This window comes from Paeniglutamicibacter sp. NPDC091659, from assembly GCF_044756805.1.
In the GTDB taxonomy this organism is placed as follows: domain Bacteria; phylum Actinomycetota; class Actinomycetes; order Actinomycetales; family Micrococcaceae; genus Paeniglutamicibacter.
Genome location: NZ_JBIVTO010000006.1, coordinates 112,773 through 226,208, shown reverse-complemented (window position 1 = coordinate 226,208; position 113,436 = coordinate 112,773). Strand labels below are relative to the sequence as shown.

The 113,436-nt window shown below is 63.3% G+C and carries 110 protein-coding genes and 5 tRNA genes (2 of these 115 running past the window's edge); 78 read left to right on the top strand and 37 right to left on the bottom strand.

What is annotated here, in order from left to right:
* From ACIQLF_RS13080 to ACIQLF_RS13070, 3 genes are all read left to right on the top strand, one after another.
* Positions 1 to 437, top strand: partial view of an ABC transporter substrate-binding protein gene (locus tag ACIQLF_RS13080; protein ID WP_400298973.1) — the 3' end only. It extends 895 nt beyond the left edge of the window; only the last 437 of its 1,332 coding nucleotides appear in the window; its start codon lies beyond the left edge, outside the window; the stop codon is at positions 435 to 437.
* 75 nt (positions 438 to 512) lie between these two features.
* A complete protein-coding gene (locus ACIQLF_RS13075) occupies positions 513 to 1,442 on the top strand; it encodes a carbohydrate ABC transporter permease (protein ID WP_400298971.1) in 930 nt (309 codons plus the stop codon).
* Positions 1,439 to 2,407, top strand: coding sequence for a carbohydrate ABC transporter permease (locus tag ACIQLF_RS13070; protein ID WP_400298969.1), 969 nt, complete (start codon positions 1,439 to 1,441; stop codon positions 2,405 to 2,407). Before ACIQLF_RS13075 ends, ACIQLF_RS13070 begins: the two co-directional genes overlap by 4 nt.
* A gap of 350 nt (positions 2,408 to 2,757) precedes the next feature.
* Here the strand turns inward: ACIQLF_RS13070 and ACIQLF_RS13065 are convergent, their stop codons facing one another.
* From ACIQLF_RS13065 to ACIQLF_RS13050, 4 genes are all read right to left on the bottom strand, one after another.
* Complete coding sequence (locus tag ACIQLF_RS13065) at positions 2,758 to 3,549, bottom strand: amino acid ABC transporter ATP-binding protein (RefSeq protein WP_400298967.1); 792 nt, start codon at positions 3,547 to 3,549, stop codon at positions 2,758 to 2,760.
* Between the two features lie 11 nt (positions 3,550 to 3,560).
* Positions 3,561 to 4,355, bottom strand: a complete 795-nt coding sequence (locus ACIQLF_RS13060; protein ID WP_400298964.1) for an amino acid ABC transporter permease — start codon at positions 4,353 to 4,355, stop codon at positions 3,561 to 3,563.
* A gap of 92 nt (positions 4,356 to 4,447) precedes the next feature.
* Complete coding sequence (locus ACIQLF_RS13055; RefSeq protein WP_400298961.1) at positions 4,448 to 5,242, bottom strand: transporter substrate-binding domain-containing protein; 795 nt, start codon at positions 5,240 to 5,242, stop codon at positions 4,448 to 4,450.
* A 162-nt stretch (positions 5,243 to 5,404) separates the two neighbouring features.
* Complete coding sequence (locus ACIQLF_RS13050) at positions 5,405 to 6,742, bottom strand: isochorismate synthase MenF (RefSeq protein WP_400298958.1); 1,338 nt, start codon at positions 6,740 to 6,742, stop codon at positions 5,405 to 5,407.
* Positions 6,743 to 6,858: 116 nt separating this feature from the next.
* Between ACIQLF_RS13050 and ACIQLF_RS13045 the strand changes: the two genes are divergently transcribed.
* The gene (locus ACIQLF_RS13045; protein ID WP_400298955.1) at positions 6,859 to 7,557 is read left to right on the top strand and encodes a demethylmenaquinone methyltransferase; all 699 of its coding nucleotides are present in this window, start codon (positions 6,859 to 6,861) and stop codon (positions 7,555 to 7,557) included.
* Positions 7,558 to 7,752: 195 nt separating this feature from the next.
* Entirely contained in the window at positions 7,753 to 8,850 is a 1,098-nt protein-coding gene (locus ACIQLF_RS13040) for a polyprenyl synthetase family protein (RefSeq protein ID WP_400298952.1), read from the top strand.
* A gap of 8 nt (positions 8,851 to 8,858) precedes the next feature.
* On the opposite strand, the gene ACIQLF_RS13035 is transcribed toward ACIQLF_RS13040, so the two are convergent.
* The 3 genes from ACIQLF_RS13035 to ACIQLF_RS13025 are packed head-to-tail and all read right to left on the bottom strand — an operon-like array spanning position 8,859 to position 11,261.
* Entirely contained in the window at positions 8,859 to 9,374 is a 516-nt protein-coding gene (locus ACIQLF_RS13035) for an HIT family protein (RefSeq protein WP_400298950.1), read from the bottom strand.
* A gap of 20 nt (positions 9,375 to 9,394) precedes the next feature.
* A complete protein-coding gene (locus tag ACIQLF_RS13030; protein WP_400298947.1) occupies positions 9,395 to 9,829 on the bottom strand; it encodes a hypothetical protein in 435 nt (144 codons plus the stop codon).
* Positions 9,830 to 9,854: 25 nt separating this feature from the next.
* The gene (locus ACIQLF_RS13025; protein WP_400298944.1) at positions 9,855 to 11,261 is read right to left on the bottom strand and encodes a PucR family transcriptional regulator; all 1,407 of its coding nucleotides are present in this window, start codon (positions 11,259 to 11,261) and stop codon (positions 9,855 to 9,857) included.
* 111 nt (positions 11,262 to 11,372) lie between these two features.
* Here ACIQLF_RS13025 and ACIQLF_RS13020 point away from each other — a divergent pair, with 111 nt between their 5' ends.
* The 3 genes from ACIQLF_RS13020 to gabT all read left to right on the top strand — a co-directional run bounded on the left by ACIQLF_RS13020 (position 11,373) and on the right by gabT (position 14,739).
* Positions 11,373 to 12,965, top strand: a complete 1,593-nt coding sequence (locus ACIQLF_RS13020) for a sodium-dependent transporter (RefSeq protein ID WP_400298941.1) — start codon at positions 11,373 to 11,375, stop codon at positions 12,963 to 12,965.
* Entirely contained in the window at positions 12,962 to 13,099 is a 138-nt protein-coding gene (locus ACIQLF_RS13015) for a methionine/alanine import family NSS transporter small subunit (RefSeq protein ID WP_387526648.1), read from the top strand. The genes ACIQLF_RS13020 and ACIQLF_RS13015 overlap by 4 nt, the downstream gene beginning before the upstream one ends.
* Positions 13,100 to 13,398: 299 nt before the next feature.
* Positions 13,399 to 14,739 carry a 4-aminobutyrate--2-oxoglutarate transaminase gene (gabT, locus tag ACIQLF_RS13010; protein WP_400298938.1) on the top strand — a complete coding sequence of 447 codons (1,341 nt, stop codon included), beginning with the start codon at positions 13,399 to 13,401 and terminating at the stop codon, positions 14,737 to 14,739.
* Between the two features lie 124 nt (positions 14,740 to 14,863).
* Here gabT and rarD read toward each other — a convergent pair whose 3' ends face one another.
* Positions 14,864 to 15,916 (bottom strand): EamA family transporter RarD, encoded by a 1,053-nt coding sequence (gene rarD / locus ACIQLF_RS13005; protein WP_400298935.1) that lies wholly within the window; start codon positions 15,914 to 15,916, stop codon positions 14,864 to 14,866.
* A 346-nt stretch (positions 15,917 to 16,262) separates the two neighbouring features.
* On the opposite strand from rarD, the gene ACIQLF_RS13000 reads away from it, so the two are divergent.
* A complete protein-coding gene (locus tag ACIQLF_RS13000; RefSeq protein WP_400298933.1) occupies positions 16,263 to 17,684 on the top strand; it encodes an FAD-dependent oxidoreductase in 1,422 nt (473 codons plus the stop codon).
* Positions 17,685 to 17,880: 196 nt separating this feature from the next.
* Here ACIQLF_RS13000 and ACIQLF_RS12995 read toward each other — a convergent pair whose 3' ends face one another.
* Together ACIQLF_RS12995 and ACIQLF_RS12990 are read right to left on the bottom strand one after the other, a co-directional pair.
* Positions 17,881 to 19,353 carry a catalase gene (locus ACIQLF_RS12995; RefSeq protein ID WP_400298930.1) on the bottom strand — a complete coding sequence of 491 codons (1,473 nt, stop codon included), beginning with the start codon at positions 19,351 to 19,353 and terminating at the stop codon, positions 17,881 to 17,883.
* 54 nt (positions 19,354 to 19,407) lie between these two features.
* Positions 19,408 to 19,836: a Fur family transcriptional regulator gene (locus ACIQLF_RS12990; RefSeq protein WP_400298928.1), complete on the bottom strand. Its 429-nt coding sequence runs from the start codon at positions 19,834 to 19,836 to the stop codon at positions 19,408 to 19,410.
* Between the two features lie 72 nt (positions 19,837 to 19,908).
* Between ACIQLF_RS12990 and ACIQLF_RS12985 the strand changes: the two genes are divergently transcribed.
* From ACIQLF_RS12985 to efeB, 5 genes are all read left to right on the top strand, one after another.
* Positions 19,909 to 21,189, top strand: coding sequence for an MFS transporter (locus tag ACIQLF_RS12985; RefSeq protein ID WP_400298926.1), 1,281 nt, complete (start codon positions 19,909 to 19,911; stop codon positions 21,187 to 21,189).
* 137 nt (positions 21,190 to 21,326) lie between these two features.
* Entirely contained in the window at positions 21,327 to 22,199 is an 873-nt protein-coding gene (gene htpX, locus ACIQLF_RS12980; protein ID WP_400298923.1) for a zinc metalloprotease HtpX, read from the top strand.
* Between the two features lie 437 nt (positions 22,200 to 22,636).
* Entirely contained in the window at positions 22,637 to 23,485 is an 849-nt protein-coding gene (gene efeU, locus ACIQLF_RS12975; protein WP_400298921.1) for an iron uptake transporter permease EfeU, read from the top strand.
* Between the two features lie 33 nt (positions 23,486 to 23,518).
* On the top strand, positions 23,519 to 24,676 hold the full coding sequence (efeO, locus tag ACIQLF_RS12970) for an iron uptake system protein EfeO (RefSeq protein ID WP_400298918.1): 1,158 nt from the start codon (positions 23,519 to 23,521) through the stop codon (positions 24,674 to 24,676).
* Between the two features lie 6 nt (positions 24,677 to 24,682).
* The gene (efeB, locus tag ACIQLF_RS12965) at positions 24,683 to 25,978 is read left to right on the top strand and encodes an iron uptake transporter deferrochelatase/peroxidase subunit (RefSeq protein ID WP_400298915.1); all 1,296 of its coding nucleotides are present in this window, start codon (positions 24,683 to 24,685) and stop codon (positions 25,976 to 25,978) included.
* 90 nt (positions 25,979 to 26,068) lie between these two features.
* Here efeB and ACIQLF_RS12960 read toward each other — a convergent pair whose 3' ends face one another.
* Positions 26,069 to 26,557 (bottom strand): YajQ family cyclic di-GMP-binding protein, encoded by a 489-nt coding sequence (locus tag ACIQLF_RS12960; protein ID WP_400298912.1) that lies wholly within the window; start codon positions 26,555 to 26,557, stop codon positions 26,069 to 26,071.
* Between the two features lie 168 nt (positions 26,558 to 26,725).
* Here ACIQLF_RS12960 and ACIQLF_RS12955 point away from each other — a divergent pair.
* A tRNA-Tyr gene (locus tag ACIQLF_RS12955) sits at positions 26,726 to 26,807 on the top strand.
* Positions 26,808 to 26,981: 174 nt separating this feature from the next.
* Here the strand turns inward: ACIQLF_RS12955 and ACIQLF_RS12950 are convergent.
* A complete protein-coding gene (locus ACIQLF_RS12950; RefSeq protein WP_400298909.1) occupies positions 26,982 to 27,395 on the bottom strand; it encodes a hypothetical protein in 414 nt (137 codons plus the stop codon).
* 191 nt (positions 27,396 to 27,586) lie between these two features.
* Between ACIQLF_RS12950 and trxA the strand changes: the two genes are divergently transcribed.
* A complete protein-coding gene (trxA, locus tag ACIQLF_RS12945; RefSeq protein ID WP_400298906.1) occupies positions 27,587 to 27,958 on the top strand; it encodes a thioredoxin in 372 nt (123 codons plus the stop codon).
* Positions 27,959 to 27,965: 7 nt separating this feature from the next.
* Here trxA and ACIQLF_RS12940 read toward each other — a convergent pair whose 3' ends face one another.
* Positions 27,966 to 28,958 carry a DNA-3-methyladenine glycosylase family protein gene (locus ACIQLF_RS12940; RefSeq protein WP_400298903.1) on the bottom strand — a complete coding sequence of 331 codons (993 nt, stop codon included), beginning with the start codon at positions 28,956 to 28,958 and terminating at the stop codon, positions 27,966 to 27,968.
* 112 nt (positions 28,959 to 29,070) lie between these two features.
* Between ACIQLF_RS12940 and ACIQLF_RS12935 the strand changes: the two genes are divergently transcribed.
* Complete coding sequence (locus ACIQLF_RS12935) at positions 29,071 to 30,447, top strand: cystathionine beta-synthase (protein ID WP_400298900.1); 1,377 nt, start codon at positions 29,071 to 29,073, stop codon at positions 30,445 to 30,447.
* 13 nt (positions 30,448 to 30,460) lie between these two features.
* Complete coding sequence (locus ACIQLF_RS12930) at positions 30,461 to 31,627, top strand: cystathionine gamma-synthase (RefSeq protein ID WP_400298897.1); 1,167 nt, start codon at positions 30,461 to 30,463, stop codon at positions 31,625 to 31,627.
* 127 nt (positions 31,628 to 31,754) lie between these two features.
* On the opposite strand, the gene ACIQLF_RS12925 is transcribed toward ACIQLF_RS12930, so the two are convergent.
* Both ACIQLF_RS12925 and ACIQLF_RS12920 read right to left on the bottom strand, forming a co-directional pair.
* Positions 31,755 to 32,168: a hypothetical protein gene (locus ACIQLF_RS12925; RefSeq protein ID WP_400298894.1), complete on the bottom strand. Its 414-nt coding sequence runs from the start codon at positions 32,166 to 32,168 to the stop codon at positions 31,755 to 31,757.
* A 66-nt stretch (positions 32,169 to 32,234) separates the two neighbouring features.
* The gene (locus ACIQLF_RS12920) at positions 32,235 to 33,719 is read right to left on the bottom strand and encodes an alanine/glycine:cation symporter family protein (RefSeq protein ID WP_400298891.1); all 1,485 of its coding nucleotides are present in this window, start codon (positions 33,717 to 33,719) and stop codon (positions 32,235 to 32,237) included.
* Between the two features lie 149 nt (positions 33,720 to 33,868).
* On the opposite strand from ACIQLF_RS12920, the gene ACIQLF_RS12915 reads away from it, so the two are divergent.
* The 7 genes from ACIQLF_RS12915 (at position 33,869) to ACIQLF_RS12885 (ending at position 39,862) form a co-directional block, all read left to right on the top strand.
* Positions 33,869 to 34,141 carry a metal-sensitive transcriptional regulator gene (locus ACIQLF_RS12915; RefSeq protein WP_387526596.1) on the top strand — a complete coding sequence of 91 codons (273 nt, stop codon included), beginning with the start codon at positions 33,869 to 33,871 and terminating at the stop codon, positions 34,139 to 34,141.
* Between the two features lie 10 nt (positions 34,142 to 34,151).
* Positions 34,152 to 34,832 carry an MOSC domain-containing protein gene (locus ACIQLF_RS12910; RefSeq protein WP_400298889.1) on the top strand — a complete coding sequence of 227 codons (681 nt, stop codon included), beginning with the start codon at positions 34,152 to 34,154 and terminating at the stop codon, positions 34,830 to 34,832.
* Between the two features lie 320 nt (positions 34,833 to 35,152).
* Positions 35,153 to 37,210 carry a DEAD/DEAH box helicase gene (locus ACIQLF_RS12905; protein ID WP_400298887.1) on the top strand — a complete coding sequence of 686 codons (2,058 nt, stop codon included), beginning with the start codon at positions 35,153 to 35,155 and terminating at the stop codon, positions 37,208 to 37,210.
* 776 nt (positions 37,211 to 37,986) lie between these two features.
* Positions 37,987 to 38,058 (top strand) — tRNA-Thr (locus tag ACIQLF_RS12900).
* A 72-nt stretch (positions 38,059 to 38,130) separates the two neighbouring features.
* Positions 38,131 to 38,204 (top strand) — tRNA-Met (locus ACIQLF_RS12895).
* Positions 38,205 to 38,956: 752 nt separating this feature from the next.
* Complete coding sequence (locus ACIQLF_RS12890) at positions 38,957 to 39,637, top strand: VTT domain-containing protein (RefSeq protein ID WP_400299196.1); 681 nt, start codon at positions 38,957 to 38,959, stop codon at positions 39,635 to 39,637.
* A 153-nt stretch (positions 39,638 to 39,790) separates the two neighbouring features.
* Positions 39,791 to 39,862: transfer RNA gene (locus ACIQLF_RS12885), tRNA-Thr, on the top strand.
* Positions 39,863 to 39,942: 80 nt separating this feature from the next.
* Here the strand turns inward: ACIQLF_RS12885 and ACIQLF_RS12880 are convergent.
* Entirely contained in the window at positions 39,943 to 40,551 is a 609-nt protein-coding gene (locus ACIQLF_RS12880; protein ID WP_400299194.1) for a DedA family protein, read from the bottom strand.
* Positions 40,552 to 40,793: 242 nt separating this feature from the next.
* On the opposite strand from ACIQLF_RS12880, the gene ACIQLF_RS12875 reads away from it, so the two are divergent.
* The 8 genes from ACIQLF_RS12875 (at position 40,794) to ACIQLF_RS12840 (ending at position 48,459) form a co-directional block, all read left to right on the top strand.
* A complete protein-coding gene (locus ACIQLF_RS12875; protein ID WP_400298885.1) occupies positions 40,794 to 42,584 on the top strand; it encodes a hypothetical protein in 1,791 nt (596 codons plus the stop codon).
* The gene (locus ACIQLF_RS12870; protein WP_400298883.1) at positions 42,585 to 43,520 is read left to right on the top strand and encodes a DUF2797 domain-containing protein; all 936 of its coding nucleotides are present in this window, start codon (positions 42,585 to 42,587) and stop codon (positions 43,518 to 43,520) included. It begins immediately after the preceding gene.
* Between the two features lie 33 nt (positions 43,521 to 43,553).
* Positions 43,554 to 43,829, top strand: a complete 276-nt coding sequence (locus tag ACIQLF_RS12865) for a hypothetical protein (protein WP_400298881.1) — start codon at positions 43,554 to 43,556, stop codon at positions 43,827 to 43,829.
* 58 nt (positions 43,830 to 43,887) lie between these two features.
* Entirely contained in the window at positions 43,888 to 44,337 is a 450-nt protein-coding gene (locus ACIQLF_RS12860) for a MaoC family dehydratase N-terminal domain-containing protein (protein ID WP_209998636.1), read from the top strand.
* A complete protein-coding gene (locus ACIQLF_RS12855) occupies positions 44,337 to 44,777 on the top strand; it encodes a MaoC family dehydratase (RefSeq protein ID WP_400298877.1) in 441 nt (146 codons plus the stop codon). Before ACIQLF_RS12860 ends, ACIQLF_RS12855 begins: the two co-directional genes overlap by 1 nt.
* Before the next feature lie 59 nt (positions 44,778 to 44,836).
* Positions 44,837 to 46,102 (top strand): MFS transporter, encoded by a 1,266-nt coding sequence (locus tag ACIQLF_RS12850; RefSeq protein WP_400298874.1) that lies wholly within the window; start codon positions 44,837 to 44,839, stop codon positions 46,100 to 46,102.
* Between the two features lie 107 nt (positions 46,103 to 46,209).
* The gene (locus ACIQLF_RS12845; RefSeq protein WP_400298871.1) at positions 46,210 to 47,286 is read left to right on the top strand and encodes a UDP-N-acetylmuramate dehydrogenase; all 1,077 of its coding nucleotides are present in this window, start codon (positions 46,210 to 46,212) and stop codon (positions 47,284 to 47,286) included.
* A gap of 36 nt (positions 47,287 to 47,322) precedes the next feature.
* Complete coding sequence (locus tag ACIQLF_RS12840; protein ID WP_400298868.1) at positions 47,323 to 48,459, top strand: winged helix DNA-binding domain-containing protein; 1,137 nt, start codon at positions 47,323 to 47,325, stop codon at positions 48,457 to 48,459.
* Positions 48,460 to 48,532: 73 nt separating this feature from the next.
* Here ACIQLF_RS12840 and ACIQLF_RS12835 read toward each other — a convergent pair whose 3' ends face one another.
* The 12 genes from ACIQLF_RS12835 to ACIQLF_RS12780 form a co-directional block, all read right to left on the bottom strand.
* Complete coding sequence (locus ACIQLF_RS12835) at positions 48,533 to 50,257, bottom strand: DUF222 domain-containing protein (protein WP_400298865.1); 1,725 nt, start codon at positions 50,255 to 50,257, stop codon at positions 48,533 to 48,535.
* 311 nt (positions 50,258 to 50,568) lie between these two features.
* Positions 50,569 to 51,687 (bottom strand): aspartate-semialdehyde dehydrogenase, encoded by a 1,119-nt coding sequence (gene asd / locus ACIQLF_RS12830; RefSeq protein WP_400298862.1) that lies wholly within the window; start codon positions 51,685 to 51,687, stop codon positions 50,569 to 50,571.
* Positions 51,688 to 51,875: 188 nt separating this feature from the next.
* A complete protein-coding gene (locus ACIQLF_RS12825) occupies positions 51,876 to 52,115 on the bottom strand; it encodes an NF038396 family protein (RefSeq protein ID WP_400298859.1) in 240 nt (79 codons plus the stop codon).
* Entirely contained in the window at positions 52,112 to 52,684 is a 573-nt protein-coding gene (locus tag ACIQLF_RS12820; RefSeq protein WP_400298857.1) for a dihydrofolate reductase, read from the bottom strand. Before ACIQLF_RS12820 ends, ACIQLF_RS12825 begins: the two co-directional genes overlap by 4 nt.
* On the bottom strand, positions 52,681 to 53,484 hold the full coding sequence (locus ACIQLF_RS12815) for a thymidylate synthase (protein ID WP_400298854.1): 804 nt from the start codon (positions 53,482 to 53,484) through the stop codon (positions 52,681 to 52,683). Before ACIQLF_RS12815 ends, ACIQLF_RS12820 begins: the two co-directional genes overlap by 4 nt.
* Positions 53,485 to 53,651: 167 nt before the next feature.
* Complete coding sequence (locus ACIQLF_RS12810) at positions 53,652 to 54,032, bottom strand: GntR family transcriptional regulator (RefSeq protein WP_400298851.1); 381 nt, start codon at positions 54,030 to 54,032, stop codon at positions 53,652 to 53,654.
* A complete protein-coding gene (locus tag ACIQLF_RS12805; RefSeq protein WP_400298848.1) occupies positions 54,029 to 55,951 on the bottom strand; it encodes a hypothetical protein in 1,923 nt (640 codons plus the stop codon). Before ACIQLF_RS12805 ends, ACIQLF_RS12810 begins: the two co-directional genes overlap by 4 nt.
* A gap of 88 nt (positions 55,952 to 56,039) precedes the next feature.
* A complete protein-coding gene (locus ACIQLF_RS12800; protein ID WP_400298845.1) occupies positions 56,040 to 56,366 on the bottom strand; it encodes a GNAT family N-acetyltransferase in 327 nt (108 codons plus the stop codon).
* Between the two features lie 84 nt (positions 56,367 to 56,450).
* Positions 56,451 to 57,410 carry an NUDIX domain-containing protein gene (locus tag ACIQLF_RS12795; RefSeq protein ID WP_400298843.1) on the bottom strand — a complete coding sequence of 320 codons (960 nt, stop codon included), beginning with the start codon at positions 57,408 to 57,410 and terminating at the stop codon, positions 56,451 to 56,453.
* A 10-nt stretch (positions 57,411 to 57,420) separates the two neighbouring features.
* Positions 57,421 to 59,634 (bottom strand): RNA degradosome polyphosphate kinase, encoded by a 2,214-nt coding sequence (locus ACIQLF_RS12790; RefSeq protein WP_400298841.1) that lies wholly within the window; start codon positions 59,632 to 59,634, stop codon positions 57,421 to 57,423.
* 83 nt (positions 59,635 to 59,717) lie between these two features.
* Entirely contained in the window at positions 59,718 to 60,707 is a 990-nt protein-coding gene (gene mshD / locus ACIQLF_RS12785; protein ID WP_400298839.1) for a mycothiol synthase, read from the bottom strand.
* Between the two features lie 25 nt (positions 60,708 to 60,732).
* On the bottom strand, positions 60,733 to 61,431 hold the full coding sequence (locus ACIQLF_RS12780) for a DNA-binding response regulator (protein WP_387526524.1): 699 nt from the start codon (positions 61,429 to 61,431) through the stop codon (positions 60,733 to 60,735).
* Positions 61,432 to 61,720: 289 nt separating this feature from the next.
* Between ACIQLF_RS12780 and ACIQLF_RS12775 the strand changes: the two genes are divergently transcribed.
* The 3 genes from ACIQLF_RS12775 (at position 61,721) to ACIQLF_RS12765 (ending at position 64,453) form a co-directional block, all read left to right on the top strand.
* Positions 61,721 to 62,443 (top strand): hypothetical protein, encoded by a 723-nt coding sequence (locus ACIQLF_RS12775; RefSeq protein WP_400298836.1) that lies wholly within the window; start codon positions 61,721 to 61,723, stop codon positions 62,441 to 62,443.
* A 336-nt stretch (positions 62,444 to 62,779) separates the two neighbouring features.
* Positions 62,780 to 63,379 carry an FABP family protein gene (locus ACIQLF_RS12770; RefSeq protein WP_400298833.1) on the top strand — a complete coding sequence of 200 codons (600 nt, stop codon included), beginning with the start codon at positions 62,780 to 62,782 and terminating at the stop codon, positions 63,377 to 63,379.
* A 3-nt stretch (positions 63,380 to 63,382) separates the two neighbouring features.
* The gene (locus tag ACIQLF_RS12765; protein ID WP_400298831.1) at positions 63,383 to 64,453 is read left to right on the top strand and encodes a YgfZ/GcvT domain-containing protein; all 1,071 of its coding nucleotides are present in this window, start codon (positions 63,383 to 63,385) and stop codon (positions 64,451 to 64,453) included.
* Positions 64,454 to 64,489: 36 nt separating this feature from the next.
* On the opposite strand, the gene ACIQLF_RS12760 is transcribed toward ACIQLF_RS12765, so the two are convergent.
* The 5 genes from ACIQLF_RS12760 to ACIQLF_RS12740 form a co-directional block, all read right to left on the bottom strand.
* Positions 64,490 to 65,218: a GNAT family N-acetyltransferase gene (locus ACIQLF_RS12760; RefSeq protein WP_400298828.1), complete on the bottom strand. Its 729-nt coding sequence runs from the start codon at positions 65,216 to 65,218 to the stop codon at positions 64,490 to 64,492.
* A gap of 83 nt (positions 65,219 to 65,301) precedes the next feature.
* Positions 65,302 to 66,330 (bottom strand): ATP-dependent 6-phosphofructokinase, encoded by a 1,029-nt coding sequence (locus ACIQLF_RS12755; RefSeq protein ID WP_400298827.1) that lies wholly within the window; start codon positions 66,328 to 66,330, stop codon positions 65,302 to 65,304.
* Between the two features lie 195 nt (positions 66,331 to 66,525).
* Positions 66,526 to 66,774, bottom strand: coding sequence for a PspC domain-containing protein (locus ACIQLF_RS12750; protein ID WP_400298824.1), 249 nt, complete (start codon positions 66,772 to 66,774; stop codon positions 66,526 to 66,528).
* 71 nt (positions 66,775 to 66,845) lie between these two features.
* On the bottom strand, positions 66,846 to 67,073 hold the full coding sequence (locus tag ACIQLF_RS12745; RefSeq protein ID WP_400298821.1) for a hypothetical protein: 228 nt from the start codon (positions 67,071 to 67,073) through the stop codon (positions 66,846 to 66,848).
* Entirely contained in the window at positions 67,070 to 68,695 is a 1,626-nt protein-coding gene (locus ACIQLF_RS12740; protein WP_400298818.1) for a PspC domain-containing protein, read from the bottom strand. Before ACIQLF_RS12740 ends, ACIQLF_RS12745 begins: the two co-directional genes overlap by 4 nt.
* Positions 68,696 to 68,820: 125 nt before the next feature.
* Here ACIQLF_RS12740 and ACIQLF_RS12735 point away from each other — a divergent pair, with 125 nt between their 5' ends.
* Together ACIQLF_RS12735 and ACIQLF_RS12730 are read left to right on the top strand one after the other, a co-directional pair.
* Positions 68,821 to 70,095, top strand: a complete 1,275-nt coding sequence (locus ACIQLF_RS12735) for a PspC domain-containing protein (RefSeq protein ID WP_400298815.1) — start codon at positions 68,821 to 68,823, stop codon at positions 70,093 to 70,095.
* On the top strand, positions 70,088 to 70,750 hold the full coding sequence (locus ACIQLF_RS12730) for a LuxR C-terminal-related transcriptional regulator (protein ID WP_400298812.1): 663 nt from the start codon (positions 70,088 to 70,090) through the stop codon (positions 70,748 to 70,750). Before ACIQLF_RS12735 ends, ACIQLF_RS12730 begins: the two co-directional genes overlap by 8 nt.
* A 102-nt stretch (positions 70,751 to 70,852) precedes the next feature.
* On the opposite strand, the gene ACIQLF_RS12725 is transcribed toward ACIQLF_RS12730, so the two are convergent.
* Entirely contained in the window at positions 70,853 to 72,052 is a 1,200-nt protein-coding gene (locus tag ACIQLF_RS12725; RefSeq protein ID WP_400298809.1) for a pyridoxal phosphate-dependent aminotransferase, read from the bottom strand.
* Positions 72,053 to 72,192: 140 nt separating this feature from the next.
* Positions 72,193 to 72,771, bottom strand: a complete 579-nt coding sequence (locus ACIQLF_RS12720) for a hypothetical protein (RefSeq protein WP_400298808.1) — start codon at positions 72,769 to 72,771, stop codon at positions 72,193 to 72,195.
* A 168-nt stretch (positions 72,772 to 72,939) separates the two neighbouring features.
* Here ACIQLF_RS12720 and ACIQLF_RS12715 point away from each other — a divergent pair.
* The 8 genes from ACIQLF_RS12715 (at position 72,940) to ACIQLF_RS12680 (ending at position 80,262) form a co-directional block, all read left to right on the top strand.
* Positions 72,940 to 73,012: transfer RNA gene (locus ACIQLF_RS12715), tRNA-Trp, on the top strand.
* A 116-nt stretch (positions 73,013 to 73,128) separates the two neighbouring features.
* Positions 73,129 to 73,395 carry a preprotein translocase subunit SecE gene (gene secE, locus ACIQLF_RS12710; protein ID WP_400298806.1) on the top strand — a complete coding sequence of 89 codons (267 nt, stop codon included), beginning with the start codon at positions 73,129 to 73,131 and terminating at the stop codon, positions 73,393 to 73,395.
* A gap of 57 nt (positions 73,396 to 73,452) precedes the next feature.
* On the top strand, positions 73,453 to 74,208 hold the full coding sequence (nusG, locus tag ACIQLF_RS12705) for a transcription termination/antitermination protein NusG (protein WP_400298803.1): 756 nt from the start codon (positions 73,453 to 73,455) through the stop codon (positions 74,206 to 74,208).
* Between the two features lie 131 nt (positions 74,209 to 74,339).
* A complete protein-coding gene (gene rplK, locus ACIQLF_RS12700) occupies positions 74,340 to 74,771 on the top strand; it encodes a 50S ribosomal protein L11 (protein ID WP_400298800.1) in 432 nt (143 codons plus the stop codon).
* A 162-nt stretch (positions 74,772 to 74,933) separates the two neighbouring features.
* Positions 74,934 to 75,641, top strand: coding sequence for a 50S ribosomal protein L1 (rplA, locus tag ACIQLF_RS12695; protein WP_400298797.1), 708 nt, complete (start codon positions 74,934 to 74,936; stop codon positions 75,639 to 75,641).
* Between the two features lie 2,245 nt (positions 75,642 to 77,886).
* Positions 77,887 to 78,441, top strand: a complete 555-nt coding sequence (gene rplJ, locus ACIQLF_RS12690; protein ID WP_400298794.1) for a 50S ribosomal protein L10 — start codon at positions 77,887 to 77,889, stop codon at positions 78,439 to 78,441.
* A gap of 68 nt (positions 78,442 to 78,509) precedes the next feature.
* The gene (gene rplL, locus ACIQLF_RS12685) at positions 78,510 to 78,881 is read left to right on the top strand and encodes a 50S ribosomal protein L7/L12 (protein WP_400298791.1); all 372 of its coding nucleotides are present in this window, start codon (positions 78,510 to 78,512) and stop codon (positions 78,879 to 78,881) included.
* Between the two features lie 196 nt (positions 78,882 to 79,077).
* The gene (locus ACIQLF_RS12680) at positions 79,078 to 80,262 is read left to right on the top strand and encodes an acyltransferase family protein (RefSeq protein WP_400298788.1); all 1,185 of its coding nucleotides are present in this window, start codon (positions 79,078 to 79,080) and stop codon (positions 80,260 to 80,262) included.
* On the opposite strand, the gene ACIQLF_RS12675 is transcribed toward ACIQLF_RS12680, so the two are convergent.
* Together ACIQLF_RS12675 and ACIQLF_RS12670 are read right to left on the bottom strand one after the other, a co-directional pair.
* Positions 80,237 to 80,731 (bottom strand): aminoacyl-tRNA deacylase, encoded by a 495-nt coding sequence (locus ACIQLF_RS12675; protein WP_400298785.1) that lies wholly within the window; start codon positions 80,729 to 80,731, stop codon positions 80,237 to 80,239. The two genes, ACIQLF_RS12680 and ACIQLF_RS12675, sit on opposite strands and share 26 nt — an antisense overlap.
* A 2-nt stretch (positions 80,732 to 80,733) precedes the next feature.
* On the bottom strand, positions 80,734 to 81,927 hold the full coding sequence (locus tag ACIQLF_RS12670; RefSeq protein ID WP_400298782.1) for an acetyl-CoA C-acetyltransferase: 1,194 nt from the start codon (positions 81,925 to 81,927) through the stop codon (positions 80,734 to 80,736).
* 305 nt (positions 81,928 to 82,232) lie between these two features.
* On the opposite strand from ACIQLF_RS12670, the gene rpoB reads away from it, so the two are divergent.
* The 32 genes from rpoB to map form a co-directional block, all read left to right on the top strand.
* Positions 82,233 to 85,739, top strand: a complete 3,507-nt coding sequence (gene rpoB, locus ACIQLF_RS12665; protein WP_400298780.1) for a DNA-directed RNA polymerase subunit beta — start codon at positions 82,233 to 82,235, stop codon at positions 85,737 to 85,739.
* A 186-nt stretch (positions 85,740 to 85,925) separates the two neighbouring features.
* Positions 85,926 to 89,819: a DNA-directed RNA polymerase subunit beta' gene (locus ACIQLF_RS12660; protein WP_400298777.1), complete on the top strand. Its 3,894-nt coding sequence runs from the start codon at positions 85,926 to 85,928 to the stop codon at positions 89,817 to 89,819.
* A gap of 219 nt (positions 89,820 to 90,038) precedes the next feature.
* Complete coding sequence (locus tag ACIQLF_RS12655) at positions 90,039 to 90,557, top strand: GNAT family N-acetyltransferase (protein ID WP_400298774.1); 519 nt, start codon at positions 90,039 to 90,041, stop codon at positions 90,555 to 90,557.
* 389 nt (positions 90,558 to 90,946) lie between these two features.
* On the top strand, positions 90,947 to 91,321 hold the full coding sequence (rpsL, locus tag ACIQLF_RS12650) for a 30S ribosomal protein S12 (protein WP_068731493.1): 375 nt from the start codon (positions 90,947 to 90,949) through the stop codon (positions 91,319 to 91,321).
* Positions 91,321 to 91,791 carry a 30S ribosomal protein S7 gene (gene rpsG, locus ACIQLF_RS12645; protein ID WP_209998471.1) on the top strand — a complete coding sequence of 157 codons (471 nt, stop codon included), beginning with the start codon at positions 91,321 to 91,323 and terminating at the stop codon, positions 91,789 to 91,791. The genes rpsL and rpsG overlap by 1 nt, the downstream gene beginning before the upstream one ends.
* A gap of 81 nt (positions 91,792 to 91,872) precedes the next feature.
* Positions 91,873 to 93,987 (top strand): elongation factor G, encoded by a 2,115-nt coding sequence (gene fusA, locus ACIQLF_RS12640; protein ID WP_400298769.1) that lies wholly within the window; start codon positions 91,873 to 91,875, stop codon positions 93,985 to 93,987.
* Positions 93,988 to 94,225: 238 nt separating this feature from the next.
* The gene (gene tuf / locus ACIQLF_RS12635) at positions 94,226 to 95,416 is read left to right on the top strand and encodes an elongation factor Tu (protein ID WP_209998467.1); all 1,191 of its coding nucleotides are present in this window, start codon (positions 94,226 to 94,228) and stop codon (positions 95,414 to 95,416) included.
* A gap of 189 nt (positions 95,417 to 95,605) precedes the next feature.
* Positions 95,606 to 99,802: a hypothetical protein gene (locus ACIQLF_RS12630; protein ID WP_400298766.1), complete on the top strand. Its 4,197-nt coding sequence runs from the start codon at positions 95,606 to 95,608 to the stop codon at positions 99,800 to 99,802.
* 105 nt (positions 99,803 to 99,907) lie between these two features.
* Positions 99,908 to 100,036: a hypothetical protein gene (locus ACIQLF_RS12625; RefSeq protein ID WP_400298764.1), complete on the top strand. Its 129-nt coding sequence runs from the start codon at positions 99,908 to 99,910 to the stop codon at positions 100,034 to 100,036.
* Positions 100,037 to 100,649: 613 nt separating this feature from the next.
* Positions 100,650 to 100,958 (top strand): 30S ribosomal protein S10, encoded by a 309-nt coding sequence (gene rpsJ / locus ACIQLF_RS12620; protein WP_003803825.1) that lies wholly within the window; start codon positions 100,650 to 100,652, stop codon positions 100,956 to 100,958.
* Between the two features lie 19 nt (positions 100,959 to 100,977).
* Positions 100,978 to 101,628 (top strand): 50S ribosomal protein L3, encoded by a 651-nt coding sequence (gene rplC, locus ACIQLF_RS12615; protein ID WP_209998465.1) that lies wholly within the window; start codon positions 100,978 to 100,980, stop codon positions 101,626 to 101,628.
* A gap of 4 nt (positions 101,629 to 101,632) precedes the next feature.
* A complete protein-coding gene (rplD, locus tag ACIQLF_RS12610; RefSeq protein WP_209998463.1) occupies positions 101,633 to 102,235 on the top strand; it encodes a 50S ribosomal protein L4 in 603 nt (200 codons plus the stop codon).
* Complete coding sequence (gene rplW / locus ACIQLF_RS12605) at positions 102,232 to 102,534, top strand: 50S ribosomal protein L23 (protein WP_071212935.1); 303 nt, start codon at positions 102,232 to 102,234, stop codon at positions 102,532 to 102,534. Before rplD ends, rplW begins: the two co-directional genes overlap by 4 nt.
* Positions 102,535 to 102,564: 30 nt before the next feature.
* Entirely contained in the window at positions 102,565 to 103,404 is an 840-nt protein-coding gene (rplB, locus tag ACIQLF_RS12600; protein WP_387526437.1) for a 50S ribosomal protein L2, read from the top strand.
* A 12-nt stretch (positions 103,405 to 103,416) separates the two neighbouring features.
* Positions 103,417 to 103,698 (top strand): 30S ribosomal protein S19, encoded by a 282-nt coding sequence (gene rpsS / locus ACIQLF_RS12595; RefSeq protein WP_068731512.1) that lies wholly within the window; start codon positions 103,417 to 103,419, stop codon positions 103,696 to 103,698.
* Between the two features lie 57 nt (positions 103,699 to 103,755).
* Positions 103,756 to 104,121 (top strand): 50S ribosomal protein L22, encoded by a 366-nt coding sequence (rplV, locus tag ACIQLF_RS12590; RefSeq protein WP_105548304.1) that lies wholly within the window; start codon positions 103,756 to 103,758, stop codon positions 104,119 to 104,121.
* The gene (rpsC, locus tag ACIQLF_RS12585; protein WP_209998459.1) at positions 104,122 to 104,943 is read left to right on the top strand and encodes a 30S ribosomal protein S3; all 822 of its coding nucleotides are present in this window, start codon (positions 104,122 to 104,124) and stop codon (positions 104,941 to 104,943) included.
* A complete protein-coding gene (rplP, locus tag ACIQLF_RS12580) occupies positions 104,944 to 105,360 on the top strand; it encodes a 50S ribosomal protein L16 (protein WP_068731518.1) in 417 nt (138 codons plus the stop codon).
* Between the two features lie 3 nt (positions 105,361 to 105,363).
* On the top strand, positions 105,364 to 105,672 hold the full coding sequence (rpmC, locus tag ACIQLF_RS12575; RefSeq protein WP_400298759.1) for a 50S ribosomal protein L29: 309 nt from the start codon (positions 105,364 to 105,366) through the stop codon (positions 105,670 to 105,672).
* Positions 105,672 to 105,959: a 30S ribosomal protein S17 gene (gene rpsQ, locus ACIQLF_RS12570; protein WP_209998448.1), complete on the top strand. Its 288-nt coding sequence runs from the start codon at positions 105,672 to 105,674 to the stop codon at positions 105,957 to 105,959. Before rpmC ends, rpsQ begins: the two co-directional genes overlap by 1 nt.
* A gap of 388 nt (positions 105,960 to 106,347) precedes the next feature.
* Positions 106,348 to 106,716, top strand: a complete 369-nt coding sequence (gene rplN / locus ACIQLF_RS12565) for a 50S ribosomal protein L14 (protein WP_209998446.1) — start codon at positions 106,348 to 106,350, stop codon at positions 106,714 to 106,716.
* A 2-nt stretch (positions 106,717 to 106,718) separates the two neighbouring features.
* Complete coding sequence (gene rplX, locus ACIQLF_RS12560) at positions 106,719 to 107,063, top strand: 50S ribosomal protein L24 (protein ID WP_400298755.1); 345 nt, start codon at positions 106,719 to 106,721, stop codon at positions 107,061 to 107,063.
* Positions 107,063 to 107,632, top strand: a complete 570-nt coding sequence (rplE, locus tag ACIQLF_RS12555) for a 50S ribosomal protein L5 (RefSeq protein ID WP_400298752.1) — start codon at positions 107,063 to 107,065, stop codon at positions 107,630 to 107,632. Before rplX ends, rplE begins: the two co-directional genes overlap by 1 nt.
* 62 nt (positions 107,633 to 107,694) lie before the next feature.
* Positions 107,695 to 108,093, top strand: coding sequence for a 30S ribosomal protein S8 (rpsH, locus tag ACIQLF_RS12550; protein WP_068731531.1), 399 nt, complete (start codon positions 107,695 to 107,697; stop codon positions 108,091 to 108,093).
* Positions 108,094 to 108,114: 21 nt separating this feature from the next.
* Complete coding sequence (rplF, locus tag ACIQLF_RS12545) at positions 108,115 to 108,651, top strand: 50S ribosomal protein L6 (RefSeq protein ID WP_400298750.1); 537 nt, start codon at positions 108,115 to 108,117, stop codon at positions 108,649 to 108,651.
* 3 nt (positions 108,652 to 108,654) lie between these two features.
* Positions 108,655 to 109,026: a 50S ribosomal protein L18 gene (gene rplR / locus ACIQLF_RS12540; RefSeq protein WP_387526421.1), complete on the top strand. Its 372-nt coding sequence runs from the start codon at positions 108,655 to 108,657 to the stop codon at positions 109,024 to 109,026.
* A gap of 29 nt (positions 109,027 to 109,055) precedes the next feature.
* The gene (rpsE, locus tag ACIQLF_RS12535) at positions 109,056 to 109,736 is read left to right on the top strand and encodes a 30S ribosomal protein S5 (protein WP_400299191.1); all 681 of its coding nucleotides are present in this window, start codon (positions 109,056 to 109,058) and stop codon (positions 109,734 to 109,736) included.
* Positions 109,737 to 109,739: 3 nt separating this feature from the next.
* The gene (gene rpmD, locus ACIQLF_RS12530) at positions 109,740 to 109,946 is read left to right on the top strand and encodes a 50S ribosomal protein L30 (protein ID WP_209998433.1); all 207 of its coding nucleotides are present in this window, start codon (positions 109,740 to 109,742) and stop codon (positions 109,944 to 109,946) included.
* Positions 109,947 to 109,948: 2 nt separating this feature from the next.
* Positions 109,949 to 110,404 (top strand): 50S ribosomal protein L15, encoded by a 456-nt coding sequence (gene rplO / locus ACIQLF_RS12525; protein WP_209998423.1) that lies wholly within the window; start codon positions 109,949 to 109,951, stop codon positions 110,402 to 110,404.
* A 266-nt stretch (positions 110,405 to 110,670) separates the two neighbouring features.
* The gene (gene secY / locus ACIQLF_RS12520; RefSeq protein ID WP_400298745.1) at positions 110,671 to 111,975 is read left to right on the top strand and encodes a preprotein translocase subunit SecY; all 1,305 of its coding nucleotides are present in this window, start codon (positions 110,671 to 110,673) and stop codon (positions 111,973 to 111,975) included.
* Positions 111,972 to 112,544 (top strand): adenylate kinase, encoded by a 573-nt coding sequence (locus ACIQLF_RS12515; RefSeq protein ID WP_400298742.1) that lies wholly within the window; start codon positions 111,972 to 111,974, stop codon positions 112,542 to 112,544. Before secY ends, ACIQLF_RS12515 begins: the two co-directional genes overlap by 4 nt.
* A gap of 104 nt (positions 112,545 to 112,648) precedes the next feature.
* On the top strand, positions 112,649 to 113,436 hold the 5' portion of the coding sequence (gene map / locus ACIQLF_RS12510; protein ID WP_400298739.1) for a type I methionyl aminopeptidase. 43 nt of this gene lie beyond the right edge of the window; 788 of the gene's 831 nt are visible here — the first part of the coding sequence; its start codon is at positions 112,649 to 112,651; its stop codon lies off the right edge, out of view.

Sequence of the window (113,436 nt, the reverse complement as noted above, 5' to 3'; positions counted from 1 at the left end):
TGCCGCAGTGGGATGCGGCAAACCCGAAGGTCGGCAACGTCGGAGGCTCCGCGACTGCGGTGCTCAAGGGCTGTGAAACACCCGAGGCAGCGTGGAAGTTCGCAAACTTCCTTTCCACCGATGCAGACACCTACGGCAACCTGATCGACAAGGCTGCTCTTTACCCGGCCGCCAAGGCATTGCTGGACTTGCCGCAGCTGACCAAGGAAGACAAGTACTTCGGGGGCCAGAAGATCTTTGACGTGTTCAAGGAAGAGGCCTTGAAGGTCAACACCGACTGGACCTGGGGCCCGAACATGCCGCTGACAACCACCAAGCTCGATGACGGTTTGAACAAGGCTTGGGCAGGCAACGGAGAACTCGCCGATGCCTTGGCCGAAGCCAACACCGCAACAGTTGAGAACATGAAGAGCCAGGGCATCAACGTCGCTGACTAACCCGATTCCCGTGGCGCCCCAACCGGGGTGCCGCGGGTTTCAGTCGTTACAAAACATCGAAAGGCAGCAACACCCATGAGCGTCGCTTCGACAGCCCGGCCTCGGATAGCCAGGGCAAAAACCAACGGACGCCAGGGGCGAACCGCGGCCCTGCTGCTTGCTCCTTTTGTTGTCATATTCGCGGCAATGTACCTGGCACCGCTGGGGTTCGCCGTCTACCGCAGCCTCTTTGTCCTCAAACGCGACGGGCTGGGGCTCACCGCCCCCACGCTCGCATTCGACCCGATGGCGAACTACCTGAAGGCGTTCGCGGACCCGGTCTTCATCGAATCCCTGGGCAGGGTCCTGCTCTTCGGGGCGGTCCAGGTTCCCGTCATGCTCGGGCTGGCCACAGGGCTGGCGTTGCTGATCGACTCACGCTCGGCACGGGCCAAGGGCTTCTTCCGCCTCACGAGCTTCCTGCCCTATGCGGTGCCCGGCGTCATCGCGGCCCTCATGTGGTCGTTCCTCTATTCCGGAACCTCCAGCCCGATCAATGCGCTGCTGGCTCCGCTCGGCATCGAGATACCCTTCCTGGGCGAAAACATGGTGCTGTGGTCGGTGGCAAACATCGTCACCTGGGGCTGGACCGGCTACAACATGATCATCATCTATTCCGCGCTGCAGTCCATTCCGGGGGAGATCCTCGAAGCGGCCAAGATCGACGGGGCGTCGGCCTGGCGCATTGCCTGGAACATCAAGATTCCGATGGTCCGCCCGGCGATCATCCTCACGGCGGTCTTCTCCATCATCGGCACCGCCCAGCTTTACAACGAGCCCAAGGTGCTGCAAAGCGTCTCCGGCGGGTCCATCGACTCGGCGTTCACGCCGATCATGGCCGCCCAAGCGGCCACGGCCGCGCAGAACTATCCATATGCCGCTGCCATGTCGGTCATCCTTGCGGTGCTCGTCGGCGTCCTTTCCATCACCTTCTTCAAGCTCACGAACAGGGGCTCCGACGCATGAGCGTTCAACTAATCACGGGGAACGAAGCGGAATCCGAGAACGCCGTTGCCGGGCGGGCCGAAACCCGGGGCAAGCCTGCGGGCGGCGGCAGGAACTTCGGGCGTGGAACCGGCAGAAAGGCCCGGGACAACCGCGAAACCTCGTTGGCCAGCCGTCTGACCGTCACCATCGTGCTGGGCTGTTTTGCAGTCTATTTCCTCATTCCAATCTGGTGGCTGCTTGTTGCCGCCTCGAAACCCATGGGCGAGCAGTTCTCCGCACCCGGTTTCTGGTTCAACGGCATGCACATGGGCAGCAACATAGCCGAGCTGCTCTCATCACGCGACGGCATCTTCATGCGCTGGATCCTGAACTCGATCTTCTACGCCGGCGTCGGTGCCATAGTCGGCACGTTGCTGGCCTCGATGGCGGGGTACGCGCTGGCCAAGTACCGCTTCCGCGGGCGCGAAGTCGTCTTCGGCGTGGTTCTTGCGGCGGTGCTGATCCCCAAGATCCTCTTCACCCTGCCGCTGTACCTGATGTTCTCCGAGGTCGGGCTGATCAACAACCCGCTGGCAGTGATCCTGCCCAGCATCGTGAGCCCCTTTGGCGTTTACCTGTCCAGGGTCTTTGCGGCGCAGTCCGTGCCGGACGAGGTCATCGAGGCAGCCCGGCTCGACGGGCTCGGGGAAGTGGGAATCTACTTCCGGATCGGCCTGCGCATGATGACCCCGGCGTTGGTCACGATCTTCCTGTTCAACTTCGTGGAGATCTGGAACAACTACCTGCTGCCGGCGATGGTCATCAACGATTCCTCGCTGCAGCCGGTGACGGTGGGCTTGGTGTCCTGGTTTGCCTCCAACGGCAAGGTTCCGATGTCACTGGTGGTAGTCGGTGCCCTTGTTTCGATCATTCCGCTGGTGCTGCTCTTCCTGTTCCTCCAGCGGTTCTGGAAGGCCGGGCTCACCGCGGGCGCTGTGAAGTAGGAACCAATGAACTCCGGCGGCGCCTGCGGCCCGCCGGGCAACAAAGACGCGGTGCCAGCTGCCCTGGGTGGGGTTGCTGGCACCGCGTCTTTCTGCGTTCAAGATGACGGGCCGTCGTTTCCCCTGGGTGCCAGGCGCCGCCGCGACACCCAAGCGCCCAGGAGAACGCAAGGCCTCCACAGGGCCCGCCAGCCATCGCGCACGGGTTTCCCGTCCGCTCAGGAATCGGCTGCGTGTCTTCGCCGCGGCACGGGCCCGGAGTGACACGCGAAAAGGGACCGGTTGCGAGCAGCCAATATGTGAAATGGCGATGGCAACCGATCCCTCTTCGCGGAACGGCAGGTGGATTCCTAGTCGGCGATCTCCACGTGGGTGGGATCGAGCACGCGCTTGAGGAAGTCCTGGGTGCGCGGCTGCTGAGGGTTGCCGATGACGTCCTTGGCGTGTCCCTGCTCGACGACTACGCCGCCGTCCATGAAGATCACCCGGTCGGCGACCTCCTTGGCGAAGGACATCTCGTGGGTTACCACCAACATGGTCATGCCGGCCTTGGCCAGCGAGCGCATGATGGCCAGGACCTCGCCGACCGTTTCCGGGTCGAGTGCGGAGGTCGGTTCGTCGAAGAGCATCAGCGTCGGGTCCATGGACAGGGCTCGGGCGATGGCCACGCGCTGCTGCTGGCCGCCGGAGAGCTGGTCCGGGTAACGGTCGCCGAAGTCTCCCAGGCCCACGCGGGTCAGGTTCTTCTGAGCCACTTCCTTAGCCTGCGACGTGGGGCGCTTCAGGACCTTGGTCTGAGCCACGGTGCAGTTCTGCGTCACCGTCAGATGCGGGAAGAGATTGAATTGCTGGAAGACCATGCCAACTTTCTGGCGCATTTTGTCCAGATCTACATCCAGGTCAGTGGCTTCGAAGCCACCCACGTGTATGGTGCCGGCGTTGGGCTGTTCCAGCAGGTTCACACAGCGCAGCAGCGTGGATTTGCCCGAACCCGAAGGGCCGATCAGGCAAACGACTTCGCCGGGCTTTACCTCCAGATCGATGCCTTTGAGTACTTCGTTGTTCCCGTAGGACTTGCGCAGGCCAACGATGCTCACTCCGGCAGCCTTGAAAGAGGATTGGTTTTGCTTGGTGTCGCTCATGACTCTTATGCCTATCGCTTCGTCCGTGCGGAACGGGATTCAAACTTCCGAGCAATCAGGCTCAGTGGAATGGTGATCACCAGGTACAAGGTGCCCGCCACGATCAATGGTGTGATTCCAGCACCCAAGGAGGTTAGCCCATCGCGACCGATCTTTGTCATCTCGTATTGCGCCATGCTTGCACCAAGAATGAAGGCGAGTGATGAGTCCTTGGTCAACAGAATGACTTCGTTGGTCAACGGGGGCAGCACGATCTTGAACGCCTGCGGAATCACGATGGTGATCATGGCTCGCCATGCCGGCATGCCTAGCGAGCGGGCGGCCTCGATTTGTCCCTTGGGAACGGCTTGCAAACCGGCACGCAGCGTTTCGGCAATGTAGGCGGCCGAGACCAAACCGAGGGAAACCATGACGATGACCGGTTGGGGCCACTGGGTTCCGGGGAATGCCGTGGGCACGCCGTAGCCGAAGGTGATCAAGACCAGGATCGCAGGAATTCCACGGAAGAATTCAATGAACCCTGTGGCAAACCAGCGGTACGGGGCAAAGCTGGCCATCTTCATCAGCGCAAGTATCAGACCGAGTGTCAAGCCGAAGGCGAAGGAAATGGCCGTGTAGAAGATAGTGTTCTTGAGGCCTACCGTGATCAAATCGGGGAAGATCGGCCCCAACTTGTCGAAGGCGAAGAATTGTTCGTTGAGAGTCTTCCAATTCACTTGCACCAGCACGGCCACGATGAGGGCCACGAAGATGACAATCTGGATGATCTTACTAAGTCGGGCGCGTTGACGGGTTGTCATTGCCATGGCGTTTAAGCCTTCCGTGAAAGGTGGCGAGGCCCCGGTTCCGTTCGGGAGCCAGGGCCTCGCCTGAATGCTTGCATCAAATGAGAATGACGTTAGTTGGTGGAACCGAACCAAGTCTCGGTGAACTTGGCCAGCGAACCGTCATCCGTGAGACGCTTCAGCGTCGCATTGACGCTGTCGAGCATGGCGGTTGCTCCCTTGGGAACTGCAACGCCAAGCTGTTCGCCGGTCTTGAAATCAGCGACGCGCTTGAGCGTCGGATCATCCTTGATGGCGTAGCCCAGGACGGACTGGTTGCCCAGCGTTGCGACCGTGGTGCCGGCCTTAAGGGAAGCGATCTGCAGGCCCGAGTCTTCATAGCCGGTGGCATCGAGGCCGTTTTCCTTCGCGAACTTCGCACCGGTGGTCGCCTGCTGGACGCCGACCTTCTTGCCCTTGGCGGACTCGATGTCGGTGATCCCGGAGCCTTCCTTGGCAACCAGAGTCAAATCGTCATCCATGTAGGGAGTGGAGAAGTCCATGTTGCCCTTGCGGGCTTCGGTGATGGACAGCGAGGAGATAGCGATGTCGCACTGGGTCTTGAACAGGCCCGATTCGATGGCATCAAAGCTGGAGTCGATCACGTTGAGTTCGAGCTTGAGGTCCTTGGCGATCTCCGCGGCAATGTCCATGTCGAAACCGACATTCTTGCCATCCTTGACGAATTCGAAAGGCTCGTACGGAATATCGGAGCAAACGGTGAGCTTGCCTTCGTTGATGAGTTTGACGGCGTTGGCGTCAGCCGGCGAGGACGCTGCCGGCGTGTTGCTGCTTCCGCACGCGGTCAGTGCGAGGGCGCCAACGGCAGCCACGGTCAGGGATTTGAGTACGGTGGTGGTGATCCGCATTGAGTGTGGTCCTTCTCTAGGTAATCGCTCGCAGGCTTGCGTCGATGATTATTCTAACCGTCCGAGCCCCAAGTAATGAGATGTGCATCACAGGCTACATTCATTTTCTATGGGTAAACAAGTTCAGACGATCATTTGCGAAAAGTGACCACAAAACGTTACCTAAATACCCAGTGCCTCCCGCATGGGGCGCATCTTGGCCCAGGACTCCGCCAGCTCCGCGGCGGGATCGGAAGCGGAAACAATGCCACACCCGGCGTAGAGCCTAATGGAGGTGGGGGATTCGATGACTCCGCCACGCAGCGCGATGCCGAATTCCCCATTGCCGCGGGTGTCGATCCAACCAACGGGCCCGGCATAGGGGCCGCGGTCCATACCCTCGATTTCTCGCAGGGTGCGGCCGGCTTCCTTGGTGGGGGTTCCGCACACCGCGGCCGTCGGGTGGAATGCCTCGGCAAGGTCCAGCGCCGATGGAACGCTGCCGTCCGCACGGCGGGACAGCGATGCTTTGACGTCCGAGGCGAGGTGCCAGACATTGGGCAGCTGCAAGACGAACGGCTCGGCGGGTGCATCCATGCCGGAGGCCAGCGGGCCGAGCTGTTCGGTCAGGGAATCGATGGCCAGCTGGTGCTCGTGGCGCTGCTTCTCGTCCTCGACCAGCATCCGGTGCGCGTAGCCGGAATCCCCGGCGGGCGCGCTGGCGCGGTCAAGGGTGCCCGCCAGGACGCGCGCCTCGGCGATGTCGCCGCGCACCCGGACCAGCATTTCCGGGGTGGCGCCGATCAGGCCATCCACCGAGTAGGTCCAGCAATCGGCGTAGCGCAGTGCAAGCTGGCGCAACACTTGGGCCACTGCGATCGGCGTCGCGAGCTCGGCCACCGCATCGCGGGCCAGCACCAGCTTGGTGACCTGCCCGGATTCGATCGCGGCAACGCCCTTGCGCACCGAGTCCATGTACTCGTCCTCGGTGATCTGGCCGGCCACCAGCCGGTCCACGCCGGAACCGAGCTCGTGCTCCACCGAGTAGTCATCCAGCAGCATCGCCAGTTCGGCCTCGGCCGCCTCGAGGCTCAGCTCCGCCTCCGGGTCGGCGACCGTGTAGGTGATCCAGCTGCAGGCTTCGTCCCTGCCCACCACGATTTTCGGCACGATCATGCGCGAGGCATAGGTGCTGGAGAAGGAAAAGGCGAAGGCGCCGAAGGCGATCAGGCCCGTTCCGGGGATTTCCAGCGGATCCTCGATGCCGGCCGCCGCCGTGACCTTGTTCCACCAGTCGCGGGCCAGCGCGAAGCGCTCCGGGCCGGTCGATTCGAACCGTGCAACCTGGCCGAAGCCGATGACTCCCTCGCCGCGGCGGGCCCACATCAGTGAATCGTCGCGGGTGGCGTAGTCAAGAAGTCCGTGCTCGCTCATCGCCGGGCGTTTGATGGTGAGGCTGCGCAGCTGCGGCACCGGGGTTGGCGTTTGCGGTCCCGTACCGGCGGAAAGTTGGGAAGTCATGATGAGCTAAGCCTACCGCCGCCGGGGTGCGCGCCGGACTCTCAAGTGGCCCTGCTCACCAGGACACTCGGGTGCCGTATTTTCACGTTGCCGCCGAACTTTGCGACAATGAAACAATGAGCCGCGCATCGCTGGAAAAGCACACAGAAGAAGTCCAAGCAATGTTTGACGACGTTGCCCCGCGTTATGACGTGGTCAATGACATTCTTTCCCTGGGGCAGACCCGCCGCTGGCGCAAGATCGTGTTCGACGCTGTCGGTGCCAAGCCCGGCCAGCGTGTCCTGGACCTGGCTGCCGGCACCGGCACTTCCTCCGAGCCGTTCGCCGATGCAGGCATCGGCGTCGTTGCCTGCGACTTCTCGCAGGGCATGCTCAAGGTCGGCAAGCGCCGCCGCCCGGACATCGACTTTGTCGCCGGCGACGCCACCAACCTTCCCTTCGATGACAACAGCTTCGACGCGGCGACGATCAGCTTCGGCCTGCGCAACGTGAACGAGCCGAAGAAGGCCCTGGCCGAGATGCTGCGGGTTACCAAGCCCGGCGGCACCCTGGTGATCGCCGAATTCTCGCACCCGACGTTTGCGCCGTTCCGCACCGTGTACACCGAGTACCTGATGAAGGCGCTTCCGCCGATCGCCAGGAAGGTCTCCTCGAACCCGGCGGCCTACGTGTACCTCGCCGAATCCATCCGCGCCTGGCCGAACCAGGACGGCCTTGCCGCCTGGATCGACGAGTCGGGCTGGGATTCGTGCCGCTACCGCAACCTCAGCGGCGGCATCGTGGCCGTGCACCGCGCCACCAAACCGCTGGTCTAGACACAACGCAGGCAGGTTGCCCGGGCGCTAAACGCCGGGCAACCTGCCGCGAGTCGCCCGCCTTGGCCGTGCTCGGGCCGAATGGCGATAGAGTGAAGCCTGTACTTGAGCAGCTGGTACCTACCGACCAGCAACCAGAATCGGCCACGTGCCGCGGCTGGAACCGACCGTCGAGAGATAGTAAGTCTTAGAACTGTGACCGATTCCCAGACCAACTGGACCGCTGCCGGACACGGCGTGCACGATTCCTTCGATCTGAACCCGGAGACCAGCGTGCTGGCCGCCGCGGTGAACCTGCCCGGCGGTTTTTCGCTGATCGCCCAGGACCCGGAGTTTGGCCCGGCCATCGCCACCGGCCTGGCCAAGGTGGAGAAGCTGTTGCGCGACGCGATCGCGAACTCCGATCCCTTGATCGATGCGACAAGCCGCCACCTCGTGGAGGCCGGCGGCAAGCGGATCCGTCCGCTGCTGGTGGTCCTGACCTCGCTGTTGGGCGACGGCGTGACCGAAGAGGTCATCAAGGCCGCGGCCATTGTCGAGCTGACCCACCTTGCCACGCTCTACCACGATGACGTGATGGATTCGGCGCCGCTGCGCCGCGGGGCGCCCACCGCACACGAGGTGTGGGGCAACTCCGTTGCCATCCTCACCGGCGACCTGATCTTCGCCCGGGCCTCGGTCATCGGTGCCGAGCTGGGCCCCGAGGCCGTCTCGATGCAGGCGCGCACCTTTGAGCGACTGTGCTTGGGCCAGCTGCACGAATCTGTGGGGCCGCGCGACGGCGACGACCCGATCGAACACCACCTCAGCGTCATCGCCGACAAGACCGCATCGCTGCTGGCAACCTCCGGCGCCTTCGGCGCGCTCTTCGGCGGCGTCCCGGAATACGTGGAGATCCTGCGCACCTACGGCGAAAAGGTCGGCGTTGCCTTCCAGGTCGCCGACGATGTCATCGACGTGACGGGCGCTCAGGTCCGTTCGGGCAAGACCCCCGGCACGGACCTGCGCGAAGGCGTCCCGACGCTGCCGGTCCTGCTGATGCGCGATGCCGCCGCGGCGGGCGACGCCGAGGCGGCCCGCGTGCTGGCGATTGTCGACGGGGACCTGACCGAGGACGCGGCACTGGCCCTTGCCGTCGAGGCCGTGGCCGGCAACCCCGCCACTGCCGAGGCCTGGGCCGTTGCGCGGCGCTGGGCCGACGAGGCTGTGGCCGTGTTGGCACCGCTTCCGGAAGGACCTGTCAAGGAATCGCTGGCGGCCTTTGCCGACGCAGTGGTCACCCGAGAGGTCTAAGCGAAAACCTAAACGAGGAACCTTTCGGGGTACTCGCCCCAAAGGTTTGCATCACTCAGGGCCGCCCGCAACTGGGCGGCCTTTTGTGCGCGCTCGGCAACCGGGACGCGGTGCCGCAGGTGCCTGTAGAGGTCGTCGTCGCTGAAGCGAGGAAACACGTGCTGGTGGTAGTGCCAGACGTGCTGGTTGCCGGCGGGCTCGTTGTGCTGCCTGGTGCTGGTGCCCTCGGGGGACCACGCGTGTTTCATGGCCAGTGCGATGCGCCGGGTCTCGAACATGATTTCCGCAGCGACCTTTTCGGGCAGGTCGTAGAGCGCCTCGTGGTGCGCGGCGGGAATGACCATGGCATGGCCGCCGTGGGGGCCGAACCCGTCGCAGGCCATGATGACGGCGATGTGTTCGGTCCGGTAGATCAGGTCGGTCGGCGCACAGAGGTTGTCCTGGGAAAACTCAACGCCGGCCAGGAGCTCGCAAAAAGGGCATCGGTAATCTTCCGGTGCGTGCGATTTCCATAGCCGGCGCATGGGGGTGGTTGACCCGGGGGTTAGTTGTTCAGCTCGGGGGAGAGCTCGTTGAATACCCAGGTGAACATGTCAAGGACGTATTCGCTGAAGGTGCCCTCTTCGCTCTTCCAGGTGCCGCGGGCGTTCTGGCGGCGGTAGACGATCGGGTCCGGCACTTCGAGCTGGTCAAGGCGGAAGCCCCAGACGTACTTTTCTTCCTCGTCCTCAAGGAAGAGCAAGTAGCCGTCTTCGACCTCGAGCTCGTCCGGGTCGAAGAAGTAGTGGTACGCCTCCATCAGATCTTCGCAGCCACCCAGTGCCAGGTAGAACTCGCGCAGGACCAAGGGCAACTGGACGGGAAGCGTGCCGAGCGCTTCATCGAGCTCGGCGTCGGTCAAGCCGTCTTCTTTTTGCCACTCGTCCTCGAGGTACAACGGAACCAGTGAACGGAACTTCTCAAGGAACATTTCAGCCATGTTCCCCATTCTATCCGGAGCGATTCTAAGTAATGTCCTTGGCGGTCAACGCAAGCCACAATTGCACCCGGTCGGCGGTGGTTGTCGGGTCGTAGCCGCTGAGCTCGCTGATCTGTTGGAGCCGGTATCGCACGGTATTGCGGTGCAATCCAAGGGTTTCGGCCACAGCGCCGACGCTGCCGTCCAATTCCAGGTAGTGACGCAACGTACCCAGCAACTCCGCCGAATGTTTCTTGTCGAAGGCTTCCAGCGGCCCTAGCGCCTCCTGTGCCAGCGCCTGCAGCGGGACATCGCGCGCCGCAAGCAGCAGCGAGGTGAGCGAGAGCCTGGACGGGGTGTTGATGCGTTCGCCGTGGCGCAGGGCCTCGAGCGCCTCGAAGAAGCTCCAACGCAGGCCGTTGGCCTGGGCATAGTCCCCGCCGAAACTCACGCGGGCGGTAATGCCAGCCCCGTCCAGGTACCCGTCGAGCTGGGCCGCGAACTTTGCGGCATGGCTGCCATTCACCACCAGGGCGAGCCGGTCATCCACAATGGCAGAGGCCTCATGTTCCAGCTCCGGCGGGATGGGCAGGGTCCGCAACGCCTTTTCATGCCCCGCGGACGCATGCACCAACACGACCGAATGCGGTCGGTTCACGGTGATCCCGATTCCCTGCAAGCGGGCGGTCGCCTCGGTGGCGCTGAGGTTCCCGGCGATCAGGTCCGAAAATGCCTGGCCCGCGACCAAGCGGTTGGATTCACGCAGCCTGGCCTGGTTTGCCAGCTCCAGCCCGATCAGTCCCTGGGCGTAGTCGACCAATCCATCCCGGGTGTACGGCTCGGCCAGGTAAAGCGTGCACCTGTCCTTCAGCCCGGTGGCGATGGGAACCGGATGCCATTTCTCCGTACCCAGTTCCGGGCCGTGCACCCTGGCCCCGAACTGGGTCAGCGAGACCGCGGTGCCGAGCATGCGCGAGAGCTCGCGCAGCATTGCACGCAATCCGCCCGTGAGCAGCGTGGACGCCAGTTGCTGGTGACCCTTGAGGAGGCGTTCGAGGCGTGCCAGGTGGTCGGCGTTCAGCGTATCGGCAATCAACTTGGTGATTGCCACAAACGGGGTTTCGTAGGGGACCTCGAACACCGGCAGGCCGAGCTCGGTGGCCTTGCGGATGACCGCCGCCGGAACGCTGCGGTGGCTCAGCCCCGTCCCGTAGCCCAGGGCCAGGGCGCCCGCGCCGTGAACGGTCTCCACGAAGGCCTGCTGGTTGGCGATCGTGGTTTGCCGCAGGCCCGTGGTCAGCACGATCTCCCCGCCGCTCAGGAAGGGGGACGGGTCGCGTAGTTCCGTGACTGCCGCCCACTCGATCGGAATGTCTCCCGCCGCCGAAATATCGGTCAGTGCGCGCAGGGAGAGTGCGGGGGACCCGAGGAGTCGCGACAAGGTGATGGCCATGCACCAATTCTATGGAGTTTTTTGTGCACTCGTACGACCAATCGTTCTTCGGGTTGGTCAGAATGCGTCCTTGGTCACGGGACGTACGTCACTTATGGGTAAAGTAGTCCGATGACCACTGCACCAACAGGCCGGGGCGGAAAAACCGCGCCGGTTCCTCGTGAGACATTCTCGTCTCGAAAACTCTTCATTCTTTCGGCCATCGGCTCCGCCGTTGGGCTGGGCAACATCTGGCGTTTCCCCTATGTTGCCTACGACAACGGTGGCGGGGCCTTCCTGATCCCGTACCTCGTGGCACTGCTGTGCGCGGGCATCCCGTTGCTCTTCCTGGACTACTCGGTTGGCCACCGCGGACGCGGCTCCGCCCCGCTGTCGTACCGCCGACTCAACCGTGCGGCCGAACCGCTTGGCTGGTGGCAAGTCCTGATCTGCTTCGTCATCGCGATCTACTACGCGGCAATCATTGCCTGGGCCGCCATGTACACCTGGTTCTCGGTGACCAAGGCCTGGGGGAGTGACGCGGAGGCATTCTTCTTCAACGACTTCCTCAAGATGGCGCCGGACGCAGGGCTGTCCTTCGACTTCGTTTCCAACGTCTTCTTCCCGATGTTTGCCGTCTGGGTCGTGGCAATCGTTATCATGGTCGCCGGCGTGAACAAGGGCATTTCGCGTGCAAACGCGATCTTCCTGCCGCTGCTGGTTGTCATGTTCGTGATCCTGGTGATCCAGGCCGTATTGCTCCCCGGCGCGATGGAAGGCCTGAACGCCTTCTTCACCCCGAACTGGGAAGCGCTGCAGGACCCGGGCGTGTGGGCGGCGGCCTTCGGCCACATCTTCTTCTCCCTGTCCGTGGCCTTCGGCATCATGGTCACCTACTCTTCCTACCTGAAGCGCAAGACCGACCTGACCGGCTCGGGCATGGTTGTCGCGTTCGCCAACTCCGGGTTCGAGATCCTCGCCGGCATCGGCGTCTTCGCCGCGCTCGGCTTCATGGCGGCAGCCTCCGGCACCGCGGTGTCCGAGGTGGCAAGCGGCGGCATCGGACTGGCCTTCATCGCCTTCCCGACCATCGTCTCCGAGGCGCCGTTCGGCGCGATCCTCGGCGTGCTGTTCTTCGGCTCGCTGGTCTTTGCGGGACTGACCTCCTTGATCTCGATCCTTGAGGTCATCGTCGCGGCATTCCAGGACAAGCTGGGCTGGAGCCGCAAGTCGGCAACGCTGATTGTCACGATCCCGATCGCGCTGGTTTCGATGGTGCTCTTCCCGACCACCACGGGCCTGCAGCTGTTGGACACCTCTGATGCGTTCGTCAACCAGTTCGGCATCCTTGCCTGTGCACTTGTCACGGTCATCGTGCTGAGCGCCGGGCTGACCGCGCTGCCGGGCCTGCAGAAGCACATGAACCGCACCTCGTCGATCAAGATGGGCACAGTTTGGCGCATTCTCGTCGGCGGCATTGCACCCGTGGCCCTTGGCTACATGCTGATCAACGAAATCCAGAGCAAGAGCGCCGAACAGTACTCCGGCTACCCGGCGTGGTTCAACGGGGTCTTCGGCTGGGGCATGGTGGGCGCGCTGATCATCGGCGCCCTGTTGCTCTCGATGATCCCGTGGAGCGAGAAATCCAAGCTCCATGACCCGGAATACGACGAATTCGAGGCCGAACTTGCGGCCGACGAAGCAGCAGAGGAGCTGAAGGCATGACCCCGGTAGCCATCACCATGATGATCATTGCCATGGTCACCGTCTGGGGAGGCCTCGCCCTTTCCATGTGGAACCTGGCCCGCCACCCCGAGGACGAGGGGCACCTTCCCGAGGAAATGCCCCACGAGCTGTAAGGCGTCCACGCCCCGAGCTGCGTGAAAGCAACGCGGCGGTCCGCGCCAGTCCGGTAATCCCGGTCGGGTGCGGGCCGTCTTTTTCGTTAAACGGCCCCCGCAAACTTCTGTGCACATGCACTGTGAAATTCCGGGACTACTGTGCCAATTTCACTAGCGGGTATTCTCACCCGCACATAGGCTTCATGAAAGTACACAACACCAACACACCGGTTTCCTTTGTGCGTGCCCAAGTTCCTGCCCGATGGCGCAGGACGAGGGGTCCCAAACCGCAAGGGCCGGGAAAGGAATGAGCGTTCATGGACGTCACTTACCGCATTGAACAGAAGCGCCAGATCAACGGTGCCTTCCCTGGACCGAAGTCCGTCGAATTGGCAGCACGCCGTACGGCAGCCGTGGCCCTGGGCGTGGCTTCCTCGCTCCCGGTCTACGTTGCCGACGCCGATGGCGGCGTGATCGTCGACGTCGACGGCAACTCCATCATCGACCTGGGCTCGGGCATTGCGGTAACCAGCGTGGGCGCCTCCAACGAGCGCGTTGCTGCGGCCGTCGCGGCCCAGGCAGCACACTTCACCCACACCTGCTTCATGGTGACCCCGTACGAGGGCTACGTCGAGCTGGCCGAAAAGCTTGCCGAAATCACCCCGGGCACCCACGCGAAGAAGGCCGTCTTCTTCAACTCCGGTTCTGAAGCCGTCGAGAACGCCATCAAGGTCGCCCGCGTGGCCACCGGCCGCACCGCCGTCGTCGCCTTCGACCACGCCTACCACGGCCGCACCAACCTGACCATGGGCCTGACCGCCAAGGCTGCACCGTACAAGCGCGGATTCGGCCCGCTGGCCTCGGAAATCTACCGCATGCCGATGAGCTACCCGTTCCGCGAAGAGAACCCGAACATCTCCGGCAAGGAAGCCGCCGAGCGCGCCATCCTGGCCATGGAGAAGCAGATCGGCGGCGACCAGATCGCGGCCATCATTATCGAGCCGATCCAGGGTGAGGGCGGCTTCATCGTTCCCGCCGCCGGCTTCCTGCCGCGCATCGCCGAATGGGCCAAGGAGCAGGGCATCGTCTTCGTGGCCGACGAAGTGCAGGCCGGCTTCTGCCGCGCCGGCGCCTGGTTCGCCTCCGACGTCGAGGGCATCACCCCTGACATCATCACCGTTGCCAAGGGCATCGCCGGCGGCATGCCGCTCTCGGGCATCGTCGGCCGCGCCGACCTGCTCGACTCGGTCCACCCGGGCGGCCTGGGCGGCACCTACGGCGGCAACCCGGTTGCCGTTGCAGCTGCTCTCGAGACCATCAAGTTCATGGAAGAGCAGGACCTCGCCGGCCGCGCCCGCGAGATCGAAGAGCAGTTCTTCACTCGCATGCGCAAGATCCAGTCCGAGGTTTCGGTCATCGGCGACATCCGCGGCCGTGGCGCCATGGTTGCCATCGAGCTGGTCAAGGCCGGCGGCACCGAGCCGGACGCCGACATCACCAAGAAGATCGCTGCCGACTGCTTGGCTGCAGGCGTCCTGATCCTCACCTGCGGCACCTACGGCAACGTCATCCGCCTGCTGCCTCCGCTGGTCATCAGCGACGAGCTGCTTGCAGACGCATTCGACGTGCTGGAAGCCGCCATCCGTGCCAACGTCTAGTCGTTGCTAGACGCATAGCCAAGAAAGGGGCTGGAAGTTGTTCAGGGCTTTGGACAGCTACCAGCCCCTTTCTTCATGCCCGGGAAACGGGCAGGAAACGGGAACCAAGCGGGACTGCGTGCGGTTAGCGCTTTTCGGCGGGAGACTCGACGGAGGCATCCCGCGGGGGAACGGTCTTCGCCGACTCGGCCGGTGCCGCATCGGGCCGGGCATTCACGGCCACGGCGGCCCGCGCGGCGCGGTCGCGTCGCGGCTGGGTGGCCATGTCGATGCACAGCAGGATCACGGCGACCCAGACCAGGCAGAAGCCGACCAGGCGTTCGGGCGGCATCGGTTCGTGGAACACCGTCAGTGCCACGATGAACTGCAGGATCGGTGCCAGGAACTGCAGGGTGCCGAGCGTCGTCAACGGCAGGCGGCGCGCCGAGGCGCCGAAGAGCAGCAACGGCACGGCGGTGATGACGCCGCTGGCGACCATCAGCCAGAAGTGCGCGGGGCCGGCGGAGAGCACGGTGTCCTGGTTTTGGGCGATGAGCCAGGCCATGAACCCCAGGGCGGGAATGGTCAGGATCGCGGTCTCCATGCTCAGCGAGGTCAGTGCCGTGGCCGTGCGGCCCACCCGGTTCTTCACGAACCCGTAGAAGCCGAACGAGAATGCCAGGGTCAGGGCGATGTACGGGACGCTGCCGTACGCGAAGGTCAGCGTGAGCACCGTCGCCAGGCCGAACCCCATGGCGATCCACTGGAGCGGGCGCAGCCGCTCCTTGAGGAAGATGACGCCCAGTGCCGTGGAAACCAGGGGGTTGATGAAGTATCCCAGCGAGGCCTCGACCGCGTGGCCGTTGAGGACCGCGAAGGTGTAGGTCAACCAGTTGATCGCAATGAGCACTGAGGCCACGGTCAGCCGGATCATGGCCCGCCTGTCGCGGCCCAGCGCGAACAGCTGGTGCCAGTTCCGGGTGACGCTCAGCAGGATGGCGCAGAACACCAGCGACCAGACGATCCGGTTGGCGACGATTTCCATCGGCGAGGCAATGCCGATCGTCAGGAAGTACAGCGGCAGCAGACCCCACAAGCCGTACGCTGTCAGCCCCTGTATCAAGCCGGTGCTTCGTTCGGACGTCGGTGAGACCCCGGCGGCCGTACTCGTGGATTTGGGGGTACTCGTTTGGGTCATGACTGACTCAACAGGGAAAACATTGATTCCATTCCGTGCTGCCGTGCAAAGCAACAAAAAGTTCGGACATTTTCGTGGGCGGCAAAAGGGTTGCTGACTAGCGACAACAGGCTTCTTGGACGGCAGCGCGAGCCGAGGCGAAACTACCCACACTTCAGCCTACAGCCCCGACCTTCGGCCACGGCGACGTGGCCCGCACCCCCAACCCCGCATCCCGGCCCGGAAAACGCCGCACGGGAACGTGAGCATGGGCACAACGGTTCCCACTTGGGCGCCAATCCCAATTAGACTAGGTAGCTGTGCACTATTTTGCGCGCCCGTGTACATCCTCCGGAAGGAACCCCTCGTGTCCGATTCAGCAGTACGTCCGCTCCGTGTCGCCATCATCGGGGCGGGTCCGGCCGGCGTCTATGCTGCCGACATCCTCACCAAGGCAGAACGCGAGTTCGAGGTCAGCATCGACCTGCTCGACGCCTACCCGGCGCCCTACGGCCTGATCCGCTACGGCGTGGCCCCGGACCACCCGCGCATCAAGGGAATCGTCAACGCCCTGCACAAGGTGCTTGACCGCGGCGACATCCGCTTCCTCGGCAACGTGACCTACGGCCGCGACCTGACCCTGAGCGACATCCGCGACATGTACGACGCGGTCATCTTCGCCACCGGCGCCATCAAGGACGCCGACATGAACATCCCGGGCATCGACCTTGAGGGTTCCTACGGCGCCGCGGACTTCGTCTCCTGGTACGACGGCCAGCCCGACGTGCCGCGCACCTGGCCGCTGGAGGCCAAGGAAATCGCGGTGCTGGGCAACGGCAACGTGGCGCTGGACGTGGCACGCGTGCTCTCCAAGCATGCCGAGGACCTGCTGGTCACCGAGATCCCGGAGAACGTCTTTGAGGGCCTGAAGGATTCGCCCGTCACCGACGTGCACATCTTCGGCCGCCGCGGCCCGGCCCAGGTGAAGTTCACCCCGCTGGAATTGCGCGAACTGAGCCACAGCCGCGACGTCGACATCGTGCTTTACCCGGAGGACTTCGAGTTCGACGAGGCCTCCGACGCCCTGATCAAGTCCAACAACCAGGTCAAGACCATGGTCAACACGTTGACCAACTGGATCGTCGAGGAGCAGGACACCGGCGCCTCCCGCCGCCTGCACCTGCACTTCCTGCACAACCCCGTCGAGGTCATCGGCGAGGACGGCAAGGTCGCCGGCATCAAGTTCGAGCGCCAGGAACTCGACGGCACCGGCAACGTCCGCGGCACCGGCGAATTCATCGACTACCCGGTCCAGGCCGTGTACCGCGCCATCGGCTACTTCGGCTCCGAGCTCGCCGAGCTCGAGTTCGACGAAAAGCGCGGGGTCATCCCCAACGCCGGCGGCCGCGTGCTGGATGCCCAGGGAGCACACGTTCCGGGCCTCTACGCCACCGGCTGGATCAAGCGCGGCCCGGTAGGCCTGATCGGCCACACCAAGGGCGACGCCCTGGAAACCATCGGCAACCTGCTCGAGGACCGCATGGCCCTGCCGCCCGCAGCGAACCCGAGCGAGGACGCAATCATCGAATTGCTGCAGTCCCGCGGCGTTGAATTCACCACCTGGGAAGGGTGGAAAAAGCTCGACGCACACGAGATCGCGCTCGGTGCGGCGGCAAGCCCGACCGAAACCTCGGTGGGCCCGGTGGAGCGCGCCCGCATCAAGGTCGTGGACCGCGATGAGATGGTCAAGATCTCCCGCGACGAGATGGCCGAGAGCTCCCGCGACTAGCCCCACCCCCCCCAGGCAACCGATGCCCGCGTCCTCGAACGGTCGAGGACGCGGGCATTTGCCTTGTCCGGGGATTGCCGGGTCCGGTGCCCAATCGGCCAGCGGCGGGGAAACGACGAAGGGCCCCGCACTCCCGGTGGAGTGTGGGACCCTTCGCTTGCTCGGCTAGGTGCCGGTCAAGCCCGCGGTGCGGGACTTAGACGGCTGCCGCGTCGTTCATGCTTGCTGCGTAGGCGTCGCGCAGGATCTGGCCGAGGTTCGCATCGACGTTCGTCCAGTACTGGAAGAAGCCTTCGCGGATGGACTCGATGGTGATGCCCTGGCACTGACCCAGCAGGGTTGCGTGGAAGCGTTCCTTGGACTCAGCGTCGTAGACCTCGCGGTACAGGGTACCGGCCTGGCCGAAGTCGTCGTCTTCCGAACGCAGGGTCTGTGCCGCGCGGACCAGCTCGCCGTCGGTCTCCCAGCCGCCTTCACCGGCGCGCTCTGCATCGGCAGACGGGCCGCCGAAGGAGTTCGGGGTGTAGACGCGGGCTTCCGGTGCGTTGAACAGGTACTGCATGGCACCTTCGTGCATGTAGTTGTTCACCTTGGCGGCGTGCGGCTGGTTGACCGGCAACTGGTTGTAGTTGGTGCCGATGCGGTTGCGCTGTGCATCCGGGTAGGAGAACACGCGGGCCATCAGCATCTTGTCGGGGCTGATGTCGATGCCCGGAACCAGGTTCGACGGGGAGAACGCTGCCTGCTCGATCTCGGCGAAGAAGTTGCGCGGGTTGCGGTTCAACGTGAAGTGGCCAACCGGGATCAGCGGGTAGTCCGCGTGCGGCCAGACCTTGGTCATGTCGAACGGGTTGAAGCGGTAGGTCTTGCCCTCTTCGTACGGCATGACCTGGACCTTGACGTCCCAGGTCGGGAAGTTGCCGGCCTCGATGTTGTCGAACAGGTCGCGACGGTAGAAGTCGGCGTCCGAGCCTGCAAGCCTCTCGGCTTCCTCGGCGCCCATGTTGTGGACACCCTGGCGGGAGATGAAGTGGTACTTCACCCAGAAACGCTCGCCCTCGGCGTTGATCCACTGGTAGGTGTGCGAGCCGTAGCCGTTGAGTTCACGCCAGGAGCGGGACAGGCCGCGATCGCCCATCAGGTAGGTCACCTGGTGTGCGGACTCGGGGGAGTGGGTCCAGAAGTCCCACTGCATGTCGCCGTCGCGCAGGCCGGAAGCTCCCATGCGCTTCTGCGAGTGGATGAAGTCCGGGAACTTGATGCCGTCGCGGATGAAGAAGACCGGGGTGTTGTTGCCTACGACGTCGTAGTTGCCCTCGGTGGTGTAGAAGCGAAGTGCGAAACCACGCACGTCGCGCCAGGTGTCGGGGGAGCCCTGCTCGCCGGCGACCGAGGAGAAGCGCAGCAGCGTCTCGGAGGTGGCGCCCGGCTGGAAGACCGCGGCACGGGTGTACTTGGAAACGTCTTCGGTGACGAAGAATTCACCGAATGCTCCACCGCCCTTTGCGTGCGGGTTGCGCTCCGGCACGCGCTCGCGGTTGAACGCTGCCAGCTTTTCGACGAGGTAACGGTCGTGCAGGGCGGTGATGCCGTCCGGGCCGCTGGTCAGCGAGTGCGCGTCGCTGGCGACCGGGGCACCGGACTGGGTGGTGGTGAAGTTCTCGCTCAAGAGAGACTCTCCTTCTGTGTGGGTTGGTAACTCTGCGGGGGCAACGGGGTTGCTCTAGGAATCCGCTGCTTTCCTGCAGTCTTCACAGATGCCCTGGTAAAGGACATCGGCAATCTGGATGACCATGCCGTGGTTGTCCGAGGGGGTCAGGCAGGGAGCGTGGCCCACCGCGCAGTCCACGTCCTCGACCCGGCCGCAACCGGTACAGATGGCATGGTGGTGGTTGTCATTCACGCGGGTTTCATAGAGCGCCGCGGAATGAGGGGGAGTGAACCTGCGCAAGATGCCTTGCTCGGTCAAATCATTAAGCACGTTGTAGACCGACTGGATCGAAACATCAGGCAAATCCCTGTGGACTTCTTCCACAACGGTTTCCGCCGAGGAGTGCGGATGCCGGTCAAGAACCTCGAGCACGGCAAGGCGGCCGCGGGTTACCCGCAGCCCTAGATCCCGCATTTGTGTCGAATGGTCCATGTGAACCATTCCACACTCTTATTTTGAATAAGTCAAGATAAATGTCCTGTGTGGCGTGTCATGCGTGGCTAGACTCGTTGGGTGCCACGAATCCTTGCCGACCTGAGTCCACTGCGTGAAAGCCCGGCCTTCAAGCGTCTCTGGATCGGCAATGCGCTCTCCGCCATCGGCGGGCAGCTGACGCTTGTGGCGGTCAGCCTGGAGGTCTACCAGCTGACCCACTCGAGCTTTTACGTGGGCCTGCTCGGCGCCTTCGCCCTGGTTCCGCTGGTGTTGACGGGTCTCTACGGGGGCTCGATCGCGGACTCCCACGACCGGCGCACCGTGGCGCTGGCCTCGGCCGTCGTCCTATGGGCGGCAACCGCAGCGATCGCGGCCCAGGCCTGGCTCGGCGTGGACAACGTCTGGGTGCTCTACGGCCTGGTGGCCGTCCATTCGGCGGCGGGCGGAATCAACCAGCCGGCCCGCGGCGCCATCATCCCCGCAATCGTCGGACTCAAGCTGCTGCCCGCGGCGAACTCGCTGAACATGGTCACGTTCGGAATTGCGCAGATGGTCGGCCCGCTGCTGGGCGGGATCCTGGTGGCGCGGATCGGTTTCGGCTGGACCTACGGAATCGACGTGTTGACCTACACCGCCGCCGTCTGGTCCGTGTACATGCTCCCCGCACTGCCTCCCGACGGGAAGGCCGGGCAGGCGGGGCTGCGCTCGGTGATCGAGGGATTCCGGTTCCTGGGGACCCAGCCCAACGTCCGCATGACGTTCCTGATCGACTTGGCGGCCATGGTGCTTGCGGCCCCGCGGGCGCTGCTTCCGGCAGTGGGTGTCGTGCTGATCGGTGGAGGAGAGCTGACGATGGGCCTGCTCCTCGCCGCCACTGCCATGGGCGCCTTCCTGGCCGGGTTGTTCTCCGGTCCGCTGGGGCGGATCCACCGTCAGGGGGTTGCGGTGTTCGTGTGCGTGGCGGTCTGGGGTGCGAGCATCGGGGCCTTCGGACTGGTGGTGTTGCTGGCTTCGCGCCAACCGCTCCCCTCCGGCGGGGAGGCCAGCGCCTGGCTGTGGCCAGCCGCACTGTGCATGGCCGTCGCGGGCGTCGCCGACGCGATCTCCTCGGTATTCCGCACCACCATCCTGCAGACCGCGACCCCCGACCACCTGCGTGGACGGTTGCAGGGCGTGTTCATCGTGGTCGTCGCCGGCGGCCCGAGGCTGGGCGAGATGCTCTCCGGCGGCGTCGCTGGCGGGATCGGCGAGGGTGCAACGCTGCTCCTGGGCGGGATCGCCTGCGTGGTTGCCGCCGCGCTTCTCATGCGTGTGCAGCCCGGGTTCCTGCGCTACGACTCGCGCCACCCAAGGCCCTGAAGCCTTCCCCCGAACCACCGCATCCAAAACTCGCGGCAACATCCCAGCGGGGAACAAAGACGCTCCAAGGCACGTTGACTACAGTGGATACATGCGGTGCATGAAGCCGTGAACCGTTTTTCGAGGAGAAAACCACAGTGCACAATCACAACAACGGTCTGAAGACTGCGGGGCTGCTTGGCGGCATGTTCGCCCTCTTGCTGGCCATTGGCGGCCTGTTGTCTTCGGGAACCGGAAGCAGCAGTTTCATTTGGATCTTTGCGCTCATCGGTTTGGCCACTACAGCCTATGGCTACTGGAATAGCGACAAGCTCGCCATCCGCTCCATGCAGGCCTACCCCGTCACCGAAGCCGAACAGCCCGCCATGTACAAGATCGTGCGCGAGCTTTCGGCTGCTGCCCAGCAGCCGATGCCGCGTCTCTATGTCTCGCCGACGGTGGCCCCGAACGCGTTCGCCACGGGCCGCAACCCGCAGAATGCGGCGGTGTGCTGCACCGAGGGCATCTTGCAGTTGCTCAACGAGCGCGAACTTCGAGGGGTGCTGGGACACGAACTTATGCACGTCTACAACCGCGACATCCTCACCTCCTCCGTGGCTGCCGCAGTGGCAGGCGTCATCACCTCGCTGGCTCAGTTCCTGCTCTTCTTCGGCGGCGGCGACCGCCGCAATGCCAATCCGCTGGCCATGATCGCGATGGCCTTGTTGGCCCCGTTGGCCTCGACCGTGATCCAGATGGCGATCAGCCGCACCCGCGAGTACGATGCCGATGAAGACGGCGCAAAGCTGACGAACGACCCGCTGGCGTTGGCTTCGGCCCTGCGCAAGTTGGAAGGCGGCGTGCAGCGCGCCCCGTTGCCGAGCGACGACCAGCGACTGGTGAACACCTCGCACCTGATGATTGCCAACCCGTTTGCCGGGGGAGCCCAGAAGCTTTTCGCCACCCACCCACCGATGGACGACCGTGTGGCGCGCCTGGAAAAGATGGCGGGCCGCCCACTGGGTTACTAGTCCAGCCGGGGTGGCTTCCGGCAAGACGGCCTTTTCGCTCCCGTTTCCCCTCCTCAAGGGGAAGCGGGAGCATTTCCTTGCCCGGCGCCCCCGTTTCGGCGCAGCTTTTGGCTGCAGGTCAGGCAAGCCTTGCCGGGCACCGATCTGCGGCGCCCGGAAGAATGCCGGCGTCATCAAATGAAACGCAGAATCGTGACAAGGGCCTGCAATGGATCCATACTCCCAAGTGAAGCCGCAGATTTTTGTAAGATGCCGGATAGGTGTGTCGGGGCGGATTTCTGACGGACCGTCATTCGGTTTGCGGCTTGATGTAAGCAAGACGTAACCTCATTAGGCGATGGGCATGTGGCCTATTCGCATCAGTCACGCCTAATCGTGGGGACATCGCAGCGCCGGTGCCCGTCGGTTGACGCTGAACCCACGAAGGTAATACATTCATGACCGCGAATTTTCTGATCGGCCTGCGCGAAGGGCTCGAAGCAGTCCTTGTCGTTGTGCTGCTGTTGGCATATCTGCAAAAGACCGGACGAAAACAGCTCATTCCCCGGATTTTCGCCGGAGTCGGCATTGCCGTTGCCGTCTCCTTGGGGTTCGGAGCGTTGCTGACCTTCGGGCCGCGTGGACTGACCTTCGAAGCCCAGGAAGCGATCGGCGGCAGCCTGTCCATCGTTGCCGTGGGATTCGTGACGTGGATGGTCTTCTGGATGGCGAGTGCATCCAAGACCCTGGCCTCGGACCTCCGCGGGAAAGTGGACCAAGCGGCCGAAGGCTCGGCCTGGGGGCTCATCATGGTGGGTGCGTTCGCGGTGGGCCGAGAGGGTCTGGAAACCGCAATGTTCCTGTGGGCCGCGACCCGTGCCACGGGTGAAACCTGGCAGCCGCTGGTGGGCGCAACGCTTGGCATCATCGTCGCCATTGGCCTTGGTGCGCTGTTGCACCGTGGAGTCCTGAAGATCAACCTGTCCAAGTTCTTCACCTGGACCGGCGCCGCACTGATCGTTGTTGCCGGAGGCGTCCTGGCCTACGGCGTGCACGACCTGCAGGAGGCGGCAATCCTGCCGGGCCTGCACAATCTCGCCTTCGACGTTTCACACATCATCGCACCGGGCGGCTTCCTGGGAACGCTGCTCAAGGGCGTCTTTAACTTCTCGCCCGCAACCACATGGCTTGAGGCAATCGTCTGGGTGACCTACGTGGTTCCCGTGATGTTCATTTTCTTCCGCCGTATCGCTGTGCCCAAGAAGGCCGTGACGGCCGCACCCGTCGCCGCACACGCCGCAGTCTAAATCCCGCATCGCTTTCACCATCAAGGAATCCTCATGAAGCTTGTTAGACCCCTTCACTTCACCGCGGCAGCTTCCGTTGCGGCGCTGGCCCTGACCGGTTGCACCACCAACACCCCGACCGCTGCGGGTGACGGGACCATCCAGGTCACCAGCACCGCCGATGCCTGCACGCTCTCCACCGGCACCGCGCCGGGCGGAACCATGAAGTTCTCCGTCAAGAACGAAGGCACCGAGGTGACCGAGTTCTACCTGTTGGCCGAGGACGGTCTGCGCATCGTCGGCGAAGTTGAAAACGTGGGCCCGGGACTCAGCCGCGACCTTGTGGTCATGGCACCGGAGGGAAAGTACTTCACCGCTTGCAAGCCCGGAATGGTCGGCGACGGCATTCGTGCGGCATTCGCCGTGACCAAGGCGCCGGAAGGGGAAGTCGTCAACGCCGACCGCGCAGCGCTTCAGGCCAACGCTGTGAGCCTGTACTCCGCCTACGTGAAGGACCAGGCACAGCAGCTGGTCGAGGGCACCAAGGAATTTGCGGAGGCTTTCGCCGCGGGGGACGCCGACAAGGCGCGCGAACTCTACCCCGCCGTGCGCATGCACTGGGAACGCATCGAGCCGGTCGCCGAGTCCTTCGGCGATCTGGACCCCATGCTGGACGCACGCGAAAAGGACTTGGAAAAGGGCGACGCCTTCACCGGCTGGCACCGGGCTGAAAAAGACCTGTGGGCACCCAAGGGCTACACCGCCATGACGCAGGCCGAACGTCAGACGGTGGCCGACAAGATGGTTGCCGACACCGTTGAGCTCAACAGCCGCACCCGTGAGCTGACCTACACGCCAGACAAGCTGGCCAACGGTGCCAAGGAACTGCTGGACGAGGTTGCCACGGGCAAGGTCACCGGCGAGGAAGAATTCTTCTCGCACACCGACCTGTGGGACTTCCAGGCCAACGTCGAAGGTGCGCGCATCGCCTATGAGGACCTGCGTCCGTTGCTTGCCGGCAACGACTCGGAACTGGATGCCGCGCTGGAAACCAGCTTCGCAACGCTTCAGGGGCTGCTCGACCAGTACAGGAAGGGCGACGGCTTTGTCCTCTACACCGATCTGACCGATGCCCAGATCCAGGAACTCAGCTCGGCAGTGGACGCGCTGGGCGAGCCGCTGTCCAAGCTCACCGCCGCAGTGGTGAAGTAGCACCCGTTGGACGAGCGCAAGGACACCGCCAACGGCGATAAGCAGAAAACGCGGGGAATCAGCAGGCGCGGTCTCTTTGGCGCCGCGGGTGCCGGCGGAATCGGTTTGGCCGTTGGCGCTCTGGGCGTCAGCGCCGTCAATGCGGCCACGGTTCCCAAACCCCTCGACAAGATCGTCGACTTCTACGGGGAACACCAGGCAGGCATCGTGACCGAGGCGCAGGACCGCATGCACATCGCCGCGTTCGACGTCACGGCGAGCACTCGCGAGTCGCTGATTTCGTTGCTCAAGGACTGGACCGAGGCGATCGCTGCGCTGACGCAGGGACGCGAGATCGGTGAGGGTGCCACCCGGGGAAGCTACGATGCCCCGCCGGACGATACCGGCGAGGCCATGGACCTCGAGGCCAGCCACCTGACCGTGACGATCGGATTTGGCAGGACCTTGTTCGAGAAAGACGGCAAGGACCGATACGGCTTGGCAGGGAAGCTGCCCGCGGCCCTGATCGACCTGCCTCACTTCGTCGGCGACGCCCTGGAAGAAGAACGCAGCGGAGGCGACCTGATTGTCCAGGCCTGCGCCGACGATCCGCAGGTCGCCGTGCATGCCGTGCGCAACCTGGCAAGGATCGCCTTTGGCCGGGCACGCGTGCGGTGGTCCCAGATCGGCTTCGGACGTACCTCCTCGACCTCCACCGCCCAGACGACGCCCCGGAACCTCTTTGGTTTCAAGGACGGCACGGCAAACCTCAAGCAGGAAAACGCCGATCTCCTCAACCAGCATGTGTGGGTCCGTGATGCCAGCGGGCCGGAAGCGTGGATGAATGGCGGAACCTACATGGTTGCGCGTCGAATCCGCATGCACATCGAAATCTGGGACCGCACGTCAATGCGTGAGCAGGAGGGCCTCATCGGCCGTACCAAGAAGGAAGGCGCGCCGCTCTCGGGCGGTGGGGAATTCACCGAGCCCGACTTTGGCATGCAGGGCCGCGAGGGGCCGCTGATTGCCGTGGACTCGCACGTTTCGGTCGCGCACCCGAGCCACAACAACGGGGTGCAAATGCTGCGCCGCGGCTTCAACTACACCGATGGCTCGGATGGGCTGGGCAAGTTGGACGCAGGGTTGTTCTTCATCGCGTTCGTCGTGGATGCGAGGACGCACTACGTCCCCATGCAGTCGGCAATGGCCAGGCACGATGTTCTTTCCCTCGAGTACTTGCGGCACACCGGATCGGGCCTCTTTGCCGTTCCTCCGGGAGTCCGCCCGGGCGAATACCTGGGCCAAACCCTGTTCGAATCCTGATCTCCGCACCCTGACCAATGCGTGGAATGACGATGGGCCCGCCACCTCGAAATCCGAGGTGGCGGGCCCATCGTTGTTATCAAAGGCGGATTAGCGGAAGTTCACAAACTGAAGATCCGCATCTTCGAAGGTCCGCAGCAGGGCCATAGTGGCCTGCAGGTCATCGCGGGACTTCGAGGAAACGCGCAGTTCATCACCCTGGATGGTGGACTTCACGCCCTTGGGTGCCTCGTCGCGGATGAGCTTGTTGATCTTCTTCGCAACATCCTGGGCAATGCCCTCAACGATGCTTGCCTCGATGCGGTATTCCTTGCCCGAGGGGTAAGGTTCGCCGGCGTCCAGGGACTTCAGGGAAATGTTGCGCTTGACCAGCTTGGACTGCAGTACGTCGAGAACGGCCTTGACGCGTTCCTCGGAGTTTGCCTTCATGAGGATCTTCTCGCCGCTGAAGTCGACCTCTGCGCCGACGCCCTTGAAGTCGTATCGCTGCACGATTTCCTTCTGTGCCTGGTTCAGTGCGTTGGACACTTCTTGGCTGTCGACTTTGCTGACAACATCAAAGGTTGAATCGCTCGCCATGGGAGCCTCCTTGAGTAGAGAGTGGGCTTTGAATACAAGACTACCGGGGTGCCGCAAATGGCCAAAAGGGGCCGATAATTGGAGTGTGGGGCAGCTCACGTGCCATTCGATTTTATCTTTCAGAAAAAGTCATGTAGAGTTTCTACTCGTTCCGCAGGGAACAAATTCGGCAGATTACCCGAGCGGCCAAAGGGGGCTGACTGTAAATCAGCTGGCAACGCCTTCACTGGTTCGAATCCAGTATCTGCCACCGAATGAAGCTCGAGCCCAAATCGAAAGATTTGGGCTCGAGCTTTTTCATGCCAAAACCGGTCCCGAATGCCGCGGCCGTTGCCTCGAAACCGCGATGGCTGCCATCGCCCGGCGCCCGGCGCGCAATATGATTCGCCCAACTTTCTGGGCCCGCTGTGGATCCCGCCGGGAGCTAGGCCGCCATGCGCTCGCCCATGGGAACGACAAATACGTCCCAGAGCAGCATCATGGAATCACCCGGAGCCTGCAGCACCGCGTTGTAATGCGCCCACTGCCACTCGGTCGCCCCGTTGTCGGACATCGGCTTCGGAGGGCAGGACCCGGGCGTCAACCACTTGTTTCCATTCCAGATGGCCTGAAGGGGCCCCACTGCCGTTGCCGCGGCGCTGGGATCGTTCAGCGGGGAGGGATAAGAGACCCGTTCCTGGATCCTGGCCGCCGGCGCGATGGCAAACGGCATTGAATTGGTGATGGCCAGGTCCACGGGCAGCCCGTCGACGTAGCGTTCGGCAAGCAGCATTCCTTCGGAGAGTGCCCGGCGACCGGATTCACCGGTCGTGATCAGCAACAAGGTGCAACGTGTCATGGCCCGTTCCTTTCGTTTCCCAGTGGGTTCCCCTTGAGGATAGAAGCACGGTACGGGGAGCGGTGCGGGGGGCGCGGGGTTGTGGATGGGCCCTGTTGGGTGCCCGAAGGGGTCGTGGGGCAGTGTGGTGCCCAAAACCACAATTTGGGGATAACTGGGGCATGAACGGCTGTACGCGGTACCGTGGAGGTATGGCTACCATCAATATCACCGAAGCTGAGTTCACCACGGCACTGGAAGAAAACGACGTCGTCTTCGTCGATTTCTGGGCCGAGTGGTGTGGACCTTGCCGCCAGTTCGCCCCTGTCTACGAGCAGGTTTCGGCAAAGTACCCGGACGTAAAATTCGCCAAGGTCGACACCGAGGCCGAGCAGGGACTGGCACGTGCCGCAAACATCACGTCCATCCCCACCCTGATGGCCTTCCGCGACAAGGTACTCGTTTTCTCGCAGCCCGGTGCGCTGAACGCCTCCCAGCTCGATGACCTGGTTGTTGCGGTCAAGGGCATCGACATGGAACAGGTGCACGCACAGATCGCCGAGCAGGAAGCGCAAGCACAGTAGCTGCGCTTCAGCGGCGCCGGTGGTCCATCGGCGCCAACCGGGGACCGAAGGCCTGCTTGCGTACCCCCGAGGCGCCCAAGAGCCTGACCACGCGCTGCCGGTGCCCCGCATAGGGGGCCAGCAGCCGGAGCATGCCCTCATCATCGACCCTGCGCCCGGTCAGCACCTGTCCGACGAAAGCCGCCAAGTGGTAGTCGCCGACGGAAACGTGGTCCGGCGCCCCGTGGGTGCGCTGCAGCACCTCGGCGATGCTCCAGGGACCCACGCCGGGAATCGAGCCCAGCGCCGCGTCGATGGTCCCGGCCCCCAAGACACCCTCGCGACTGCCTCCCAACGCCAGTGAGCCCCAGCGCTCCAGGCTCGGAGCCAGGGCGGCGGCCCGCACGGCAGTGGCCGACCGCTTGGCGTCAACGCGCGCCTGGTGCCACTGCCACGGCTGCAGCGAACGGACCGCGGCGGGCGTGGGCGGCAGGCGCATGCCGGCCGGCGCCGGGGCCGGAGGAACCTCGCCCACCGCGAGCGCCAGGTACTTCCACGCATAGTGGGCCTCGATGACCGTCACTTTTTGCTCAAGAATCGCGGGGAACAGCGCGTCGAAGATGCGCCCCGTGGCGGGGAAGCGCAGACCGGCGTTCATCTTGCGGGTTTGCGCGACAATCTGCGGAACGTTTTCCCTGAAGCCCGGCGCGTCAAAGTCGCTCCAGTCGTCGTGCGCGCCGACCAGCCGCAGGCCCTGGACCACGGCAGTCTGCGCTCCCGGACCCCATGCCCGCAGCATCACCTCCGAGTGCAGCGCCTCCGTGCGGGAGATGAGCAGGGTGACCGGGCCCTCGGCGGTGTGGAAACACAGCCATGCCCGGGACGCGCCCACCCTGGTGGTGGGATCCTGCGGGCCGCGCTGCAGGATGGAAAGCGTCGACCGCAGCGAGTAGGGCCCCTGCGGATCCCAGAGGGCATGCGCATCACTGGGGGGAAGCTGGTGTGCAACATCGAGGGCCATGGAACAATCCTCCCACCGGGCCCATACCGGGTGTTACGTGCCCCCGGCCGCTCATGAAGAATCACTACGAGCCACCGCGAAATTGTTACACGGCGCCGGTAGAGTGTGCGCCATGAAGTACGCGCGCACAGTCCTTGACCTGATCGGCAACACGCCACTGGTTCAGCTCAACTCAGTCACCGCCGGAATCCAGGCAAAGGTTCTGCTCAAGCTCGAATACCTGAACCCGGGAGGGTCCATCAAGGACCGCATCGCCCTGAAGATGGTTGAGAAAGCCGAAGCCAGCGGGGAACTGCAGCCCGGAGGCACCATCGTCGAACCAACCAGTGGAAACACAGGGGTAGGACTGGCCATGGTGGGCCAGCTCAAGGGATACAAGACCATCTTTGTCACCCCGGACAAGGTCGGCGAGGAAAAGCGCGACGTGCTGCGCGCCTACGGGGCGGACGTCGTCGTCACCCCCACCGCGGTGGCACCCGAGTCGCCCGAGTCCTACTACGGCGTCTCCGACCGCCTGGTGCGCGAAATCCCGGGGGCCTACAAGCCCGACCAGTTCTCGAACCCCGCGGCTCCCGAAAGCCACTACGAATCCACGGGCCCGGAAATCTGGGCCGACACCGATGGCACCGTCACCCACGTGGTCATCGGCGCCGGCACCGGCGGAACCATCACCGGCACCGGCCGGTACCTCAAGGAAATCTCCGCGGACCGCGCATCGGGCCCTGTCCGGGTCATCGGGGTGGATCCCGACGGCTCGGTGTACTCCGGCGGCACCGGACGCCCCTACTTCGTCGAGGGCGTGGGGGAGGACATGTGGCCGGCCAACTACGACAAATCGGTGCCTGACGAGGTGCTGCCAGTGGGGGACGCCGAGGCGTTCGAGATGACCCGCCGCCTGGCCAAGGAAGAGGGACTGCTGGTCGGAGGCTCCTCGGGCATGGCGGTGGCCGCGGCCCTGCGTCTGGCCCGTGGCCTGCCCTCCGACGCCGTGGTGGTTGTCATCGCCCCGGATGGCGGGCGCGGCTACCTGGGCAAGATCTTCAACGACGCCTGGATGCGCTCCTACGGGTTCCTGTCCACCGACGGGCAAGACACCGTGGCCAAGCTGCTGGGGTCCAAGGACAGCAGCCTTCCGGACCTGGTGCACGTGCACCCGAACGAATCGGTGCGCGACACGATCGGCATCATGAACGAGTACGGGGTCTCCGCCGTTCCGGTGCTCAGCGCCGAGCCGCCCGTGCGGGTGGGGGAGGTGCGCGGCTACATCGACGAGCGCACGCTCACCGAGAAGCTCTTCCGCAACGAAATCTCCCTCACCGACCCGGTGGGTCCGCTGGCGACCATACCGCTGACCATGATCGGCGTGCACGAATCCATCGACAACGCCCGCAAACTGCTGGCCGACCACGACGCATTGCTGGTCACCCACGACGGCGAGGCCGTCGGGGTCATCACCCGCCACGACCTGCTGACCTACCTCACCCACTAAGGACCCACACACCATGAGCGAAAACACCCACGCCAACCAGGGCTTCAACACCCGCGCCGTCCACGCAGGACAGGCCTTCGAACCGCGCACCGGGGCCGTCGTGCCACCGCTGCACTTCTCTTCCACCTACGCCCAGGACGGCATCGGCAACCTGCGCGCAGGCTACGAATACGGCCGCGGCGGAAACCCCACCCGCGACGCCCTGCAGGAACAGCTCGCCGCGCTGGAGGGGGGGACCCACGCGTTCTCCTTCTCCTCGGGCCTCGCCGCTGAGGACTCGCTGATCCGCGCGCTGACCGTGCCGGGGGACCACATCGTGCTGGGCAACGACGCCTACGGGGGAACCTACCGGCTGATCTCCCGGGTGCTTGGCGGCTGGGGGATCGGGAACACCCCGGTGAACATGGCAGACCACGCGGCGCTCGCCGAGGCCATCGCCGCGAACAACACCAAGCTGGTCTGGGTCGAGACCCCGTCGAACCCTATGATGCGCATCTCAGACATCGAAGCCATCGCGAAGATCACCCACGACGCCGGCGCCCTGCTGGTCGTCGACAACACCTTCGCCTCCCCGTACCTGCAGCAGCCGCTGGCCCTGGGCGCGGACGTGGTGGTGCACTCGACCACCAAGTACATCGGCGGGCACTCGGACGTGGTCGGCGGCGCCGTGGTCGTCAAGGACGCCGAGCTGGCGGAGAAGATCGGCTTCATCCAGTTCGCCGTCGGCGCCGTCTCCGGCCCGATGGACGCGTTCCTGACCACCCGAGGGCTGAAGACCCTGGGCGTGCGCATGCGCACCCACTCGGAAAACGCGATGGCCGTGGCCACCTGGCTGGCCGGGCGCCCCGAAGTCGAGGCCGTGCACTACCCCGGCCTGGCGGAGCACCCGGGCCACGAGCTGGCCAAGAAGCAGATGAGCGGCTTCGGCGGCATGGTCTCCGTGCAGTTCACCGGCGGCGAGGCCGCTGCCCGCACGGTGGCCGAGGCCACACGCATCTTCACCCTGGCAGAGTCCCTGGGCGGCATCGAATCGCTGATGAACTACCCCTCGGAAATGACCCACGCCTCGGTGAAGGGCACCGAGCTGGCCGTACCGGTGAACCTGCTGCGCCTCTCGGTGGGCATCGAGGACGTCGAGGACCTCATCGCCGACCTGGAACAGGCGTTCGCCAGGCTCTGAGACCGGTTCCTGGACACCAGTTCCCGACACGAATGGCCGGGGCCCGCGCGGAAAATTCCGCGCGGGCCCCGGCCATTTTTGGTTCCGGATCGTCGTCCGTCGGTATGGGGTGCCGTCCGTCGGCCGGTTACTTCGGTGGCTGCTTTGCCGCGCCCTGTTGCCGGAGTTCCGCACGTTCGGCCTTGCGCAGGTCGCGCGCGGCCCTGGACTGCGGGGCGAAGAACCTGGTGCTGCCCGGGGTCCACAACAGGGCTACGCCGATGAGCACCAGCGCGGCAAAGAGGCCAAGCCGGAACCCGCGGGTCAACAGCGGCAGCCCGATGATCAACCCGCACCAGGTCAGCGACAGCCGTCCCGCCAGCTTGCCGCGCCAGAGCTGGACGACGGCAAAGCCGACGAGCAGACCGAAGCCGACCAGCGCGATGCCCGCGGACCACAGCCCGGGCGCCTCGGCGGCCGGACGCTGGGTGGAGTTGTAGAAGAAGCTTGCGGCGAATCCCAGCGCAGCAAGCGCGGTGGCGACCCACCACCAGCGGGCCACCGCCAGAGAGTGCGGCACCGTCCGCCGAGGGGATTTCGGTGGGGTCTGGTTGTCCGAACCCACGGCCTACTCGGCCACCTTGACCGGAACCGCCCGGTGGTCGAGCACGTCGTCCTCGTTCCAGCATTCGATGTTCCTCAGCTCGGGCAGCTGGGTGTGCACGAACGTGGGGTTCAGACCCTGCCTGCGCTGCTCCGAGTAGTTCTTGAGCATCTTGAACGCCACGGGTGAGAGCAGCGCGATCGCGATCAGGTTGATCAGCGCCATGATCCCCATGACCATGTCCGCGAGGTTCCAGACCACGTCGGCGGTGGCCATGGTGCCGCCGAGCACCCCGAGCGTGACCAGCACGCGGTAGGCCGCCATGACCTGAGGCTTGTCGGTGATGAAACTGATGTTCGATTCGCCGTAGTAGTAGTTGCCGATGATCGAGGAGAACGCCAGCAGGAAGATGATGATGGTCAGCAGCACGGCCGTCCAGGAGCCTAGCGATTGCGTCAGCGCCTGCTGGGTCAGTGCGATGCCCTTGCCCGCGCCCACCGGGTTCTCGATCGACACCAGGATGATGAAGGCCGTGATCGAGCAGATGAGGAACGTGTCGAAGTAGACGCCGAGGGTTTGGACCAGACCCTGCTTGACCGGGTGGGTGACGGCCGCGGTGGCGCCGGCGTTCGGCGCCGAGCCCAGGCCGGCCTCGTTGGAGAACATGCCGCGCTTGACGCCGACCATGATGACGGTGCCCAGGCCGCCGCCGATGACCGAATTGAAGTTGAACGCCTCGGAGTAGATCGACCCGAAAACCGCCGGCACATGCTCGAGGTTGGTGAAGACGACGGCCAGCCCCAGGAACAGGTACAGAACGGCCATCGAGGGAACCAGCGACTCGGTGACCTTGGCGATGCGGCGCACGCCGCCGAAGACCACGGCGCCGGTCAGCAGCGCCAGCACGATGCCGACGGTCAACAGCAGGCCCGTGTTCGCCTCGCCCGGGGTGCCGAACGCGCCGGCCACGGTGGCACCGATGGTGTTTGCCTGCAGGGAGCTGAAGGCGAACGGGAAGCAGATGATCAGGATGACCGAGAAGGCGACGCCCATCCAGCGGGCGTTCAGGCCTTTCTGCATGTAGTAGGCGGGCCCGCCGCGGTACCCGTCCTTGGCGCGGACCTTGTACAGCTGGCCCAAGGTGGATTCGACGAAGCTCGAGGCGCCGCCGATGAACGCCATGGTCCACATCCAGAACACCGCGCCGGGCCCGCCGATGGCGATCGCGGTCGCAACGCCTGCAATGTTTCCCACACCGACGCGGGAGGCCGCGGAGATGGTGAACGCCTGGAACGCGGAGATCGACTTCTTCTCGCCGTCCTCGTTCAGCAGCGCCTTGTCCGTCAGGGTCTTGAACATGGCGGGAATCATCCGGAACTGCACGGCCCCGGTGCGCACCGTGAAGTAGATGCCCACGATGGCCACAATCGGCAGCACGGCGTAGGTCCAGAGGAGGTCGCCTTGGTCTGCCAGCCATCCGGCAAAAGCGTCGTTATCTAGCAAGTTCATGTTCGGGAGGATACCGGAAATCGTTTGGCAATGAGAGGACGGAGCCGCGGCTGCCGCGGTCCCGCACCCTGCGGCCGTGTGAACAACGATGACCGGCCGGCAAGCGGCCCGGTTGGCCGAAATTACCCCCGGGGGCATATTCTCGAGGCATGGAACTGGACCCAGCAGAACTCAAACCGGTACTCAACAGGCTCAAGCGTGCGCAAGGGCAGCTCGGCGCCGTCATCCGCATGATCGAGGATGGCCAGGAGTGCGCAGACGTGATCACCCAGCTGTCTGCGGCGTCAAAGGCCCTGGACCGTGCAGGATTCAGCATCATCGCCAGCGGGCTGCAGTCATGCATGCAGGCGGAGGCGAACGAAGAGGGTGCCGGTGCCGTGGATCGCCAGAAACTTGAGAAGCTTTTCCTCTCCTTGGCATAGACTGCGAACCATGAGTGCACAGGTCAACTCCGAAACACTGAACCAGCAGGGGCCCGGGACCCTGGAGCAGGTCTGCGTGGTGCATGCGCTGAAGCCCGACCGCGGCATCGGTGTCACCGCGATCGACAAGCGCGCGGTCGCCGGGCCCGTCAAAGTCACCAAGGTCGGGCTCTATGCCGATGTGCAGGCCGACCGCGTGCACCACGGCGGTCACGACCAGGCGATCTACGCCTATTCGAGCGCCGAGGCCCAGCGCTGGGCCGGTGAGCTGGACCGCGAGATCCCGGGCGGCTTCTTCGGGGAGAACCTCCGGGTTGCCGGCGTCGAAACCTCGGATGCAATCGTTGGTGAGCGCTGGCGGATCGGTGGGGACGTTGTCGTGGAGGTCACGCTGCCGCGCACGCCGTGTTCGACCTTCGCCAGGCACATGGGGGAGGACGACTGGGTCTCCCGTTTCACCGAACGCGGCGACGTGGGCTGTTACCTCCGGGTCGTCCGGGTCGGCAAAGTCCGTGCAGGCGACGCCATTGTGGTGGTTTCCCGACCCGCGCACGGGGTCAGCGTGCGGGACGTCTTCATGGGGCCCACCCCGGTGCAGGCCCGGGCCATGCTCGAGGATCAGGCGGCAACCGGTGTCCCGCTTCCGGAAAAGATCCTCAAGAAGCTGCGGCAGCTCGGCTTCACGGACTAGATCCGCCCAAGTCGCGCGGGGTCGAGCGGCCAAAAGGACCACGCGGGCGCGGGTGTGTGCGCAAGCTCACCGGGCAAAAAGAACCCGCTTTCGGGCCGGGGGCGATAAGCTTAGGTGTTCGCTGTATCCGGCTTCCCTCGCATTCTGCCCAATATTTGAGGCAGGAGCTCGTCGTGTGTGAGCCCGCCAAATTGCGCGGGATGTTTCTTTCATAGGGGAGTCGCCGGACCAAAGTGATTGAGTCCGATTGTGCTGTGGAGCCTCGTTGAAACGGGGTTTATCCGCCCCTATGAATGAGGTAATTTTCCTTGTCTACTGACATGCCCGAAAACCAGAACGCCAACGCCGAAACCAAGGCTGAAGAAAACGAAGTTCTCTTCTCTGATCTTGGCCTGGACGGCCGCGTTCTCGCCGCAGTTTCCGACCTTGGCTACGAGAAGCCATCCCCGATCCAGGCAGCAACCATCCCGCTGCTCCTCGAGGGCCGCGACGTTGTCGGCGTAGCCCAGACCGGCACCGGCAAGACCGCCGCGTTCGCCCTTCCGGCCCTGTCCAAGATGGCTGAACTGGCCGACTTGAACGGCACCGCACGCAAGACCCAGGTCCTGGTTCTTGCCCCGACCCGTGAGCTTGCGCTCCAGGTCGCCGAAGCATTCACCTCCTACGCCAAGCACATGGGCGACTTCACAGTCCTTCCCGTGTACGGCGGATCCGCCTACGGCCCGCAGCTCAACGGCCTTCGCCGTGGCGCACAGGTAGTCGTCGGTACCCCCGGCCGCGTCATCGACCACATCAACAAGGGTTCCCTGGACCTTTCGGACCTGCAGTACGTGGTCCTGGATGAGGCCGACGAAATGCTGCGCATGGGCTTCGCCGAAGAGGTCGACAAGATCCTCGAAGCGACCCCGGAAGAGAAGCAGGTTGTGCTGTTCTCGGCCACCATGCCTTCCTCGATCCGCCGCATCTCCAAGCAGTACCTGCGCAACCCGCAGGAAGTCTCCGTCAAGTCGCAGAGCAGCACCGGCAGCAACATCCGCCAGCGCTACGTGCAGGTCATGGGAGCCCACAAGCTCGACGCCATGACCCGCATCCTCGAGTCGGAGAAGTCCGAAGGCGTTATCGCCTTCGTGCGCACCAAGATGGCAACCGAGGACCTGGCCGACAAGCTCAAGTCCCGCGGCTTCACCGCTGCAGCCATCAACGGAGACATTCCGCAGCAGCAGCGCGAGCGCACCATCGAGAACCTTCGCGATGGCAAGATCGACATCCTGGTTGCCACCGACGTCGCGGCCCGCGGCCTTGACGTTGAGCGCGTGTCCCACGTGATCAACTTCGACATCCCGCACGACACCGAGTCCTACGTCCACCGCATCGGACGCACCGGCCGTGCCGGCCGCTCGGGCGACGCGATCCTCTTCATGACCCCGCGCGAAAAGTACTTGCTGCGTGCCATCGAAAAGGCCACCCGCCAGACGGTTGAGCACATGCACCTGCCGAGCGTCGACGCCGTCAACGACAAGCGCCTGGCCAAGTTCGCCGACCAGATCGGTGAGACCATCTCCTCGCAGGACCTGACGGTCTTCCGCAACCTGGTGGAGAAGTACTCCGCCGAGCACGAGGACGTCACCGAAGTCGAGATCGCCGCGGCCCTCGCACACATGGCACAGGGCGGCCGCCCGCTGCTCATGCAGGAAATGCCTGCAGCCCCAGCCAAGCAGGCTCGCCTGGCAGGTGGCGGCAAGGACGGCTTCGGCTCCCGCGGCCCGTCCCGCGCCCTGACCGAAGGCAACGCCACCTACCGCCTCGCGGTAGGCCGTCGCCAGCGCGTCATGCCGGGCTCCATCGTTGGCGCACTTGCCAACGAAGGCGGCCTGACCTCCGCACAGATCGGTGGCATCGACATCCGTGCCGACCACACCCTGGTGGAACTGCCGGCAGACCTCTCCTCGGAGCAGCTGCAGTCGCTGTCCCGCACCCGCATCGGTGGCGAACTGATCCACCTCGAGCTGGACAACGGCCGTAGCCCGCGCAGCGATCGTGAAGGCGGCCGTGAAGGCGGCGGCGGCGGTTACCGTGGCGGCCAGGGCGGCGGCGGCGGTTACCGTGGCGGCCAGGGCGGCGGCGGCGGTTACCGCGGCGGCCAGGGCGGCGGCGGCGGTTACCGCGGCGGCAGCGACCGTCGCAGCGAAGGCGGCTCCTCCGAAGGCGGCCGTGGCAGTTACGACCGCGACCGCAACGACCGTGGTGGCCAGGGTGGCGGCGGCGGATACCGCGGCGGCGCCGGCGCCGGCGCCGGCGCCGGCGAGAACCGCTTCGGCGGCTCGCGCAAGCCGCGCACCGCAGGTGGCACCAGCGCCCCGCGTCGTCGCGACTACTAAGCACTAAATAGGCAAACGCCCCCGGTGGTGGTGTCCTTCCCGAAAGGGGTGGGCACCCCGCCGGGGGTTTTGTTTTGCCCGTAGGCCCAGGCACACCAGCCTCCAAGCTCCAGCCATCGAGCATGCCTTGGGCTCGGACGCGCCCTTGCGTTTCAGCAGGGGCCTCTGCGCCCGGCTCGAATCCCGCCCGTCCCCGGGCGACTCGGCAGAAATGCTCCCGGGCTGCATACACCGCCCTCCGCCCGTCGACCAGGCGTTCGATCGAGGCCCCGAAGGGCACCTCCTCGACCACGAACTCTCATGGGCGGCATAGGGGGCGCCTTGGCTGGGTAAATGCATGCGCGGAGCCCTAGGGAGGGCTTTGTGTCGCTTGCAAGGGTGGTTGCGTGGGTGGGCCACGCGGGCTGAGTCCCCGAGCCTGTCGTCAAGGAGCTGCGGAGCCTGGCGGGCGGCAATGTCGCGCCGGCCCTATATGGTGATTCCCAGCGTGGAGAAAGCCTCCGCTGGCCCCGTGGCGCTGATCGGGGCGGTCCGCGTCGGGAGAGTCCTTGCCGCCAGGCATCCCGGGGCGGCATTCGTTGGCGCCGAAAATTCCGGTCAGGGCACGACGACTCCGCGAACCCTTGCCAGCGAGGTTGCTTCCATGATCCACGTCACTGAGTATCGTCGTGATTGGACGTCTGACGTGCCTAATTTGGCAGATTTTGTGTCGTCGGCCACAAAAGTGCATCTCGATTTCACAGTGCCGAAAAATGCTGGTAGAGTTCTTACTCGTTGCCCCCCTAGCTCAGTGGTAGAGCGCGTTCTTGGTAAGAACGAGGTCACCGGATCGATTCCGGTGGGGGGCTCTGAATGGAATGGCCCGCGTTTGAGTCTGCCCGCAAGGGAACTGTGACGCGGACGCGGGTTTTACCATTCGTGGCGGCTTAGCTCAGCTGGTTAGAGCGCACGACTCATAATCGTGAGGTCCCGGGATCGAGTCCCGGAGCCGCTACAGAAAGATCCCCGTTTTCCTTGTGGAAGCGGGGATTTTTTCATGCCCAATTTCATGACCCCCGGCCCTCATTCCGTCATCAGGTTTTTCGGGTGCCCGCGTTGCGATTGGCCGGTCAACGACTCCAAGTACATGGGGGTGCCAAGTAGCGGGCTGCAAACACGCTTCGGCCCCGTGATCCAGACAAAACTTTGTCCGCGTCTTCATTGGGGGAAGCCGCAGGATTCGTACTGCTGGGCCGGTTTCGATGACGGCCCTGCAGGGTGTCCGAAAGGGGCTCCCACATTCGATGCGTGGGGACCTTCAGTGTTTGCCCATATTTTGACCTCGGGCGCTTCAGCGCATCGTGCGTCCTAGGCCAACGGGGATCCGGGCCTGGCACCTCCACGGCACAGATAGCGGGCCATTACCGCCAACCGAACGGTGGCGATCGAACATTTATTCGGCGGCAATACTGCGGCCTTTTACACCAAGACGACGCTGGTGGCCATGCTCGGCCGAAACAAGCACCGACCCAGCTTCGCCAACCTTTCCATTTGCGTCGAGGACCACCTTTATGGCCGGCAATGGGCACGCTTTCGGTGGACGTCAGGACCGCACGAGTGGCCGTTGTGGATTCAAAGCTGGCGGTATGGGGGACTCCTGGAAAGCGGCAACGGGAGGCCTTGCTGACGGCCTGAACGTTCTGGCAAGGCGCATGGGCTTGGCCCGGGCCGGTGACGTAGTGTGGGGCCGTGATTTCATTTACGAACATGCATGCGGCGTTCGCCGCGGTCTCGGTAAGACCGGTAGCGTCGAGCTTCCTTCCGGACTGGTTAAATCCCGATGTCTTCCTGAGGGACCCTGCCCTTGGACCGTGGGTCATCTTGCTGGTTTGCGGCATCGTGTTCGCCGAGACCGGGCTGCTGGTGGGTTTCTTCCTGCCGGGAGATTCCATGCTCTTTACCGCAGGCCTCTTGGTTGCCACTGGTGCACTGGATGTCAGCCTTCCTGTTTTCGCCATGCTCATCTTCGTCGCCGCGGTCTTGGGAGACCAAACCGGCTACCTCATCGGGCGCAAGGCCGGACCCGCAATTTTCAAACGGCCGGATTCGCGGTTCTTCCGCCAGGAATACGTTGAAAAGGCCCGTGCATTCTTTGAGCGCTTCGGCGGCAGGGCAGTGGTTCTTGCCCGTTTCGTTCCCATCGTCCGGACCTTCGTGCCGGTCATCGCGGGCGTCGCCCACATGAGCTATCGGGTCTTCGCCCTCTACAACTTGCTTGGTGCGTTGCTCTGGGGCGTGGGTGTCACACTGCTCGGCTATTGGCTGGGGCAATATGAATGGGTGGGCAACAATATCGACGTGATCTTCGTTGTCATCGTGCTTATTTCGGTTATTCCGATTGGAATGGAACTGCTTAAGGTCGGAAGAAGAAAAGCGCGCGAAAACTAACCCCGCTCGACGGGTGTTGTGCGGCCTGCAACACCCGGAGCCTGATGCCGGGATCTCAGACACCCGACCCCACCCATGCAATGCGACCTTCGTCACTTTTGCCGCTTTCGATGTGCATTTCGGGGCTGTTGTTGTGTAGAGTATTTCTTCGTTGCCCCCCTAGCTCAGTGGTAGAGCGCGTTCTTGGTAAGAACGAGGTCACCGGATCGATTCCGGTGGGGGGCTCAGAGAAAAACCGCGGTCCGCCTCATGAAAATGAGGCGGACCGCGGTTTTTTATTGCCCGGCCAACCTGATCCGGCCGGCTTACTTGCGGAGCGACGTGTTTCCGCTGATCCGGGCCACAACGCGGTCGATCGCGATCCCCAGGCCCATCGCAACGGCCACCGCAACCACCATGCCCAAGAGGTGGTACTCCTGGAACCACTGGCCCGCCAGCACACCGATCAATACCGAGTACGAAGCCCAGCCGACACTGGAAAAACAAGTCAGGATCAGGAAATTGCGATGGGAATAGCGGGTGGCGCCGGCCACCAGATTCACGGCAACGCGCCCGATGGGCACGAAGCGCGCCACCAAAATCAGCGATACGGGTCGAAGCCGCAGTTCATAGCCGGCCCACGCAAAGGCATGTTGGAGCCGCTTTCGGCGCATCCACGCGAACCTGTCGGTTCCGATAGCCCTGCCAATGAGGTAGGCGACGTTATCGCCCACGAACGCGCCCAACCCGGCCATGAGGCCCAGGATCCAAGGATTGGGCATGCCCCTGCTGGGTATCAGGGATGCCAGTGCCACAACCAGCGATTCGCTGGGGACGGGGGGAAAGAAGCCGTCGATCGCGCAGAACAGGAAAATCATCAGGTAGGAGAGCGGGTGTCCCGCAGCCGAGAGAATGAACGTGCTCAGCGCATCCATGGCGGTGGCGAAGAAATCCAAGAGCTGTCCCGTTCGTTGAATGCCCGTGTGGCCAATGCCACACGGTTGGTCAATACCAAGGCTAGCCATTGGAGAAATCATTTCCTACTTCGGTACGCGGGGGAGCCATGCCGGGGTAATCCGCCGGTTCCATGGTGCTCCCCGATAAGATGGAAGAAGTGCGAAATCTGTGGTCATAGGTGCCTTGCAGCTCTATGAAACTCCAATGAGAGTATGCGCTCGTGATGACCATGAACCTTTATGAGAGGACCAAGCGCATGCCCCAGGCCGACGTCAACCAAGAGTTCCCGACCCGTGCATCACTTCGACGCGCGCGCCAGGAGCAACAGGATTCGGGGGGCCAAGAGGGTGCCGCGGACAAGAAGGCGCCGGGGATTTCAGAGCCGCGGGACGAATTTGATTCGATCCCGGAATCGAAGCGCGAAGAGGGTCGCAAGTCCGCTGCCGCCACGTCGCCGAAGCCGGTGGCGCCCGCCGTGCCGGCAAACAAAAAGAGCGCTCCAAGCGCCAACACCGGGGCATCCTCTGCCGCGGCAAAGCCGGCAAGAAACGCCAAAGGTGCCAACAACCCAGGCAAGGCAACGAAGGGATCCGCCAAGCCGGGCATCGTGACCCCGCAGCCGATCGCAAAGCCGACTGCACCGGTGACCTCCCAGGCGCAGGCGCTGAAAGAAACCGCGAAGCCCGAGAGCGCAAAGCCGGCTGCGTCGGCACCCTCGATGGCAAAGCCCTCGCCCCCGACCGTCAAGAACGTGGCAGTGAAGCCGGCAGCGAGTGCGCCCAAGCCCTCCGAGGCAGGCGTCAACGGCCCCAAGACTGCCGACAAGCAGGCACAACCAGCTCAGGCCAAGATCGCCTCGACACCGGCGCAAGCCACCCCTGCGCCCGTCAATGAGGGATCGCCTGCGGCAAGGCGGGCTCCCGAGGCTGCCAAGCCCGCCGCATCCGAAGCGGTACCCGCAGCGGGCGATCTGAGGGCCGCCGCGGCCACCGCCGCGGACGAGGCAACCGGTTCCGCAAAGCCCGAAGACCTTTCCACTGCGGATGGGCGGCGCCAGGCCTTCCGGGAAATGGTTCCGGGGGCGGGGGAGCGCGACACCTTCCTGCGTCCGGAAGACGAGACATCGTTCCGCGCCGAACGCGGGTTCCGCGGTTTCCTTTCGCGCATGGGCCTCAACATGGAACCATCGGCCCAGGAGGTCGAGGAACGCAACTGGCGCCGGACGGTGGGAACCCGCCTGAACGAGCCGAAGACCATCTCCGTGGTGAACGGCAAGGGCGGCGCCAACAAGACGCCAACGGCCGTGCTGCTCTCGGCGGTTTTCGGCCGCAACAGCGGCGACCCGGTCCTGGTCTGGGACAACAACGGGACGCGTGGAACCCTGGGCTGGCGCACCGTCCAGGGCCCGCACTCCCGCCATTCGATGGACCTGTTGGCCGCGGCCGCCAAGCTCAAGGACACCAGGGTCGGGAACCCGATCATCCACGACTACGTGCACTACCAGCCCGAGGACTGCTACAGCGTGCTGCGCACCGACCCGACGCTGCTGGCTTCGGAACAGCACGTGAATGCGGCGGATTTCGATGTGATGCATGAGATTGTCTCGCGCTTCTTCTCCTTGACCATCGTCGACTCCGGCAATGACGAATCGGCCGAGCGCTGGATGCGAATGATCGACCACACCGACCAGCTGGTCATCGCCAGCACCACGGTGGAGGAACACGCCGAGGCCGGCGCTCTCCTTCTCGAAGCCCTGGCCAAGCGCGGGGGACACTACGCGGAGCTCGCGAAGAACGCCGTGGTGATCGTTTCCCAGCACCAACCGCAGGGGAACAGCGACCAGCTTAACCGGATCGCCCACGGGTTCAGCCGTCTGGCCCGCTCGGTGGTGACGGTCCCGTACGACGCGGCACTGGTGAAGGGGCAGATCCGTTTTGACGGGCTGCGTCCTGCCAGCCGCCGGGCATGGTTGCATGCGACGGCCGCGGTGGCCACGGCGCTGCACAACTAAATGCAAGACCAAGCGCTGCTGTGCAGGGGTATCTCTTGGCCGGCCGAACCCGGAACCCCCAAGCTGGCCCTGCGGGATGAAAACGACAAAGCCCGCGGCATCGCCCTGGACAACGGGGCCGAGCTCGGCTTTGACGTGCTGCCCGGGCGATGGTGTCTCGGCCACCAGTTGGTCCATGACCGGACGCACCGAACCCAGGTTCCTTGCCCGACGGGTGCCGAGGTGCAGCGCGGAACCCAGTGCGAGTCCTGCGAGGCGGCCGACCAGTCCCGGGCCATGCACGACTTCCACCGCTCCGGGCGCGCCGGTGCCGGGTTGCGGGACTACCTGATGCAGGAACACTGGCTGTACGTCGCATCCTTTGCGCACGGGGTCAGCAAGATCGGCACCGCGGCGAACCCCAGCAAATGGCGCAGGCTGGCCGAGCAGGGGGCCGTCAGCGCCCGCTACGTCGGCCTCGCGGCGGATGGCGCGCAGGTGCGCATCCTGGAAGACCTGGTGACCAGGGAATTGGGCTTCACGCAGCAGGTGCGTGCGCAATCAAAGGTGCGCGGCCTGCTTGGCTCCCGCACCAGCTTCGCCGCGTTGGACGGCGCAACCAGCGAGCGGGCATCGCAGGTGAGGGAACTCCTCGCCTCGCTGCCGAACTCCGGCGATGAAACCTTCCACGTCGTCGACGAGCCATGGGAGGCCCCGGCCCAGGCGGCGGCCCTGCTCGAGGGATGGGAAGCCAACGCTCTGCAGCCCTACCCTGCCGACCTGGCCGTCGGCGAGCACGGCTTTACCGTGGCGGCGGTCCTGGGACAGGGACTCGGGGTGCGGCTGGGGGATGCCCCGGACCTCTTTGTGGCCGACGCCTCTCTGCTCAAGGGCCGGAAAATAGTGCTGGGCCAATACGTGACGGAATCCCCGGCGATCCAGTCGGCATTGTTCTGATTTTCGCCCGCGCATCTGAATTAGGATTGACCCATGACCAATACTCCCTGGGAAGCCTCTTCCGGACTCTACAAAAAGCTGGCCTTCGGGTCGATGATCATCTCGGGAACCGGCATCATCCTGGCAATCATCGGTGCCAACATGAAGAACCAGCCGCTGATGTACACGGCCGTCGGCATCATCGGGGTCGGAGTGTTGACCCACCTCGTCGGCATGACGGTGCGTGCCCGCGACGCAAAGGCCTGGCGCATCTCCCAGGGCATCGTTCCGGCCGGCCGTCCCCGGCGTGAGCGCACGAAGAAGCCCTAGCGACCCACCCGCATTACCCCCCCGTTTCCCAAACACCTGCCCAGGAGAGAACCACCCCATGAGCATCAATCCCGAGTTGGCCGGGCGCGTTTACCCGGCCCAGGATCCCTATGTGGTCGGCCGCGAGAAGATCCGCGAATTCGCCGCCGCCGTCAAGGCAACCCACCCGGCGCACTTCGAGCTGGCCGCCGCGGCCGAGCTTGGCCATGCCGACCTGCTGGCCCCACCGACGTTCGCCATCATCGTCGCCCAGCGCGCCGACGCGCAGCTGATCGCCGACCCTGCCAGCGGCATCGATTTCTCCCGCGTGGTGCACGCCGACCAGCGCTTCACCCACCACCGCCCGATCGTCGCCGGCGACGAACTGCTCGCCGAACTGCACGTCGACACCGTCCGTGCCATGGGCGGCGGCGCGATGATCACCACCCGTTCGGAAATCACCACGACCGCAGGCGACAAGGTCGCAACGACGGTTTCCTCCCTTCTGGTACGCGGAGAGGACCAGTAATGATCGACTTTGCAACCCTTGAAAAGGGCATGGACATCGGCTCCACCACCATCCACGTGAACCGCGCGGACCTGGTTCGCTACGCGGGCGCTTCGGGGGACTTCAACCCGATCCACTGGAACGAACGCTTTGCCACCGAGGTCGGGCTGCCCGGCGTCATCGCCCACGGCATGTTCACCATGGGCTCGGCCGTGCAGCTGGTCAGCAACTGGGTGGGCAACCCGGGTGCCGTCATCGACTACCAGACCCGCTTCACCAAGCCGGTGCCGGTGGCCGACCCGGCCGGCAGCAACCCGAGCGAGCACGAGGGCACCGCCGTCGAGATCAGCGGCGCCATCGGCGCGCTGGACGAGGAAGCGCGCACCGCGCGCGTGGACCTGACGGTCACGCTCGAAGGCACCAAGGTGCTGGTCAAGGCGCAGGCCCTGGTGCAGTTCTGAGCAACGGATCCCGACCCGGCGCCAAGACGGGCCAGGCCAGGCCGCGGCCGGTGAAGGCCGTGGCCAACCCCGAGGTGCTGCCCTGGCGCAACGGCGTGATCGCCACGTACTTCGCCTCCGGGCTTGTCATCTCCACGTTGGTGGCCAGGCTGCCCTCGGTGCGCGACGCGCTGGGGCTGAGCCACGGGGAGGTCGGCCTGCTGCTCCTGTGCATGACCGCAGGCTCCTTCCTGTCCGTCTCCGCCTCCGGCTTCATCGTGATGAGGCTGGGATCCAAACGCACCATGGTGCTTGGCGCGACGCTCGCGTCGCTGGCCATGGCGGCTGCGGGCATCTCCTCGGCGGTCTTCGGCTCCGTGGCGCTGACCGGGCTGGCGCTGGCCCTCCAGGGCATGGGAACCGCCAGCTGGAACGTTGCCTCCAACGTCCAGGGAGCGGCCATGGAACGGGCGCTGGGCAAGGGCATCATGCCCGCGCTGCACGGCTTCTTTTCCATCGGAACCGTGGTCGGTGCCGCGGCCGGGGCGATTGGCGCGGCAATCCACCTGTCGATCGCCTGGCACTTCGGGTTCATGGCGCTGGCGGTGGTCCTGCTGGTCCACGGTGGCGCGCGCACCTTCCACCCGGAAACCACAAGCACCGGCAGCGGCCCCTCCAACAAGGCGTTGCTGGCTGCCGCCTGGCGCGAACCCCGCACCCTGGTGCTGGGCCTGCTGGTGCTGGGCATGGCGCTGGCCGAGGGCGCCGCGGGCGACTGGGTGGCGCTGGCGCTTTCCGACGGCTACGGCTCGGCGAACACCGTCGGCGCCCTGGGTTACGGGGTGTTCGTGACCGCGATGACCGTGGCGCGGATGCTCGGCGGCCGCATCCTGGACCGCTTCGGGCGGGCGCTCGTCATGCGGGTCTCCGCGGCAAGCGCGCTGGCCGGGCTGCTGCTCTTCGTCTTCGGCCCGTCGTTGCAGATGGCCATGGTCGCGCTCGCGCTGTGGGGGCTGGGCGTGGCGCTGAGCTTCCCGATCGCGATGACCGCGGCGTCCGACGACCCCATGCGGGCCGCGGCACGGGTCTCGGTGGTCTCGACCATCGGCTACGGCGCGTTCCTGGGCGGGCCCCCGTTGCTGGGCCTGCTGGCCGACCGGATCGGCCTGCTCAACGCACTGGCCTCCGTCGGGGTGCTGGTGGTCATGTCCTTCATGCTGGCCGGCGCCACGGCCCCGGAGCGCAAGAAGGCCCAGGAAACGGATTCCACGCCCGAACCAGAACCCGTGCCGGAGCCGGGGCCCGACGGGCAATCGGCCACCGGCGCGGCTACCATCAAAGAGTAGACCCCGCTGTCGGCCGGTCCCGGCACGGCCAGGGATCTCCCCACCACCGATCTCCAGACCGCCGGCATCCGCGCCGGCAGGCATTCCCAGAACAGGCGCAAGAAACAGTGAACACCCCGTTGCTCTCCCAGATGACCACCACCGGCGTCGGCGGCCCGGCCCGCACCCTGGTGCGCGCCGCCACCGAGGAAGAGATCGTGGCGGCCGTGGCCGGGGCGGATTCCCGCGGGGACAAGCTGCTGATCATCGGCGGCGGTTCCAACCTGGTCATCGACGATGCCGGATACGACGGAACGGTGCTGCACATCGAATCGCGCGGGGTGGAGATCGCCGGGGAACTGGGCGACGGGCGCATCCGCGTGGACATCGCGGCCGGCCACCCCTGGGACGACGCCGTCGCGCAGACCCTGGCCGCCGGGCTCAGCGGCCTCGAGGCACTCTCCGGCATCCCCGGCTCGGCCGGCGCCACCCCGGTGCAGAACGTCGGCGCCTACGGGGCCGAGGTCGCCCACAGCCTGCTGGAAGTCCGCGTGTTCGAGCGCTCCACCGGCCGCACCACCCACTTCGGCAGCGCCGGCCTGGGCTTCGGCTACCGGGACTCGCTGCTCAAGCGCACCACCGTCGAGGGCTCCCCGGAATACGTGGTGCTCTCGGTCAGCTTCGCGCTCGAGCGCCGCGCGGACTCCGCACCGGTCCGCTACAAGGAACTTGCCAACTCCCTGGGCGTAGAGGCGGGCGAGCGGGCCGACGCCGCCGCGGTGCGCACCAAGGTGCTGGCACTGCGTGCCTCCAAGGGCATGGTGTTCGATCCGGCCGACCGCGACACCTACTCGACCGGGTCCTTCTTCACCAACCCGATCGTGGACGCCTCCGTGCTGGAATCGCTGCCGGAGGGCGCACCGAACTTCCCGGCCGCCGAGCCGGGCAAGATCAAGCTCTCCGCGGCCTGGCTGATCGACCGCGCCGGCTTCGGCAAGGGCTACGGCCTGCCCGGCATCGCCGGCGAGGACGTGGCCGGCGGCCGCGCCTCGCTGTCCACCAAGCACACGCTCGCGATCACCAACCGCGGGGGAGCGGGCAGCGATGACATCCTGGCCATCGCCCGGGCCGTGCGCGCCGGCGTCAAGGAACGCTTCGGCATCGAACTGCACAACGAACCGCTGCTGATCGGCTGCAGCCTCTAACGGCTGCAACCTCCAACAACCCGGGAGCCCGACCCCATGGCTACAGCACCCGCCCCGATGGCAAGCAGCGACAGGCTCCGTCTGGCACGGCTGCGACTGGCCGCACAGGGCCTGCTGCCCGGGATCCCGGCAGGCTCCGAGCCCGCGCGCACCCCGGCCGACGTGGTCCGGCGCATGGGCATGATGCAGGCCCAGGACCTGGTGCAGGCCTGCTGGGCGCTGGGCGTCCGGCTTCCCGGCAGCACCCTGGCCCAGGTCCATGCGGCCCTCGAATCCGGCGGCGTGGTCCGTTCCTGGGGAGCCCGCGGCACGCTCATGTTCCTGGATCCGAAAATGCTCCGTCCGTTGCTGGGTGTCACCGCGCCGCGCATGCGGGCACAGGCCGCCGCAACCTGGCGGCGGGAAAACATCACGGAGGCGGAACTCGAATCCCTGCTGCCGGTGGTCGTGGAACGCTGCGCGACCGCCGGAGCCAGCCGGTCCGCATTGATGGAAGCAATGTCCGCCGCCGGGTCGGATGTTTCCGGCCAGCGCGGCTACCACCTGCTGGTCGCCCTGAGCCTCAGCGGCGAACTGGTGCAGGGTCGGATGGAACCTGGATCGGGCACCCGCCAGCTGTTCATGGACAGCAGCCAATGGTCGCCCGGGGCCGGCCCCGAAGCAACCGCCATGGACCCCGAGGATGCCGTGCGGGAGATTGTCCTGCGCTATTTCCGTTCGCACGGGCCGGCGACGGTTGCCGACTGCGCCTGGTGGCTTGGCCTCGGGCTGACGCCCGTGCGTGCCGCGCTGAAGACCATGGGCGACCAGCTGGCCACCCGCGAACTCGGCGGCAGCGTCTACCATCTTGCGCCGGAAATCGATGCGCTGTGGGACGACGCCCCCGGGGCGCGCAGCGTGCTCGCATTGCCGGGGTTCGACGAGTTCCTGCTCGGCTACAAGGACCGCACGGCCACGCTCGCCCCGGAGCATTCGGACGCCATCGCCCCGGGCGGTAACGGCGTCTTCCGCCGGACTCTGGTCAGCGGCGGGCAAACCGTCGGCACCTGGCAGGTGGAGACCACGGGCAAGGAACGTTCTGCCGTGGCGGTGCCTTTCGCGCAGACGTCCGCAAGCCATATGCATCGCATGAACTCTTCCATGGCCGGGTACCTGGATTTCCGCGCCGGATAGTTCTGTGGTTTGCATGGGTTGCAAGGTGCAATCTCATCCAACGCGCGGGGTGGCACCAAGCGGCAGGGGGTGTTCAAGCGGCCAGCGGTTGGGCGGCGGGGTGGAAGATCCAGTTGCGCCTGGGTATCTGCAACGGGTCTACAGATTTCGGCTGGATGACGTGGGGCAGCCCCTTGAGCATCACGACGCGGAAGTGCCCGGCGTGGTGGGCCACATGGCATCGTACGCACAAAAGGCAGCCGCGGGATACATCGGTCCTGCCTCCGGCGTTCCACTCGTCGAGGTGGTGCGCCTCGGTCCGGTTCACCGGCATCGAGCACCCCGGATTGCAGCATCCCTTGTCCCTCACTGCGATGGCACGGCGCTGGGCACGATTGAAATACCGTCTGGTCCTGCCAAGCTCCAAGGGAACCCGGTCGCCGTTGAGCACAATCGGGATGATTCCCGCATTGCAGGCGATGCGCCGGCAATTGGATGCCGAGATGTCCTCGCCGTGGTCGGTGACCCCCGCGTTTTCCAGTTCGCCGCGCAGGGTCTGGAAGTCTATGGTGACAGCGAGGGTGAAGTGCGGCCTCATCGGCATTTGCTCGCCGGTGTCCTCGGCGTTGGCTGTGCCGGTGGTTGTATCGGAACCGGTGGCGATGCGGAGTGAATCGATCAGCAACTGGTGCAGGCGCACGGCGCGCTGCCGGAAATAGGCCTGGTCGAGAGTCTCCCCGGGCAGGACCTCGATGCCCGGATCCGACTGATTGCCAATGCTGGGCATGGAGCCGGAGAGGTCTTCAAGCCCGGACAGTGGGCGTTGGTCGATCGGCGTGCTGGGGTCGACTGCCCATTCCGGGATGGGCAGTCGCGGGGTGGCGGGCTCCGCGGAAGGAACGGGACGAGTGCCGGCCTGGGTTTTAGGGTTGTTCAGGAGATCGGCGGCGGTGGCAAGTAGTTCGTGGCCTTCGGCATTGGTGATGATCTTGTACTCGTAACCCTTGTGCGTGTGCCCCAGGTAGTAGGCACCGGTGAACCTTGATTCGTTGTCCTCGCAGCGTTCCACCATCCCGCTATTCAGGCGTTTGGCCTGGTCCTTGAGCAACGTGTTGGTTCCCTGGGAGTTGCGTGTAGATACGGCGTTGGCGAGCTCGGCCTCGAAGTGCCGTGCGACCGCCTCCGGTTTTGGCTGCAGCTCAATTTCAGGACGCATGCCCTCCAGCTTCCTGGCCAGGCCCGCGATCGCCGTGGGATCGGCGGTCGCTTCACGGAAAACCCTGCCCAGCTGCGGGAATTTTGGCGGTACGGGTTTGCCGTTGTAGCCGGTGTGGGGGAGCAAATTCGTGGCGGTTTCCATGCGGTGCATGGCCTGGAAATGGGTGAGGTTCTGTTGGGTCTTGAGGAACTCGGCCTCATCGCGGTACAGGGATTTGCGGTTCGGAGCGTTGGTCGCATCCGCCGGGAGTCGGCGTTCACCAGCCAGGAATTCGGCGGGGTCGGCGAGGATCTGGTTCAGCTCCGCCAGAGGTTCTTCGGTGATTGTATGCAGGCTGGCATCGGTGGCGCGAGCCGCGGCGAGGATTTGTCCGTAGCCGCTGATTCGGTAGAAGTCCTCGGTCAGAGCGATGAATACTGCGGCGCGGACCTGTGAAGGGCCGATGGAGTGCGCGGCGCGTTCGAGCAGTTCCCTGAAGACGGGTTTGAGGATCGCAAGTAGGCGCAACCCCTGGCCGGCGTCATCTTGATCCGGTGGGGAGTCGAGGGCCGCGGTGATTGCCGCCACGACACTGCCCGTGAGTTCCTGCTGGGTGCCCATGGGAACCAGCATGGATGAATGCGCGTGGCCGTGGGCGAGCCGGTGCCGGACTGTGGATAAGTGTTCTTCGGGACAAGGCCCCGGACAAAACATGATGCGGAATCCAGTATGGCGTTCGCCAGTCTTTGCCCGATTACCGGTTGCGGCGCCATGGATGACCTCGCATGGGTTCGGCTCGGCGCTGTGGTGACTTGTCCCCTCGTTCTGCTCACACCGGCCACACAAGAAATGCCGGGCCCGGCGACCTCCCAAAACCTGGGAAGGCCGCCGGAACCCGGCATGAATTCTTGTTCGGAAACCCCGTCGAGGGACTAGAGGCGTCCCTGCGCGATCGAGAGCATGCGGCGCAGCGGCTCGGCGGCACCCCACAGCAGCTGGTCGCCGACGGTGAACGCCGAGATGTACTGCGGGCCCATCTCGAGCTTGCGGATGCGGCCCACCGGGATGTCCAGGGTGCCGGATGCGGCAACCGGGGTCAGCGCGTCAACCGTGGCTTCCTTGGTGTTCGGAACGACCTTGGCCCACTCGTTGTCCTCGGCCAGCAGCTTCTCGATCTCGGCCACCGAAAGGTCCTCGGTGAGCTTGAGGGTGAGGGCCTGGGAGTGCGAGCGCATGGCGCCGATGCGCACGCACAGGCCGTCCATGATGATCTTGTTGGCGTCGGTGGTGCCAAGGATCTTGTTGGTCTCGACCCCGGCCTTCCACTCTTCCTTGGACTGGCCGTTGCCCAGGTCCGAGTCGATCCACGGGATCAGCGAACCGGCCAGCGGCACGCCGAACTGGGAAGCGTCGAGTCCGCCGCGCTGGGTGGCAAGGACCTTGCGATCGATCTCGAGGATCGCCGAAGCCGGGTCGTCGAGATCCGCTGAGACGTTGCCGTTGATCGTGCCGAACTGGGTGAGCAGTTCGCGCATGTGGCGGGCGCCGCCGCCGGAGGCAGCCTGGTAGGTCATTGCGGTTCCCCACTCGACCAGGCCGTTCTTGAACAGCCCGCCCAGGCCCATGAGCATGCACGAAACCGTGCAGTTGCCGCCGATGAAGTCCTTGGTTCCCGAGGCCAGCGAGGCGTCGATGACGTTGCGGTTGATCGGGTCCAGCACGATGACCGAGTCGTCGTTCATGCGCAGCGTGGAAGCTGCATCGATCCACAGGCCGTCCCAGCCGCGTGCGCGCAGGTCGCCGTGCACGGCCTTGGTGTAGTCCCCACCCTGGGCCGTGACGATGATCGGCAGCTTGGCAAGGGTGTCCAGGTCGTAGGCATCCTGAAGTGCAGGCGCGCCTTCGGCGAATGCGGGGGCCGCGCCGCCCGCATTGGACGTGGAGAAGAACACTGGATCGAGATTCGCAAAGTCGCCCTCGTCCTGCATGCGTTGCATCAGAACAGAGCCAACCATGCCGCGGTAACCGACAAAGCCAACGGAAGAAGTCATGGTCCCATCTTAAGGGTTCGGGTCCGCGATTGGGGAGTTGGTTACGCCACACGGGTGCCACCGTGCGGTTGCCGGGGCACGGGTTGCCGGGACATGCCACGTCAGCAAACGAAGGACGCCGCACCCGAAGGGGAAAAATCCCTCGGGCACGGCGTCCTTCATGGTGCGGTGTTCTGGCGACTCCGGCGTTACGGCTTCTTGTCTTCCTCGGCCAGCAGCTTTTTGCGCGCGCCGACGGCCCAGAGTGAGCTGAACGCAAAGAACTGGGTCAGTGTGAGCAGCAGGACCAGGCCCATGATCTTGGAACCGGTCAAGATAAGGAACAGGCCGAGTGCCGCAAAGATCAGGGCAAAGAGCGGGAAGAACATGTAGCCCAGGACAAAGAGTGCCTCGGGGTTGGTCTTCAGCGCCTTCAGGCTGTCCTTCACGCGCCGCGCTCCCATGCTTCGATGCGGTATTCGGTGCCGTTGGCCGACTTGAGCCATCCGTTGTCCGGTTCGCTCATGGCCTTGGTCCAGGCCGAGTCCAGTGCCGGGGCGGTGGTGTCGCCCTTCAGGCTGTCGTTGATGACGGTGACGATCGCCAGGTTGGCCTTCGGTGCCAGGGCCGCGTAGATTTGCCCGCCGCCGATGACCCAGATTTCCTCGGCGCCGTCGCTGGCGCGCGCAACCTGGAGTGCTTCCTCCGGGGAGGAAACGGGGGTTGCGCCCGCGGCGCTCAGAGCGGCATGGGTCGAGGCGTCGCGGGTGATGACGATGTTGGTGCGGTCGGGCAGCGGACGGAACTTTTCCGGGAACGATTCCCAGGTCTTGCGGCCCATGATGACAGGGTGGCCCATCGTGGTGCGCTTGAAGTGGGCCATGTCCTCGGGCAGATGCCACGGCATGGACCCGTCCAAGCCGATGACGCGGTTGGCGGCCTCCGCCCAGATCATGCCCAGTCGTTCGGGGATGGTGGTCTCGGCGCGGTGTCCGGCGCTGGAATTCAGGTTGCTCATACGGCGATGGGGGCCTTAATCGTCGGGTGGTGTCGGTAATCCTCGATGACGAAGTCGTCGATCGTGTAGTCGAAGATTGAATCGGGGGTGCGCGTGATGCGCAGCTGCGGGTACGGGTACGGCTCGCGGGTGAGCTGTTCCTTGACCTGCTCCAAGTGGTTGGCGTAGATGTGGGTGTCGCCGCCGGTCCAGACAAACTCGCCGGGCTGAAGGCCCAGCTGGTCGGCCATCATGCGTGTCAGCAATGCGTAGGAGGCAACGTTGAAGGGGACTCCCAGGAACATGTCGGCGCTGCGCTGGTAGAGCTGGCAGGAAAGCTTGCCATCGGCGACGTAGAACTGGAAGAAGGCGTGGCATGGCGGCAGTGCCATGTTCTCGATCTCCGAGACGTTCCACGCAGAGACGATGTGGCGGCGGGAATCGGGGTTCTCGCGCAGCGAATCCATGACCTGGGAGATCTGGTCGATGTGTCGGCCGTCGGACGTGGGCCACGAGCGCCACTGCACGCCGTACACCGGGCCGAGTTCACCTTCGGCATCCGCCCATTCGTCCCAGATCTTCACGCCGTTCTCTTGAAGATAGGAGATGTTCGAGTCCCCGCGCAGGAACCACAAGAGTTCCACGGCAACGGACTTGAAATGGACGCGCTTGGTGGTGATCAGAGGAAAGGATTCCGACAGGTCAAAGCGCATTTGGCGGCCAAAAACACTGAAGGTGCCGGTGCCGGTCCGGTCGCCCTTGGCGGTGCCATGGGCCAGGACTTCACGCAGCAAGTCTTCGTATGGGGTTTGAATCGTCACCTGCTAAGTCTAGTCGGGCACGGCGATTCAGCCGGCGACGTGTGACGTGAACACGTGAAATGCGCTGATGATCACTACGAAAGCCAAAGCGGCAAACCTGGCTCGAGTATGGCTGATGGCGTCATCCAATGAGCGCCAGTCCAGTGCCGCTTCCGGGTGCAGAGTGGTTAGTCCGAGGCGCGTAGCCGGCCGCGGAGCAGGGAAATCAGGGTGTCGTCCTCGATGCCCGCGGCCCTTGCTTCGCCGATGAGTTCGTCGATCATTGCCTCAAGCGGCGAGTCGGCTGCCCCGTCGACGGCCGGGGAGGAGTGGGTGACGACGGTGCCCAGGCGCCGTCGGCTTTCGATCAGCCCTGCAGCCTCGAGCTCCTTGTAGGCGCGGGCCACGGTGCCCGTGGCCACGCCCAGGTCGGAAGCCAGGGCCCGCACCGTGGGCAGGCGCGATCCGTCGGAGATCCGGCCGACGGCGATCAGCGAGGCGATCTGCGCGCGGATCTGTTCATACGGGGGAGTGGCGTCGCGCAAGTCGACTGTGATCAGGGTACTCATGCGGTTGCCGCTACGCCCGTGCGGGGCTTGGAAGCCCGCCGCGAATACGCGGTGGAGGCCGGCAGGAAGCACAATGCGATGCCCACCGCCATGCAAATGAGCTGGAAGGCGGAAGATCCACTGCTATTGGAGTAGTCCGTGTAGCCGGAGAACGTGGTCTGGACCAGGTAGTTGGGGTTTGCCAAGATGCCTGCGGCAATCAGCGACACCCCGCCGAGCAGGCGGGCCCCGCGGTGGGCGATGACAACCCGGAGTTCGAAGTCTTCCAGCTCGCTTGCGCCCTCGAGTGCCGGTCGGCGGGCAGCTGTCCGGTACAGCAGTGCGGCCAGCGCTGCCGTGACGGCAACGATCCCGAGCATCCACGTGGCGGCAATTTCCGTCCCAGACGCAGCGTTGAAGATGAAGTTCGTGCCGGAAGCCAATCCCATGGCCAAAGCACAGTAGACCACGATGGTGAACCACAGCGGCAGCAATGCCGTGCGCGGTTCCGTCAGCTCGATCCGGCTGCCCAGACGGCTCTTGACGATGACTGCGGCGAACAATTGCACCAGCAGGTACAGCCCGGCCATGGATAGCAAGAGCAGCGAGCCCGTGGAGAGCTCGTGAAGCCGCTCTGCCCCGTATTGGATCGCAGCGAACGGCCCTGCATCGCTTGCGGGCTCGCTGCCATCAAGCTGCACCGAGATGGCGTTGCTTTCAAACGATCCGGCGGAGTACGCGGAAAGCGTGCCACCGACGACGAGGATGATTCCGGCCAGCACTACGCCCGCTCCCTGGGCCAGGATGAGGAAATCCCGGGCCTTGGAGTACGCGGCCGACTGCAGTGGCAGGCCCTTCGCCTGCGCGGAGTTCACGAAGTTCAGCCGCGGTGGCGCCCACGCCGCCATTGCGACGATCACCAGCAGCATCCAGACGGCGCTGGCGCCCATCAGCCAGTTGGCAGCGGCTTCGGCGTGGCTGCCGCCCAGGCCGTGAACATCCGGGGGCGTGTCCCAGGTTGCACGGGCCCTGATTCCTTGGGCAACGTATTGCAGGGACATGGTGCCGAAACCCGACACGGCGATCACGGCGGTACGCAGCAACCTGTTGATCCACACGGCACGCAGCGCGTCGTTTTCTTCGGCGTCCAGGGATTGCAGGGGCGGGCGGCGGATCACCAGCGTGGTGATTCCGACGACGCTGGCCAGAACCAGCGCCAACCCTCCGGCTAGATACGGACCCACCAGGGAGCCTGGCCTGGTGCCGTCGATGCTTGGGATGTCGGGAACCTCCTCCGGCGCGGCATTCGCGTTCATCTCCGCGATCTCGTCCTCCGAAAGGACGTACCCGTCGGAGTCCACGGGGTTGCCGAACTCGTCCGTTGCCCCGCCGTAGGGCTGGTTGACCGGGTTCACGGACTCGTCAAACTCGCCGTCGTACATGCCGTTTTCCGTACTCCAGCCGTAACCGTCGTTTCCGGTGCGTGAGGGGGCCCCGGAATCGTTCCAGGCGACGGTGAGAGCGGCGGCGCTGAGGATCGTGACAAGAAGCAATGCCCCGGCAAGGTACTTGGGCACGACTTTCTTGACGCTGCGTACCTCAAGGGAAGCCGAGCGGACCGGCTGCAGGTGCCTCGGCCAGGTGTACTGCCCGATCAGGTAGATCACGCCGAGCCAGAAGCCGGGTGCCGCCGCATGTACCGCGAGGTTCTCGAAGGAGCCGGAGTCGGCGGCAAATGGTTCCCTGTTTGTCCACAGGTTCTCCAGGCCGGCGGTTCCGCTGGCGAAGAATGCGATGACGGCAGTCCAGAGCGCGTGGCGTGAAACGCCCTCGGTGCTGTTCAGTGCCGCCGGGTTGCCGGCAAATGCCCTGAGCACCAGGTAAATGAACATGGCCGACATGGCCAAACCGAGACCCGCGGCCGTAGCTGCGCCCATCATAAAGGAACCCCCTGGAATGAACTTTGTCTCAATGTATCAATGCATTGAGACAAAGTTCAATTGCCCAAAGGGCGTGTCAAATCAAAGGTCAGGCGGCGAGCATGTCGTTGTACTCGGGGTAACGGCGCAGGTAGCCCTGGACGTAGGTGCACTCGGGGACGATCTTCACGTCCTGCTTTCGCAGGTCGTCCAGGACCAGCGTGACAAGCGCGCGGGCATAGCCTTGCCGACCGTACTCCTCGTTGATGATGGTGTGCTGCAGCGTCGCCACGCCTTCGTCGAGGTGGTAGCCGAGGAATCCGATGTAGGTGGGACCCTGCCACAGGCTGTAGCGGCCGCGGTCCAGGTCATGGTCCAAGCGCAGTCCCTGATGGACGATCTTCCGTGGGACGGTGCCGTGATTTGCAACAGCCATGATGCACTCCTCTTGTTCGTCAGGACCACGCCCCGCAAACCTCTCGCGGGGGCTTGCCTCCGAGCCTACCGCCAAGACCTTGGGCTAGTCTTCAAATGCGTCGTAAACTTCCACCGAAACGAGTTTCCCCTTGCCGGCGACCGGTTGGTGGACCACCAGCAGGGATCCCGGGCGCAGGAACGGATCCTCGTCGGGCAGGAACGCCACAAGCGCCTCGGCCATCCGCGACTTGAGCTCCTCGAGGATCAGGGGCAACACGGGCCGGTGCGTGCACAGCACCTGCGAGCGGCGCTTGTCCAGCAACTTCGCAACCGCCTTCCGTGCCTTGCGCGGATTGCGGTTGGCCTCGTGCTCGGTGGTTGAGCTCAACAGCTTGACGGTGAATCGCTGCTGTTTCACGTAAGGGGTGATGGTTTGTACGCACCGGGTCCACGGGCTGGACGCCACGCGATCCGGACGCCAGGCATCCAGCAAGCGGGCCACGGCCAACGCCTGGCGCTGGCCCGTTGCGGCCAGCGGGCGCTTGCCCTCTTCCCTGGTCCAGTTCGAGCGCGGCTTCGCCTTTGCGTGGCGCACCACCATGAAGGGCTGGGTGTCCAGCGTCCCGGCCTTCTGAGCCAGGACCAGCGACTCCAGGGGAGCCATGTCGCCCGGATTGGTCAGCCACTTGCCTGCCATCTTCGGGGTGCACCAGCGCACGGCGTCGGTTTCCCTGCCGTCGGGAACGGGCTTGGTGCCGGGGGCCTTGGCCGCCCAGTAGTAGACGACCTTGGTGCCGCTGCCAACCTCGTAGGTCATCGCCGGAAGCGGGATGCCCAACTCGATGTCGAGCCCCACCTCCTCGAAGACCTCGCGGGCGGCGCACTCGGGCATGGTCTCGCCCTCGTCGATCTTGCCCTTGGGCCACGACCAGTCGTTGTAGCGTTCCCGGTGGATCATCAGGACTTCCAACTCGCCCTTGTTGATGCGCCAAACGAGGGCACCGGCCGCGACCACGGCAAAGGCACCCTCGCGAACCTCCTGGGAATCACAGGAGCGAAGCATGTGCACGGTTCTAGCGCCTCACTGCCGTCCGCTGGCGGGCCCGCGAGTCAAGCAGCCACGATTGGATGTCCTCGAGCGGCTTGCCCTCGGCGTCCTTGTGGTGGCGAGTCCAGGAACCCTCGGAGTCCAAGTGCCAGCTGGCGGTGCCCGGGGCCATGTAGCGGTCGAGCAACAGCACGAGCTCGGCGATGTCCTCGTGGCTGCTCAGCGCGACCAGCGCCTCCACCCGGCGGTCCAGGTTGCGGTGCATCATGTCGGCGGAGCCGATGTAGATCATCGGGGACCCGGCGTTGGCGAACATGAACACGCGGCTGTGTTCCAGGAAGCGGCCCAGCACCGAGCGGACCCGGATGTTCTCGCTCAGCCCCGGGATGCCCGGGCGCAGTGCGCAGATGCCGCGCACGATCACGTCGACCCGCACCCCGGCCTGGGAGGCCCGGTACAGGGCGTCGATGATCGCCTCGTCGACCATGGAGTTCACCTTGATCACCACGCGGGCGGCAAGCCCTGCGCGGCGGTTGGCGATCTCCGCCTCGATCCTGTCGATCAGCCCGGAGCGCAGCGAGCGCGGGGCGACCAGCAGGCGCTTGAACGTGGAGCGCGGCGCGTAGCCGGAGAGCTGGTTGAACAGGTGCGAGAGGTCCTCGCCGACCTGCTCGTCGCTGGTCAGCAGGCCCAGGTCCTCGTAGTAGCGGGCCGTGCGCGGGTGGTAGTTGCCGGTGCCGATGTGGCAGTAGCGGCGCAGCTTGTCGCCCTCGCGGCGGATCACCAGGGAGAGCTTGGAGTGCGTCTTCAGGCCCACGATGCCGTAGACCACGTGCACGCCGGCCTGCTCCAGCTTGCGCGCCCATGAGATGTTGGCCTGCTCGTCGAAGCGAGCCTTGATCTCCACCAGGGCCAGCACCTGCTTGCCGGCCTCGGCGGCGTCGATCAGCGCATCCACGATCGGCGAGTCGCCGGAGGTGCGGTAGAGCGTCTGCTTGATGGCCATGACCTTCGGGTCGTTGGCCGCCTGCTCCAGGAACGCCTGGACGGAAGTGGAGAACGAATCGTAGGGGTGGTGCAGCAGGATGTCGCGGCGGCGCATCGCGGCGAACACGTTGGCGGCCTTGGAGGTCTCCGACTCGTTCAGGTGCCGTGAGGTGTGCGCCAGCTGCTTGGGGAAGTGCAGGTCCGGGCGGTCGATGCCGGCGATGACGCCCAGGCCGCGCAAATCCAGCGGGGCCGGAAGCGCGAAGACCTCGTCCTCCTCGATGCCCAGCTCGCGCACCAGCAGGGCGCGGATGTTCGGGGCGATGTCGTCGACCACCTCAAGGCGCACCGGCGGGCCGAAGCGGCGGCGCAGCAATTCCTTCTCCAGTGCCTGCAACAGGTTTTCGGCGTCGTCCTCCTCCACCTCAAGGTCCTCGTTGCGGGTGACGCGGAAGAAGTGGTGCTCGACGATCTCCATGCCGGCGAACAGGTGCTCCAGGTGCTGGGCGATCACGTCCTCGAGCGTGACGAAGCGCGCCACCCGGCCGGCGGTGTTGCCGGCGCGCGGACCGTCCACGGAAATCAGCCGCGGCATGGTGTCCGGCACCTTCAGGCGGGCGAAGAGTTCCTTGCCGCTCACCGGGTTGCGGACCACCACGGCGAGGTTCAGCGAGAGCCCGGAGATGTACGGGAAGGGGTGGGCCGGGTCGACGGCCAGCGGGGTGAGGATCGGGAAGACCTGGTCGATGAACCAGCGGTGCAGCTCCTGCTGAGCGCGGGTGTCCAGCTCGTCCCAGGTGGTGAGCAGGATCTGCTCGTCCTCAAGGGCGGGGCGGACCTGCTCGGCGAAGACCTTGGCGTGGCGCAGCTGCAGCGCGTGCGCGTCGTTGAGGATCATTTCCAGCTGGTCGATCGGGCTCATGCCGGCCGCGGAGGGCACGGCAAGGCCCGTGGCGATGCGGCGCTTGAGGCCGGCGACGCGGACCATGAAGAACTCGTCGAGGTTCGAGGCGAAGATCGAGAGGAAGCTGACCCGCTCCAGCAGGTGCAGGTCCGGGTCCTCGGCGAGCTCGAGCACGCGGGCGTTGAAGTGCAGCCAGCTCAGTTCCCGGTCCAGGAACCTGTCGTCGGCGAAATCCCCGTCGGGAACCGGCGAGGGGCCGAAGTCGGGCAGCTCGATCCGGTCCTGGGTCGCGCGGGCCGCCGGCACGTCGGTGAGGCCCAGGGCGGTGGTGACTGGTTGCGGGTCCATGGTGTGTGCCCCTAGCTAGGAGTGAATCAGGAAGCCGCGTGCCCGTCGGCGGTACGTCGGGCACGCGGCTTTGCGTCTGGTACTTACTCTACCGAATCGCGCGCGCTTGCCGGCGCGTACATGACATCGACATCCCACTTGGTGAAACCCAGTTTCCGGTACAGCGCCACGGCGGCCGTGTTGTCTGCGTCCACGTAGAGCATCAGCGCGTCCAGGCCCTTGCCGTTCAGGTGTTCGATGCCTGCCAGTGTCAGCGCCTTGCCCAGGCCGGTGCCCTGCGCCCCGGGGACCACGCCCACCACGTAGATCTCGCCGATCGCCTGGTGCTCCCCGGTGGTGGGGGAGGAGGTCGCTGCGTGCACCTTGGTCCAGTGGAAGCCCAGGATGCTGTCCTGCTCGTCGACGGCGAGCAGGAAGCCCTCGGCATCGAACCAGTCCTCGCCCATGCGGGCGTGCAGGTCCGCCAGGGTCATGGCGCCCTGTTCCGGGTGGTGCGCAAATGCGGCGGCGTTCGCCGCAACCCAGGCCGGGCCGTCGGTGTCCGGGTTGAAGGCGCGGATGCGGGTGCCGGCCGGTAGCGCCGGGGCGGGCACCGAGGTGCCGTGGACCAGACGCATGCGCCACAGTTCGCGCACCGGGGTGAATCCGAAGCGCTCGGCGAGCTTGGCGGCGCCCTCGTGGTTTCCGTGGGCCCAGGCGCGCAGCGCGCTGAGGTCCGTGCGTTCGGCAAGGGCCTCGAGCAGGGTGCCGGCGATCCCGTCCTCGCGGAACGAGGGGTGCACGGCCAGTTCCAGGGTGCCCGGCTGGCCGGCGGCGCCCAGCACCGCGACCGCGGCACCGACCAGCTCGCCTGAATCGTAGTCGGCGCTTTCCAACAGGTAGGCGTAGGCGCCGACGATGGCGTCGGTGTCCGGCTCGCTGCGCAGCTGCAGCAGCGTCTGTTCGCTCAGCGGCGGGTTGCCGTCGGCCTCCTCGGCAGCTGCGGCAAGCGTGCGCACCGCGATTAGGACGTTTTGTTCCGGTGCGCCCTTGACGATGTCGATGGAGACTAGGGGGTTTCTGGCGGCGTTCATACCCCTAAAGATAGCGCCGCGGCCCCTACGCGTCGACGACCTCGGGGTTTTCTTGGCGTTGTGGCGTGAAACGGTATCCGACGTTGCGCACCGTCCCGATGAGCTGCTCGTGGTCGGTGCCCAGCTTGGCGCGCAGCCGCCGCACGTGCACGTCCACGGTGCGGGTGCCTCCGTAGTAGTCGTAGCCCCAGACCTCGTGGAGCAGCTGTTCGCGGCTGAACACCCGGCCGGGGTGCTGGGCCAGGTACTTGAGCAGCTCGAATTCCTTGTAGGTCAGGTTCAGCGGGGTGCCGTGGACCTTCGCGGTGTAGCTTGCCTCGTCGATGAGCACACCGGCGGCGCGAATCGGGGCAGCCTCGGGTTCGTCCTGCGGAAGGGCGCGGGCCTGGGCCAGGCGCAGCCGGGCCTCGACCTCCGCCGGCCCCGCGGTGTCAAGGAAGACATCGTCGACCTGCCACAGGCCCGACACCGCCGCCATGCCGCCCTCGGTGAGGACCAGTAGGACGGGGCGGCTGATGCCCGTGGTCCGCAGCAGCTGGCACAACGTGCGCGAGGCAACCAAATCCTTGCGTCCGTCGACCAGGATGATCTGTGCGTCCTCGGCATCCAGCAGTGCGGTTGCCTGGGCCGGCAGGATGCGGACCTGGTGCGAGAGTAGCTCCAAGGCAGGAACGACGTCGGGGGACGGCCCAGGTGCGTTTGTCAGCAAAAGGATGCTTGCCATGGATGCCCCTCCTCTAAGGTTGCGAATAAGAAACCGAGCACATCTACGGGATCGGGTGCATAAAAGCAGTATAGATTGTCAGATGTTTCACATCGGTGCATGTGACGGCCGCACGGTCCCGGGATCCCGTCGTGTCGGAGCCAAACATGCGCCGTGGCGGCTTCGATTGCGCATCGTTGCGCGGCAGGGCCCCGAAGCCGGCGCCCGCGCGGCGGCCCCGGTTCGCCCGGTCCTGATGGGGTCGCCAGACGCCGGATAAGGCAGGATGTAACTTGTGAGACTCAAAGTTTTGGCTACAGGAACCATTGTCCTTGCGCTGGTCATCGGGGCGAGCTACCTGCCCGGTGCCGCGGGATGGCCCGTGTTGGCGGTAGTGCTGTTGCTCCTTGGTGCCTTCGCCTTTGGCTGGCCGCGATTGCTGAAGGTGCCGGCACCGAACCCGGTGGGCCTTGTCATCTTCCTGGTCTCCGTCGCGGCGGCCCTGCTCGCCTTTGCCGGGAAGCCTGTCCCGGGCCTGATGTGGGTGGCACCCTGCCTGGGCGTGGGCACGATCCTGATGTTCCTCACCCAGCTCTTCCGCGGCACCGATGCCAAGCAACGCCTCGAATCCGTGGCCGTCGGCACCGCCGGCATGGTGGTCGCGAGCCTCGGCGCGGGCTGGGTGGCGCTGGGTACCGATCCCGAATGGCGCGTGCTCATGCTGATCTCGGGGATGAGCATCCTCGGTGCGGCGATCCCCGGCGTGTTGCGCCTGCCCGACCGCATTGTCTTTCCGCTGGGGTTCGTCCTGGCGGTCCTGATCGGCGGTGCCGCGAGCATGCTGGACATCGGCGTCAACGTGCTCCCCGCAATGGCGCTGGGTGCGGCCTGCGGCCTGGTGGTGGTGGGCTGCCGGGCGATGCTGGTGACCGCCGGCGGCCCGCGCACCAACGCACAGGTTCTTGCCGCTGCCGGCGCACCGCTGCTGGTGTGCGGTTCGGTGGTTTGGTACGCCCAGCTCCTGATGGCCTAGGCCTCGATCGCCTCCCGTTATTGCGTAACCTTTGTCACGCAACGGCCTCTGCGGGATCCGCCCGGACCCAGTTCCGCGTGTTTCGTGACGGCCGGATTCCCTTGTGTTCACTGGGAAGGGCAGCCCGGAGGCACTGGGTCGTCATCAAAGATCGGTCGGCGGCACGGAAACGGTTAGGATGGAGCCATGACTGAAAACTACCTTGGACTCGAGATCTTCTTCCTTTCCCTGCTGAGCATTGCGGGACTGGGCATGGCCGGCTTTGCCGCACTTGTCGTGACCCGCCTCTTCAAGGGCCAGAAGTAATTTAGAAACGCAGTAGGAAGCGCACGCGTCATGGCAATTGAGATACCCACAGACTTGACCCCCGAGCTCGTACCACTTTCCTGGCTCCTCGGAACCTGGGAAGGCAACGGCCGCCTCGGCGAGGGGGAAGAAGACGACGAGTTCTTCTGGCAGACCGTGAACTTCACCCAGAACGGTTTGCCGTTCCTGGAATACCGATCCGAATCGTGGGTCACCGACGAGCAGGGCAACAAGTTGCGCCCGCTGTCGGTTGAAACTGGATTCTGGTCGTTGGAACGCCCCATGGTGGACGGCGATCTTGGCCCGGGCATGATTCCGGGCGACATCGTTCCGACCCTGCGTTCGGCCGACGACGTTGAAGCCTTGCGGACCGAAGACAACGGGTTCAAGATCCAGGCCAACATTGCGCACCCCGGGGCGATCTCCGAACTTTATTACGGCGTCATCAAGGGTCCGCAGATCCAGCTGGCCACCGACTTGGTGATGCGCGGTTCCAACGCCAAGGAATACGCCTCGGCCACCCGCATCTACGGGTTGGTCAACGGCGATCTGTACTGGCGCTGGGACGTATCCACCGGCGGCAACGATCTGAAGGCCCACGCCTCAGCCGCACTCAAGAAACAGGCATAAACCATGGCGCTCTCGCCGTTGCTGTCACGACCGGCCGCAGTGGCCGGATCCGGGGTCGATGAGGGCGTTGCCGCCCACTACGGGGAACTGAGCGCCGAACAACGCAGGTTGCTCGCGGGAACCGCGGTGGCCGACATGTCCCACTTCGACGTGGTGACCCTCGCCGGGGAAGACCGGTTGAGCTGGCTCAACACGCTCTCCAGCCAGATGCTGCTGGAACTGCGCCCGGGGCAAAGCACCCAGACGCTGCTCTTGACGGTCCAGGGCCGCGTCGAATTCGACATCCGCATCCTGGCTGACGAGGACAAGCTGTGGCTGCTGGTCGAGCCCGGCCAGGGTGCCCCGCTTGCCGCATGGCTTGACCGCATGCGCTTCATGCTGCGCGTCGAGGTCAAGGACGTCAGCGCGGACTTCGGCCTGGTCGGTGCCTGCACTCCGCAGCCCGCGCTGGAAGCGTACCCCTGCTGGGTCGATTCCTGGCCCGACATCTCCCCGGGCGGCTACGCCTACTCGGTGGGGGAGCACCCGGGCGCCGAGCGTCCGTGGCGTGAATACATTCTCCCGCTCACCGAGCTCGAGTCCGCCGTCGCGGACCTGCCGCTGGCCGGCATGATGGCCGTCGAGGCGTTGCGCATCGCCGCGTGGCGCCCGCGTTTCGGCTTCGAGACCGACGAGAAGACCATTCCCCACGAGCTGGACCTGGTCCGCACCGCCGTGCACCTGAACAAGGGCTGCTACAAGGGTCAGGAAACCGTCGCACGGGTCCACAACATCGGGCACCCGCCGCGCCGCATCGTGTTCCTGCACCTCGACGGGTCCATGCACACCCTGCCGGCCGTCGGCTCCGAGGTCCGACTGGGAGAGAAGACCATCGGCAAGATCACCTCGGTGGCCACCCACTTCGAAGCCGGCCCGATCGCGCTGGCCCTGATCAAGCGCAACATCGATCCCGATGCCGCGCTGCAGGTCGTCGACGGGGAAGAGGCCTACGCGGCCTCGCAGGAAACGATCGTGACAACCGACGCCGGGCAGACTGCCGGGCGCTTCACCGGATTCCTGCGCCAGCCGCACTAGGCGCATTGCACCCGCGGCCTTGCAACGCCGGCGCACTCACAAACCGTTGTGCAGCCGCACGCTCAGCAGGGAACCCACCAGCTCAAACCCCAGGGACGTCGCAAGCGCGCTTGCGGCGTCCTGTCCGTCCTTGATGCGCGCCTGCGGAATCAATCCCTCGCTCAGCGCGTCGTCGACGGCCAGCGCCGCGGCGTACTTGCCCAGGCCGTAGCCGCGCATCGCCGGGTAGGTGAGCACCGTGGTGTCTGCCAACAGGCCGCCCGGGGCCCAGTAGCAGGCCGCGGCCACGGGCTCGTCGTGGGTCTCGGAGAACAGCACGAAGCACTGGTCGCAGCCCTGCAGGGTGGTGGTCGACGCGTCGTCGTGCGGGCTGCGTTCCAGCAGCCGCGCAAGGTCGGCCCGGGCGCCGGAGATCGAGACGTGTTCCGATTCGACGATTTCGAACGGGGCATCCACGTAGGTCAGCGCGTCGACGCCCAGGGAGCGCACCGAGGGGGCCAGGCCGCTGCCGTGCAGCAGCGAAACCAGGGCCCGGTCGTCCATGAAGTGTTCGTCGGGCGCCGTGCGCAGCAGCTGCAACAGCTCCTCGGGCGCGCGTACCACCTGGTGGTCGCCCAGGTGCAGGACCTGCACCATGTCGGTGCCGACGGCCGGGACAAAGAGCCGCACCGGGGTCCTGTCGGGCTGCAATGCAGAGTCGTCGACGCCGAAGTCGCGTGCCCACGCCAGGGCGATGATGGCACGGGTGCCGAATTCAAGATTCACGTTTAGAGCCTAGTGCAGGGCATTGGTTTTTGGTTGACCGGCGCCGCGGAAACATGCGGCGCCGGTCGTCCGGGGGCAGCGGATCAGCCGAAGAGGATCCGGGCCTCGTCGTAGCGTTCCTGCGGAACGCGCTTGAGGTTGTTCAGCGCGGCCTGGAACGGCACGCGGTTGATCTTGGTGCCGCGCAGCGCGACCATCGAGCCCCAGGCGGCGTCGTGCACCGAATCGACGGCAGCCATGCCCAGCCGGGTGGCGAGCACGCGGTCGAACGCGCTGGGAACCCCTCCGCGCTGGATGTGCCCGAGCACCGTGGCGCGGGTTTCGATCCCGGTGGCTGCCTCGATGAACGGGGCCAGCTGCTCGCCGATGCCGCCCAGCCGCGGACGGCCGAACGCGTCGAGCCCGCGGTCGGAGAATGCCGCGTCGGCACCCTCCGGCACAAAGCCCTCGGCGACGACGACCAGCGGGGCGCGCCCGCGGTCGTGCGCCTCGCGCACCCAGGCGTAGATCTGTTCCATGGTGGTGGACTGCTCGGGGATCAGGATGGCGTGGGCGCCGGCGGCCACGCCCGCATGCAGGGCGATCCAGCCCACATGGCGGCCCATGACCTCGGCGATCATGCAGCGGTGGTGCGATTCGCCGGTGGTGCGCAGCCGGTCGATGGCCTCCACGGCGATCTGGTTGGCGGTGTCGAAACCGAAGGTGTAGTCGGTGGCGTCGAGGTCGTTGTCGATGGTCTTGGGCACGCCGACGATCTTCAGGCCGGCGTCGGTCAGCCGCTTGGCCCCGGCCAGCGTGCCCTCGCCGCCGATGGCGATGATCGCGTCGACGCCGATGCGCTTCAGCGTGGCCTTGATGTTGTCCGGGCCGCCGTTCTCGCCGTCGAACGCGTTGGTGCGCGAGGTGCCGATGATGGTGCCGCCCTGCTTGGAGATGCCGCGGACCTTTTCGCGGGGAAGCTCGATGAAGTCGCCGTCCTTCACCCCGCGCCAGCCGTCGCGGAAGCCGACGAACTCGTGGCCGTAGCTCTTGATGCCGTTCAGGACGGCGCCGCGGATGACCGCGTTCAGTCCCGGGCAGTCTCCGCCGCTGGTCAGGATCCCGATGCGCATGCAAACTCAATTCTTTGTCGGTGCTCGTTGCCCGACCGCAAACGGCCGGGAGTGTAGTTGGAGCGCGACGCTGAGCTCGACAACGAACAGTCTAGCCAAGTGATGCGTGTGATGGCCAACACGTGACCGTCCGGGGACGCGAAATCCCCCTGCCACCCCGGAAAGGGACCTGGCAGGGGGATTGCGAGCCGGTACTTACTTGGTGACGGAACGGATGATCTTCTGCAGGGCGATCGTGTCGTCCTGGGCCGGGATCAGCAGCCAAGCCACGAGGTAGGCGCCGATGCCCAGGACCGGCAGCAGGAAGCTGAGCAGCAGCCCGATGCGTACCAGGGTGACGTCCCAGCCGAACTTGTCGGCGATGCCGCCGGCGACGCCGGCGACCAGGCGCTTGGGGCCGCGGCGAAGGGGGATGGAGCGAAGGGAATTGAAGAAGGAGTCCATGTCGGCAAGTCTTTCACGTTGTGGTCCCGGATCCGGGACCCGCGGGTGGGAATATCCTGTGGATGTTGCTTTTAGCGGGTGCGGCGTGCCGCGACGATCCCGGAGATGACCAGGATCAGCCCGGCTCCTCCGAGGAGTCCGATGAAGAGCAGCGGGCCGTTGAGCTGGATTCCGAAGAGCAGCCCTGCAAGCAGGAGCGCTCCGACCACCAGCAGGATCAGGCCGAAGACCAGGGTTCCGGTGGGGAACTTCGATTGGGCCTCAAGCTCGGCCTCGTGCTGCGGGAAGTGCTGGCTCATGGTGCCACCTCTGCTTTCTGGACGCTGACCTCGACGCTGTTGAAGGCGCCGTCAAGTTCGATTCGAAGGGTAGGGCCCGTCGCCGAGGGGTTGAGCCGGGTGCTGCCGCCGGTGCTTGTGGTGTCCGCACCATTGACTTCCAGCGAGGTGAATGCCCCGCTGAACTCGAGGACGACGGGGATGTTGTCGGGCACGATCAGCTTCACCGAGGAGAAGACGTTGTCGATCGACACGTCGGTGTCCTGGGTGATCGTCGAGTAGTGGCGCAGGTCCATCTCCCCGGAGTGGAAGACGTTGGTGCTGCCGCCCTCGTCGGTCGTGCTGATGCCGCTGCTGAACATGTTGATGTCTGCCATGCGCAGCGCGCCGCCGCTCCATATGAGGGAACACACCAGGGTCGCGATGCCGAAGCCGACCAGCGCCCCGCCGGTGCGTTGGTTCAGTGCCGCCCCGATCATGCCCAGGGCAATGACAACGAGTGCCGCGGCGAAGCCGATGGCCACGGCGCTGGTGGGCAGGGCCAGCCAGCCGAGTTCGTTCAGTCCGACGATCAGGGCGAAGACCAGCACCGCCAGGCCGAGCACGATGGTTGCGGCGTAGCCTGGAATGGCGCGCAGGCGCGGGGCCTTGGGCGCGCGCGGCGCCGGCGGGGTGTATGCGGGCGGGACGTAGGGAGGCGGGGTGAATCCGCCGCCCGCCGCGTGCCCGGTTCCGGGCCACGCCGGGTCCAGCGGGGGCAGCGCCGCATCGATCCTGGGATTCTCCGGGGGAGTGGCTGCTGCAAAGGGCATGGTTCGCTCCTGGTCCAAGGGCTGGAACCTTGTGGTGGGGGTGTCGGGGGAGCCGCCGGGGGTTTCGTCCGGCGTCGTGTCTGTGGGTGTCGTCTCAGCACCATCCGCGGCTGTCGGCCCCCTGCCGGCGTGCACACCGACCGGGACCGTGAGGTCGGAGTCCGAGGCGGTCCCCGATGCGTCGCCGCTGCCGGTCGCGTCGGCTGCAACGGACCCGTCCTGCGTACTTGCGTCGGGTGCGACGGTGGAGGCCTGCGCGTCCCCGTCGGGGCCGGGCTGCGGCGAGAAGGCGCCGAACGTCGAAGGCGTACCCGGAGCGCCGGCAGCGTTCGGCCAGTTTGAATCGCTGGCGGAGGGGTACTGCGTTGTCCATGGGCCTGCCGCGGGTGCGCCCGCACCGTTGGTGGCCTGCTGGCGTTCATCAAAGCGGCCGCGTCGGGAGAAGATGACGAAAAGGATTGCCGCGATCACCGCGAAAGTCCAGAATCCGCCGTCCCACCAGCTGAAGAACCACGGGAAGCCGATGGCGCCAAAGACGAAGAAGACCAGCGCCCCGGTCATGCCGCTGTTCCAACGGCCGGCAATTGCCTGCTGGGCGTGGATGCTGCCGTCAGGTCCGGGCAGTAGCGCCCAGGCCAGCCCGTAGACCAGCAGGCCCAATCCCGCCAGACAGGAGAGCGCAACGAAGAGGCCGCGGACGAGGATGGGGGCCAGACCAAAGCGTTCGGCCAGGCCGGATGCCACGCCGCCGATCCAGTGATCGGTGCCGCGGCGCACTTCCAATTCCCTGACCCAACGGAAAAAACCGTGTTCGACTGGTGTTTCATTCATAGCAACAATCCTTCCGTGCCCGGAGATTGCGCGCCATGAGGGTCACCCCTGATTGAACCCTGAACATACCCCGGAAGCGGCCGGGGAAACCCCGCCACCGGCCCCGGGCGTGCTTGTATTGAGGCATGAACACAACGCTCGAACGCCCCGAACTGGTCCGCGGCCAACCCCGCGTGCTTGCCGGGGTGTGTTCCGGCCTGGCGGCGCACCTGGGCGTCCAGGTGCGCTGGATCCGCATCGGCTTCGTCCTGGCCACGGGCTTGGCCGGAGCCGGCATCATCCTCTACGCCTGGTTGTGGATTTTCCTGCCCAGCGCCACCGACGTCCGGCGCGAGGCCGAACGCCGCGAAGGAACCCGCAGGTTCGGCCTGGCCGAGGAAATGAACAGGAAGCTGCCGCCGGACTTCGAGGACGCGGCCAGCGAGCAGCGCCAGCATTCAATGCGCCAGGTGCTCATCGGCGCCGGGCTGCTGGTTGTCGCGGGCTTGGTCTCCGCACAGATGCTCGGTGCCGAGTTGCGCCTCGACAAGCTCTGGCCCATCGCCGTGGTGCTTGCCGGCGCCATCATGGCCTGGCTTCAATTGGACGACGAGGGCCGTGCGGGACTGCGCCGGAGCACCGGGACGCTGAGCACCGGTGCCCTTATCCGCTTGATCATCGGCGTGGCATTGGTGGTCACCGGCCTGCTGCTGTTCCTCAGCGGCATCGTCGGCTTGCGCGAGCTGCTCTCCGGGCTGGCCGTCGCGGTCGCGGTGATCGCGGGTCTGGCCCTGGTGCTGCTTCCGTGGGGGCTGCGCTTCTGGCGCGACTTCGTCTCCGAACGCTCCAACCGGGTGCGCGCCGCCGAGCGCGCGGACATCGCCGCGCACCTGCACGACTCGGTGTTGCAAACCCTCGCACTGATCCAGAAGCGCTCACACGACCCCGCGCAGGTGCTGACCCTGGCCCGAGCCCAGGAGCGCGAATTGCGCCAGTGGCTCTACAACACCCAGGAGCCGGAGGAAGGCGAAATCACCGAGGCCATCCGCCGGGAAGCGGCCGAAGTCGAGGAACTCTACCTGGTCTCGATCAACGTGGTTTCCGTCGGTGAATGCAGCGGCATGGCCGGGCACGACGCGCTGCTCCAGGCCACCCGCGAGGCCATGACCAATGCGGCCAAGCATGCGGGCGGAACGATTTCCGTCTACGTGGAAGCCAGCCCCGCTCGGGTGGAAGTCTTTGTGCGCGACCGCGGGGACGGGTTCGAGGTGGGCCAGGTCTCCGACGACCGCCACGGCGTGCGCGAATCGATCATCGGGCGCATGGAACGCAACGGCGGGAGTGCAAGCATCCGCAGCACCGAGGACGGCACCGAAGTACACCTGACTATGAATGAAGAAACTAAGGACGAAGATGACTGACCAGGCATTCACACCCATTGACGTGGTGGTGGTCGACGACCACGCCATCTTCCGTTCGGGCCTGAAGGCGGACCTTGACGAACGCATCCGCGTGGTTGCGGAGGCCGCCACCGTAGAGGAGGCGATCGCCGCCGTGCACCAACACGCACCGGCGGTGGTGCTGCTGGACGTGCACCTGCCGGGCGGCCGAGGCGGCGGAGGCGCCGAGGTGTTGGCGGGCTGCGCCGACATGTTTTCCAGCGTGAAGTTCCTGGCCCTGAGTGTTTCGGACGCCGCCGAGGACGTCGTCACGGTCATCCGCGCCGGTGCGCGCGGCTATGTCACCAAGTCGATCTCCGGAAAGGAAATCTCCGACGCCGTGGAGCGGGTTGCCGGCGGGGACGCCGTCTTTTCCCCGCGGCTTGCGGGGTTCGTGCTGGACGCGTTCGGCACCCAGGCGGCCATCAGCGCGGATGAGGAACTGGACCTGCTCAGCGCCCGCGAACTCGAGGTGATGAGGCTGATCGCCCGCGGCTACAGCTACAAGGAGGTGGCCAAGGACCTTTTCATCTCCGTCAAGACGGTCGAGACCCACGTCTCGAGCGTGCTGCGCAAGTTGCAGCTCTCCAACCGCCACGAACTGACCCGCTGGGCAGTGGATAGGCGGATTCTCTAGACGCCCGAACGGGACGGGCCTGATCCGGGACGCCCGGGAAATGGCGGTGGCCGGCACCCTCCGCGAGGAGATTGCCGGCCACCGCCGTCTGCCGAGAACCTGCTACTTGGCTTCGCCCAGCAGCGCGGCCATGCGGCCGACGCCTTCTGCCAGGTCCGCATCGCCCAGTGCGTAGGACATGCGGATGTATCCCGACGGGCCGAAGGCCTCGCCCGGAACCACTGCGACCTCCGCCTGCTCCAGGATCAAAGCGGCAAGCTCGGCCGAGGTGGCCGGGACGATGCCGCGGATTTCGCGACCCAGCAGGCCGCGGACATCGGAGTAGGCGTAGAACGCGCCCTCCGGCGTCGGGCAGTGCACTCCGTCGATGGCGTTCAGCGCCGAAACCATGGCCTTGCGACGGCGGTCGAAGGCCGTGCGCATTTCCGCCACGGCATCCAGCGGGCCGGAGACGGCCGCAAGCGCTGCCATCTGCGAGACGTTCGCGACGTTGGAGGTCGCGTGGGACTGCAGGTTGGTGGCAGCCTTGATGACGTCCAGCGGGCCCGCCATCCATCCCACTCGCCATCCGGTCATGGCGTAGGTCTTGGCGACTCCGTTGAGGATGATGACCTTGTCGCCCAGCTCGGGGGCTGCGGTGGCGATCGACGTGAAGACCGCATCATCGTAGGTGAGGTGTTCGTAGATTTCGTCGGTGATGACCCACAGGTCCTTGGATGCCGCCCAGCGACCGATCTCCGCCACCTGCTCCGGGGCGTAGACCGCACCGGTGGGGTTGGACGGCGAGACAAAGAGCAACACCTTGGTCTTGGGCGTAACAGCTGCCTCCAGCTGCTCGATGGTGACCTTGTAGCCCTGCTCGGGGCCGGCGAACACCTCGACGGGAACACCGCCGGCCAGGCGAATGGCCTCCGGGTAGGTGGTCCAGTACGGTGCCGGAAGGATGACTTCGTCTCCCGGATCCAGCAGCGTCGCAAAGGCGTTGTACACGGCCTGCTTGCCGCCGTTGGTGACCAAGACCTGGGAAGCATCGAGCTTGTAGCCCGAGTCGCGCATGGTCTTCTCGGCGATGGCCGCACGGAGTTCCGGCAGGCCCGCGGCGGGGGAGTAGCGGTGGTACTGGGGATTGCGTGCCGCTGCAATTGCTGCTTCAACGATGTAGTCGGGGGTGGCGAAGTCCGGTTCGCCTGCACCGAAGCCGATGACCGGGCGTCCGGCGGCCTTCAGGGCCTTGGCCTTTGCGTCTACGGCCAGTGTTGCGGATTCTGCGATGGACCCGATACGTCGGGAAATGCGTGACATGTCGTCGCTTCCTGGAAGGGGAGGTGGTTTGGTGGTGTGTGCTTTCAGCTTAGTGCGCCAAGGCCTGATGGAACGACTAAATCAACCAATACGACACGTGGTTTTCACCGGCAATGCATGCCTGCCGCCCGGGGTAGAAGTTACTCGTTGGGCAGTCGGCCATAGCGCTTGAGGTGCAGCTCGTCCTTTTCCTGCTCGTCCAGGTCGATTTCCTGGGCCTGGGCACGGACCTGGTGCCACTGGAAGTACGCGGCCACGCACAGGAAGGCGGGAACCGTGATGACAAAGGGCAGGTACATCGCCCCGGTGTAGTTGATCAGGTGGAACTGGGCACCGGCCGCCAGCACCAGCAGGCTGGTCCCGACCCACATGAGCAGGTTCTGGCCCAGCCGCATCGCCCACAAGACCAGCCCGACCCCCAAGTACCAGCTGACCGGAATGGCGGAAGTGAACTCCACAAACCAGGCAGGGAACGCTACCAAGAACATGACGAGGCAGGCGCGGGAAAGTTCCTTCTGCTTTCGCAGAGCGACCCACACGCCCGTTGCGATGAGCAGAGGGATTGATGCGGCCATGAACTGGATGGCCCAGAAGCTGCCCGGCCCGGCAAGGTGCGCAATGCCGAAAATTGCATCGAGGATCGAGCCACCGGCAAAGACCAAGAGAATCAACGCGCTGGCACGCTCGAAGCGGATGGGCCCGGTTTTGGAAGTACGCATGCCCACCAACCTAACAGCGAGGCCCAAAAACCCTTGAAAACACGGGGAAGTGGTTCTCAGTTCGACAATCGACCCAATCCATGCGTAAACTTGATCCTCGGTGTTGGAAAACATCTAGATCACCCAAGTCGTAAGCGGCATGAGTGAACGAACGAGTTCTGAACTCGAAGGGTAGTGGCGCAATTGGTAGCGCAGCGGTCTCCAAAACCGCAGGTTGCAGGTTCGAGTCCTGTCTGCCCTGCGCAGTAGCAATCATTCTGGATTGCTCGGCGAAATTCACGTCACGGTGTGTCGTGGTCGATAAGACTGCGGCACACCGTGATTGTTTCAATAGGCATAATCTGAAACGAGGAACCGGTGACTGAAACGACTGCGAGCGATTCGCACGGCGCAGGGCGCGACAAGAAGCCGGCCAAGGCAGGTTTCTTCGCTGGAATTGCCCTGTTCTTCCGCCAGATGATTTCTGAGCTGAAGAAGGTCGTTACGCCGACTCGCAGCGAACTGGTGAACTACACGCTAGTGGTCATCGGCTTCGTCGTGTTGATGATGGTCATCATTTCCGCCCTGGACTTCGTGTTCGGCAACGGATCTATTTGGATCTTCACCAACCCGGCCGAAAAGTAAGCCGGGACGATTCGCCCCATATTTCTGGTGAACCAGTAACAGAAAGCAGGAACCGCAGTGTCCGATCAGGAACTCGAACCGCAGGCCATCGAAGAACTTGAGGGCCAGGCAGCAGAGGTCGATACCGAAGAGGTGTCGACCGATTCCGTCGTTTCCGAGGACGCCGAGCAGGCTCCTGAAGATGCAGCAGCCGAGGAAACCCCGGCCGTCGATCCCATCGAAGAATTCCGCACCCAGCTGCGTCGTCAGCCCGGTGACTGGTACGTCATCCACTCCTACGCAGGTTACGAAAACCGCGTCAAGGTGAACCTCGAAACCCGCATCCAGACCCTGGGCATGGAAGAATTCATTTATGAAATCCAGGTCCCGATGGAAGAGGTCGTGGAGATCAAGAACACGACGCGCAAGATCGTGCGTCGCGTTCGCATCCCCGGCTACGTCCTGGTCCGCATGGAACTGACCGACGCCTCCTGGGGTGCAGTCCGTCACACACCTGGTGTCACCGGCTTCGTTGGAAACGCGCACAACCCAGATCCGCTGCGCCTCGAGGAAGTCTTCTCGATGCTCGAGCACACGATCGTCAGCGAAGAAGAAGCGGCCAACATGAAGCCGGGCCGGGCCCCGATCACCGAGGTCACTGTTGACTTCGAGGTCGGCGAATCGGTCATCGTCAACGACGGTCCTTTCGAGACCCTTCCGGCGACGATCAGCGAAATCAAGCTGGAATCCTCCACCCTTGTGGTTCTCGTTTCGATCTTCGAACGTGAAACCCCGGTTACCCTGTCGTTCAGCCAGGTCACCAAGATCCAGTAACATTAGTCTTCGTGCCTGTCCCGGTTTGCTTTACCGGGATATCGGCATGACTCGGCCGCCGCGCCACGGCGGTCAACCCCCCGAGGCACGCTCCTGTGCAACGGGGCAACGCAAAAGAAGAAGGACCCGACATGGCCCCCAAGAAAAAGGTCACCGGACTCATCAAGCTGCAGATCCAGGCAGGCGCCGCCAACCCGGCACCTCCGATCGGCCCGGCGCTTGGTCAGCACGGCGTCAACATCATGGAATTCTGCAAGGCTTACAACGCAGCGACCGAGTCGCAGCGCGGTAACGTGATTCCGGTTGAAATTACCGTCTACGAAGACCGTTCCTTCACCTTCATCACCAAGACTCCTCCGGCAGCTGAGCTCATCAAGAAGGCTGCAGGCGTTGCCAAGGGTTCCGCTACCCCGCACACCGTCAAGGTTGCAAACCTGACCCAGGCTCAGGTTGAAGAGATCGCCACCACAAAGATGGAAGATCTCAACGCCAACGACATCAAGGCTGCTGCCCTGATCATCGCAGGCACCGCCCGCTCCATGGGCATCACCGTAGCTGGCTAATTAGCCCCCGCTACACCCCGCGCGCCCGGTTCAGCCGGAAACGCACCCCCATAACAAACAAGACGACCGGGACATTTCCACTATTTGGTGGACACCCGATCGCAAGTGGCAGGGTCGCGCGCGACCCATACATGACCACGACTGCATAAGGAGAAAAAGCAGATGGCAAAGCGCAGCAAAGCATACGTAGCCGCCGCGGCTAAGATCGAAGCCGACAAGGTTTACGCACCGACCGAGGCAATCGCCCTGGCCAAGGAAATCGCTTCCTCGAAGGCTGACGAGACCGTTGAGGTTGCTTTCCGCTTGGGCGTTGACCCTCGCAAGGCCGACCAGATGGTTCGTGGCACCGTTATCCTGCCGCACGGCACCGGTAAGACCGCCCGCGTCCTCGTTTTCGCAAACGGTGACAAGGCTGAAGCTGCAATCGCAGCCGGCGCCGACTTCGTTGGCTCGGACGACCTGATCGCCAAGATCGCCGGCGGCTGGACCGACTTCGACGCAGCAGTTGCAACCCCTGACCTCATGGGCAAGGTTGGCCGTTTGGGTAAGGTCTTGGGTCCCCGTAACCTGATGCCGAACCCGAAGACCGGCACCGTCACCATGGACGTCGCCAAGGCTGTCAACGACATCAAGGGTGGCAAGATCGACTTCCGCGTCGACAAGCACTCGAACCTGCACTTCATCATCGGCAAGGTTTCCTTCGATGCTCAGAAGCTGGCCGAGAACTACGCAGCAGCACTGGACGAGGTTCTTCGTTTGAAGCCTTCCTCCTCCAAGGGCCGCTACATCACCAAGGCAACGGTTGCAACCACCTTCGGTCCCGGCATTGCCGTTGACTCGAACGTGACCCGCGTGATCACCGAAGCCTAAATTTAGCTTCAACTTCACCGCAGGCCCGAATCCCCTTTGCAGGGGTTCGGGCCTGCGGTTTTTTGTGCATGGGGGAAGAAAACACTGCAGCCGACCTCATGCTGGAGCCTGGGATTCGAGGACATTCCGGAACCAGGGCGGTGCGCTGCTGCCGCACCACCCCACCCGGCAAGAACAGTAGATGCAGCATCCGCCAGTGGGCGCTGAGAAGTCAGAGGCATAGGCGGGCTGGTGCGCACCAGCCCGGCATGAACCGCGGAAATCGCCGTGCCACGCCACGAACACCACCAAATGGTTGCACCCAAACGGGTTGCGGGCTTTTCGCTCCGACTGGCCATGCTTGCGCCATTCCACTACACCGGCACCCGATTGTCCGGCTGGTCGGGCGTCATGCCAAGGCTCTCAGGCAGCTAAGTGGATCTGCCAGTGGCCAGCACATAGCTCTTCGATGCCCAGTACCTGCGCGCCGGAGCCGGGGGAACGGGGGATGCGACCGTTCTGGTGATGTGCGGCTCGAACTTGCCGACGACTCACACGCCTGAGACACTCGATGGCCGAGTCATGCTACATGCATATACCAGGGGACTCCGGACAGCACCGGCACCGCGGACATGGTCAAGTTGCTGGTGTATGGCTGCCTGCCTAGGGCCGGTAGTGACTCGGCACCGGCCACGTGTCCGGGCTGCGCTGCCGTTGCCGACTTTCTGGTGTCGTGTACGACGGTCTCCCTCAGGATTCTCCAAACACAATTGATGCCACAGGGCACTGCTGGCCATGATGGCCGAGGCGTGGTTGTTGAGCAAGCAAGAGTCGAAGGCAGACGTTGGTGATCGTTGAAACGATTATCTCCCATAAAGCTGGATGCGGTTCTGCTTCCGCACTGCATGTCAGATGGCATTCGTGCTTGTTATGGTGCCGGGGGGTATTTGTCACTTTCTGCGCCCATCCGCCTATGAAACTTTGTGAGATCTACGGCACTTTCCAACTGCGGCGAGCCCCGCACCGCGGGCCTCTGTACTAAGTGCGCTCGTTGCGCGAGCGGTCGGGCGGCTCTTCTGCGGGCAAAATGCTATCAATCCAGTGGCTATCGTGCCACTTGTCGGTCTAGCGGTTCTGGTGTTGGAACCTTCACCGGGCAACGTTTCGGCCGGTGGAGACAGGCAAGCCTGTCTCATGCGCCTGGCGGTCGGCGCTATCTGCTCCCGGTGACCAATAGCCATGGGATCTGCCTGCCATGCTGCCATTACCGTGCCGTTCGTATTGGTCGTAGAACTGTTCCTGGGGGCGCAAGATTTGGTCCCGCCAAATTGAGCCCGTCGAACAATTGCTAATGGGCTGGGTCAACACCCAACAACACGCTGCCTGCTGAATGGTTTGGTGGTTTGAAGCCCAGCGTTAGATAATCGAATTGAATAAACCAGTGTGACCTTGGGCACGCGGGGTCGATGGGCGTGGAATTTTGCCACCCAACCGTTGACTTGGGGGATTGTTGCCAAAGTGCGGGACTTGCCTGGTTTTCTTCGATGTTGCCCAAGCGACGGATTGTCAATTTTGGTAACCGTAACATCTTGTGTCCGAAGGCATTGCTGATAGGCTTGTTGTGTTGCAACTTGGTTGTGACCGGTGACTTGGTCACCAGTGTTTTTGACGGAGACCCCAAGCCCCGTCCTAAACATTTAGCGCGGCAATGCGTTCCCCCAAGTTGCATTGCCGCTTCCGCAGAACCCCGCTTCCGTTATCCCCCAAGTTACGGAACCGGGGTTCTGCTCTTTTAAAATCCGGCGATATGGCCGCCCTTGAAATTCGGGAAACCGGGGCGGGCTTCTGTGGGCTCTGGGCGAGGTCAGCGCCTGCTACGGAGGATCCTGCGCAGTCCGCATTGCTCGCAGAGATGCTCGGGTTCATGCTCGTGAAGAACCTGGCTGCGGGTCGGACCCTATTCCGGCATGCGGGTTGCCTACTGGATCGGGAGTTGAGCTGATGGGCTTTCCCTCGATTTGGTTCTTCCGTTGCAGCGCTGTTAGGCTTGGAATTACCGAAGACCGTCGGTCGAGATTAGCTGCTTATGTAGTGAGGCTCCGAAAGTCCCACAAAGGACGACCTGCGCAGGTGAACGAAGTGAATTTTCTGCATTTTTTAGTGCGTTCTTTCCGCCCCGTGCATCCTGCATGGGGCGTTTTTTATGCCAGTACTCCTGGCCGGGTCAGATCGACTGGTATCAGATCTATACCCCGGAAGGAGTGTTATGGCAACGCCGACTAAGGTTTCCGCAGTTGAGGAAATCACCGCCGACTTCAAGGAGTCGACCGCCGCTGTCCTGACCGAATACCGTGGGCTTACTGTTGCGCAGCTCAAGCAGCTTCGCCGCTCACTTGGTCAGGAGACCAAGTACGCGGTTGTGAAGAACACCTTGACTGGTATCGCAGCAAAGGAAGCCGGCATCGAAGCATTCGAAGGCCAGCTTGCTGGTCCGACTGCAATCGCCTTTATCAAGGGTGATGCAATCGCTGCCGCTAAGAGCCTCACGGATTTTGCTAAGGACAACAAGCAGCTCATCATCAAGACCGGTTTCTTCGAGGGCAAGGCCCTTGACGCAGCCGGAGTTGCCGCACTGGCAGCCCTTGAATCGCGTGAGTTCCAGCTGGCACGTGTTGCCGGTGTGCTGCAGGCTCCGGCATCTGCCGCAGTCCGCACCATCGAAGCACTGCGCGCAAAGCTCGAAGAAGCAAACGGTGGCGCTGCTGAAGCACCCGCCGAGGTTGAGGCACCTGCTGCCGAAGCCGCCACCGAAGAAGCCTAAGCTTTCTTCAACCCCTCACTCAAGTAACTTGCGGCGCGTATGTGCCGCCGACGGAAAGGCTGCCCACCATGGCTAAGCTGTCCACCGAAGAGCTCTTGGAAGCCTTCAAGGAAATGACCATCATCGAGCTCTCCGAGTTCGTAAAGACCTTCGAAGAGACCTTCGACGTCTCCGCTGCTGCTGTTGCAGTTGCCGGCCCGGCCGCTGGTGCCGCTGAAGCCGAAGAGCAGACCGAATTCGACGTTATCCTCGAATCGGCCGGCGACAAGAAGATCGCAGTTATCAAGGAAGTTCGTGCAATCACTTCCCTGGGTCTGAAGGAAGCCAAGGAGGTCGTTGATTCGGCTCCGAAGGCCGTCCTCGAAGGCGCCACCAAGGAAGCTGCAGAGAAGGCAAAGGACGCCCTCGAGGCTGCCGGCGCAACCGTTACTGTCAAGTAACTCTTCGCACTTTTCACTGCGGGCCCGCGGAACCTTTTGGTTCCGCGGGCCCGCAGTATTTTAACCGAATTAGCTACTTCCCGGTTTCTCAATCAAACCCCGGCGGAGTGAGAAAGCACCCACTATCGGATTGCATGCAATGAACTTTGCTACCGTTGATCACGGAACGACAACGCAAACCAAGTAAAGGTGGGGTATGGCTTTGCCAGAATCCGGAACAGTGCTCATCGAGGTCCCGCGCCAAGACGGGGCCTCGACGCAAGCTGCGCCCCAGACACCGAGGGCGCCGAGACTGGCATTGCTGGACGGCCTGCGATTCCTTGCCGCGGTCCTGGTCCTGCTCTACCACTACACCGCGTGGCGCCACGAATTTTGGGGAACCCCCATGGCCAAGGATGCCTGGCCCGAGCTTTCAAAGTTCACCCTCTACGGCAACATGGGTGTGCAGCTCTTCTTCATTATCTCTGGATTCGTCATCTTGCTCTCTGCCTACGGGAAGAGCGCGAGCCGGTTCGTTGGTTCACGCGTGGGCAGGCTGTACCCGGCATATTGGGTGGCTGTTCTGGCCACCGGGTTCCTGGTCATCGTCATGTGGCCGAAGCTGGGTGAGGGCCGAGGCATCAAGGAACTTCTGGCAAACCTCACCATGTTCCACCCGCTGATGGGCATGCGGCATATCGACGGCGTCTACTGGACTCTTTGGATCGAGCTGCGTTTTTACCTGGTCATCCTGCTACTGATCATGCTGCGCCTACTGACGATTCGAGGGGTGACCATCTTTGCGGTGGCATGGCCGCTCTTGGGCCTTGGCGCCCAACTCATGGGAAATGAAAACGCCACCTATTTGTTGATGGCCGAATATGCCCCGCTCTTTGCCGGCGGCATGATGCTGTTCATGATCTACCGCTTCGGCCACAGCGTGCGACGCTGGGGCATACTGCTTTTCAACGTCGTGCTTTCGGCGTATTTCACGGGGTTGAAGGCACCGGTGGAGGCCATGGAATTGGTTGGTTATGTCATTGCCCCATGGACCTACTGGCTAATCGTCGCAGGGTTGTTCGCGGCCGTTGCCGCGCTGAGCCTGACGCCACTGCGCAACGTCCAGTGGAAATTCCTGGCTCTGGCCGGGTCGCTGACCTACCCGGTGTACCTCTTGCACCAGGTATGGGGCTGGTGGCTGATCGACCAGATCAACCCCGTGCTGGGCAAGTACCTGACGCTGCCGATTGTCATGGGCATCGTGTTCACCGCCGCCTACCTGGTGCACCGCTTTGTCGAACGCCCGCTGGCCAAGCCGCTGGCAACAGGCACGACAAAGGGTTTGGAATTCCTCGGGGCTCAGGGAAAGAAGTTGTTCAGCCCGGTGCTTCAGCGTCGCTGATGTCCGCGACCGTCGCGTCGAGTGCGGAAATCAGTTCCGCGGAGTCCACGAATGCCGAATGGCCGTGGGCGCCGGCGCCGAGGCAGATCCTGCCGGCAACAACGCTTGAATCAATGTAGACAGGCCACGGAGTCGTCGCGCCCAGAGGGGTGATCGTGCCCCGCTCGTAGCCGGTTGCGGCGAATGCCACCTCCGGACGTGGCAGTGACAACTTGTTGACCCCGAGCAAGGCCCGCAGCTTGGGCCACGAAATGGTGCGGTCTCCGGGGATCAGCGCGAAAAAGAACGAACCGTCCTTGTGCTTCACCACCAGCGACTTGACGATTTCGTGGACGGCCAGGCCCATGAGCCCGGCTGCTTCGACCAGGCTGCCGGCCGGTGGACGGGTAACCACGTCAACGTTCAGCCCGCGGTTGCGGGCATCGCGTTGCATGCGTTCCAGGCCGTCGGCCGGCAGCTGATCCGTCATCCTTATGCTTCGCGCACCAACAGCAGGGCATCGCCCTGGCCGCCGCCGCCACACAGGCTGACCGCCGCCTTGCCGGATCCGCGGCGCTTGAGTTCCAGGGCTGCGCTCAGGGTCAGGCGTGCGCCGGAGGCGCCGATCGGGTGGCCCAGCGCGATCGCCCCGCCGTGGATGTTCGTCTTTTCCAGCGGGTAGCCAAGATCCTTGAGCGACTGGCAGACAACGGCGCCGAAGGCCTCGTTGATCTCGATGAAGTCAAGGTCCGAGGTTTCCCAGCCTTGGGTCTTCAAGGCAGCCGCAATGGCATGGGAGGGCTGCGAGTGCAGGGAATTGTCGGGACCGGCAACCTGACCGGCGGCGCCAACGGTGGCCAGGATCTCAAGATTGTGTGCAAGGGCGTACTCGCGCGAGGTGACGACAACGGCCGCGGCTCCGTCGGAGAGCGGTGAAGAGTTGCCGGCGGTGATGGTGCCGTCCGTGGCGAAGGCCGGGCGCAAGCCGGCAAGGGATTCGACCGTGGTCGTCGGCCGAATGCCCTCGTCAATGGAGACAACCAGTGGATCGCCCTTGCGCCGAGGGATGCTGATCGCCACGATTTCCTCGGTGAAGGTCCCGGCCTCGACGGCTGCGGCGGCGCGCTGGTGCGATGCAGCCGCGACTTCGTCTTGCTCGGTGCGGGTCAGGCCGAGCACGGTGTTCTTGGCTTCGGTGCTGCTTCCCATGGAATTTCCGTCGAAGGCGTCGGTCAGGCCGTCGTATGCCACCGAGTCGATGGCTGTGATGTTCCCGTAGGTCCAACCCTGGCGCGAGCCCGGAAGCAGGTGCGGGGTGTTGGACATGGACTCCTGCCCTCCGGCCACGACCACGTCGGCATCGCCCACACGGATCAGACGGGCGGCATCGGTGATGGCCGAGAGGCCCGAGAGGCACACCTTGTTGACAGTGATGGCGTTGACGTTCCAGCCGATTCCAGCGGCGATCGCGCTCTGGCGGGCAGGGTTCTGGCCGCAACCGGCCTGGACCACATGTCCCATGATTACTGCCTGGACGTCTTCGGCGGGCACGGCAGAACGCTCCAGCGCCCCGCGGATGGCTGCGGCACCAAGCTCAACAGCACTCAGCGTCGAAAGCTGACCATTCAGGCGGCCAAACGGAGTGCGGGCGCCGGCGACTATGACCGCGTCACGGTGTGAAGACATGATCGAAATCTCGCTTTCGGTAAAACATGCTGAATGTTTACTTCTAGGCTAGCGCGCTGTGGTCCACGCCACAGAATTCTCGGCAAACCGTGATCCATCTCTCAGGCTTAGCGGCGATTTCCGGGTCGGGTTTGCGAGTTTAGTGGTGGACATGGTAGGCCGCATGGTGTAACGTGGAGATTTGCGTCTTCTCTTTTCATCTCCGGCCTTCATATAGCGGTGGGCCTGCTCAACGGTGCTGTTACGAGTGAAACTCGGGCAGAGAGACGGCGTCGGAAACCTGACGGTCTGTGGAAGGATCCATCTTGGTCGCCTCGAGCACCTCTAACAACCAAACCGCTAGTTCGGCCCGCAGCGCGGAATATGCTGGCCGACTTTCTTTTGCAAAGATTCACGAACCACTTGATGTTCCTAATCTTTTGGCACTTCAGACCGAGAGCTTTGACTGGCTCGTCGGCAACGAGCGCTGGAAGAACCGTCTGGCATACGCCCAGACTATTGGTGACACCAGTGTAGCCACGACTTCGGGTCTGGCCGAGATCTTCGAAGAGATCTCCCCGATTGAAGACTTCCAGGAGACCATGTCCCTGAGCTTCTCGGAGCCTGAGTTCGCTGATCCGAAGTACACCATGGCCGAGTGCAAGGACCGCGACGCCACGTACGCCGCTCCGCTGTACGTCAAGGCCGAGTTCATGAACAACAACACGGGCGAAATCAAGCAGCAGACCGTGTTCATGGGCGACTTCCCGCTGATGACCGACAAGGGTACCTTCATCATCAACGGCACCGAGCGTGTCGTGGTATCCCAGCTCGTTCGTTCCCCGGGCGCTTACTTCGAGCGCACCCCGGACAAGACCAGCGACAAGGACATCTTCACCGCGAAGATCATCCCGTCGCGTGGTGCATGGTTCGAACTGGAAATCGACAAGCGCGACCAGGTCGGCGTTCGCCTCGACCGCAAGCGCAAGCAGTCGGTCACCGTTCTGCTTAAGGCCCTCGGCTGGACCGAAGGCCGCATCCTGGAAGAGTTCGGACAGTACGACTCGATCCGCGCCACCCTGGAGAAGGACACCACCGATACCCAGGAAGAAGCACTCCTGGATATCTACCGCAAGCTTCGCCCGGGCGAACCGCCGACGGTCGATGCTGCACAGGCGTTGCTCAAGAACCTCTACTTCGAGGCGAAGCGCTACGACCTGGCAAAGGTTGGTCGTTACAAGATCAACCGCAAGCTCGGTGTTGAAACCCCGCTTGATTCCCCGGACGCCTCGGTCTTGAACATCGATGACATTGTCGCGATGATCAAGTTCCTTGTCGCTCTGCACGCAGGCGAGAAGACCACTCCGGGCATGCGTAACGGCGAGCCCGTTGCCCTGACCGTGAGCGTCGATGACATCGACCACTTCGGCAACCGTCGCATCCGCGCCGTTGGCGAATTGATCGAGAACCAGGTCCGCACGGGTCTGTCCCGCATGGAGCGCGTGGTCCGCGAACGCATGACCACGCAGGACGTCGAGGCAATCACCCCGCAGACGCTGATCAACATCCGCCCGGTTGTTGCAGCGATCAAGGAGTTCTTCGGAACCTCCCAGCTCTCGCAGTTCATGGACCAGAACAACCCGCTGGCCGGTTTGACGCACAAGCGTCGTCTTTCCGCGCTGGGCCCGGGCGGTCTGTCCCGTGACCGTGCAGGCATGGAAGTTCGAGACGTTCACCCGTCCCACTACGGACGTATGTGCCCGATTGAAACCCCTGAAGGCCCGAACATTGGTCTGATCGGTTCGTTGGCTACCTACGGCCGCATCAACGCCTTCGGCTTCATCGAAACCCCGTACCGCAAGGTCGTCGACGGCCGCCTCACCGGCGAAATCGACTACCTGACCGCGGATGAGGAACTCGAAAACTTCATCGCACAGGCCAACGCGCCGCTGGATGCAGACAACCGCTTCGTTGAAGACGGCGTCCTGGTCCGCGAACGCGGCGGTGGCGGCGAGCCCGTCATCGTGGAACCGTCCGAAGTTGAATACATGGACGTTTCCCCGCGCCAGATGGTGTCCGTGGCAACCGCCCTGATTCCGTTCCTCGAGCACGACGATGCCAACCGCGCCCTCATGGGTGCGAACATGCAGCGTCAGGCCGTGCCGCTGCTTGCCTCCGAGTCCCCGCTCGTGGGTACCGGCATGGAGAAGTTCGCGGCAGTCGACGCCGGCGACTCGGTCATCGCAACCACCGGAGGCGTTGTCTCCGAGGTTTCGGCCGACCTTGTCACCGTCATGAACGACGATGGCACCGAAGCCGCCTACCCGATCATGAAGTTTGCTCGCTCCAACCAGGGCAACGCATACAACCAGCGCGTGATGGTTTCCGAAGGCGATCGTGTTGACTACAACTCGATCATCGCCGACGGTCCATCCACCGACAAGGGCGAGCTCGCCCTTGGCAAGAACCTGCTGGTTGCGTTCATGTCCTGGGAGGGCCACAACTTCGAGGATGCGATCATCCTCTCCCAGCGCATGGTCTCCGACGACGTGCTCACCTCGATTCACATCGAAGAGCACGAAGTCGACGCCCGCGACACCAAGCTTGGTGCCGAAGAGGTTACCCGCGACATCCCGAACGTCTCCGAAGAGATCCTGGCGCAGCTCGACGAGCGCGGCATCATCCACATCGGTGCCGAGGTTGAAGCTGGCGACATCCTGGTTGGCCGTGTCACCCCGAAGGGTGAAACCGAGCTGACCCCGGAAGAGCGCCTGTTGCGCGCCATTTTCGGTGAGAAGTCCCGCGAAGTTCGCGATACTTCCCTGAAGGTTCCGCACGGCGAGTCCGGCGTGGTCATCGGTGTCCGCATCTTCGACCGCGACAACGACGACGACCTGCCCCCGGGCGTGAACCAGCTGGTTCGCGTCTACGTGGCACAGAAGCGCAAGATCACCAACGGTGACAAGCTTGCAGGCCGCCACGGTAACAAGGGCGTCATCTCCAAGATCCTTCCGATCGAAGACATGCCGTTCCTTGAAGACGGAACCCCGGTTGACGTCGTCCTGAACCCCTTGGGTGTTCCGGGTCGAATGAACGTCGGCCAGGTCCTGGAAATCCACCTCGCGTGGGCTGCCAAGCAGGGCTGGAAGATCGAGGGCGAGCCGGAGTGGGTCAAGAACCTGCCGGACCTCCCGCGTGAAGTCGGCTCCAGCAAGGTTTCCACACCGGTCTTCGACGGCGCCACGGAAAACGAAATCCGCGGCATCCTCGATCACACCAATGTGACCCGCGATGGCAAGCGCCTGATCGGCAACTCCGGCAAGGCCCGTCTGTTCGACGGCCGCTCCGGCGAGCCGTTCCCGGATCCGGTTTCCGTTGGCTACATGTACATCTTGAAGCTTCACCACCTGGTGGACGACAAGATCCACGCACGTTCCACCGGCCCGTACTCCATGATCACCCAGCAGCCGCTGGGTGGTAAGGCACAGTTCGGTGGCCAGCGCTTCGGTGAAATGGAAGTGTGGGCCCTGGAGGCCTACGGTGCCGCATACACCCTGCAGGAACTGCTCACGATCAAGTCCGATGATATTCACGGTCGCGTGAAGGTCTACGAGGCAATCGTCAAGGGCGAGAACATCCCGGAACCAGGTGTCCCGGAATCGTTCAAGGTCCTGATCAAGGAAATGCAGTCGTTGTGCTTGAACGTCGAGGTCCTCGGAACCGACGGCAACACCATCGAAATGCGAGACTCGGATGAAGAAGTCTTCCGGGCCGCGGAAGAACTCGGCATCGACCTTTCCCGGTCGGAACCGAACTCCGTCGAAGAAGTTTAGTTCCAACTCGTGCCCTGTGGTCGGGGGAGCGGTGCCGGTGGAAACACCAGTGCAGCGCTCCTTCGGCCGCCAGGGTCAACATGGAACTGGATATCTTCCAGACCCACGGTGAGCGTGGAACCTTCGGGTTCCGCGAACACCTCACCACATTAGACTTCAGAAACTTAGAAGAGAGATAAGGACCATATGTCCAGCGAATCCTCATTCGGCCTCATGCGCATCGGCCTGGCAACTGCGGAAGAGATCCGCGGGTGGAGCTACGGCGAGGTTAAGAAGCCCGAAACCATCAACTACCGCACCCTCAAGCCGGAGAAGGACGGTCTTTTCTGCGAAAAGATCTTCGGCCCTTCCCGCGACTGGGAGTGCTACTGCGGCAAGTACAAGCGCGTGCGCTTCAAGGGCATCATCTGCGAACGCTGTGGTGTTGAAGTTACCCGTGCCAAGGTTCGTCGCGAACGCATGGGTCACATCGAGCTTGCAGCCCCAGTAACCCACATCTGGTACTTCAAGGGCGTTCCCTCGCGCTTGGGCTACCTGCTCGACCTGGCACCGAAGGATCTTGAGAAGATCATTTACTTCGCCGCCTACATGGTCACCTCCGTGGACGAAGAGCGCCGTCACGCCGAACTGCCGAACCTCCAGGCGCAGCACGACCTGGAACGCAAGCAGCTGGTTGACACCCGCGACTCCGACATCGCATCCATCGCCCGCGACCTCGAGAACCAGCTTGCTGCTCTCGAAGCCGAGGGTGCAAAGGCCGCGGAAAAGAAGAAGGCCCGCGATCTGGCCGACAAGACGATGGCCCAGGTGCGTAAGCGCGCCGATGCGGACATCGAACGTCTTGACCAGGTCTGGGACCGATTCAAGAACCTCAAGGTCGCTGACCTCGAAGGCGACGAAGGCCTGTTCCGCTCGCTGCGCGAGCGCTACGGACTGTACTTCGAGGGCTCCATGGGCGCCGAAGCCATCAAGAAGCGCCTCGAGTCCTTCGACATGGCCGCGGAAGCCGAAATCCTTCGCGACATTATCGAAAACGGCAAGGGACAGAAGAAGACCCGTGCGCTCAAGCGCCTCAAGGTCGTCAACGCGTTCCTGACCACGTCCAACTCCCCGTTGGGCATGGTCCTCGACGCCGTACCGGTGATCCCGCCGGAACTGCGCCCGATGGTCCAGCTGGACGGTGGCCGCTTCGCGACCTCCGACCTCAACGACCTGTACCGCCGCGTCATCAACCGCAACAACCGCCTCAAGCGCTTGTTGGACCTTGGTGCGCCGGAAATCATCGTCAACAACGAAAAGCGCATGCTGCAGGAAGCTGTTGACTCGCTCTTCGACAACGGTCGCCGTGGCCGCCCGGTAACGGGTCCAGGCAACCGTCCGTTGAAGTCGCTTTCCGACATGCTCAAGGGCAAGCAGGGACGTTTCCGTCAGAACCTGCTCGGCAAGCGCGTTGACTACTCCGGCCGTTCGGTCATCGTTGTCGGCCCGCAGCTGAAGCTGCACCAGTGTGGTCTGCCCAAGCAGATGGCGTTGGAGCTCTTCAAGCCGTTCGTGATGAAGCGCCTGGTTGACCTCAACCACGCACAGAACATCAAGAGCGCCAAGCGCATGGTCGAGCGTTACCGCCCGCAGGTTTGGGATGTTCTCGAAGAGATCATCACCGAGCACCCTGTACTGCTGAACCGTGCACCAACCCTGCACCGTTTGGGCATCCAGGCGTTCGAACCACAGCTGGTTGAAGGCAAGGCCCTTCAGCTGCACCCGCTGGTTTGTGCCGCGTTCAACGCCGACTTCGACGGTGACCAGATGGCAGTTCACCTGCCGCTGAGCCCGGAAGCCCAGGCAGAAGCACGCATCCTGATGCTGTCCTCACACAACATCTTGAAGCCTTCGGACGGTCGTCCGGTCGCCCTGCCTTCGCAGGATATGATCATCGGCCTCCACCACCTGACCACCAAGCGTCTGGACGAGAAGGGCGCCGGTCGTGCGTTCTCCTCGCCGGCCGAGGCGATCATGGCGATGGACCGTGGCGAACTGCACCTGAACTCGCCTGTAAAGATCCGCGTACCGGGCTTCGTTCCTTCCGAGGAACAGCCGGCACCGGAAGGCTGGGTCGAGGGCACCGATGCACTCATCGATACTTCGCTGGGCCAGGTTCTCTTCAACGAGACCCTGCCGGCGGATTACCCATGGGTAGAGCAGGTTGCCGGCAAGGATGCACTCTCCGAGATCGTCAACGACCTCGCCGAGCGCTACCCGAAGATTGTTACGGCGGCAACGCTGGACAACCTGAAGGATGCCGGCTTCAAGTGGGCCACCCGCTCGGGTGTCACCGTTGCCATCTCCGACATCACCTCGAACATGGACAAGGCCACCATCCTTGCCCCGTACGAGGAGAAGGCCAAGCGCGTCCAGTCGCAGTTCGACAAGGGCCTGATTGCCGACTCGGAGCGTCGCCAGGACCTGATCGACATCTGGACCAAGGCAACCGACGAGGTAGCCGAGGCCATGAAGGCCGGCATGGAAGAGCTGAACACCATTAACCGAATGGTGACCTCGAAGGCTCGTGGTAACTGGCTGCAGCTGCGCCAGATTGCCGGTATCCGTGGCCTGGTGTCCAACCCTAAGGGCGAGATCATCCCGCGTCCGATCAAGTCTTCGTACCGCGAAGGCCTGTCGGTTCTCGAGTACTTCATCGCCACCCACGGTGCCCGTAAGGGTCTGGCCGATACCGCGTTGAAGACCGCCAACTCCGGTTACTTGACCCGTCGTCTGGTCGACGTGTCGCAGGACGTCATCGTTCGAGAGCAGGATTGTGGCACCAGCCGCGGCCTGAACGTGCCGATCGCGTACACCGACGAAATCGGTACCGTGCGCATGCACGAAACCGTTGAGAACTCGGCCTACACCCGTACGCTGGCCACCGACGTGGTCGACGCCTCGGGCAAGGTGCTGGCAGCAGGCGGCTCTGACGTGGGCGACGTGCTCATCGACGAACTGTTCGCAGCCGGTGTCACCGACATCAAGGTCCGCTCCGTGCTGACCTGCGAGTCGGCAGTCGGAACCTGTGCGCTGTGCTACGGACGTTCGCTTGCAAGCGGCAAGACCGTTGACATCGGTGAGGCAGTGGGCATCATCGCCGCACAGTCCATTGGTGAACCGGGTACCCAGCTGACCATGCGTACCTTCCACACCGGTGGCGCTGCCTCCGCGGAAGATATCACCCAGGGTCTGCCACGTATCCAGGAGCTCTTCGAAGCACGTACCCCGAAGGGTGTTGCTCCGATCTCCGAGGTTGCCGGTCGCGTGTCCATCGAGGACTCCGAGAAGCAGCTGCGCATCGTGATCACCCCGGACAACGGCGACGAAGAAATCGCCTACCCGGTGTTGCGCCGTGCACGTCTGCTGGTCGCCGATGGCGATTCGGTAACGGTCGGACAGCAGCTGGTTGCAGGTGCCATCGACCCGAAGCAGGTTCTTCGTGTCCTCGGCCCGCGCGAGGCGCAGAAGTTCCTCGTACGCGAAGTCCAGGAGGTCTACCAGTCCCAGGGCGTAGGCATCCACGACAAGCACGTGGAAGTCATCGTTCGCCAGATGCTTCGCCGCATCACCGTCATCGAGTCGGGCGAAACCGACTTGCTGCCGGGCGAGCTTGCTGACCGCGCTCGCTTCCAGAACGAGAACCGCAAGGCTGTCTCCGAAGGCAAGAAGCCGGCATCGGGCCGTGACGAACTCATGGGTATTACCAAGGCTTCCTTGGCTACCGACTCGTGGCTCTCGGCTGCTTCCTTCCAGGAGACCACGCGTGTCCTGACCCAGGCTGCAATGGAAGGCAAGTCCGATCCATTGCTCGGCCTGAAGGAAAACGTCATCATCGGTAAGCTGATCCCGGCCGGCACCGGCCTGGATCGCTACACCCAGGTGAACGTCGAACCGACCGAGGCAGCGAAGGCTTCGCTGTTCACCGGCCAGTCCGCATTCTCCACCGGCATGGACTACGACGGCTTGGAGCCGGGCCTCAGCCCGGAATTCCACGCCATCGCCATGGATGACTACGATCTCGGCAACGATTTCCGCTAAGGCATGAGCCGTTGTCCCGCCCACTCGGCGGGACAACGCTGATGCAACAAACTTTGGCCGGCATTCCCCAATCGGGGGATGCCGGCCAAAGTCGTTAACGGGGGAGTGTGCTGTTGCCACCTGCATGGGATGGGGAAGGATCGCTGCCGATGCGTCCGCCAAGCAAGTCGTGGCGCGTCGCTGTCGGAACCGAACCACGTCCCTGCATAGGCTCGAGCCATGATCGAACTCATCGCCCCGGACGCCCGCTACCGGGACTCTTGGCTTGAAGCTGCCATGGAATTCGACGGCGCCCACCGGGACGGTGTCGGTGCCGAGGACCTTGACCTTGGGCAACTGCGGGATCCGGGAGCCTTCGAAGACTTCGTGGAGCGCCTGCTCGCCGACGTGTTGCCCGGCAGCCCGCGCAAGCAGGGCTACGTTCCGTGCACGTACCTCTGGATCGCCCAGTGGGACACCATTCTTGGCTCGCTTGCCATCCGGCACGAACTCAGCGACTATCTCTTCAACGAAGGCGGACACATTGGCTACAGCGTTCGTCCGTCGGCTCGACGCCAGGGTCATGCCACTGCGGCGTTGGCCCAGGCATTGCCCGTCGCCAAGGCCTTGGGGATATCGCGAGTTCTCGTGACCTGCCTTGAAGGCAATGCAGGATCACGCGGGACCATGGAGAAGAACCGGGGCGTGTATGAAGATACTCGAAACGGCACCCGTCGATACTGGATCGATGCGGGCTAGGTCCGAGACCTGGAGCGTCCGATGGCGGTGTCGCTGTCTCGGCGAGGTGCGCCGGCTACTTGTGGCGCATGCGTCCCGCGGCTGCCTCGATGAGGCGGCAGCACGGCCGCACACGGAAAGTTCCTTGTGTTTAAAGGCAAGCGGGCGAGTGTGTGATGAGACCGACGTCATTAAGGTCCTGGAAGTCATGCTAAGCTTGAGCTAATTGTTTTATAGGTGTGGCAAATGGACACGGTCCGGGTTGCGGGTAGGTTGCGCAACAGATGCCACACTTTCGCACGCCTAGGGGTCAACCCGAAGTCGCTGTGACTAAACGACTATAAACGCAGCGTCTCCAAGCAGTCTTATGGTGGGCGGCGCCGCAGAACAAGAAACCGGAGGACACGAAAGTGCCTACTATTCAGCAGCTGGTCCGTAAGGGCCGCTCGCCGAAGGTCAAGAAGACCAAGGCCCCAGCCCTTAAGGGCAACCCAATGCGTCGTGGCGTATGCACCCGTGTGTACACCACCACCCCGAAGAAGCCGAACTCCGCACTTCGTAAGGTCGCACGTGTGCGCCTTGCCGGTGGCGTTGAAGTTACCGCTTACATTCCAGGCGTTGGCCACAACCTGCAGGAACACTCCATCGTGCTCGTTCGCGGTGGTCGTGTGAAGGACCTTCCGGGTGTGCGCTACAAGATCGTACGTGGTGCGCTCGATACCCAGGGTGTAAAGAACCGTAAGCAGGCTCGTTCCCGCTACGGTGCCAAGAAGGAAGGTAAGTAATGCCTCGTAAGGGCCCGGCGCCAGCGCGCCCCCTCGTCTCGGATCCGGTATACGGTTCCCCGCTTGTTACCCAGCTGATCAACAAGGTTTTGATCGATGGTAAGAAGTCCACCGCAGAGCGCATCGTTTACGGCGCACTCGAAGGTGCATTGGCCAAGAACGGTACCGACCCGGTTGTGACCCTGAAGAAGGCCATGGATAACATCCGTCCGGCCCTCGAGGTTCGTTCACGCCGTGTTGGTGGCGCAACCTACCAGGTACCGGTAGAAGTTAAGCCAGGTCGTTCGACCGCGCTGGCACTTCGCTGGTTGGTTGGTTACTCGAAGGCTCGCCGCGAGAAGACCATGATCGAGCGTCTCATGAACGAGATCCTCGACGCCTCCAACGGTCTTGGTGCTGCTGTCAAGCGTCGCGAAGACACCCACAAGATGGCAGAGTCCAACAAGGCCTTCGCCCACTACCGCTGGTAAAAAGCGTTCTATTCAGTTGGCGGGATCGATCATTGATCGGTTCCGCCACTGGAATGGATATCACCAACTTAGGGAGACATCGTGGCACAGGAAGTGCTTACCGACCTGAATAAGGTCCGCAACATCGGCATCATGGCCCACATCGATGCCGGTAAGACCACTACCACGGAACGCATCCTGTTCTACACGGGTGTGAACCACAAGCTCGGCGAAACGCACGATGGTGCCTCGACGACTGACTGGATGGAGCAGGAAAAGGAGCGCGGCATTACTATCACGTCTGCCGCCGTGACCTGCTTCTGGAACAAGAACCAGATCAACATCATTGACACCCCGGGTCACGTTGACTTCACCGTTGAGGTGGAGCGCTCCCTGCGCGTGCTCGATGGCGCCGTTGCCGTCTTCGATGGCAAGGAAGGCGTGGAGCCACAGTCCGAGACTGTTTGGCGCCAGGCTGACAAGTACAACGTTCCGCGTATCTGCTTCGTCAACAAGATGGACAAGCTGGGTGCTGACTTCTACTTCACCGTAGACACCATCATCAAGCGCCTTGGTGCCAAGCCGCTGGTAATGCAGCTGCCGATCGGCTCCGAGTCCGAGTTCACCGGCGTTGTCGACCTGATGACCATGAAGGCTTTCGTATGGGAAGGCGACTCCAAGGGTGACGTCACCATGGGTGCCGCCTACGAAATCCAGGAAATCCCGGCCGACCTTCTGGAAAAGGCCGAGGAATACCGCGCCAAGCTGGTTGAGGACGTAGCCGAGGGCTCTGACGAGCTCATGGAGAAGTTCCTCGAAGGCGAAGAGATCAGCATTGCTGAGCTCAAGGCCGGCATCCGCAAGATGGTTGTCAACTCGGAGATCTACCCGGTCTTCTGTGGTTCTGCCTTCAAGAACCGTGGCGTTCAGCCGATGCTCGATGCTGTCATCGACTTCCTTCCGAACCCGATGGACGTTGGCGCGACCATCGGCCACGATCCGAAGAACGAAGAGATCGAGATCCGTCGCGAGCCTTCCGAAGACGAGCCGTTCTCGGCTCTTGCCTTCAAGATTGCGACCCACCCGTTCTTCGGCCAGTTGAACTTCATCCGCGTGTACTCCGGCAAGGCAACTCCGGGTACCCAGCTGCTGAACTCCACGAAGCAGAAGAAAGAACGTATTGGCAAGCTCTTCCAGATGCACGCCAACAAGGAAATGCCAGTAGACGAGGTCCACGCAGGCCACATCTACGCAGTGATCGGCCTCAAGGACACCACCACCGGTGACACCTTGTGCGATCCGGCAAACCCGATCGTTCTTGAGTCGATGTCCTTCCCTGATCCCGTGATCTTCGTTGCCATTGAGCCGAAGACCAAGGGCGACCAGGAAAAGCTTTCGACCGCTATCCAGAAGCTCTCCGCTGAGGACCCGACGTTCACCGTCTCCCTCAACGAAGACACCGGCCAGACCGAAATCGGCGGCATGGGCGAACTCCACCTGGACATCCTGGTGGACCGCATGCGTCGCGAATTCCGCGTTGAAGCCAACGTTGGCAAGCCTCAGGTGGCTTACCGCGAAACCATCAAGAAGGCTGTGGAGAAGGTTGACTTCACCCACAAGAAGCAGACCGGTGGTTCCGGCCAGTTCGCAAAGGTCCAGGTCTCGTTCGAGCCTCTGGAAGTTGTTGACGGCGTCATCTACGAGTTCAAGAACGGCGTAACCGGCGGCCGTATTCCTCGCGAATACATCCCTTCGGTTGATGCAGGTATCCAGGACGCAATGCAGTTCGGCATCCTGGCCGGCTACCCGATGGTGGGCGTTAAGGCGACCCTCCTCGACGGTGCCTACCACGACGTTGACTCCTCGGAAATGGCGTTCAAGATCGCCGGTTCCCAGGTGTTCAAGGAAGGCGCACGCCGCGCCCAGCCGATTATCCTCGAGCCGGTTATGGATGTTGAAGTCCGTACCCCCGAGGAATACATGGGCGACGTCATTGGTGACTTGAACTCCCGCCGTGGCTCCATCGCTTCGATGGAAGACGCAGCAGGCGTGAAGGTCATCCGTGCAACGGTTCCGCTGTCTGAAATGTTCGGTTACATTGGTGACCTGCGTTCCAAGACCCAGGGTCGTGCCGTTTACTCGATGACGTTCTCCAGCTACGCCGAGGTCCCGAAGGCAGTAGCCGACGAGATCATCCAGAAGTCCCGCGGCGAGTAATTTCGTTCAGGACCAAAAATTGGCCGTGACCCCGACTATCGGGTGAATGGCCGGACAGTGGGGTCGAGAGCGAGAAATCGTGCATCGACCCCACTAGGCCACCGGATGGATCTGCTATTGATCCCGAAGGCAACCGCAATTTAAACATTTCACCAAGCCCCCAGTAGACTTATATAAGTTTCGCCCGCGATCCGAGCGGGTGAGGTACGTCTTCTGTAAACGTTTCTAGGAGGAACCTGTGGCAAAGGCAAAGTTCGAGCGTAACAAGCCGCACGTTAACATCGGCACCATTGGTCACGTTGACCACGGTAAGACCACGTTGACTGCTGCCATCTCCAAGGTACTTGCTGACAAGTACCCGGATTTGAACGAACAGCGCGATTTCTCGCAGATCGACTCGGCGCCGGAAGAGCGCCAGCGCGGCATTACCATCAACATCTCTCACGTCGAGTACCAGACCGAGAAGCGCCACTACGCGCACGTTGATGCCCCGGGTCACGCTGACTACATCAAGAACATGATCACCGGTGCTGCTCAGATGGACGGCGCGATCCTCGTGGTTGCCGCTACTGACGGCCCGATGGCTCAGACCCGCGAGCACGTTCTGCTTGCCCGCCAGGTTGGCGTTCCGTACCTGCTCGTCGCACTGAACAAGTCCGACATGGTAGATGACGAAGAACTCCTCGACCTCGTGGAAATGGAAGTTCGCGAACTTCTCTCCGCACAGGGCTTCGACGGCGACGAGGCACCTGTTGTGCGCGTTTCCGGCCTGAAGGCTCTGGAAGGCGACCCGGTTTGGGTCAAGGCCGTCGAGGACCTGATGGACGCCGTTGACGAGCACGTTCCGACCCCGGTTCGTGACCGCGACAAGCCGTTCCTGATGCCGGTTGAAGACGTCTTCACCATTACCGGTCGTGGCACCGTTGTTACGGGCCGCGCCGAGCGTGGTACCCTCGCCATCAACTCCGAGGTCGAGATCGTCGGCATCCGCCCGGTCCAGAAGACCACGGTTACCGGTATCGAGATGTTCCACAAGCAGCTCGACGAGGCTTGGGCCGGCGAGAACTGTGGTCTGCTGCTTCGCGGCATCAAGCGCGAAGACGTAGAGCGTGGCCAGGTCATCGTGAAGCCGGGTTCCATCACCCCGCACACCGAGTTCGAGGCCAACGTGTACATCCTTTCCAAGGATGAAGGCGGACGCCACAACCCGTTCTACTCGAACTACCGCCCGCAGTTCTACTTCCGCACCACGGACGTCACCGGCGTTATCACCCTGCCGGAAGGCACGGAAATGGTTATGCCTGGCGACAACACCGAAATGTCTGTCGTGCTGATCCAGCCGATCGCCATGGAAGAGGGCCTCGGCTTCGCAATTCGCGAAGGCGGCCGCACCGTTGGTTCAGGCAAGGTCACCAAGATCACCAAGTAATTTTACTTCGCAGATCTTGACCTAACGGTCTAAGAGGAAGGTCCCCACTGTTTCGACAGTCGGGGGCCTTCCTTTTTTGCTGTCCGCGGCCGGGATATAAATAAAACGAATGTTCTGAATGGTGTACGCTGGAAACCAATTCCCCGGGCACGCGGAAAAATCTCCATCCCAGCAAAGGTGCATGCCCTCATGACAACGTTTGTGGTTTCACTGATTGTCTTCTTCATTGGCCTGCTGGTGGGTAGAGCGATTGCCGGCAACAAGGCCAAGGAACGCGAGCGCCAAGTCACCTCGGCACTGGCGATGGCCTGGCAGGAAGGCTATGCGGCAGCACAGGCTGCGGGCATCGCCAATGCCGAACCACGCGGCAAGGAATTTCCCCCGGCTGCTGCCCGCGCACCTGCCCCGGAACCCGTTCCTGAATCGATCGCGCCGCTTCTTCCGGAAAAAGAACAGCTCTCGATGCAGGCGCCAATGCAGGCTTCAGAGCGCAGAATCGTTCCTGGAGAAGAAACCCGGCCTGGTGCCAGCGCTTCCGGCCCCCAAATTGGGGCCGTTGTGCCCAGTGAATCCGCGACTCAAGGCACTCAGGAACATCACCCTGCCGCCCAATTGCAGCAAAATCCGGTGCTTCAGGGGCTCTTCCCGAATCTTGCTCCATCGCAGCCCGGCCTGCCATTCCAGCAAGAACCGGTTCAGCGGCAAAGCCCCGATTACCGGCCACCAGCTGCTCCGGCCCCGGTTGACCCGCAGGTCCGGGCGCTGCGCAACATCAACATCACGCTCTATGTCGCCGCGCTGCTCCTGGTCGCTTCGGCATCCTTGTTCATTTCCTTTGCCTTGAATCCATCGGCCAAGATCGTTGGCCTGGGGATCGTCACCGCGAGTTTCTATGCGGTGGGTCTGGTGATGCGGGCACGAAGCCAACGATTGCGCCCGGCGGCCGCGGCATTCACCGCCACCGGTTTGGCCCTGCTGCCGATGACCGGGTTCGCCTACTACATGCTGCTTCCGTCGAGCCCGGGATTGGTCTGGCTGGTGACCTCTATCGTGGGCACCGCTGCCTTCATGTATGCGGCAGGAAAGCTGCAGTCGCAGGTTATCGCCGCGGTGGGAACCACATTCCTGGTCTCGGCCTCGGTGGCCGGAGGCGCAGTGCTGAACCGCGGTCTGGTTTTCTACTTCCTCTTCAGCATGGTGCTGGCCAGCGTGATCACCGTGGTGGGATTGCGCAGGCCGAAGTGGTTGGGCAACATTTACCTGCAATCTTTCCTGGCAGCCCACCGCTTCCTGGTTCCGGCAATCCTGCTGGCCTCCCTTGCTTCATTTGCGGTCATGCGAGCCGCTGACTATGGCTGGCTTCTTGCTGCGACTGCAGCCTACTACGCAATCTCGCTCCCCTTGGTGAAGAAATCCGAACGCTACTGGTACCAGCTTGCTGCCCGAGCCGCGGCAATTTCCAGCGTCATGGCCTTCCTAGTGCACGCCGAGGTTTCAGCAAACACCGGGGTGCAAATCCTTGCCGCGATCTTCGCAGCGCAAGCCGTCTTCCTTGCTTTCTTTGCCCGGCAGTATTTGGCAGCGCTCGATATCGATTCGAAGGTTCTTCTCCTGGAAGTATGGGTGCTTTTGGGTATCGCCGCGGCCTGTGCCCTGGCCCAGTTCGACGGCATCCTCCGCGGACCTGGCGATCAGCTGCCCGGAACACTTGGCGGGGACATCAATTGGGCACTGCCGGTGGTGCTCGTGGGTGCGGCCCTGGTGGCCTACAAGCTTGGTGGTTCCCTGGCGTGGACTCCGCTCGGTGTCGGGTTGTTGGGGCTTGCCGAAAGTGGTGCCTTTGCCTCGGGTCGCTTTCTGATCTTGTTGGGAGCTGCACTTGCCATGACCTGGTGGTTGGCTCGCCGGGTTGGGGGTGCCTCGGATCAAGGGCGGTCGGAGGGTGCTCGGCTGAAGCTTGCAACACGGATGGCGTCCCCTATCCTAGTTGCCACGTTCCTTGGTTTTGCCGCCACCGGTTGGACTTGGGGACCGAAGCATTCGCTGTTCAGGGAGTACCTGTCCCGAGGCGATGTGATGGTCAAGGACAGTGACGTTGCGGGACTTTTTGGCTTCACGATTGCCGTGCTGATCCAGGTTCTGTTCTCGGTCTGGGCGCTGTACCGCAACAGGACGAGCACCGGTGCGGGGGGAAACGATCCAGCCGTTTACCCGATGCCGGTGGGGGAGTCGGCGCTCTTTGCCGGGGGATTGCTGGTCTCGGCCCTCGCAACCGCCGGAATCGGTTCCATGTTCGAGTACGTGCGCCGGGCGAATCTTGCTGGATCCGGGTGGAGCACGGAATTCTGGTTGGGAACCGACTGGAGCCGCGTGCTGATCTGGTTGGTGCATGGCGTTGGGCTATTGGGGGCCACCGCAATCCTTGGCATGAAACCAGCGGCCGGATTCAGCCCCCAGGCCCCGGGAAATACCCCGAAAGCTTCGGCGGGAACCGTTCCGGCAGCCGCCGGGGCACGGGGCACGGGCCATGTAGCAAGGCAGCTCGTCCACCTGGGCGGGGCCATTGCCGCGATTGCGGTTCTGGTGTTGAGCGCAGGAATGGACCCCGGATGGCTCATTGAAGTGATTGCGGTGCTGGCAATGGCCTACTCACTCTCGCGATTGCTGGCCCTTGACCCGAGCGTGCCCGGCATCACCTACGCCGTGGCCGCCCAGCTGCTCTTCTCCGCCACCGCATGGCATATCGCCGATCGCTTAAATATGGATGGGCACGGGCAGCTTGCACTGCTTGCCTTGACCACCACGGTGCCACAAACCGCCCGGTTGCTTGCCGGTGATCGGATTGCCTCCATCAAGTCCTCGGGGATCCAGTTGTTCTTGAACGCTGCAACCCTGGCGGTGCTGGCCCTGGTTCCGGTGGTGTATCTGGGTTCCGGAACCGGCTCCGCCAGGGTGGGTGTCTATGACCAGGCTGCGTTGCTGGTTCAGTTCCTGTGTTTGTTGCTCGTCTCGGTGCTCGTGGCACGGGGATACTCATCACGCCCCATGTTCTTCAATTGCGCGGGGATGCTGGCGGGACTTTCGGTGTTGGGGATCATCCTGACACCTACTCTTCGTTCCCACGTTCGGGTGGGTGGCTGGCTCCCGGTCCCGCTCTGGAACGATGCCGCTGCAGCGGCGGTGTTGGCGATCTTGGTGGCAGGCTTGCTCTATGCCGAAACCCGCAATCTTCGGGGTTCGGGCTACGGGTTGCTGCGGGCCATGCTGGTGGTGCTCTATCTTGGTACATGCTTTGTCCTAGCCCAGGACTTGGGACAGGGATGGAAGATTGTTGCCGGATTGCTTGGATCCTCCGGCGCGCTCGTTTTTGCAACGACGCTGGGGATTCCACTGATCGTTGGTGCCTCGGTGCTCTTTCTGCTCTATGCGGTGTCCCATGGATTGGATTGGTTCCGTGAAGCCGCGGGCCTGGCCGGTGGACAACCGGGGAACCTGATCTTGTTGTTCTGCGTTGTGGCACTGGTGCTGCTGATCGCTGCAATCTTCGGCGGACGGTTCTCCGGGGACAAGGTTTCATTTGCTGCCCTGCTGAAGCGGAGCAATGGATGGTCAGCGGCGCATGCACGGGTATTGTTCACCGCCGCATTGCTATTGGTTGGCTTTGCCGGTCTGGCGGGTCTGGCCGATGACACCGAGTCCACGGTTTATCTGGGGGCGATCCTTGTGGTGATCTCCTTGTGCGCGGCCTCGGCACTGGAATTCCCCGCCGACCAACGTGAGCTGGCGTTTGAAATCAGCGGCCTCGTATCCGCGGCTGTTCTTCAGCGTTGTCTGTGGGTGGCTTTTGACGGACTCGGCTTCTTCGCCGTTGCCTACTACTGGTTCGTGGTGATTGCCCTATTGGCGACCTACGAGTTCCACCGCAAGCGCGAATCCCGCGGAGTCCCAATCATGGCAACGGCAACCGGCATCCTTTCACTGACAGGGATTTCCACGATCCTGACCTCAACACTGGGGGAGCAGCTGGTGGTATTGCTGAGCTTCATCGCACTGTTGGTCTTTGGGCTCGTGTCCAACCGCAGGCTTTTCACCCTGTGGGCAGCGATCGGGATCGGAGCAGCTGTGCTGTGGTTCCTGCGCGGCTACACCTTCTTGCTGCTTCTGCTTCTTGCGGCAGGACTCATTGCCCTGGCACTGTGGCGCCTGGGGAAGGTGAACAAGGCGCAGGCGAATCAGCACAAGGTGCCCGCCGGACAGCAACCCCAAGCGCGGCATCCGGAAACGGAGGCAAACCAACAGGTGCCGGTTCCCACGGAAGTCCAGGCACCCACGGATCCGGCATCCGGTTCCGGCTCGGCCAGTGGCCCCGGAACGCCGGAGCGCTAGAAGCCCCGTGGCTAAGGCCGATGACAAAACCGATGACAAAGCCGGGAGCAAGTAGGTGCGGGATCTTCATTCCCCTGCGGCATTTGCGGGGACTAGGCTGGCATCATGAAATTTCTGATTGTCGTCGGGGTTGTCATTGTTGTTGTCGTGGCGCTGACCTGGGTGCGCAAGAACTTTTCCAAGGAAATCAGGCGGGCCAAGTCCATCCGCAGGGCCAACAACGACGACCAGTAGCGCTTGCCCGGAGTGGCCAGGGCTTGTACCGGCGACTTGCGGAGTGACTTTAGTCACTTGGCGTGAACGCCTTTGGCGTGTTGGATCTTGCCCCGAACGTGCCGCCCGGAAGTGCTGAATGCCGGAAATTCGGCGTTCAGCGCCGGTTGCGGAACTCGCGACACGCCCGAGCGCGGGGGTGGAGAAGTGCGACGGCGGCGCTGGCGGGCCGCGCGTGCACCTGGGGAGGGAGTCCCGGGTTGGTGTTTTTCCCGCAAGTCTGCCAGACTAGACAAGTTGTTCATGAAGATTTCCATGCTCAATGCCTGCTGATCGGGAAACCGAGACCGGGGCATAGGGATTTCAACCGAGATTGTGTCTCACCCGGGATAATGCCCGGGGCTGGGGAGCAATACGACCGAATCTATTGGAAACGTGAACATCACCCCCACGCAATCATGCGGGTTAGTATCGCTTTCAATCGCGACACGCCCGAGCGCGGGGGTCGGGCTTCGGCGGATTGAGGAACCCGGATTTATCCGGATTCAGTTCGATGCGAGGCGTGCCGGTTCCCAGGAACCCGTAGGGCACAGTAACTGTACAGAGAGTGCTAATTAGAAAGAGGCATGACGCCATGGCGGGACAAAAAATCCGCATCCGGCTGAAGTCGTATGACCACGAGGTCATTGACGTTTCTGCCCGGAAGATCGTTGAGACGGTCACGCGCGCAGGCGCAACCGTAGTCGGCCCAGTGCCGCTGCCAACGGAAAAGAACGTGTACTGCGTTATCCGTTCGCCACACAAGTACAAAGACAGCCGTGAGCACTTCGAAATGCGCACGCACAAGCGTCTGATCGACATCATCGATCCGACCCCGAAGGCCGTAGATTCGCTGATGCGTCTCGACCTGCCGGCGGATGTCAACATCGAAATCAAGCTCTAGGGGAGGTGGCGAGAAAACTATGACCGCAACCCGTAATGTAAAGGGCCTGCTGGGCACGAAGCTCGGCATGACCCAGGTTTGGGACGAGAACAACAACCTCATCCCGGTAACCGTTGTACAGGCCGACAGCAATGTCGTGACCCAGCTGCGCAACGCCGAACGCGATGGCTACGTTGCAGTTCAGATCGGCTACGGCCAGATCGATCCGCGCAAGGTCACCCAGCCTTTGGCTGGCCACTTCGAGGCCGCCGGGGTTACCCCGCGTCGCCACGTTGTTGAGCTGCGCACCGCAGACGCTGAATCCTACGCCCCGGGCCAGGAACTCTCCGTCGAAATCTTCACCGCCGGCCAGAAGGTCGACGTTGTTGGAACGTCCAAGGGTAAGGGCTTCGCTGGCGTTATGAAGCGCCACGGCTTCCACGGTGCCCCGGCATCGCACGGTGCTCACAAGAACCACCGTAAGCCAGGCTCCATCGGTGGCGCTTCGACCCCGGGCCGCGTGTTCCAGGGTCAGAAGATGGCCGGCCGCATGGGCGTCGATCGTGTTACCACGCAGAACCTCACGGTTCACGCTGTGGACGCCGAGAAGAACCTCCTGCTGATCAAGGGCGCCGTTCCAGGCGCTCGCGGCCGCGTCGTTCTCGTGCGCACCGCTGTGAAGGGAGCATAACTAAATGTCTAAGGCACTTACCGTAGAACTCCCTTCGGAGCTCTTCGACGTCCAGACCAACGTTCCGCTGCTGCACCAGGTCGTTGTGGCCCAGCTCGCAGCTGCTCGTCAGGGCACGCACAAGACCAAGGACCGCTCGGAAGTTTCCGGCGCCGGTCGCAAGCCGCACAAGCAGAAGGGTACCGGCCGCGCCCGTCAGGGTTCCATCCGTGCTCCTCACATGACCGGCGGTGGCGTTGTCCACGGACCGACCCCTCGCGATTACAGCCAGCGCACCCCCAAGAAGATGAAGGCTGCTGCACTGCGCGGCGCCCTGTCTGACCGCGCTCGCAACAACCGCATCCACGTCATTGAAGCCCTGGTAGCCGGCACCACGCCGTCCACCAAGGAGGCCTTGGCCACCCTGCGCTCGCTTTCCGAGCGCAAGAACCTGCTCGTAGTCATCGAACGCAACAACGACGTAGCAGCACTCTCGTGCCGCAACATCGTGGCTGCCCACGTTCTCTACGTAGACCAGCTCAACACTTACGATGTTCTGGTTTCCGATGACGTCATCTTCACCAAGGCTGCTTTTGAAGCCCTGGTCCAGAAGGAGGAAGCCAAGTGAGCACCTTCTCAAAGGCTCCGCACGATGTGGTCATCGCACCCGTCGTTTCGGAAAAGAGCTACGGTCTGATCGACGAAGGCAAGTACACCTTCCTCGTTGACCCGCGTTCAAACAAGACGGAAATCAAGAACGCCGTAGAAGCTATCTTCTCGGTCAAGGTTGACTCCGTAAACACCCTTAATCGTGCCGGTAAGCGCAAGCGCACCAAGTTCGGATGGGGGACGCGCAAGGCTACTAAGCGTGCGATCGTCTCCCTGAAGGAAGGCTCGATTGACATCTTCGGCGGTCCGCTTTCCTAAGCGGAGACCACTTTAACGAGGAATTAAACTATGGGAATCCGTAAGTACAAGCCGACAACCCCGGGCCTTCGCGGCTCGAGCGTTGCCGACTTCGCAGAAATCACCCGTTCGACTCCGGAAAAGTCGTTGCTTCGCCCGTTGCACAAGACTGGCGGCCGTAACAACACCGGTAAGATCACCACCCGTCACAAGGGTGGCGGACACAAGCGCCAGTACCGTCTGATCGACTTCCGTCGTCACGACAAGGACGGCGTACCGGCAAAGGTCGCTCACATCGAGTACGACCCGAACCGTACCGCTCGCATTGCGCTTCTTCACTACATTGATGGAACCAAGCGTTACATCATTGCACCGAACAAGCTCTCCCAGGGCGATGCCATTGAAGCCGGCCCCAACGCCGACATCAAGCCAGGCAACAACCTGCCGTTGCGCAACATCCCGGTGGGTACTGTTATCCACGCTGTGGAGCTGCGTCCCGGCGGCGGTGCCAAGATGGCTCGTTCCGCAGGTGCCTCGGTTCAGCTGGTGGCCCGTGAGGGTCGCTACGCTCAGCTCCGTTTGCCTTCCGGCGAAATCCGCAACGTTGACGTGCGCTGCCGCGCAACCGTCGGCGAGGTCGGCAACGCCGAGCAGTCGAACATCAACTGGGGCAAGGCCGGCCGTATGCGCTGGAAGGGCGTTCGCCCGACCGTACGTGGCGTAGCCATGAACCCGGTCGACCACCCGCACGGTGGTGGCGAAGGCAAGACCTCCGGTGGTCGTCACCCGGTCAACCCGAACGGTAAGCGTGAAGGACGCACTCGTCGTCCGAACAAGGAAAGCGACAAGCTCATTGTGCGTCGCCGTCGTACCGGCAAGAACAAGCGATAGGAGCCTGGAAACATGCCACGCAGCCTGAAGAAAGGCCCCTTCGTCGATCAGCACCTGTTTGTCAAGGTAGCTGCTGAGAACGAAAAGGGCACCAAAAACGTCATCAAGACGTGGTCCCGCCGTTCGATGATCATCCCCGACATGCTCGGGCACACGATCGCCGTACACGACGGACGCAAGCACATTCCTGTGTTTGTCACCGAGTCGATGGTCGGGCACAAGCTCGGCGAATTCAGCCCGACGCGGACGTTCCGTAGCCACGTAAAGGACGACAAGAAGGGCAAGCGCCGCTAACCCGCAAGGGTTAGTGAGTGCTTAGCACTTCTTCGAGAAGACGAGAGAAGGAAAGCAATGGAAGCCAAGGCAATTGCGCGCCATATCCGCGTGACGCCTATGAAGGCCCGGCGCGTCGTCAACCTGGTTCGTGGCAAGCAGACGAACGAAGCACTGGCGATTTTGAAGTTTGCCCCACAGGCAGCTTCTGAACCGGTGTTCAAGGTTGTTGCATCGGCCGTGGCTAACGCCCGCGCCGCTGCTGATCGCGAGGGAATCGCGTTCAACGAAGACGAGCTGATCATCAGCGAAGCGTTTGTTGACGAGGGTCCGACCATGAAGCGGTTCCAGCCGCGTGCTCAGGGTCGCGCATACCAGATCAAGAAGCGCACGAGCCACATCACTGTGGTCGTCGCAACCCCTAAGAAGGGTGGGGAAAAGTAAATGGGACAGAAGGTTAACCCGCACGGGTTCCGCCTCGGTATCACCACGGACCACGTTTCGCACTGGTTCGCTGATTCCACCAAGGTCGGCCAGCGATACAAGGACTTCGTAAAAGAAGACATCCGTATCCGCGAACTGATGACCACCGGCATGGAACGCGCCGGCATCGCACGCGTCGAGATCGAACGTACTCGCGATCGTGTTCGTGTGGATATCCACACCGCACGTCCGGGCATCGTTATCGGTCGCCGCGGCGCCGAAGCCGATCGCATCCGTGGCGAGCTTGAAAAGCTCACCCAGAAGCAGGTTCAGCTGAACATCCTCGAGGTTAAGAACCCCGAGATCGAAGCTCAGCTTGTTGCACAGGGCATCGCCGAGCAGCTTGCTTCGCGTGTGGCTTTCCGCCGCGCGATGAAGAAGGCAATGCAGTCGGCAATGCGCGCAGGTGCCAAGGGCATCCGCGTACAGTGCTCGGGTCGACTTGGCGGTGCAGAAATGTCCCGCAAGGAGTTCTACCGCGAAGGTCGTGTGCCGCTGCACACCCTCCGTGCGAACATCGACTACGGCAAGTTCGAAGCCAAGACCACCTTCGGCCGCATCGGCGTGAAGGTTTGGATCTACAAGGGCGACGTAACCTCGAAGGAACTGGCAGCCCAGGCTGCAGCAGCTCCTGCTCGTGGCCGCGGCGACCGTCCGGGCGGACGCCCGGGTGGACGTCCAGAAGGTGGCGAACGTCGTCGTCGCAACGACCGCAACACTGCACCGGAAGCAGCAGCAGCTGCTGAAGCTCCGGCAGCAGGCGCAGAAGGAGGACAGGCTTAAATGCTTATCCCACGCCGCGTAAAGTTCCGTAAGCAGCACCACCCCAAGCGGAGTGGCGCAGCATCGGGCGGTACCACGGTAGCTTTCGGCGAGTACGGTATCCAGGCGCTTACACCGGCCTACGTTACCAACCGCCAGATCGAAGCTGCTCGTATCGCCATGACCCGCCACATCAAGCGTGGCGGTAAGGTCTGGATCAACATTTATCCGGACCGTCCGCTGACCAAGAAGCCTGCCGAAACCCGCATGGGTTCCGGTAAGGGTTCGCCGGAATGGTGGGTCGCAAACGTAAAGCCGGGACGAGTTCTCTTTGAACTCTCCGGTGTCAGTGAAGAGGTAGCACGCGAGGCATTGCGCCTGGCAATCCACAAGCTGCCGTTGAAGGCACGCATTGTGCGTCGCGAAGGTGGTGAATAAGGAATGGCAATCGGATCCAAGGATCTAGCAACCGAAGCACTGGACGGCTTTGATAACGCCCGTCTGGTCGAGGAGCTTAAGAAGGCCAAGGAGGAGCTTTTCAACCTCCGTTTCCAGTCGGCCACCGGTCAGCTTGAATCGCATGGCAACCTGAAGACTGTCAAGCGCGATATCGCTCGTATCTACACGGTACTGCGTGAACGCGAGCTGGGCATTCGTGCAGATGTTGTTGTCCCGGTAGAAGAAGCCCCGAAGGCCAAGAAGTCTTCGAAGAAGGCCGAAGCTGCTGAAGCAACTGAGGAAGCCAAGTAATGAGCGAGAAGGAGAACGTCGTGGATGCAGCTTCAGAGCGCAACGACCGCAAGACCCTCCGCGGGTACGTGGTTTCCGACAAGATGCAGAAGACCATCGTCGTTGACGTTGAGGACCGTGTTAAGCACGCCCTCTACGGCAAGGTCATGCGTCGTAACAAGAACGTGAAGGCTCACGACGAAGAGAACATTGCCGGCATCGGCGACCTCGTTCTCATCGCCGAGACCCGTCCGCTGTCCGCTGACAAGCGGTGGCGCCTGGTAGAGGTCATCGAAAAGGCTAAGTAAGCTTTTTGAACCTCGACGCTTAGCGTTGCTGCGCACCCCTTCAACGGGGTGCGTGGCGTTTTCCGAGACCCGAAATCCTGTGCTATGCACACGATTTCGGGTCTCGGCCTTTTTAACGTAGACTAGATAACCTGTGCGCGTTGCATTTGGAGACTATCCACCTCAAGCGCCACGCATAGTGCACTCGGACAGGCGTTTACGGGCCCGAAGGTTTGTGCGGCATAGCTCTCGGCTAACGCCTCGGCCCTGCTTCCCCAGCATGAAATCCAGCCACCGCTTTGCGGTGCGGATGGAAGTGTTTGGAGGTGGGGGTAAGTGAAGGCTGGGATGGACCATATCCGTTCCGCAAGGCTCCCTAGGAGAACCAGCGAGACGACAGGAGTGAAAAGTGATTCAGCAGGAATCGCGACTGAAGGTTGCCGATAACACCGGTGCTAAGGAAATCCTTACCATTCGTGTTCTCGGTGGCTCTGGCCGTCGCTACGCAGGTATTGGCGACATTATTGTCGCCACCGTCAAGGATGCTATCCCTGGCGGAAACGTAAAGAAGGGTGACGTCGTCAAGGCTGTCATCGTTCGCACCAAGAAGGAGCGCCGTCGTGCAGACGGTTCCTACATCAAGTTCGACGAGAACGCAGCTGTCATCCTCAAGGCTGACGGCGAGCCCCGCGGTACCCGTATTTTCGGTCCGGTGGGTCGTGAGCTTCGCGACAAGAAGTTCATGAAGATCGTTTCCCTGGCTCCGGAGGTACTGTAACCATGGGTGCAAAGATTAAGAAGGGTGACCTTGTTCAGGTCATCGCCGGTTCCGACCGCAACAAGCAGGGCAAGGTGCTGAAGGTATTCCCGGCAGCACAGCGCGTGATTGTTGAAGGCGTCAACCGCGTCACCAAGCACACCAAGGCCGGTCAGACCGAGCGTGGCACGCAGACTGGTGGCATTGAGGTCGTTGAGGCCCCAATCCACGTCTCGAACGTGGCAATCGTTGATCCGGAAACCAAGAAGCCGACTCGCGTTGGCTTCCGTGAGGAAACCGTAGAGAAGAACGGCGTCTCCAAGACCGTCCGTGTTCGCTACGCCAAGTCTTCCGGGAAGGCACTGTAATGACTGAAGCAGCTGTGAACATCCAGCCACGTCTGAAGACCAAGTACGCCGCCGAGATCCGCGAAGCCCTCACGGCTGAGTTCAACTACGCCAACCCGATGCAGGTTCCGGGCTTGGTCAAGGTTGTAGTCAACATGGGTGTCGGCGAAGCCGCCAAGGACTCCAAGCTCATCGAAGGCGCAGTTCGCGACCTCACCGCCATCACTGGCCAGAAGCCGTTGGTTACCAAGGCACGCAAGTCGATCGCACAGTTCAAGCTGCGCGAAGGCATGCCGATTGGTACCCACGCTACGCTTCGCGGCGATCGCATGTGGGAATTCCTGGACCGCTTGGTTACGCTGGCACTGCCGCGTATCCGCGACTTCCGTGGCCTGAGCCCGAAGCAGTTCGACGGCAACGGCAACTACACCTTCGGTCTCACGGAACAGTCCATGTTCCACGAAATCGATGTTGATTCCATCGACCGCGTTCGCGGCATGGACATCACCGTAGTGACCACCGCGAAGACCGACGACGAAGGTCGTGCCTTGCTCAAGGCACTGGGCTTCCCGTTCAAGACCGCCAACTAGATCAACTACGTTGCAGGTCCGCGCTTGCGCGGAAACCGTAGCGAGGAAGGGCAGAAGCCCAAATGACAATGACAGATCCTGTCGCAGATATGCTGACTCGTCTGCGTAACGCCAACTCGGCTTACCACGACACGGTTGCAATGCCGTCGTCGAAGCTGAAGGTGCGCGTTGCCCAGATCCTCAAGGAACAGGGCTACATCGCCTCGTTCGTTGAAGAAGCAGCGGAGGTTGGCAAGAAGCTGACCATCACCCTGAAGTTCGGCCCGAGCCGCGAGCGTTCAATCGCTGGCGTTCGCCGTATTTCGAAGCCGGGCCTGCGTGTATACGCAAAGTCCACCAACTTGCCGCACGTCCTTGGTGGACTCGGCATCGCCATCCTGTCCACGTCCTCCGGTCTGCTTACCGACCGCCAGGCAGCCAAGAAGGGTGTAGGTGGGGAAGTCCTCGCCTACGTCTGGTAACGGGAAAGGGAGAAAGAAACCATGTCACGTATTGGACGTCTTCCGATCACTGTTCCTGCCGGCGTCGAGCTCAAGATTGATGGCGACGTTGTCTCCGTCAAGGGCGCCAAGGGCGAACTGACCCACACCGTACCCAGCCCGATTGCGGTTGTTCTCGAAGAGAACACCGTAACCGTGTCGCGTCCGAACGACGAGCGCGATTCGCGTTCGCTGCACGGACTGACCCGCACCCTGATCGAAAACATGATCATCGGTGTCACCGCTGGCTACGAAAAGAAGCTGGAAATTCACGGTACCGGTTACCGCGTTGCACTGAAGGGCTCGACTCTCGAGTTCGCCCTCGGTTACTCGCACCCGGTTGTTGTCGAAGCTCCCGAAGGCATCACCTTCGCGATCGACGGCAACACCAAGATCACCGTTTCCGGTATCAACAAGCAGCAGGTTGGCGAAGTTTCCGCCAACATCCGCAAGCTGCGTAAGCCCGACCCGTACAAGGGCAAGGGCGTTCGCTACGCTGGCGAAATCATCCGCCGCAAGGTCGGAAAGGCTGGTAAGTAAACCATGGCTATCGGAATCAAGGGTAAGAGCAAGGCTGCCGCACGCGGCCGCCGCCACCTGCGTGTTCGTAAGCGCATCACCGGCACCGAGCTTCGTCCGCGCCTGGTCGTTAACCGCTCGGCTCGCCACATGTTCGTTCAGATCGTTGACGACAGCAAGGGCATCACCGTGGCGTTCGCGTCCACGCTTGAAGCTGACTTGCGCGCCTTCGATGGCGACAAGACCGCCAAGGCCAAGCGCGTTGGCGAGCTCGTAGCCGAGCGCGCCAAGGCTGCCGGCATCGAAGCCGTGGTCTTTGACCGCGGCGGCAACAAGTACCACGGTCGCGTGGCTGCTGTTGCTGAAGGTGCACGCGAAGGTGGGCTGGCACTGTGAGCGAAGCAACTAACAAGAAGGAAACTCAGGTGTCTGAAGCTACTGAGGCAGTCGAGACTGCTGCTGCTCCCGCCACGGACAACGCCGGCGCTCGTCGTGGCGAAGGCCGTGGACGTGGCGGTGAAGGCCGTGGCCGTGGCGAGGGTCGTGGCCGTGGCCGCGATTCGAAGGACAGCCGCAACGAAGACAAGGACAAGTTCCTTGAGCGCGTTGTAGCTATCAACCGCGTATCCAAGGTCGTCAAGGGTGGTCGTCGCTTCAGCTTCACCGCACTTGTTGTTGTTGGCGATGGCAACGGTCTCGTTGGCGTCGGCTACGGCAAGGCTAAGGAAGTTCCAGCAGCAATCGCCAAGGGCGTAGAAGAAGCCAAGAAGTCCTTCTTCCGCGTTCCGCGCATCGGCACCACCATCCCGCACATGGTGCAGGGTGAAGCCGCTGCAGGCGTAGTTCTCCTCCGTCCGGCATCGCCAGGTACCGGCGTTATCGCCGGTGGTCCGGTTCGCGCCGTCTTGGAATGTGCAGGCATCCACGATGTTCTGTCCAAGTCCATGGGCTCGAGCAACCAGATCAACATCGTTCACGGCACCGTTGCCGCTCTGAAGGCTCTTGAAGAGCCTCAGGCAGTTGCAGCTCGTCGTGGCTTGCCGTTGGACGAAGTTGTTTCGGCGCAGATGCTTCGCAACATCCAGAACCAGAAGGCAGGTGCGTAAGTAGTGGCAAAGAACATTGTCCCTAGCGACGCTACGCTGGTAATCACCCAGATCAAGTCCACCATTGGTGGCAAGCAGAACCAGCGCGACACCCTTCGCTCGCTCGGTCTGAAGCGTATCGGTCACACCGTGACCCGTACCGCTGACGCCGTGACCGTGGGTATGGTCAACACGGTTCCGCACCTCGTAAAGGTTGAGGAGGCGAAGTAATCATGGCTGAAAAAGAAAACGCATTGAAGGTACACCACCTGCGTCCGGCCGAAGGTGCCAAGAAGGCCAAGACCCGTGTGGGTCGTGGTGAGGCATCCAAGGGTAAGACCGCTGGTCGCGGTACCAAGGGCACCAAGGCACGCTACCAGGTCAAGGCCGGCTTCGCCGGCGGCCAGCTGCCGTTGCACATGCGCCTTCCGAAGCTTCGCGGCTTCAAGAACCCGTTCCGCGTCGAGTTCCAGGTTGTAAACCTGGACAAGATTTCGGAGCTGTTCCCGGAAGGTGGCGAGGTCACCGTTGAGGCATTGGTCGCGAAGGGCGCCGTTCGCAAGAACGAGCCAGTCAAGATCCTTGGCTCGGGCGAGCTCACCGTCAAGGTCGACGTGAAGGTCAACGCCTTCTCCTCGTCCGCAGCAGAGAAGATCGTCGCAGCCGGCGGTTCGGCTGTAGAGCTCTAAGCTACTAGGTCTTTTGATCTCATAGCTGAGTGAAGAGGGGTTTCGGGAATTCGGCAACGGATTCCCGGAACCCCTCTTTCGTCGTTTCCGACACGCATCCAGCCGCTGATGGCCGAGGGAGTGCGCCAAATCCCCGCCGAAAATGTCGATCGATTCGGGGATTCATTTCACTTTAGCCGCGGCGCATTTGGTTGGTAACGCTAGTCACCCGGTAGAATCGATAGGTCATCTCCGGGTATCCCGGCCATCACCATTCAGGAGGACGCTTGTTCAGCGCCATTGCCCGGGTATTCCGGACGCCTGACCTGCGACGCAAGTTGTTGTTCACGCTCGCCATTATCGCGATTTACCGCGCCGGTGTTTATATTCCTGCACCCGGAGTGGACTACACAAACGTCCAGCAGTGTCTGGCCGCCGGCAACACCAGCGGCGGTCTCTACCAATTCGTCAACCTGTTCAGCGGCGGAGCCCTGCTCCAGGTCTCGATCTTCGCGATGGGCATCATGCCGTACATCACGGCGTCGATCATCATCCAGCTGCTGCGTGTGGTCATTCCGCGCTTCGAGGAGCTGCACAAGGAGGGCCAGTCCGGCCAAGCGATCCTGACACAGTACACCCGCTACCTGACGATCGCCCTTGGCCTGTTGCAGGCAACGACGCTGGTCTCCCTGGCACGCAGCGGAACCTTGTTCCCCAGCTGCCAGCTGCCGATCGTTCCGGACCAGAGCCTGATCGTGATCATCTTGATGATCATCACGCTCACCGCAGGCACCGGCCTGATTATGTGGATGGGTGAGCTGGCGACCGAACGCGGCGTCGGCAACGGCATGTCCCTACTGATCTTCGTCTCCATCGCTTCTGGCTTCCCGGTATCGATGGGCGCCATCATCAAGTCCCAGGGTTGGGGCACATTCGCCGGCGTCATCCTCGTCGGACTGGCCGTAATTGCCCTGGTCGTGTTCGTTGAACAGTCCCAGCGCCGCATCCCGGTCCAGTACGCAAAGCGTATGGTCGGCCGACGCACGGTGGGCGGAACCTCCACCTATATCCCGATCAAGGTAAACATGGCAGGCGTGATCCCCGTGATCTTCGCTTCCTCCATGCTTGCCCTGCCGGGCATGCTGGTCACGTTCAACACCCGCCAGGACGGAACACTTCCGGGCTGGGCGCTGTGGATCTCGACCCACTTCTCCGGTTCCTCCCCGCTGTACATGGCTGTCTACGCGCTGTTGATCGTGGGCTTCACGTACTTCTACGTGGCCATCACGTTCAACCCGACCGAGGTCGCGGACAACATGAAGCAGTACGGCGGCTTCATCCCGGGCATCCGTGCCGGACGCCCCACGGCCGAGTACCTTGAATACGTGCTCAGCCGCATCACACTCCCGGGTGCCATTTACCTGGCATTCGTGGCACTGATTCCGTTGATTGCATTCGTGCTCTTCAACGCCGATCAGAACTTCCCGTTTGGCGGAACCTCGATCCTCATCATGGTTGGTGTGGGCCTTGAGACCGTCAAGCAAATCAACGCACAAATGCAGCAGCGACACTACGAAGGACTTCTGCGATGACAAGACTGTTGATCATTGGACCGCCAGGTGCCGGCAAGGGCACCCAGGCCGTACGTATCTCGGAGCGCCTCAACGTTGTGGCAATCTCCACCGGTGATATCTTCCGCGCCAACGTCAAGGGTGGAACACCCCTCGGCGTCGAAGCCAAGAAGTACATCGATGCAGGGAACTTCGTTCCCGACTCGGTCACCAACTCGATGGTGCGCGACCGTCTGGCCCAGGAAGACGTCAAGAACGGCTTCCTGCTCGACGGCTACCCGCGCACCAGCGCCCAGGTCGATGAGCTAGACTCGATCCTCTCCGACGCTGGCGTGGAACTGGACGCGGTTCTGCAGCTCACCGCCGATGACGAGGAACTCGTTGTCCGGTTGCTCAAGCGTGCGGAAATCGAAGGCCGCGCGGATGACACCGAAGAGGTCATCCGCCACCGTCTGGGCCTCTACCACGCGGAAACAGCCGTTGTGGTCAACCGTTACCAGGAGCGCGGCATCGTGCGCCTGGTTGATGGAATCGGCGAAATCGATGAAGTCACCAACCGCGTCCTGGACGCGCTGGAACAGAACGCCTAAGCCAAGGCCGTAGGCAAAAAGCCGTGGGGATCCGCACATAGCGTGCAGGTCCCCGCGGCTTTTTGCGATAATAGGGGTAATCAGTCTTCGAAGGGACAAACACCATGGCTTTCGGCCAACCAAAAATCGAGTACAAAACCAACCAGCAGATCCTCAAGATGCGTGAAGCCGGCTTGGTATTGGCCGAAGCCCTGGACGAGGCCGTTGCGGCGGCGCAAATCGGCGTCACCACCGCCCACGTCGATTCCGTCTTTGCCTCGGTACTGGAACGCCACGGCGCCAAGTCCAACTTCAAGGGCTACCACGGATTCCCGGCCACCATCTGTGCCTCCGTCAACGAAGAAGTGGTCCACGGCTTCCCGAGCGAGTACGTGCTCAAGGACGGCGACGTGCTGAAGATCGACGGTGGCGCCATCGTTGACGGCTGGCATGCCGACTCGGCCCGCACCGTCATCATGGGCACCGCCGACCCCGAGGACCAGCGGCTCTCCGATGTCACCCAGGAAGCCATGTGGCGCGGCATTGCGGCACTGGCGGAGGCCCGCTTTGTCGGGCAGATCGGTGACGCCATCGACGACTTCGTTTCCTCGGTGCCTGGCGCACCCCTGGGGATCCTCGAGGACTACGTGGGCCACGGCATCGGCTCGGAGATGCACCAGGCTCCGGACGTGCTGAACTACCGCACCGGCCACCGCGGAGCGCGGGTGAAGCCGGGCATGTGCCTGGCAATTGAACCGATGCTAGTGCGCGGCGATCTCGAGACGAAGGTGCTCGAGGACGACTGGACCGTCGTCACCGTTGACGGCGCACGCGCGTCGCAGTGGGAGCACAGCGTTGCCGTGCACATGGGTGGTATCTGGGTGCTCACCGCGCACGACGGGGGGGTGGCGGG

Coding starts and splice junctions, on each gene's coding strand:
- ACIQLF_RS12790 (WP_400298841.1), bottom strand. CDS start 59,634: ATGGACCCGCAACCAGTCACCACCGCCCTGGGCCTCACCGACGTGCCG.
- ACIQLF_RS12720 (WP_400298808.1), bottom strand. CDS start 72,771: ATGCGTACTTCCAAAACCGGGCCCATCCGCTTCGAGCGTGCCAGCGCG.
- ACIQLF_RS12670 (WP_400298782.1), bottom strand. CDS start 81,927: ATGTCTTCACACCGTGACGCGGTCATAGTCGCCGGCGCCCGCACTCCG.
- rplP (WP_068731518.1), top strand. CDS start 104,944: ATGCTTATCCCACGCCGCGTAAAGTTCCGTAAGCAGCACCACCCCAAG.
- ACIQLF_RS12765 (WP_400298831.1), top strand. CDS start 63,383: ATGGCGCTCTCGCCGTTGCTGTCACGACCGGCCGCAGTGGCCGGATCC.
- trxA (WP_400298906.1), top strand. CDS start 27,587: ATGGCTACCATCAATATCACCGAAGCTGAGTTCACCACGGCACTGGAA.
- rpsH (WP_068731531.1), top strand. CDS start 107,695: ATGACAATGACAGATCCTGTCGCAGATATGCTGACTCGTCTGCGTAAC.
- ACIQLF_RS13045 (WP_400298955.1), top strand. CDS start 6,859: ATGAGCCGCGCATCGCTGGAAAAGCACACAGAAGAAGTCCAAGCAATG.
- efeU (WP_400298921.1), top strand. CDS start 22,637: ATGACCGCGAATTTTCTGATCGGCCTGCGCGAAGGGCTCGAAGCAGTC.
- rplV (WP_105548304.1), top strand. CDS start 103,756: ATGGAAGCCAAGGCAATTGCGCGCCATATCCGCGTGACGCCTATGAAG.
- rpsC (WP_209998459.1), top strand. CDS start 104,122: ATGGGACAGAAGGTTAACCCGCACGGGTTCCGCCTCGGTATCACCACG.
- ACIQLF_RS12860 (WP_209998636.1), top strand. CDS start 43,888: ATGAGCATCAATCCCGAGTTGGCCGGGCGCGTTTACCCGGCCCAGGAT.
- ACIQLF_RS12730 (WP_400298812.1), top strand. CDS start 70,088: ATGACTGACCAGGCATTCACACCCATTGACGTGGTGGTGGTCGACGAC.
- ACIQLF_RS12835 (WP_400298865.1), bottom strand. CDS start 50,257: ATGGGCACCCAGCAGGAACTCACGGGCAGTGTCGTGGCGGCAATCACC.
- rplC (WP_209998465.1), top strand. CDS start 100,978: ATGACCGCAACCCGTAATGTAAAGGGCCTGCTGGGCACGAAGCTCGGC.
- ACIQLF_RS12770 (WP_400298833.1), top strand. CDS start 62,780: ATGGCAATTGAGATACCCACAGACTTGACCCCCGAGCTCGTACCACTT.
- efeO (WP_400298918.1), top strand. CDS start 23,519: ATGAAGCTTGTTAGACCCCTTCACTTCACCGCGGCAGCTTCCGTTGCG.
- ACIQLF_RS12780 (WP_387526524.1), bottom strand. CDS start 61,431: ATGGCAAGCATCCTTTTGCTGACAAACGCACCTGGGCCGTCCCCCGAC.
- rplA (WP_400298797.1), top strand. CDS start 74,934: ATGGCAAAGCGCAGCAAAGCATACGTAGCCGCCGCGGCTAAGATCGAA.
- rarD (WP_400298935.1), bottom strand. CDS start 15,916: ATGACCCAAACGAGTACCCCCAAATCCACGAGTACGGCCGCCGGGGTC.
- ACIQLF_RS12870 (WP_400298883.1), top strand. CDS start 42,585: ATGCAAGACCAAGCGCTGCTGTGCAGGGGTATCTCTTGGCCGGCCGAA.
- ACIQLF_RS12940 (WP_400298903.1), bottom strand. CDS start 28,958: ATGGCCCTCGATGTTGCACACCAGCTTCCCCCCAGTGATGCGCATGCC.
- ACIQLF_RS12515 (WP_400298742.1), top strand. CDS start 111,972: ATGACAAGACTGTTGATCATTGGACCGCCAGGTGCCGGCAAGGGCACC.
- ACIQLF_RS12990 (WP_400298928.1), bottom strand. CDS start 19,836: ATGGTTCACATGGACCATTCGACACAAATGCGGGATCTAGGGCTGCGG.
- ACIQLF_RS12750 (WP_400298824.1), bottom strand. CDS start 66,774: ATGGACTCCTTCTTCAATTCCCTTCGCTCCATCCCCCTTCGCCGCGGC.
- ACIQLF_RS12745 (WP_400298821.1), bottom strand. CDS start 67,073: ATGAGCCAGCACTTCCCGCAGCACGAGGCCGAGCTTGAGGCCCAATCG.
- rplJ (WP_400298794.1), top strand. CDS start 77,887: ATGGCAACGCCGACTAAGGTTTCCGCAGTTGAGGAAATCACCGCCGAC.
- ACIQLF_RS13055 (WP_400298961.1), bottom strand. CDS start 5,242: ATGCGGATCACCACCACCGTACTCAAATCCCTGACCGTGGCTGCCGTT.
- rplL (WP_400298791.1), top strand. CDS start 78,510: ATGGCTAAGCTGTCCACCGAAGAGCTCTTGGAAGCCTTCAAGGAAATG.
- ACIQLF_RS12820 (WP_400298857.1), bottom strand. CDS start 52,684: ATGAGCAACCTGAATTCCAGCGCCGGACACCGCGCCGAGACCACCATC.
- ACIQLF_RS12630 (WP_400298766.1), top strand. CDS start 95,606: ATGACAACGTTTGTGGTTTCACTGATTGTCTTCTTCATTGGCCTGCTG.
- ACIQLF_RS12795 (WP_400298843.1), bottom strand. CDS start 57,410: ATGCTTCGCTCCTGTGATTCCCAGGAGGTTCGCGAGGGTGCCTTTGCC.
- ACIQLF_RS12950 (WP_400298909.1), bottom strand. CDS start 27,395: ATGACACGTTGCACCTTGTTGCTGATCACGACCGGTGAATCCGGTCGC.
- rpsJ (WP_003803825.1), top strand. CDS start 100,650: ATGGCGGGACAAAAAATCCGCATCCGGCTGAAGTCGTATGACCACGAG.
- rpmC (WP_400298759.1), top strand. CDS start 105,364: ATGGCAATCGGATCCAAGGATCTAGCAACCGAAGCACTGGACGGCTTT.
- ACIQLF_RS12800 (WP_400298845.1), bottom strand. CDS start 56,366: ATGGCTGTTGCAAATCACGGCACCGTCCCACGGAAGATCGTCCATCAG.
- ACIQLF_RS12660 (WP_400298777.1), top strand. CDS start 85,926: ATGTCCAGCGAATCCTCATTCGGCCTCATGCGCATCGGCCTGGCAACT.
- ACIQLF_RS12865 (WP_400298881.1), top strand. CDS start 43,554: ATGACCAATACTCCCTGGGAAGCCTCTTCCGGACTCTACAAAAAGCTG.
- ACIQLF_RS12930 (WP_400298897.1), top strand. CDS start 30,461: ATGAGCGAAAACACCCACGCCAACCAGGGCTTCAACACCCGCGCCGTC.
- ACIQLF_RS13020 (WP_400298941.1), top strand. CDS start 11,373: ATGACCACTGCACCAACAGGCCGGGGCGGAAAAACCGCGCCGGTTCCT.
- ACIQLF_RS12880 (WP_400299194.1), bottom strand. CDS start 40,551: ATGGATGCGCTGAGCACGTTCATTCTCTCGGCTGCGGGACACCCGCTC.
- ACIQLF_RS13035 (WP_400298950.1), bottom strand. CDS start 9,374: ATGCGCCGGCTATGGAAATCGCACGCACCGGAAGATTACCGATGCCCT.
- rplO (WP_209998423.1), top strand. CDS start 109,949: ATGGCTGAAAAAGAAAACGCATTGAAGGTACACCACCTGCGTCCGGCC.
- rplE (WP_400298752.1), top strand. CDS start 107,063: ATGACTGAAGCAGCTGTGAACATCCAGCCACGTCTGAAGACCAAGTAC.
- ACIQLF_RS13015 (WP_387526648.1), top strand. CDS start 12,962: ATGACCCCGGTAGCCATCACCATGATGATCATTGCCATGGTCACCGTC.
- ACIQLF_RS13030 (WP_400298947.1), bottom strand. CDS start 9,829: ATGGCTGAAATGTTCCTTGAGAAGTTCCGTTCACTGGTTCCGTTGTAC.
- rplD (WP_209998463.1), top strand. CDS start 101,633: ATGTCTAAGGCACTTACCGTAGAACTCCCTTCGGAGCTCTTCGACGTC.
- ACIQLF_RS13025 (WP_400298944.1), bottom strand. CDS start 11,261: ATGGCCATCACCTTGTCGCGACTCCTCGGGTCCCCCGCACTCTCCCTG.
- rplB (WP_387526437.1), top strand. CDS start 102,565: ATGGGAATCCGTAAGTACAAGCCGACAACCCCGGGCCTTCGCGGCTCG.
- ACIQLF_RS12935 (WP_400298900.1), top strand. CDS start 29,071: ATGAAGTACGCGCGCACAGTCCTTGACCTGATCGGCAACACGCCACTG.
- ACIQLF_RS12675 (WP_400298785.1), bottom strand. CDS start 80,731: ATGACGGATCAGCTGCCGGCCGACGGCCTGGAACGCATGCAACGCGAT.
- ACIQLF_RS12625 (WP_400298764.1), top strand. CDS start 99,908: ATGAAATTTCTGATTGTCGTCGGGGTTGTCATTGTTGTTGTCGTGGCG.
- ACIQLF_RS12960 (WP_400298912.1), bottom strand. CDS start 26,557: ATGGCGAGCGATTCAACCTTTGATGTTGTCAGCAAAGTCGACAGCCAA.
- ACIQLF_RS13075 (WP_400298971.1), top strand. CDS start 513: ATGAGCGTCGCTTCGACAGCCCGGCCTCGGATAGCCAGGGCAAAAACC.
- ACIQLF_RS12680 (WP_400298788.1), top strand. CDS start 79,078: ATGGCTTTGCCAGAATCCGGAACAGTGCTCATCGAGGTCCCGCGCCAA.
- ACIQLF_RS12740 (WP_400298818.1), bottom strand. CDS start 68,695: ATGAATGAAACACCAGTCGAACACGGTTTTTTCCGTTGGGTCAGGGAA.
- ACIQLF_RS12855 (WP_400298877.1), top strand. CDS start 44,337: ATGATCGACTTTGCAACCCTTGAAAAGGGCATGGACATCGGCTCCACC.
- ACIQLF_RS12810 (WP_400298851.1), bottom strand. CDS start 54,032: ATGAGTACCCTGATCACAGTCGACTTGCGCGACGCCACTCCCCCGTAT.
- rplX (WP_400298755.1), top strand. CDS start 106,719: ATGGGTGCAAAGATTAAGAAGGGTGACCTTGTTCAGGTCATCGCCGGT.
- ACIQLF_RS12805 (WP_400298848.1), bottom strand. CDS start 55,951: ATGATGGGCGCAGCTACGGCCGCGGGTCTCGGTTTGGCCATGTCGGCC.
- ACIQLF_RS13065 (WP_400298967.1), bottom strand. CDS start 3,549: ATGAGCGACACCAAGCAAAACCAATCCTCTTTCAAGGCTGCCGGAGTG.
- ACIQLF_RS12655 (WP_400298774.1), top strand. CDS start 90,039: ATGATCGAACTCATCGCCCCGGACGCCCGCTACCGGGACTCTTGGCTT.
- rpsQ (WP_209998448.1), top strand. CDS start 105,672: ATGAGCGAGAAGGAGAACGTCGTGGATGCAGCTTCAGAGCGCAACGAC.
- ACIQLF_RS12910 (WP_400298889.1), top strand. CDS start 34,152: ATGAGTGCACAGGTCAACTCCGAAACACTGAACCAGCAGGGGCCCGGG.
- asd (WP_400298862.1), bottom strand. CDS start 51,687: ATGACTTCTTCCGTTGGCTTTGTCGGTTACCGCGGCATGGTTGGCTCT.
- ACIQLF_RS13050 (WP_400298958.1), bottom strand. CDS start 6,742: ATGACTTCCCAACTTTCCGCCGGTACGGGACCGCAAACGCCAACCCCG.
- ACIQLF_RS12890 (WP_400299196.1), top strand. CDS start 38,957: ATGCATGCGGCGTTCGCCGCGGTCTCGGTAAGACCGGTAGCGTCGAGC.
- rplF (WP_400298750.1), top strand. CDS start 108,115: ATGTCACGTATTGGACGTCTTCCGATCACTGTTCCTGCCGGCGTCGAG.
- gabT (WP_400298938.1), top strand. CDS start 13,399: ATGGACGTCACTTACCGCATTGAACAGAAGCGCCAGATCAACGGTGCC.
- rplK (WP_400298800.1), top strand. CDS start 74,340: ATGGCCCCCAAGAAAAAGGTCACCGGACTCATCAAGCTGCAGATCCAG.
- rpsG (WP_209998471.1), top strand. CDS start 91,321: ATGCCTCGTAAGGGCCCGGCGCCAGCGCGCCCCCTCGTCTCGGATCCG.
- ACIQLF_RS13070 (WP_400298969.1), top strand. CDS start 1,439: ATGAGCGTTCAACTAATCACGGGGAACGAAGCGGAATCCGAGAACGCC.
- rpsS (WP_068731512.1), top strand. CDS start 103,417: ATGCCACGCAGCCTGAAGAAAGGCCCCTTCGTCGATCAGCACCTGTTT.
- ACIQLF_RS12755 (WP_400298827.1), bottom strand. CDS start 66,330: ATGCGCATCGGGATCCTGACCAGCGGCGGAGACTGCCCGGGACTGAAC.
- ACIQLF_RS12920 (WP_400298891.1), bottom strand. CDS start 33,719: ATGAACTTGCTAGATAACGACGCTTTTGCCGGATGGCTGGCAGACCAA.
- ACIQLF_RS12915 (WP_387526596.1), top strand. CDS start 33,869: ATGGAACTGGACCCAGCAGAACTCAAACCGGTACTCAACAGGCTCAAG.
- rplR (WP_387526421.1), top strand. CDS start 108,655: ATGGCTATCGGAATCAAGGGTAAGAGCAAGGCTGCCGCACGCGGCCGC.
- ACIQLF_RS12905 (WP_400298887.1), top strand. CDS start 35,153: ATGCCCGAAAACCAGAACGCCAACGCCGAAACCAAGGCTGAAGAAAAC.
- ACIQLF_RS12840 (WP_400298868.1), top strand. CDS start 47,323: ATGGCTACAGCACCCGCCCCGATGGCAAGCAGCGACAGGCTCCGTCTG.
- ACIQLF_RS13060 (WP_400298964.1), bottom strand. CDS start 4,355: ATGGCAATGACAACCCGTCAACGCGCCCGACTTAGTAAGATCATCCAG.
- mshD (WP_400298839.1), bottom strand. CDS start 60,707: ATGAACGCCGCCAGAAACCCCCTAGTCTCCATCGACATCGTCAAGGGC.
- ACIQLF_RS12735 (WP_400298815.1), top strand. CDS start 68,821: ATGAACACAACGCTCGAACGCCCCGAACTGGTCCGCGGCCAACCCCGC.
- ACIQLF_RS12725 (WP_400298809.1), bottom strand. CDS start 72,052: ATGTCACGCATTTCCCGACGTATCGGGTCCATCGCAGAATCCGCAACA.